Annotated in this window: 59 protein-coding genes and 21 pseudogenes (1 of these 80 running past the window's edge); 53 read left to right on the top strand and 27 right to left on the bottom strand. The window is 45.6% G+C overall.

Annotated features, from left to right (window positions below):
* Positions 1-1,715, bottom strand: a pseudogene (locus tag JCM16496_RS06595) (inorganic phosphate transporter); it reaches 528 nt to the left of the window's first position.
* Between the two features lie 107 nt (positions 1,716-1,822).
* Complete coding sequence (locus JCM16496_RS06590; RefSeq protein ID WP_025833162.1) at positions 1,823-3,889, bottom strand: RNA degradosome polyphosphate kinase; 2,067 nt, start codon at positions 3,887-3,889, stop codon at positions 1,823-1,825.
* 91 nt (positions 3,890-3,980) lie between these two features.
* Here JCM16496_RS06590 and JCM16496_RS06585 point away from each other — a divergent pair, with 91 nt between their 5' ends.
* The 3 genes from JCM16496_RS06585 (at position 3,981) to rfbB (ending at position 6,942) form a co-directional block, all read left to right on the top strand.
* Entirely contained in the window at positions 3,981-4,472 is a 492-nt protein-coding gene (locus JCM16496_RS06585) for a metallophosphoesterase family protein (RefSeq protein WP_025833160.1), read from the top strand.
* A gap of 367 nt (positions 4,473-4,839) precedes the next feature.
* Positions 4,840-5,712 (top strand): glucose-1-phosphate thymidylyltransferase RfbA, encoded by an 873-nt coding sequence (gene rfbA / locus JCM16496_RS06580; protein WP_025833158.1) that lies wholly within the window; start codon positions 4,840-4,842, stop codon positions 5,710-5,712.
* A gap of 87 nt (positions 5,713-5,799) precedes the next feature.
* Complete coding sequence (rfbB, locus tag JCM16496_RS06575) at positions 5,800-6,942, top strand: dTDP-glucose 4,6-dehydratase (RefSeq protein ID WP_025833156.1); 1,143 nt, start codon at positions 5,800-5,802, stop codon at positions 6,940-6,942.
* Here rfbB and menA read toward each other — a convergent pair.
* On the bottom strand, positions 6,939-7,847 hold the full coding sequence (gene menA / locus JCM16496_RS06570) for a 1,4-dihydroxy-2-naphthoate octaprenyltransferase (RefSeq protein ID WP_025833154.1): 909 nt from the start codon (positions 7,845-7,847) through the stop codon (positions 6,939-6,941). The genes rfbB and menA overlap by 4 nt on opposite strands.
* A gap of 70 nt (positions 7,848-7,917) precedes the next feature.
* On the opposite strand from menA, the gene JCM16496_RS06565 reads away from it, so the two are divergent.
* Positions 7,918-8,985, top strand: coding sequence for a metallophosphoesterase (locus JCM16496_RS06565; RefSeq protein WP_025833152.1), 1,068 nt, complete (start codon positions 7,918-7,920; stop codon positions 8,983-8,985).
* 1 nt (position 8,986) lies between these two features.
* Here the strand turns inward: JCM16496_RS06565 and JCM16496_RS24585 are convergent.
* Positions 8,987-11,955 (bottom strand): annotated as a pseudogene (locus tag JCM16496_RS24585) (PEP/pyruvate-binding domain-containing protein).
* 124 nt (positions 11,956-12,079) lie between these two features.
* Between JCM16496_RS24585 and JCM16496_RS06555 the strand changes: the two are divergent.
* The 7 genes and pseudogenes from JCM16496_RS06555 (at position 12,080) to JCM16496_RS06530 (ending at position 21,416) form a co-directional block, all read left to right on the top strand.
* Positions 12,080-16,011 (top strand): annotated as a pseudogene (locus JCM16496_RS06555) (hybrid sensor histidine kinase/response regulator transcription factor).
* 130 nt (positions 16,012-16,141) lie between these two features.
* Positions 16,142-17,082: pseudogene (locus JCM16496_RS06550) on the top strand (ROK family protein).
* 22 nt (positions 17,083-17,104) lie between these two features.
* Positions 17,105-17,836, top strand: a complete 732-nt coding sequence (locus JCM16496_RS06545) for a 6-phosphogluconolactonase (protein ID WP_025833150.1) — start codon at positions 17,105-17,107, stop codon at positions 17,834-17,836.
* Between the two features lie 53 nt (positions 17,837-17,889).
* Positions 17,890-19,155: an MFS transporter gene (locus JCM16496_RS06540; RefSeq protein WP_025833148.1), complete on the top strand. Its 1,266-nt coding sequence runs from the start codon at positions 17,890-17,892 to the stop codon at positions 19,153-19,155.
* Between the two features lie 15 nt (positions 19,156-19,170).
* A complete protein-coding gene (locus JCM16496_RS06535) occupies positions 19,171-20,895 on the top strand; it encodes a glycosyl hydrolase family 18 protein (RefSeq protein ID WP_025833146.1) in 1,725 nt (574 codons plus the stop codon).
* Positions 20,888-21,055, top strand: a pseudogene (locus JCM16496_RS21500) (TonB-dependent receptor plug domain-containing protein); the annotation flags it as partial. The gene JCM16496_RS06535 and the pseudogene JCM16496_RS21500, both read left to right, overlap by 8 nt.
* 28 nt (positions 21,056-21,083) lie before the next feature.
* Positions 21,084-21,416, top strand: a complete 333-nt coding sequence (locus tag JCM16496_RS06530) for a hypothetical protein (RefSeq protein ID WP_025833144.1) — start codon at positions 21,084-21,086, stop codon at positions 21,414-21,416.
* 595 nt (positions 21,417-22,011) lie between these two features.
* Here the strand turns inward: JCM16496_RS06530 and JCM16496_RS06520 are convergent.
* Complete coding sequence (locus tag JCM16496_RS06520; RefSeq protein WP_025833142.1) at positions 22,012-22,815, bottom strand: ThuA domain-containing protein; 804 nt, start codon at positions 22,813-22,815, stop codon at positions 22,012-22,014.
* 52 nt (positions 22,816-22,867) lie between these two features.
* On the bottom strand, positions 22,868-25,348 hold the full coding sequence (locus tag JCM16496_RS06515; protein WP_025833140.1) for a glycoside hydrolase family 9 protein: 2,481 nt from the start codon (positions 25,346-25,348) through the stop codon (positions 22,868-22,870).
* Positions 25,349-25,770: 422 nt separating this feature from the next.
* Here JCM16496_RS06515 and gdhA point away from each other — a divergent pair.
* Positions 25,771-27,107, top strand: a pseudogene (gdhA, locus tag JCM16496_RS06510) (NADP-specific glutamate dehydrogenase).
* Positions 27,108-27,243: 136 nt separating this feature from the next.
* Positions 27,244-28,407, top strand: coding sequence for a M24 family metallopeptidase (locus JCM16496_RS06505; RefSeq protein ID WP_025833139.1), 1,164 nt, complete (start codon positions 27,244-27,246; stop codon positions 28,405-28,407).
* Positions 28,408-28,529: 122 nt separating this feature from the next.
* Here JCM16496_RS06505 and JCM16496_RS06500 read toward each other — a convergent pair whose 3' ends face one another.
* Positions 28,530-29,522: a DUF3843 family protein gene (locus JCM16496_RS06500; protein WP_025833137.1), complete on the bottom strand. Its 993-nt coding sequence runs from the start codon at positions 29,520-29,522 to the stop codon at positions 28,530-28,532.
* A gap of 23 nt (positions 29,523-29,545) precedes the next feature.
* Positions 29,546-30,146: pseudogene (gene ruvA / locus JCM16496_RS06495) on the bottom strand (Holliday junction branch migration protein RuvA).
* Positions 30,147-30,341: 195 nt separating this feature from the next.
* On the opposite strand from ruvA, the gene JCM16496_RS06490 reads away from it, so the two are divergent.
* A complete protein-coding gene (locus tag JCM16496_RS06490; RefSeq protein ID WP_025833135.1) occupies positions 30,342-31,241 on the top strand; it encodes a diaminopimelate dehydrogenase in 900 nt (299 codons plus the stop codon).
* A 168-nt stretch (positions 31,242-31,409) separates the two neighbouring features.
* Here the strand turns inward: JCM16496_RS06490 and JCM16496_RS25230 are convergent.
* Positions 31,410-31,537 (bottom strand): annotated as a pseudogene (locus tag JCM16496_RS25230) (IS982 family transposase); the annotation flags it as partial.
* Between the two features lie 104 nt (positions 31,538-31,641).
* On the opposite strand from JCM16496_RS25230, the pseudogene susR reads away from it, so the two are divergent.
* From susR to JCM16496_RS06415, 15 genes and pseudogenes are all read left to right on the top strand, one after another.
* Positions 31,642-33,245, top strand: a pseudogene (susR, locus tag JCM16496_RS06485) (SusR family glycan utilization regulator).
* Between the two features lie 190 nt (positions 33,246-33,435).
* Positions 33,436-33,960 (top strand): RNA polymerase sigma-70 factor, encoded by a 525-nt coding sequence (locus tag JCM16496_RS06480; RefSeq protein WP_025833133.1) that lies wholly within the window; start codon positions 33,436-33,438, stop codon positions 33,958-33,960.
* Positions 33,961-34,175: 215 nt separating this feature from the next.
* Positions 34,176-36,705 (top strand): annotated as a pseudogene (locus tag JCM16496_RS06475) (glycoside hydrolase family 38 C-terminal domain-containing protein).
* Positions 36,706-36,771: 66 nt separating this feature from the next.
* Positions 36,772-39,108 (top strand): annotated as a pseudogene (locus tag JCM16496_RS06470) (GH92 family glycosyl hydrolase).
* A 65-nt stretch (positions 39,109-39,173) separates the two neighbouring features.
* Positions 39,174-42,317, top strand: coding sequence for a SusC/RagA family TonB-linked outer membrane protein (locus JCM16496_RS06465; protein WP_025833131.1), 3,144 nt, complete (start codon positions 39,174-39,176; stop codon positions 42,315-42,317).
* Positions 42,318-42,336: 19 nt separating this feature from the next.
* Positions 42,337-43,845: a RagB/SusD family nutrient uptake outer membrane protein gene (locus JCM16496_RS06460; RefSeq protein ID WP_025833130.1), complete on the top strand. Its 1,509-nt coding sequence runs from the start codon at positions 42,337-42,339 to the stop codon at positions 43,843-43,845.
* A 377-nt stretch (positions 43,846-44,222) separates the two neighbouring features.
* Positions 44,223-45,266: a DUF5005 domain-containing protein gene (locus JCM16496_RS06455; protein WP_244440261.1), complete on the top strand. Its 1,044-nt coding sequence runs from the start codon at positions 44,223-44,225 to the stop codon at positions 45,264-45,266.
* 17 nt (positions 45,267-45,283) lie between these two features.
* The gene (locus tag JCM16496_RS06450) at positions 45,284-45,751 is read left to right on the top strand and encodes a hypothetical protein (RefSeq protein WP_025833128.1); all 468 of its coding nucleotides are present in this window, start codon (positions 45,284-45,286) and stop codon (positions 45,749-45,751) included.
* Positions 45,752-45,762: 11 nt separating this feature from the next.
* Positions 45,763-46,779, top strand: coding sequence for a DUF4961 domain-containing protein (locus JCM16496_RS06445; protein WP_025833126.1), 1,017 nt, complete (start codon positions 45,763-45,765; stop codon positions 46,777-46,779).
* A gap of 69 nt (positions 46,780-46,848) precedes the next feature.
* Positions 46,849-48,237, top strand: coding sequence for an SGNH/GDSL hydrolase family protein (locus JCM16496_RS06440; protein WP_128809480.1), 1,389 nt, complete (start codon positions 46,849-46,851; stop codon positions 48,235-48,237).
* 26 nt (positions 48,238-48,263) lie between these two features.
* Positions 48,264-50,535 (top strand): annotated as a pseudogene (locus JCM16496_RS06435) (GH92 family glycosyl hydrolase).
* A 35-nt stretch (positions 50,536-50,570) separates the two neighbouring features.
* The gene (locus JCM16496_RS06430) at positions 50,571-52,724 is read left to right on the top strand and encodes a GH92 family glycosyl hydrolase (RefSeq protein WP_025833122.1); all 2,154 of its coding nucleotides are present in this window, start codon (positions 50,571-50,573) and stop codon (positions 52,722-52,724) included.
* A gap of 30 nt (positions 52,725-52,754) precedes the next feature.
* Positions 52,755-53,885, top strand: a complete 1,131-nt coding sequence (locus JCM16496_RS06425; protein WP_025833119.1) for a beta-1,2-mannosidase — start codon at positions 52,755-52,757, stop codon at positions 53,883-53,885.
* 6 nt (positions 53,886-53,891) lie between these two features.
* Positions 53,892-55,439, top strand: coding sequence for a family 43 glycosylhydrolase (locus JCM16496_RS06420; RefSeq protein WP_025833118.1), 1,548 nt, complete (start codon positions 53,892-53,894; stop codon positions 55,437-55,439).
* 13 nt (positions 55,440-55,452) lie between these two features.
* Positions 55,453-56,835, top strand: coding sequence for an SGNH/GDSL hydrolase family protein (locus tag JCM16496_RS06415; protein WP_025833115.1), 1,383 nt, complete (start codon positions 55,453-55,455; stop codon positions 56,833-56,835).
* Positions 56,836-57,070: 235 nt separating this feature from the next.
* Here the strand turns inward: JCM16496_RS06415 and rseP are convergent, their stop codons facing one another.
* The 8 genes from rseP to tsaB all read right to left on the bottom strand — a co-directional run bounded on the left by rseP (position 57,071) and on the right by tsaB (position 65,592).
* Complete coding sequence (gene rseP, locus JCM16496_RS06410) at positions 57,071-58,402, bottom strand: RIP metalloprotease RseP (RefSeq protein WP_025833113.1); 1,332 nt, start codon at positions 58,400-58,402, stop codon at positions 57,071-57,073.
* A 93-nt stretch (positions 58,403-58,495) separates the two neighbouring features.
* Positions 58,496-60,070, bottom strand: a complete 1,575-nt coding sequence (locus JCM16496_RS06405; protein WP_025833112.1) for an ATP-binding protein — start codon at positions 60,068-60,070, stop codon at positions 58,496-58,498.
* Positions 60,071-60,147: 77 nt separating this feature from the next.
* Positions 60,148-61,323: a 1-deoxy-D-xylulose-5-phosphate reductoisomerase gene (locus JCM16496_RS06400; RefSeq protein ID WP_025833110.1), complete on the bottom strand. Its 1,176-nt coding sequence runs from the start codon at positions 61,321-61,323 to the stop codon at positions 60,148-60,150.
* A gap of 36 nt (positions 61,324-61,359) precedes the next feature.
* On the bottom strand, positions 61,360-62,217 hold the full coding sequence (locus tag JCM16496_RS06395) for a M23 family metallopeptidase (RefSeq protein WP_025833109.1): 858 nt from the start codon (positions 62,215-62,217) through the stop codon (positions 61,360-61,362).
* Entirely contained in the window at positions 62,214-62,750 is a 537-nt protein-coding gene (rimM, locus tag JCM16496_RS06390; protein WP_025833108.1) for a ribosome maturation factor RimM, read from the bottom strand. Before rimM ends, JCM16496_RS06395 begins: the two co-directional genes overlap by 4 nt.
* Before the next feature lies 1 nt (position 62,751).
* Positions 62,752-64,059, bottom strand: coding sequence for a UDP-N-acetylglucosamine 1-carboxyvinyltransferase (gene murA, locus JCM16496_RS06385; RefSeq protein WP_025833107.1), 1,308 nt, complete (start codon positions 64,057-64,059; stop codon positions 62,752-62,754).
* Between the two features lie 91 nt (positions 64,060-64,150).
* On the bottom strand, positions 64,151-64,771 hold the full coding sequence (locus JCM16496_RS06380) for a DUF4290 domain-containing protein (RefSeq protein ID WP_005826977.1): 621 nt from the start codon (positions 64,769-64,771) through the stop codon (positions 64,151-64,153).
* 128 nt (positions 64,772-64,899) lie between these two features.
* On the bottom strand, positions 64,900-65,592 hold the full coding sequence (gene tsaB / locus JCM16496_RS06375; protein WP_025833106.1) for a tRNA (adenosine(37)-N6)-threonylcarbamoyltransferase complex dimerization subunit type 1 TsaB: 693 nt from the start codon (positions 65,590-65,592) through the stop codon (positions 64,900-64,902).
* 91 nt (positions 65,593-65,683) lie between these two features.
* On the opposite strand from tsaB, the gene JCM16496_RS06370 reads away from it, so the two are divergent.
* The 6 genes and pseudogenes from JCM16496_RS06370 to JCM16496_RS06345 all read left to right on the top strand — a co-directional run bounded on the left by JCM16496_RS06370 (position 65,684) and on the right by JCM16496_RS06345 (position 71,661).
* On the top strand, positions 65,684-66,568 hold the full coding sequence (locus JCM16496_RS06370) for a YicC/YloC family endoribonuclease (RefSeq protein ID WP_025833105.1): 885 nt from the start codon (positions 65,684-65,686) through the stop codon (positions 66,566-66,568).
* Between the two features lie 44 nt (positions 66,569-66,612).
* Complete coding sequence (gene gmk / locus JCM16496_RS06365) at positions 66,613-67,176, top strand: guanylate kinase (RefSeq protein ID WP_025833104.1); 564 nt, start codon at positions 66,613-66,615, stop codon at positions 67,174-67,176.
* Complete coding sequence (locus JCM16496_RS06360; protein WP_025833103.1) at positions 67,173-67,409, top strand: hypothetical protein; 237 nt, start codon at positions 67,173-67,175, stop codon at positions 67,407-67,409. Before gmk ends, JCM16496_RS06360 begins: the two co-directional genes overlap by 4 nt.
* A 114-nt stretch (positions 67,410-67,523) precedes the next feature.
* Positions 67,524-68,135 carry a nicotinate (nicotinamide) nucleotide adenylyltransferase gene (nadD, locus tag JCM16496_RS06355; RefSeq protein WP_025833102.1) on the top strand — a complete coding sequence of 204 codons (612 nt, stop codon included), beginning with the start codon at positions 67,524-67,526 and terminating at the stop codon, positions 68,133-68,135.
* A 121-nt stretch (positions 68,136-68,256) separates the two neighbouring features.
* A complete protein-coding gene (locus JCM16496_RS06350; protein ID WP_025833101.1) occupies positions 68,257-69,438 on the top strand; it encodes a PAS domain-containing sensor histidine kinase in 1,182 nt (393 codons plus the stop codon).
* Positions 69,439-69,457: 19 nt separating this feature from the next.
* A pseudogene (locus JCM16496_RS06345) lies at positions 69,458-71,661 on the top strand (beta-N-acetylglucosaminidase).
* Between the two features lie 95 nt (positions 71,662-71,756).
* Here JCM16496_RS06345 and JCM16496_RS06340 read toward each other — a convergent pair.
* The 3 genes and pseudogenes from JCM16496_RS06340 to JCM16496_RS06330 all read right to left on the bottom strand — a co-directional run bounded on the left by JCM16496_RS06340 (position 71,757) and on the right by JCM16496_RS06330 (position 77,166).
* On the bottom strand, positions 71,757-72,989 hold the full coding sequence (locus JCM16496_RS06340) for a GTP-binding protein (protein WP_025833100.1): 1,233 nt from the start codon (positions 72,987-72,989) through the stop codon (positions 71,757-71,759).
* 188 nt (positions 72,990-73,177) lie between these two features.
* Positions 73,178-74,515: an NADP-specific glutamate dehydrogenase gene (locus JCM16496_RS06335; RefSeq protein WP_025833099.1), complete on the bottom strand. Its 1,338-nt coding sequence runs from the start codon at positions 74,513-74,515 to the stop codon at positions 73,178-73,180.
* A gap of 363 nt (positions 74,516-74,878) precedes the next feature.
* Positions 74,879-77,166, bottom strand: a pseudogene (locus JCM16496_RS06330) (NADP-dependent malic enzyme).
* A gap of 175 nt (positions 77,167-77,341) precedes the next feature.
* Here JCM16496_RS06330 and JCM16496_RS06325 point away from each other — a divergent pair.
* A pseudogene (locus JCM16496_RS06325) lies at positions 77,342-79,845 on the top strand (family 20 glycosylhydrolase).
* A 110-nt stretch (positions 79,846-79,955) separates the two neighbouring features.
* Here the strand turns inward: JCM16496_RS06325 and JCM16496_RS06320 are convergent.
* Positions 79,956-81,235, bottom strand: a pseudogene (locus JCM16496_RS06320) (O-acetylhomoserine aminocarboxypropyltransferase/cysteine synthase family protein).
* Positions 81,236-81,371: 136 nt separating this feature from the next.
* On the opposite strand from JCM16496_RS06320, the gene JCM16496_RS06315 reads away from it, so the two are divergent.
* On the top strand, positions 81,372-82,388 hold the full coding sequence (locus tag JCM16496_RS06315; RefSeq protein ID WP_025833097.1) for an N-acetylmuramoyl-L-alanine amidase family protein: 1,017 nt from the start codon (positions 81,372-81,374) through the stop codon (positions 82,386-82,388).
* A 6-nt stretch (positions 82,389-82,394) separates the two neighbouring features.
* Here JCM16496_RS06315 and JCM16496_RS06310 read toward each other — a convergent pair.
* Together JCM16496_RS06310 and JCM16496_RS06305 are read right to left on the bottom strand one after the other, a co-directional pair.
* Positions 82,395-83,289, bottom strand: a pseudogene (locus JCM16496_RS06310) (DMT family transporter).
* A 430-nt stretch (positions 83,290-83,719) separates the two neighbouring features.
* On the bottom strand, positions 83,720-84,577 hold the full coding sequence (locus JCM16496_RS06305) for an AraC family transcriptional regulator (protein ID WP_025833095.1): 858 nt from the start codon (positions 84,575-84,577) through the stop codon (positions 83,720-83,722).
* A gap of 193 nt (positions 84,578-84,770) precedes the next feature.
* Here JCM16496_RS06305 and JCM16496_RS06300 point away from each other — a divergent pair, with 193 nt between their 5' ends.
* Positions 84,771-85,478, top strand: coding sequence for a TIGR02757 family protein (locus JCM16496_RS06300; protein WP_025833093.1), 708 nt, complete (start codon positions 84,771-84,773; stop codon positions 85,476-85,478).
* Between the two features lie 4 nt (positions 85,479-85,482).
* On the opposite strand, the gene ung is transcribed toward JCM16496_RS06300, so the two are convergent.
* The gene (gene ung / locus JCM16496_RS06295) at positions 85,483-86,145 is read right to left on the bottom strand and encodes a uracil-DNA glycosylase (RefSeq protein ID WP_005832994.1); all 663 of its coding nucleotides are present in this window, start codon (positions 86,143-86,145) and stop codon (positions 85,483-85,485) included.
* A 213-nt stretch (positions 86,146-86,358) separates the two neighbouring features.
* On the opposite strand from ung, the gene JCM16496_RS06290 reads away from it, so the two are divergent.
* Entirely contained in the window at positions 86,359-86,709 is a 351-nt protein-coding gene (locus tag JCM16496_RS06290) for a winged helix-turn-helix transcriptional regulator (RefSeq protein WP_025833090.1), read from the top strand.
* Between the two features lie 167 nt (positions 86,710-86,876).
* On the opposite strand, the gene JCM16496_RS06285 is transcribed toward JCM16496_RS06290, so the two are convergent.
* Positions 86,877-87,161: a DUF4748 domain-containing protein gene (locus JCM16496_RS06285; RefSeq protein ID WP_025833089.1), complete on the bottom strand. Its 285-nt coding sequence runs from the start codon at positions 87,159-87,161 to the stop codon at positions 86,877-86,879.
* A gap of 166 nt (positions 87,162-87,327) precedes the next feature.
* Between JCM16496_RS06285 and JCM16496_RS06280 the strand changes: the two genes are divergently transcribed.
* The 9 genes and pseudogenes from JCM16496_RS06280 (at position 87,328) to JCM16496_RS06240 (ending at position 104,012) form a co-directional block, all read left to right on the top strand.
* Positions 87,328-87,603: a putative quinol monooxygenase gene (locus JCM16496_RS06280; RefSeq protein WP_005826936.1), complete on the top strand. Its 276-nt coding sequence runs from the start codon at positions 87,328-87,330 to the stop codon at positions 87,601-87,603.
* Between the two features lie 78 nt (positions 87,604-87,681).
* Positions 87,682-89,540: pseudogene (locus JCM16496_RS06275) on the top strand (SLC13 family permease).
* Between the two features lie 19 nt (positions 89,541-89,559).
* Positions 89,560-92,367 carry a heparinase II/III domain-containing protein gene (locus JCM16496_RS06270; protein WP_025833088.1) on the top strand — a complete coding sequence of 936 codons (2,808 nt, stop codon included), beginning with the start codon at positions 89,560-89,562 and terminating at the stop codon, positions 92,365-92,367.
* Between the two features lie 94 nt (positions 92,368-92,461).
* Positions 92,462-95,256: pseudogene (locus JCM16496_RS06265) on the top strand (two-component regulator propeller domain-containing protein).
* Positions 95,257-95,459: 203 nt separating this feature from the next.
* A complete protein-coding gene (locus JCM16496_RS06260) occupies positions 95,460-95,975 on the top strand; it encodes an RNA polymerase sigma factor (protein ID WP_025833087.1) in 516 nt (171 codons plus the stop codon).
* Positions 95,976-96,021: 46 nt separating this feature from the next.
* Entirely contained in the window at positions 96,022-99,249 is a 3,228-nt protein-coding gene (locus tag JCM16496_RS06255; protein WP_025833086.1) for a SusC/RagA family TonB-linked outer membrane protein, read from the top strand.
* A 12-nt stretch (positions 99,250-99,261) separates the two neighbouring features.
* Positions 99,262-100,983 carry a RagB/SusD family nutrient uptake outer membrane protein gene (locus tag JCM16496_RS06250; RefSeq protein WP_025833084.1) on the top strand — a complete coding sequence of 574 codons (1,722 nt, stop codon included), beginning with the start codon at positions 99,262-99,264 and terminating at the stop codon, positions 100,981-100,983.
* 39 nt (positions 100,984-101,022) lie between these two features.
* A complete protein-coding gene (locus JCM16496_RS06245) occupies positions 101,023-102,591 on the top strand; it encodes a DUF4979 domain-containing protein (RefSeq protein ID WP_025833083.1) in 1,569 nt (522 codons plus the stop codon).
* An 11-nt stretch (positions 102,592-102,602) separates the two neighbouring features.
* Entirely contained in the window at positions 102,603-104,012 is a 1,410-nt protein-coding gene (locus JCM16496_RS06240) for an alginate lyase family protein (RefSeq protein ID WP_025833082.1), read from the top strand.
* Positions 104,013-104,719: 707 nt separating this feature from the next.
* Here JCM16496_RS06240 and JCM16496_RS06235 read toward each other — a convergent pair.
* Complete coding sequence (locus JCM16496_RS06235) at positions 104,720-106,444, bottom strand: AAA family ATPase (RefSeq protein ID WP_025833081.1); 1,725 nt, start codon at positions 106,442-106,444, stop codon at positions 104,720-104,722.
* 117 nt (positions 106,445-106,561) lie between these two features.
* On the opposite strand from JCM16496_RS06235, the gene JCM16496_RS06230 reads away from it, so the two are divergent.
* Positions 106,562-106,879 (top strand): hypothetical protein, encoded by a 318-nt coding sequence (locus JCM16496_RS06230; protein WP_025833079.1) that lies wholly within the window; start codon positions 106,562-106,564, stop codon positions 106,877-106,879.
* Between the two features lie 112 nt (positions 106,880-106,991).
* Here JCM16496_RS06230 and JCM16496_RS06225 read toward each other — a convergent pair.
* A pseudogene (locus JCM16496_RS06225) lies at positions 106,992-108,447 on the bottom strand (glycosyl hydrolase family 28 protein).
* Positions 108,448-108,634: 187 nt separating this feature from the next.
* Between JCM16496_RS06225 and JCM16496_RS06220 the strand changes: the two are divergent.
* The 4 genes and pseudogenes from JCM16496_RS06220 (at position 108,635) to JCM16496_RS06205 (ending at position 115,223) form a co-directional block, all read left to right on the top strand.
* Positions 108,635-110,290, top strand: a complete 1,656-nt coding sequence (locus tag JCM16496_RS06220; RefSeq protein ID WP_025833077.1) for a hypothetical protein — start codon at positions 108,635-108,637, stop codon at positions 110,288-110,290.
* Positions 110,291-110,387: 97 nt separating this feature from the next.
* Positions 110,388-112,301: a glycoside hydrolase family 97 protein gene (locus JCM16496_RS06215; RefSeq protein WP_244440265.1), complete on the top strand. Its 1,914-nt coding sequence runs from the start codon at positions 110,388-110,390 to the stop codon at positions 112,299-112,301.
* A gap of 40 nt (positions 112,302-112,341) precedes the next feature.
* Positions 112,342-113,991, top strand: coding sequence for a glycoside hydrolase family 43 protein (locus JCM16496_RS06210; protein WP_025833073.1), 1,650 nt, complete (start codon positions 112,342-112,344; stop codon positions 113,989-113,991).
* A gap of 12 nt (positions 113,992-114,003) precedes the next feature.
* A pseudogene (locus tag JCM16496_RS06205) lies at positions 114,004-115,223 on the top strand (glycoside hydrolase family 88 protein).
* The last annotated feature ends 120 nt before the right edge of the window (positions 115,224-115,343 follow it).

Genomic DNA, 115,343 nt, shown 5'->3' with positions numbered 1-115,343 from the left:
TAGATTCTCGTGTAGGAAGGAAGTGACGGTGCGTTCAAAATTCTCTTCTGTGAATTCCATAATCTTCACCAGTTCTTCACGGGTATGCTTACGGAGCAATTCGATGACTTCGTTGTTGTCCGTACTCTTCATCAATTGTTTCAGAGTCTCGTTGCCTTTTTCTTTCTCCTTGCGCTTTTTGTACATCACTTGGCTACGAATCAGCATGAAGACTGCCAGACCAATCAGCGCCAGGATGGCAACCGTACCACCGAAATGGATAATCAGTGCTACGAAGAAACAGATGGTGAACGCTGCTCCGGCAGTGATGAACCAACCGCCGATAACGCTGAGCACACCCGTAATGCGGAATACCGCCGAATCACGTCCCCAGGCACGGTCGGCAAGCGATGTACCCATGGCTACCATAAAGGTGACGTAAGTGGTGGAAAGGGGAAGTTTCAAGGAAGTTCCCAAGGCGATGAGCAGACCGGCCAATACGAGATTGACGGAGGCGCGAACCAAGTCAAAAGCGGCGCCGTCGGCTATGATGGCTTCATCCTTCTGGAAACGGGTATCAATCCAGCGTTTGCTGCTTTCGGGCATGATTTTTGAGATGCCATTTGCCATAGTCATACTGAAGCGCACCAGTGTACGGGCTATAGGAGTGCTTCCGAAGTTTTCCTCACCTTCGTCCTGGCGGGAGAGGTCGACGGAGGTCTTGATGACGTTGTGTGCTTTCTTAGAGGTGCAGAGGGCATATACCATGATGGCTCCGGCTCCAAAGAGGAAGTACCAGGCGTTTTTGCCGGACCGAGCAGTGAGGACATCAGGAAACCGTCGGCTCCTGCGGCTGTACCATTGGCTGTATAATCTACAAATGAGGAGTAACCGGCAAGGGGCACGCCGATGAAATTCACCAGGTCGTTTCCTGCGAAGGCCAAGGCAAGTGCGAAAGTACCCATAAGAACCACTACTTTGAAGACATTTACCTTACACCAATGTAATATTTGCATCAAGATGGTAAAGAAAACGAAAAAGCCGGCAATCAGCAGACCGGTGTTGTCGTTTACCCATTGTTTGTTTTCGGGAGTCATGAACGAGCTGTCTTTCAATCCCTTTATCAGCATGAAGTAGATGATGGAAGTGGCGGCTATACCACCGAACAGCGCGATGCTGTATTTCATCTTTTTTTTGTAGTTGAAGGTGAATATGATACGTGCGAGCCATTGTACCAGCATACCGAAGAAGAAGGCGATGGCTACGGAAAGGAAGATACCCATAATGACCGACAAGGCCTTGTCGGTATTGATGAGATCGCCGAGTCCCAGTGCATCGTTACTGTATACCTTGATAAGGGCCAGTGCAAATGTACCTCCCAAAAGTTCGAACACCATTGAAACTGTGGTGGAGGTTGGCATACCCATCGTGTTGAAAACGTCAAGCAGTACAACGTCCGTCAACATGACGGCAAGCAGGATGCACATGATTTCGGCAAAATAGAAATGCTGTGGTTGGTAGATGCCGTGCCGTGCTATATCCATCATACCATTGGATAAGGCTGCTCCGATGAATACACCCACGCCTGCAATGAAGAGCATGGTTTTGAAGGATGCCGCCTTTGCCCCGACAGCCGACTGAAGAAAGTTGACCGCATCATTACTGACACCTACCACGAGGTCGAAAATCGCGAGTACAAACAGAAAGATGACGATACCCAGATAAATTGTTTCCATAGACATGTATTTTATTTCCTGCTGCAAAGGAAAGAATTTGGTGTTGCAGGGAAATGTCATACATGTTACAGAAATGTTACAAAGCGATTGACGATTGATAATTATCGCTAATCCTTAATCCCTTGTTTCAAGTATTCGTAAAAGCTATATTGCGACCGTACCTTCTCCTTTTGCGGTCGTGACGACTTCCAGCGGTTCTGCAACCGGTCGTCCACAAAGCAGGCTTTCCGTTTGTCCGACAGTTGTATGTCGAGCATATCGATGAGCTCCTGCTTCAAGTCCGGGTCCAGAATGGGGGTGACAGCTTCGATACGGCGGTACAAGTTACGCCGCATCCAGTCCGGCGAGCCGAGGAAGAGCTTGGGTGCGCCGCCGTTGCCGAAGTACCATACACGGGCATGTTCCAGGAAGGTATCCACGATGCGTGTCACGCGGATATTGCGGCTGTACTCCTGCCCGGGGATGAGGCAGCAGATGCCGCGGACAATGAGGTCTATCTCTACACCGGCTTGCGAGGCTTCGTAGAGGCGGTCTATCATGGCGGGGTCTTGCAAGGCATTCATTTTTAGGATAATCCGTCCTTGCTTGCCTTGCCGGGCCAGTTCTATTTCGTGATTGATGAGGCGGTTCAGCTCCGGTATCAGGTTGAAGCGGGCCACAAGCAGGCGGTGGAACACCGGATTTTCCTTCCCCTGCAGCGTACGGAACAAGTTGTGCAGGTCGTTTACAATCACCGGGTTGCAGGTGAATAGTCCGCTGTCCGCATAGAGGGTGGCGGTCTTTTCGTTGAAGTTGCCGGTGCTGATGTAGGCGTAGCTTGTCAGTTTGCGCCCTCCCTTGTCGCGGCGTAGTACGAGGGCTACTTTGGCATGTACCTTTAGTCCCGGTATGCTGTAGATGATATTGATACCGGCGGCTTTCATCATCTCGGCGGTGGCGAGGTTGTTCTCCTCATCGAAGCGGGCTTTCAGTTCCACAAAGACGGTGACTTTCTTTCCGTTCTGTGCGGCGGCTATCAAGGTGTTGATGACGGTGGAGTTCTCTGCCACGCGATATTGGGTCACCATGATTTCGCGCACGGTGGGTTCATGGACGGCTTCATATAGGAAATGGATGAAGTGGTCGAAGGAGTGGTAGGGATAATGCAGCAGCAGGTCCTTCTTCTCCACATAGCGGAAGATGGATTCGCGTTCGTCCAGGCAGGTCAGCTTCATGGGCTGGGGTTTCTTGATGGGGCGGACGGTCTGGTCGGGGTTGGGCAGATGCCGCAGGTCTTCCAGGTTGAGGTGCTTGTCTCCCGGCACCAGCTCCCGGCGGTCTATGCGGTAGGCATCTACCAGAAAGTCGAGGAAGTCCTGGGGCATGGCGCGGTCGTATACAAAACGGCACACGGCGCCTATCTTGCGTTTCTTTACCTTCTTCTTCACCTGCTCGATGATTTCGGAGGTATTGGCGGCATCGTCTATCAGAATATCCGCATCGCGTGAAATTTTGATGCAATAACTGCTGTCCACTTCATAACCGGGGAAGATGGTATCCAGATTGGCCTTGATGATGTCTTCAATGAACATCAGATAATAGTCTTTCCCCACCTTGGGCAGCTGGATGAAGCGCGGCACTTTGCTGTACGGCAGTTTCATCACGAAATACTGGATGCGGTTTGGAGAACCGGCGGGGGCTCCTTTCAGATGAAGCCGTACGGCCAGATAGAGACGGTTGTCGCGCAGGAATGAAATCACCTTGTCCTTGCTTACGGGCACCGGGGCCAGATAGGGGAATATCTCTTCGCGGAAGAAGCTGCGCACGAAGTCGTGGTGAAACGGTTCTACGTTGCGGCTTTGGTAGAAGATGATGTGGTGCTTCCGCAGGGCGGGCAGTATCTTCTGTTCGTAGATGCGGATACGTTCCTCCAGTTGGCGGTTGACTTCCCGGTTGATTTCATCTACCAGTTCGGCGGCAGACTGCACAGTCTCTTCATCGCTTTGCGAGGCTCCGGTGGCTATGGCCTTATGGTCGGCCACGCGTATCTTGTAGAATTCTTCCAGATTGGAAGAGTATATGGAAATAAAGTTGATGCGTTCGTATAGAGGCAACGTATCGTCTTCGGCTTCCAGCAGTACGCGGTAGTTGAAGGAAAGCCAGCTGATGTCACGTTTGAAATATCTGTTGTCCATGGTATTAAGGTGTTAATGTGGCATATTGGCACATTACCACATTGTATTCTCCCCAAATATAATTACCTTTGTCCTAATAAACAAAGGAAAGATGACAAAAGTTGGTTTATTATCGGATACGCATGGCTACTGGGATGAAAAGTACCTGCAATATTTTGAGGGATGTGATGAAATATGGCACGTCGGCGACATCGGGTCGCTGGAAGTGGCACAGAGGCTGGCGGCTTTCCGTCCCTTCCGCGCCGTGTATGGCAATATTGACGGGCAGGAGATACGGCAGCTCTATCCGCAGATTCTCCGTTTCACGGTGGACGGGGCGGAGGTGCTGATGAAGCATATCGGCGGTTATCCCGGCAACTACGACCCTTCCATCAAGGGCAGCATTCTGGTGCGTCCCCCAAAACTGTTCATCAGCGGGCACTCGCATATACTGAAGGTGAAGTATGACAAGACGTTGGATGTACTCCACATCAATCCGGGCGCTGCGGGCATTCAAGGTTTCCATAAGGTGCGTACGATGGTACGCTTTGCCATTGACGGGGGAACGTTCAAAGATTTGGAGGTGATAGAACTTGCTGGTTGATGATGTAGTTTGTTTATTTCCAATGGATTGTATTTACCGATTGTTTACGCTATGATGTAAAGGTTGTTACACACCGAGGTAAAGGCTGTTACACACCGAGGTAAAGGTCGTTACACACCGGGGTAAAGGTCGTTACACGCTGCGGTAAAGACCGTTTCATCAAGGGGTGACGGTCGTTATGTACTGAAGTAAGCAAAACAATGTACCGGGGTAAGTAAAGCAATGAAGCAAAAAGATGAAACCAAGCCTTCGCCGAATCGGATTTTTCCATTATCTTTGTGCCCGAATAGCAAGTAGAGCCGTGGGGCATCGTCCTCCTTCTTATTTTATTCTCCATTTTGAAGTATCACCGAAAAAGAACTGAAATATGAAAGGAATTATTCTTGCAGGTGGCAGTGCCACTCGTCTCTATCCGTTGTCCAAGGCTATCTCCAAGCAGATAATGCCCGTCTACGACAAGCCGATGATATACTACCCGCTCTCTACACTGATGTTGGCGGGGATTCGCGAAGTGCTTATCATCTCTACTCCACGTGACCTGCCCATGTTCCGCGAGCTGCTGGGAACCGGCGAAGAACTCGGCATGTCCTTTTCCTATAAGATACAAGACAATCCCAACGGACTGGCACAAGCCTTTGTGCTGGGTGCGGAGTTCTTGGACGGCGGGCCGGGCTGCCTCATCCTGGGCGACAACATGTTCTACGGTCAAGGCTTCTCCGCCATGCTGAAGCGTGCCGCTTCCATCGACAAGGGTGCCTGCATCTTCGGCTATTACGTCAAGGACCCCCGTGCCTACGGTGTAGTGGAGTTTGATGCCAACGGCAAAGCCATTTCGCTGGAAGAGAAACCCGCAGAACCTAAAAGCAACTATGCCGTCCCCGGACTGTACTTCTACGACTCCACCGTGACAGAGAAAGCCGCCTCCTTGAAGCCCTCTGCCCGTGGCGAATACGAAATTACCGACCTCAACCGTCTCTATCTGGACGAGGGCACGCTGAAAGTGGAGCTCTTCGGCCGTGGCTTTGCCTGGCTCGATACCGGCAACTGCGACAGCCTGCTGGAGGCCAGCAATTTTGTCGCCACCATCCAGAACCGTCAAGGCTTCCGCGTGAGCTGTATCGAAGAGATTGCCTGGCGCAAGGGCTGGATAGATGTAGAGCAACTCTATCACCTCGGCGAACAGCTCGGCAAGACCGAATATGGCAAATACCTGATGGAACTGGCGGAATCGAAGCGATGAACTCTTTGTTCCCCAAAAAGAGAAGGAGAATAGTTCTCCTATAAAGGCCCGCTGACTTTAATTTTTAATTTATAATTTTTAATTCTCATGAAGACTTATCTCGTAACCGGTGCCGCCGGTTTTATCGGCGCCAACTATATTAAATACATCCTGGCAAAACATAATGATATTAAAGTGGTGATACTGGATGCCCTGACCTACGCAGGCAATCTGGGCACCATTGCCAATGACATTGACGACGAACGTTGCTTCTTTGTAAAAGGTGACATCTGCGACCGCGTGCTTGCCGACGAACTGTTTGCCAAGTATAAATTCGATTACGTAGTGAACTTTGCTGCCGAGAGCCACGTAGACCGTAGTATAGAGAATCCCCAGCTCTTCCTGATGACCAACATCCTGGGCACACAAAACCTGCTTGACGCCGCCCGCCGTGCCTGGGTCACGGGCAAGGACGAGTCCGGTTATCCCACTTGGCGCAAAGGCGTCCGCTACCACCAAGTGTCTACCGACGAAGTTTACGGCTCGCTTGGTGCCGAAGGCTACTTCACGGAGCAAACCCCGCTCTGCCCGCACAGCCCTTACAGTGCCAGCAAGACGAGTGCCGATATGGTAGTGATGGCCTATCACGACACCTATAAGATGCCCGTCACCATCACCCGTTGTTCCAACAACTACGGTCCTTATCACTTCCCCGAAAAGCTGATTCCGCTTATCATCAAGAATATTCTCGAAGGCAAGAACCTCCCCGTCTATGGTGACGGCAGCAACGTGCGCGACTGGCTCTACGTGGAGGACCACTGCAAGGCCATCGACCTGGTTGTCCGCGAGGGTGTGGAAGGCGAAGTCTACAACGTAGGCGGTCACAACGAAAAGACCAATCTTGAAATCGTGAAGCTGACCATTGCCACCGTCCGCCGCTTGATGGAGGAAGAACCCCGTTACCGCGCAGTGCTGAAGAAACAAGTAAAGGCCGCCGACGGCACGATTGACGTCAGCTGGATAAACGAAGACCTTATCACCTTCGTCAAAGACCGCTTGGGGCACGACCAGCGCTATGCCATTGACCCCACTAAGATTACCAATGCCCTGGGCTGGTATCCGGAGACGAAGTTCGAAGTCGGTATCGTCAAGACCATTGAATGGTACCTGAACAACCAGTCGTGGGTGGAAGAAGTGACCAGTGGCGACTATCAGAAGTATTACGAACAGATGTATGGAGGTAGGGGTTAATTCAGCGCCACCGCTAACAGCAATCCTAAGAACAGCATATTGCGCGACGTCTCGCCCAGTATGCTGTTCAGCTTTTTACCGCTGCCTATCTGTACCATCTTGCGCCACGTCAGCGCGTGCATGTAGAGGTAGACGCAGGGAGCCCAGATAAATTCCAGCGGAGTCAGCTTGCCCGTGTAGACAAACCAGAAGCAGAGCAGCACGGCGGCGATGCCCAGTGCCAGATACATATTCTCACCGAACTTCTTGCCGTAGCGCACCACCAGCGTACACTTGCCGCTCACGGCATCCTGCTCGCGGTCGCGATAGTTGTTCACCATCAGCAAGGTGTCTATGGCGAGGCCGCTGACGAGCGACAGCACCACCACATCCATATTCAGCGTATAGGCCTGCACGTAGTAGGTGCCGCATACGGGCACGAAGCCGAAGAACACCAGCACCAGTACGTCGCCCCAGCCCCGATAGGAGAGCAGTGTGGTGTAGAGGAAAGCAAACAGTATGCACACCACGCCCAGCACCACCAGCTCCCAGCCTCCGTGGGGCAGCTGCCCCCAGACGGTGAACAGCACTGCCAGCCCTGCCAGGCACGACAGCGTCAGTGCGATGCCGATGCCGGTTTTCATGGCGGCCGGCGTAATCCAGCCTTCGGCGCAGGCGCGTTGCGGCCCCAGCCGGTCTTGTCGGTCGGTTCCCTTCTGAAAGTCGAAAAGGTCGTTGATAAAGTTGGCGGCAATCTGCATGCCGCAGGCAAAGAGGGCGCACAGCAGGGCGGGTGCGGTCTTGAACTGTCCGTCGCTGAAGGCAAGGGCACTGCCCAGCAATACCGGGATGATGGCTCCCGTCAGCGTCTTGGGGCGGGCGGCGAGAAACCATGCGTAGGGTGAATTCTGTTTAATCTCGTTCATCGTAGTTCCAATTTAGTTCGGCATCTGTCAGCAAAAATACTGAAAATCCCTATATTTGCACCCACTTATGATGAAGAAGTTAGTCTACATATCCATTCTTTCTCTGCTGCTCTTGTCTTCCTGCCGTTCCAAGCGGATGATTACCGTGTCGTTGCCGCAGCCAGTCATGCAGGCAGGCAGCACGCAGCTTGGCGATACTATCGGGTTGCCTGCCCGCCTTTCGCCGATGTTCACCTTTGACCAGTCTGATTTGCGTAATGTCCGTCGCCAGCCGGCGAAGGGCAGGGCAAAGAAACAGCAGATAAAGAAAACGGCACCGGTGCAAAAGGCAATTGTGCAGCGGGGCACAAGAATCACATCGAAAACCACCCACGTAGGCTCGGCCTATAAGGGCGTCAGCCGCATTAAGACGTACGACTTCACGCATCGCGACGTGCCTGCCGCCTTCGAGGGCTTCCGCATCGCCTTTGTCTCCGACCTGCACTACAAAAGCCTGCTGAAGGAGGAGGGATTGAAGGACTTGGTCCGCCTGCTCATAGACCAGAAGGCCGACGTGCTGCTGATTGGCGGCGACTTTCACGAAGGCTGCCGGTACGTGCCGCCCGTCATGGCTGCCCTGGCGCAAGTGAAGACGCCATTGGGTACCTATGCCGTGCTTGGCAACAATGACTACGAGGCTTGCTATGACGACATCGTGCGCGAGATGAGGCATTATGGCATGCATCTGCTGGAGCATAAGGTGGACACCCTGCGGCGTGGCGGCGAGCGGATTCTTGTGGCGGGCGTGCGCAATCCTTTTGACTTGGCCAAGAACGGCACATCGCCCACACTCGGCCTTTCGCCCGACGATTTTGTAATCCTGCTGACGCATACGCCGGACTATGCCGAGGACGTCCCGGTGACAAACTCCGACCTCATCCTGGCCGGACACACGCATGGCGGGCAGGTGACGCTGTTCGGGCTTTATGCGCCGATAGTCCCCTCGCACTACGGGCAGCGGTTCCTCTCCGGGCTGAAGTACAATTCAAAGAACATCCCGATGATTGTCACCAACGGTATCGGCACTTCGCAGAAGGCCATCCGCATGTTTGCCCCCGCAGAGGTGGTGATGATTGTGCTGCACCGGCTGACGGACTGATTTATTCTTCGGGCATCAGCACCACTCCCAGTTTTTTCTTGCCATCCATCTTTACCACCATCGGCTGGCGGAAATGTACATGCCGCAGGTACTTCGTCTCGTGTACGGCAGGCTGTGCATTCAGGAATTCCTGGTTGTATACGCCGTCATTCATAAAGGCGTTGATGGTAAAGTATCCCACTCCAAAGGAGGTCAGGTTCTGGAAGAAGTGGGTTCCCTGGCTGGGGTCTACCCGGTAGTTGGTCAGTCCGGCTTCCACTATCACGCGGGCGGCGCTGATGTGCGGCCACTTCACGGGGATGCCGAGCCAGGTGTCACTGCTACCCCAGCGTCCGGGACCTACGAGGACATAGTTACGGCCTTCGTCCAGGAACTGCTGGTTCAGCTTCTCTATCTCCCAGGCAATCTCCTGGTTGTGGGAGGCACTATAGTCGTCTGTCTTCACATAGATAATGTCATGTATCTCGTTCATGATGCCATGTCCCAATGAGTTGTTGGAACGGAGCAGTACCTGGTTGTCTGGAATGGCGGTAAGGTCTTCATCCAGCATCTCCTTGGTGTCGACTATCGGGCGGATTTGCAGCAGGTAGAAGGTGCCGGTCTTGTCCTTCTCGCGGCTCATGGTGGCGGCAAACTCTATCTCTACGGGACGGCGCATCTCCTGCTCTCCGTATTTCAAAGCCAGTTGCAGGATGCGTGGCAGGGGGAATACGTCGTGTTGCAGGATGTTGGCAAAGGTGATGACTTTGCGTCCGCCGGGATAAAGCCCGTCGCGGATAATCTGGTCGTAAGGGTCGTAGGTGGAGGCTATGTAGTTCAGTGCTCCGTCCTTTTCCGCTTCTTTGACGTGCAGTTTCAGCAGGTTGAAGCCGTCGTCGATGGAGAAATCGTGACCGGCATTGCGCAGGTCGAGGGCGTAGAAGCGGGTCTGGGTCTCTTTGAGGGCAATCTCCATTTCGCTGGTTTGCAGCACCTGGTTGGGGTGATAGGGCGAGAAGCGGAGCGTCATGCCGCCATCCACAATATATTTGCCCAAGCCGAGTGCCAGGTTGACGATACCTTCTTCCGCTTTCTCGTCGTCGATGGGGTAGTAGTTGAGCGAACGCGCCACGCCGGACATGCTGGGGTAGTAGCGGTCACCATACTGGTTGCCCACTACCTCTTGCAGGATGACAGCCATCTTTTCCTGGTCGATAACGTTGCTCGTTGCCTGCATGTAGGCCTTCGAGTCGCGGAAGTAGACCGAAGCATATACTCCCTTGATGCATCGCTCAGCATGCGCAGCATCTCGTACTTGTCGTCCAGATAGGGAATCATATAGGTGTTGTAGATACCGGCGAAGGGCTGGTAGTGCGAGTCTTCCAACAACGAGGACGAACGGATGGCAAGGGGCGACTTCACCACGTCGAAGAAGGTGAAGAAGTCTTCCACCAGGCGGTCGGGCAGCTTGGCTTTGAGGAAGTAGCGCAGGATGACGTCATCGTCGGCATCGGACAAGGCTATCTGATACAGATTGTTGGTATCCATAAACTCATCGAACACATCGGTGCAGAGCACGATGGTCTTGGGGATGGCGACACGGGCATTCTCAAACTCTTCGAACTCAGGATGATGCTTCACCAGATTGTCGATGAAAGCCAGTCCGCGCCCCTTGCCTCCCAGCGAACCGTCGCCAATACGGGCAAAGTTGGAGTATCGGTCGAAGCGGTCGCGCCTGAAGACTGCCACCACTCCCTGGTTTTTCATCTTACGGTATTTCACGATAGCCTCGAAGATGATTCTGCGGTGGGCATCCACGTCTTGCAGGCTGTTCCAGGTGATGGGCTTCAGGAACTCTGCCACGGGGAACATGGCACGCGAGTAGAGCCAGCGGCTGACGTGGTTGCGGCTGATGTGGTAAAGGAACGATTCTGCCGGAACGGCAAAAAGAATGTTCTGCAGCTCTTTGAGGTTCTTTACGCGGGCAATCTCTTCCAGCGTGTCCGGGTTGCGGAAGATGAAGTCGCCGAAGCCGAAATTGTCTGATACGATGCGGCGCAGGTCCACATCCATCTTTTTGGAATTCTTGTCGATGAAGGCGGCATCGTATTTGGTTGCATACGCTACGTTGTCCGATTCGCTGGACTGTATGATAAGGGGCACAAACGGGTCTTCCTTGCGGATGGCGGCACAGAGCTTGATACCGGCCAGTCCGTCTTTCTCGCCCCGTTCTACGCGGGGGAAGCGCACGTCGGTGATGACACCTAATATATTATTCTTATATTTCAGGTAGATGCCGAAGGCTTCTTCATAGGTACGTGCCAGTACAATCTTGGGACGTCCCCTCATGCGCAGCGTGCGTTGGTGGGCATTCAGTGCTTCGGTAGAGAATTCCTGGCTCTGCTTCAATACGAATTTATACAGATTGGGCAGGATGGAGGAGTAAAAGCGGATGCCGTCTTCCACCAGCAGGATGAGCTGCACACCTACTTCGTTGACGTCGTGCTCCAGGTTCATCTTGTCCTCTATCAGCTTGATGATGGAAACCAGCAAGTCGGTGTTTCCCAGCCAGCAGAACACATACTCAAAGGGACTGAGGTCTTCATTGGCAATGCGCTTGGTGATGCCGTGGCTGAAAGGGGTAAGTATCACCATCGGAATCTGCTCATATAGGCTTTTGATGTATCGTGCCACGTCGAAGCTGTCGTTGTCTCCCGTACCCGGCATGCAGATGATGAGGTCGAAAGAGATGGAGGACAGTTGTGTCAGTGCTTCTTCGCAAGTGGAAACCTGCGTGAAACGGGGAGGGTAGCGCAAGGAAAGCGAAGTGTATTCGTTGAATATCTTTTCGTCGATGCGGCCGTCATCTTCCAGCATGAAGGCATCGTAAGGATTGGCTATCAGAAGGACGTTGAAAATGCGCCGTGTCATGAGGTTGGCAAACTGTGTGTCCTTGAAATAGAGCTGGTTTAATTTGAACTTACTGAGCATGGCTTCTCATGATTTGTTGGTTTCGGAAGGCAAAAGTAATAGAAATCGAACCTATTCGGATAGTTTTTCGACCGTTTTTTTATATTTATGCGTAATATTGCATCCGAAAAACAATATATGACCTATGTCTGCTCCATATCCGTTTCCATATAAATCCGTTGCATGTACATTTCTGCTGTTATGGATGTCCGTTTTTTTGTCCGCTGACTTGTTTGCCGGTTCATTCCGCACCTTGGGTATCAAGGAGGGATTGGGCAGCCGGCAAGTATTCCAGATAAACAAGGATTCAGCCGGATTTGTCTGGGTGTATACTCATGTCGGGATAGATCGTTATGACGGGAATGAAATCAAACATTACAAGCTGGACGGAATGGTTGATTCCAGGGACAATATCCAGTCTTCCACTACCATGATGTGTGATAAGGAGGGTATTGTCTGGGTTGCATTGAAGAATGGAAAAATCTATGCATACAACAAACTGACAGACTCTTTCCAATTGCGTGTGGATTTGGCCGATTACCTGCCTTCTCCGGTATTGCATAATATTCTGTTTGATGACGAAAACCGTTTGTGGTTGTGTATGTCGAAGGGGCTTTATTCTTGGGAAGAAAGTGCAGGGCTGTCTTTTGCCGGATTGAAGGGGCAATCTGTCCGTTGCATGGTCCAAATGGGAGATGAAGTGTTTTTTGCAGGCACCGACAAAGGTGTCTTCCGGCTGACGAAGGCAGGAGCGGCAGGTTCTTCGTCTTTTGAGACGAGGCCGGTTGACCTGCATACAGAGATGCATGTGGAATCGCTCTATGTCTTCGGAGCGAAGCTGTTCATCGGTACCTTTTCAAACGGTGTATTTGTGCTTGACGGTCCCGACGGGCAGATACATCCCTTGAACGACCGGATTCCTCATGTACCTATCCGTTCGTTTGCAAGGACAAAGGACGGTTTGCTGCTGGTGGGAGCCGATGGTGCAGGTGTTTTTTGTATGGATGTCGCTACCGGAGAACTTTTGAACCATTATATGAATAACGGGGATGATGACAAAAGCTTGAGTGGTAATACGGTATCCGATATTTGTGTGGATGAATCCGGAGTTGTGTGGATTAGCACTTCTACGAATGGTATCAGCTATCTGGATCCGGAGATGCCGGATGTCTATAGAATCAGGCACGAACGCAATAATGATAATTCCCTGAAGTCGGACCATGTAAATGTGATGTTTCAGGACTCGGAGGGAGATTATTGGTATGGTACAAACAACGGCGTCAGCCTCTATCAGCCCGGTCACGCAAATGGACCCACTATCTGGACGGTACGGAATATAGTGGCAAAGTGGTATTGGCGCTTGCCGAAGACCCCGGGGGAAACATCTGGGTAGGTGGCTATGGTATCGGTGTCTATTGTATTCATAAACAGACCGGACGGGTACAGAAGAAAGAGAAAAGAAATGTACATCCGGAGAAGGGAATAGCCACCGACTATGTTTATGCCATTTATGCGGAAGGGGATTATATCTGGTTCGGTGGTATTGAAGGAGAGTTTACCCGTTACGATATACGGACGGATACTTATACATATTACCCGATTGATTGCATAGGTGACATAAAGCCGGGTAAGGGGGACTCATTACTGATTGCCGGTTGCAGCGGGTTGGCCGTCTTTGATAAGATGTCGGGAGACACGCAGTGGTATCAGACTTTTGGAGACATCTCTCTGCATTATCCTATCCGTTGCTTGATGCAGTCTTCATCCGGTGATATTTGGCTGGCGACAGACGGGGAAGGCCTTATACGTGTTGGTCCGGATGGGAAAGAGGCGCATGCCTATACCGTAGATGACAATCTGGTTTCCAATTCCATCAATAGTCTGCTGGAGGATAACGAAGGGCGTATCTGGTTCAGTACGGAGAAGGAATTGTATTGCTTGGATTGTTCCCGGGATATTATCATCAGTGCCAATGATTTTTTGGATGTCAGCTGGGGATATTACAACCCGAATGCTGCCCTTAAGTTGAAGGATGGATGTCTTGCTTTCGGTACCGCAGAAGGGGTTCTTTCCTTCCTTCCGTCTTTGGACTTAGGGCCTCGTGTATCTGTTGAGCTGATTCTGACAGACTTTAAACTGCTTTACGAATCGGTCAAAGCGGGAATGAAAGGCTCTCTTTTGCAAACGAATATCAATGATACCCGGAAAATAGATTTGAAGTATAATCAAAACTCCTTCTCAATTTCCTTCTCTGCCATCAACTTTGCAGTCCCGCATCGTATCAGATATGAGTATAGGCTCGAAAATCACAATGAAGAGTGGGAACACTCCAATTCAGTGCGGAACGTGAGCTATATGAATCTCTCGTCCGGTAAGTATGTATTCCGCTTGCGGGCATTTGATAAGTACACCGGGCAGCAGGTGGGAGAAAGAAGTCTGGACATTGTCATTCATAATCCTTACTGGGTGTCGTGGTGGGCGCTGCTCATCTATTTCATCTTGTTGTCTGTCTTTGTCTACATGTTTGTGCAGTATAGGAGGCATAAGGTGAACGAGGGGCGTATAAGGGACAAGATACGTTCCTTTATCAGTATAGCCCATGATATCCGTACACCGGTTACTTTAATAAAGGCTCCGCTGAGCGAGCTCGAAGCGCAGGAGGGACTTCCGGAGCAGGGTAAGAAAACCGTTGCGGTGGCAATGAAGAATGTGGAAAAACTGATGGGAATGATTACTCAACTGCTTGAGTTGCAGAAAACGGAACTGCATGCCGAGGAGTGTCTGAAGGTTTCTCCATACGACATTAAGGCTTATCTGGAGGAAAAAACGGCAGAGTTTCACTTAGCCGCCATGCAGAAGAGCGTCGGGATAGAGTTGGAGGTGGAGCCGGATATGCCTAAGGTTTGGATTGACCGGGAGAAGATGGATCATATCATAGACAATCTGCTCTCCAATGCCTTGAAGTATACAGAGAAGGGAGTCATTCACATACTGGTGAAGACTGCAAGAAAGAAGTGGACTATTGAAGTGAAGGATACGGGTATCGGCATTCCGAAAGAGGAGCAGGGCAATATTTTCCACGAATATTATAGAGCCCAGAATGCCATGAACTTTGAGGAAACCGGTTCGGGTATTGGTCTGATGATTACGCGCCGCATTGTGAAACAGCATCACGGCACCATCTCTTTCAGTAGCGTGGAGGGACAGGGAACTACGTTTACGGTAACTTTCCCGCAGAGGATAAAGGCGAGCGTGGCAGTGGAAGCGAAGGCAGACGGCCAGGAAGAAGCTCAGGCCGCTACCGGGGCTGTGCATGAAGAAACGGAACGTGCCGGGAAGAATGTCCTTCTTCTGGCAGAGGACGATGCGGATATGAGGGAGTATCTGGTGGACAGTTTGTCTTCCGAATATAAGGTAGTTGCCGTGTCCGACGGCGGAAAGGCATTGGAGACGGCAAGGGAAATCAATCCTGATATCATTATCTCGGACATTGTGATGCCGGTACTGGAAGGTGATGAATTGTGCCGGATTCTGAAATCATCGGTAGATACAAGCCATATACCTATTATATTACTGACCGCACTGAGTGAGAGGGAAAATATCATCTTCGGACTGGAGGCCGGTGCCAATGACTACATCATCAAGCCTTTCGACTTGTCTGTGCTGAAAGTGCGTATCAGGAATATTCTTCAGAATAGGCAGCATTTGCGCGAAACCGTGTTGGCGATGGATGCGCAGCCCGAAGAGACCGATTATACCAGCCAGTTGGACAAGGAGTTTCTGGACAAGGTTATGAAAGTGATTGAGGAGGAGTTGTCCGATTCGGAATTCTCCATCAATGACTTCTGCCGGATGCTGGGCATGAGCCGCACTTCTGTCTACAATAAGATAAAGACGCTGACAGGGCAGGGACCGAATGACTTCATCCGCATTGTCCGCCTGAACAAGGCAAAAGAACTGCTGGTTTCCCGGAAATATTCGATAGGGGAAGTGGCGAATATGGTCGGATTTTCTGACCCGAAATATTTCAGTACATGCTTCAAAAAGCAGTTTGGTACCAGTCCCAGCAAAATTTAGAGCCATGAAGGCTGCTTTTGAACCACTGCTGACAAGTATTAAACCTTTTTTGTCAGAGAATAAACCCTTGTCTCCCTGATAGTGCGTAATATTGTGGACAGTAAACAATATTAAAAAACGCATATAAAAAATGGAAACGTATTTAGGTCTTGATTTAGGAGGCACGAAGTTGCTGATTGGCGAAATGGATAGCGTGGCAACATTTTGAGGTATAAGAAATATGACTCCGGTTACTTTAATCAGCAGGCTGCGCTGGAAATCATCAAGTCGTCGCTCGATGATTATATCCGTACCGTGGGCTGGTATGACCAGAAACCGGTAGCGATGGGTGTTGGGCTGATAGGGCGTGTAGATCCCAACGAAGGTGTCTGGCTGCAGATTGACCCGAGCAGGACACAGCGGATTGAGTTGGCAAAGGAACTGTCGGATATATATGGCATGCCTTGCCATATAGACAATGATGTGAAGAGCGCTACAAGAGCCGAACGCGTCTGGGGATTCGGACAAATTTCCAAAAACTTTATATATGTAAATGTAGGTACGGGCATTGCCGTGGGTACGGTGATAAATGGGAGACAAATCCGTGGCAGCCATTTCAATGCCGGCGAAGTGGGACACGTGCGTGTAGGTGTGAACATAGGCATTAAATGCGGTTGTGGACGGATGGACTGTGTGGAGGCGATTGCTGCCGGCATAGGTTTTGACAATTGTGCCCGCCTGCTTCGTAATCAGTATGAAACCAGTCTGCACATTCCGGCTGAAAAAGGGGAACGGGTGATTGTGAGTGAGGTGTTTGCACTTAGTCAGAAAGGTGACCCCCTCTGTACGGTGCTGGTGGAGAATGCAGCTGAGGCGCTTGCCAATCTTATCATGAATCTGGTACGTGTGATTGACCCGGACACGGTGGTGTTGGGTGGAGGCATTGTGGCCGACGGGTATATGCACGAGAAGATTTTGGAGAAACTTCATCCTACGACCATGCGTTTTGTCAGCAACGGGGTTGTCATTACGAAACTGAATCCCGGATTTATCGGGCTTCTGGGGGCCGGCGCGGTGGCGATGAATATGTGATTAGGAATTAATGATTAAGAATATGAAAATAACAATAACAAAGAATGAAAAGGAGTTTGACTGCACGGCTGCATGGCGCATCATCGGGCAGATGTTGAATAAACCGGAGAGTGTGATAGGACTTTCGACGGGACGTACTACCGGTAATCTTCATCGGTTGGTGGGAGAAATCTATACTAAATATCCGTTTAAGGTGGATACCGTTACTTTCTTCGGATTGGATGAGGTAACGAATGTGCCGCGCGAATATGCCGGAGCATGCTACACGATGCTGAAAACGGAGTTGATGGATACATTGGGCATCAAGGAAGAGAATTTTTTGATGCTGCCTACCATTTCTGGTGATTTTGAACAGTCATGCAGGGATTTCCAGCAGGAAATTGCGAACCGTGGCGGTATTGATTTGCTGATTTTAGGGTTGGGTGAGAACGGACATCTGGGATTCAACCAGCCGGAATCTCCCTTTGGTGGTGAAGCATGGGTGACCCGGATGAATGTGGAACTGGAAGAACGCATCCGTAGAGAAACGGGCACTCCTCCTGATAAAGAGTTGGGAGGAGCTACTTTGGGAATAAAGAACATTATGCAGGCACGCCGGATTGTACTGGTTGCCAAAGGGACTAATAAAGCGGATATTGTCAAGCGGATGCTTGAAGGGCCTGTGACAACAGATATTCCTGCTTCCATCCTTCAGCTTCATCCCAACTGTGAATTTCTGCTGGATGAGGCGGCGGCAAGCACACTTAACCACTAAGCAGCCTCGCAGGTGGCTGATAATTGATTATTCGAATTAATGAACAAAATACTATGACACAACAAGAAAAACAAATAAACTATATGGGGCCATTCATCACGATGGTGTTCTTGTTCTTTATTGTAGGTTTCCTTACGACTGCCAATACTCAGTTTCAGGGGCCTTTAAAAGAAACTTTTCTTTCGGAAGTGGGCGGGTTGAAAAATACTTTTGCTACTTTGATTACTTTCTCCTGGTTCCTTGCTTATCCGGTTTGTGGAGGGGTAGGCTCGTCGTGGATTAGCAAATACGGATATAAAGGAACATTGATGCGTGGATTGCTGGTGATGATTGTGGGACTTGGTTTGTTCTTTGCCTCTTCCTATTTCACAGTACACTTTCCTGAAGCGAATTGGCATGCAGGAAATAATGTTATCCCTGGAGGGTTCTTGATTTTCTTACTGGGTTCTTTCGTGGTAGGAGCTTCGGCCACCATTCTGCAAGTGGTTATAAATCCTTATCTGACGGCTTGCCATGTCAAGGGTACCCAGTCCATTCAGCGTTTGGCTATAGGCGGTTCCGCCAATTCTGTGGGAACTACGCTTGCTCCTTATTTCGTGACTGGTGTCGTGTTTGGCGGTCTGTCTATGGAGGACATTCAGATTGACCAGCTGATGGTTCCGTTCCTGGCATTGATGGCGGTTATTTCTTTGATTGTATTGTTGTTGATGAAATTGTCTTTGCCCGATATCCAAGGAACCAGGGTAGAGAAGGGAGAGAAGCTGGAAAAAAGTGTATGGTCCTTCCGTCATCTGACATTGGGGGTGGTGGCTATCTTCTTTTATGTGGGAGTGGAAGTCTGTATCGGAGCCAATATCAATCTGTACGCCATCGAGATGGATTATGCTTCTCCGGCACTGATGGCTACGCTCTATTGGGGTGGTATGCTGGTGGGCCGCCTGGTGGGGAGCAGCTTGAGCAGGATTTCTCCCCGCGTACAGTTGACGGTTACCACGGTATCGGCAGGAGTACTCGCCCTACTGGCCATTCTTCTTAATAATCCGTGGTTGCTCACGGCAGTAGGTCTGTTCCATTCCATCATGTGGGGAGCTATCTTTACCTTGTCCGTTGCCCATTTGGGAAAATACACTTCGGTGGCTTCCGGTGTGTTCATGATTGGAGTGGTAGGCGGTGCCATATTGCCCTTGTTGCAAGGAGTGCTTGCTGATGTTCTTGGAGGCTGGAGATGGTCATGGTTCATCGTTCTCTTTGGAGAAGCGTTTATGCTGTATTATGCATTGATAGGTTCACGGGTCCGTCAGACCTGCGATAATTTGTAATTAAAGATAGTACTTATGAAAAAAATTAAAATGATGATGGCTGTCGCTTTAGGCGTATTGGCTTCATGCGGTAGCGTTAAGTCCGGAGAAGAGGCACTTGCAGTTTCCCGCGATTCAAAGGTCGTGGTTGCTTACGTCACTTCGTGGAGTGAGGTGATGCCCGACCCGCAGTACATGACGCATATCAACTATGCGTTCGGGCATGTAAACGAGAATTTCAATGGCGTCAAGATTGACAATGAGAAGCGTTTGAAGCAGATTGTTGATTTGAGAAAACAGAAGCCGGAGCTGAAAGTGCTGCTTTCCATCGGCGGCTGGGGAAGCGGACGTTTCAGTGAGATGGCTGCCAATGATGAATATCGCCGTGCCTTTGCCGCGGACTGTGACCGTGTGGTGAAGGAGTTCGCTTTGGATGGCATTGACATCGATTGGGAATATCCCACCAGCTCTATGGCAAATATATCCTCGTCACCGGACGATACGGAGTATTTTACACTTCTGATGCAGGATATCAGAGCTGCCATCGGCAATGAAAAGGAACTGACACTTGCCACCGTAGCTTCTGCCCGTTACATTGACTTCAAGGCTATCTTGCCCTTCGTTGATTTTGTGAATATCATGGCTTATGACATGGCTTCCGCTCCCAAGCACCATTCGGCGCTTTATCCGTCGGGACATAGTGGTGATATTACTTCGGACGGTGCCGTTACCGCACATTTGAAAGCAGGCGTACCGCCTTCCAAGCTGGTGATGGGGATGCCTTTCTATGGTCGTGGAGGTGACGGTTATCCCAGCTTCCAAGACTATAATAAGGTAGGAAATACGGATACCCAATATACTGAAAAGTGGGATGAGATGGCTCAAGTGCCTTATCTGGCCGATAAGAATGATACGTTGGTATTTGGTTTTGAGAATCCCCGTTCACTTGCCATCAAGTGTCAGTATATTCTGGATAAGGATTTGCTGGGAGGCATGTATTGGGATTATAGCGGAGACAATGAGCAGGGTGATTTGCGCCGTACGGTAGCAGAAAACCTATTGGGCAAGCCGCACAAGGCGAAGGTACTAATGTTGACGGAACGTGGCGGACAGCACGGAGGATTTACGGATGCCGGCTTGAAGTGGTTGGTGGCCGAAGGTGCAAAGGGGAATTTCAGTATTACCGAGATAAACAATGCCAGGAACATAACGGAGGCTTACTTGTCGCAGTTCAGCTTGGTTATTCAATTGGATTTCCCGCCTTATACTTGGTCGAAGGAAGCGGAAGATGCGTTCGTCAAGTATATAGAAGAAGGCCGTGGCGGCTGGATCGGTTTCCATCATGCTACTTTGCTGGGCGAGTTCGACGGTTATCCCATGTGGCAATGGTTCTCTGATTTCATGGGTGGTGTACGTTTCAAGAACTACATAGCTCCGCTGGCCGACGGTACGCTGATTGTGGAAGATAAGCAGCATCCGGTGATGAAGGGTGTTCCGGCCTCTTTCGTGGTGCCCGATGACGAGTGGTATACTTATGACAAGAGCCCGCGCCCCAATGTACATGTACTGGCCAATGTAGACGAATCGAGCTACACGCCTGCATCGGACATCAAGATGGGTGATCATCCGGTGGTTTGGGTCAATGAAAGCAAAAAGGCACGCAATGTTTATTTCCAGATAGGGCATAGTAGTAAGTTGTACGAAACGGAAGGGTTTACGACCATGTTCAGAAATGCTATTGAGTGGGCTTTAGAAAGGTAATCCTACAAATATTCAGAATGCTTTGAAAGGTAAAGTTTCCGGTGTACAGATTATCTCTAATTCAGGTCAGCCTGGTGCGGAATCAAAGATTCGCATTCGGGGTACCGGTACGGTCAACAACTCCGATCCGCTTTATATAGTAGACGGCATGCCGTCTGAAAGGAACCCGTGAAGAGATTTATGAGTTTATGATGGGTGACTTGGATGACGAAGTGACTAAGTATCTGCCCCAGCGCAGTGCTACACAGCAGGGACGTGTTTGCCGGGATGCTGCCAAGCTGCTTCGTGCCAAAATTATTTTGTTCCATCGTGATGAGATTAAATATCAGGTGGCATTGGTAAGTGTCTCCGCGATTCTATCTTTGAGGTATGTTATGCCGGCAATAACTCCGGTGAAGGGTTTGGTCTTGCACGTTCTTTGGGCGGTCGTAACATTGTTGACCCGAGAAGTGCCGAGCAGGGCGGATTGGGCGAAGGTTATGGCAGAACACCATGCCGAGTACCGTTTACAACATGTTTAAGGAAGGCGATTTTCTGAAGATTCCCCGGTATTTCCTTTTGGAATACTGGGGATTTTTATGTGTAGGCAGTGGCGGTATCTCTCACAAGGTTTATTTCGGCAAAACATCTGTCATGCTATCACACGAAGAGACTATTTTATTGATTATAAGTTAATTAAAGCGTGATAGATCCCCGTGATAGATAAAAAACATTACAACCATCCATCACGCGTTCCAACCTTTGTAAAGGATGCTATTGCATGCTCGTTTTGTGGGTCGTGGAAATAGATATAATCTTAGTTCTCAGAATGAAACTTTTAGTTTCGAGGCTTAATACAGAAAGTTTTTACAAGTAAAACTATTGGTTTCCTTTAATAAAACTGTTAGTTTCGCTTAATAAAACCAAAGGTTTCAATAAGATAAACTATTGGTTCCGACAGTGAGAAACTATCATTCCGGCCTATAGGGCTCGGCAAGGGCATCTATATAAAACAGCCGAAACAGATGCTTTTTCCCTTCGAAAAACACCTGTTTCGGTATAAAAGTGTTCTGTTTTGGAGCAGATTGTGGGTATGTGTGCCCTGTTTTTTCTTTTGAATGCTGTTGTGAGGAGCATTTATTTGAGGAACGGGTCACCGTTCTTGTCTTTGCTCACTACCCAGCGGAAAGCATTTACCAATAGCAGGTTCTGTGTACCGTCGATAAACTCTTCATCACCATGTCCCATATTCAGGTAAATCATGCGGTAATTCTTGTTGGACCACACGATGGGGAAGTCTCCAAAATTCACTACATCCTTGATACCTAGTGGATAGTTCTTGGGAGATAGGGACAAGAGCACCTCTACGTCCTTGTTCTGGCGGGGACTGGGAGTCCATTGGTACCATTCGCTGGCGGGAGCTACGAATGATGCAGGCAGATTCCTGGTAACGGGATGTTCTTCGTTGTCGACTTCGACCAACACCGGCTGGGGAGGCCAGTTGTTGCAATAGAACACCCCACCACCAAGAAACTTAACAAACCAGGGCCAATGCGTGTTTTTGTCGTTGTAGGCAGCTGCGTGGAAACCTATCCAGCCGCCTCCGTTTTCCATGTATTGCTCAAAAGCATCGCGTTCGGCCTTGGTGTTGGGGGATGTGTTAAGCATGATAATGACATTGTATTCTTTCAGTTTCTCGTATGGGTATTTTGAGAAATCGGTAGTAATATCCAGAACAAAGCCGTCACCGTAATTGAGCTTCTTAAAGAAAGCGGTTGCTTGTTCTGCAAATTGTACGTGTGCTTCTTCCGCATGGTGAGTGTAATAAATCAGGGCCTTGAAGCGGGGAGCCTTGGCATAGTTTGCCGGATAACCTTCGGGGGCTTGTGCGTACGTCAGCAGGGTGCAAGCCGTAAACAATAAAATAAGCAGATGTTTCATGATGATAGTGATTAGTGATTAATGTTTGATGATTAGAATTCATTGTCAATTATCAATTGCCGATAGTTGTAAGTTCCGCAATCAGAGACAGCCATTTGCCTGCCGAGGTAACCCATACCTCTTTATAACAGGCATTGTTGGTTTGCGGCCAATAGGGGACATCGTCGTTGCCCAGGGTACGGATACCGACGGGCATCTCTCCTGTCATTTCGCCCGAAGAGAAGGTGTTCAGTTGCGGATAGTTGTGTCCTTCTCCATAAATCAAGGATTGTCCGAAAGGATTCTTGCCTACGGTCCAGTACAACTGTTCCAGACCGATGTCGAGCAGTTCCTTGTCCTTCAGGAAGTTTCCGCAGATGGCGGCGGACTTTCCGTTGGAAAGATGGATGGCGGTGTTGCCGTTGAAGATGTTGAACCACACGGGGAAGCGTTTCATGTAGTGCTCCTTGTCCAGTTGTACTCCTCGTTTAATTTGCTCTGTGTACAGTTCCTTGGCATTGGCAGGCGGAAACAGATGGAGGGCGTAGAAGTTGGTGGTATCCTTATATTCCTCTGCATGGTAAACACCGCTTGGAATCATGCCGTAGGGATGGGTATACTTCATCATTCCTTTCAGATAGTCTCCATATAGTTGTATGGAATTCACCCATTTAGGGTAGTCGGGGTGCTCCTTCTGGGTTTCGCAAAGCATCACCATGGCCTGCATATAGACCTGCTCGCGCGACTGGTGTATGTAATGTACGATGGATTTGCGGGATTTGTCCCGGTAGAAGAATCCGCGTGTCCCGTCTTTGTCTTTCAGCGGTTCCGTGCGCTGGCAGTCGAGGGTGTAGCGGATGTATTCGGCGGCGATGTCCGCATAAGAAGGTTTTCCGGTCAGCTTGTATAATTGGCTTGCCGACCAGGAGATGGTAGCCATATACTGACTTTTCGAAGTGTTGTAACTGTGTTCGTAAGGCTGGACGAACTGGTCGAAACCGTCTTTCTTGAATTTCTCCATGGCAAAAGCGAAATCTTCTTCGGCCACGCGCAGAAGATATTCCTGTTGCATCGGGTCGTTGTCCAGCGTCATGGAGGCATACGCCTCATATCCGGCATAGAGAAAATTGTCGAATGCCATGTTCTGCACGCGTACGGAAGATATGTCGTCCAATGTATTGAACACACCGTCTTGCCAGATAAGCAATCCCATGCTGCTGGCGCGGTAACCATCGCCGTAGCGGTTCTTTAGCATAAACTCCACTCCCCATTCCGCTTCTTCACGCAGGCGGGCGGCGAGGGCGGGGTTGGTGTTTCTTTGTTTATTGTAGGCTTCGAGTAAGGCAAAAGCCACATCTCCCGTCTGCAGGGTCTGCTGGGACAAGTCGCCCGCATCGTGCCATCCACCGGAGTAGGAGATACTGCGTCCGTCATGCCGGGACATCAGGTCTGCGTGGCAGGAGGCATGCTTGCCGGAAACCGGATGCCCGCAGCGTTGGCAAAAGATGAAATTCAGCACTTTCCATTGTGAATCTTCCCAAAGCCGTTCTCCAATCCGAAAGGTAGGGGTCAATGAATTGCCGGCTTTCAGCCGATACTCTCCGGGATGGTCGAAGGAGGTGAAGTCGATGAGGCCGAATCGTCCGAGGGTGGTTGTCTCTTCCCGGATGTCTCCTTCGTAAGCCACTTTTCCGTCCGTGGTAAGCAGTTGGAAGCGTTTACCGGCATTTATGGTGACGCTTGTGTTGATAAGGGCGGTTTTAGGGTGGTTGACGGCATAGCCGGTTGTCGAATAGGAGATTTTTCCATCGGCGGGTATCCATCCGCTGACTTTCTCGGGGGCTTTCACTGTCTGCAACTGGAGGTTGTCTAAGTAGTAGGTTGCCGAATCTCCCGTTGTCCGGTCCTTGCCTTTGAGGGCTGTACTGAAGCTTATGGACATTACTTTATCGCGCTGATACTCGTCTATTTCGAGGAAACATTGGTTCCACTTCTTGTTGACAAGGTTGATAAGATGCGAACCCGAAGGTGGATTGTACCCTTTCTTGGCAGGAGTAGCTGCATTATGGAATGTGAGGTTCATGTTGACGATACGTGCCCCGTCGCAGTCGGGGTAGATGGAAAATACAATGCGGTTGTATTTTTCCAGGTTGGCACCGTCCAGATGATAAGTGACACCGCTGTTTCCATAGGTGGCATAGTCGGGGTCGGAAGGAGAGCCGATCGCTCTTTTTCCGGTGAATGTAGGGAATTGCAGTTTGATGCTGCCTTTGCCGGAAACGGTCTTTTCCGTACTGAAGGACATGCTTCCTGCGCCGGAATGACTCCATCCCTCTATACCTGCCGAGCGGGTGAGAGGGGTGCTTTGCAGGACCTCCTTTTTCCATCCGTTGGCTTCGAAAGAGTGCTCGATGTTTAGGGGTAGGGGTTGGTGTACCAGTCCGCTTTCATGGAGCTGTCGTTCCAGTTCGGGGTCTTGGGTCAGGCGGGTTTGCCCGTATGCGGCAATGCTACCGGCGGACAGAAGATATAAGAATAATAGTGTCTTTCTCATGTGGATGTTAACCTTTGGTTTAGGTTGCAATGTTAGCCATTATTAGTCAGAATAAGGTTTGAAAACTGCCATAAAAGCTCTAAAAACTATCCGAAGCAGCGAAATTTGATGGAAGGTGAACCTCGGAAGGTGTTTTTTAAACCCGGAATTATGACATTATTGTCATTTTGTTTGTTTTCTTTTTCTATTTTTTCTATTTTTATACCGTTATAGCGAATTGTTGGCTGGAAAACGGAAGAATGGAACACTTTGGGATGAGGAAAGAATACCGGGGAATTTGACATTTTATCATTCTTTAATCAAAATATAACCGTAAAGTTTAGCTGTTTTGAAAAGTTTTCCTATATTTGCGGTGTTATTCATTGACATTTTGTTTGAATAGCACGAAGTCAACAAGGTAATAACCTTTAAAACGTAATATTATGAATATCGAACGTATCATGGCCTCTTTAGAGGCAAAGCACCCCGGCGAGTCTGAATATCTTCAAGCCGTAAAGGAAGTTCTTCTTTCCATCGAAGATATCTATAACCAACATCCTGAGTTCGAGAAAGCGAAAATTATAGAACGTTTGGTTGAACCCGACCGTATCTTTACTTTCCGCGTAACGTGGGTGGATGATAAGGGGGAAGTTCAGACGAATCTCGCTATCGTGTGCAGTTCAACAATGCCATTGGCCCGTACAAAGGCGGTATTCGCTTCCATGCTTCCGTAAATCTTTCTATCCTCAAGTTCCTGGGCTTTGAGCAGACTTTCAAGAATGCCTTGACTACATTGCCTATGGGTGGCGGTAAGGGTGGTTCCGACTTCTCTCCGCGCGGAAAGAGCGATGCTGAAATCATGCGTTTCTGCCAAGCTTTTATGTTGGAATTGTGGCGTCACCTCGGCCCGGATATGGATGTTCCTGCCGGTGATATCGGTGTAGGCGGTCGCGAAGTGGGCTATATGTTCGGTATGTATAAGAAACTGACTCGTGAATTTACGGGCACATTTACCGGTAAAGGACTGGAATTTGGCGGTTCGCTGATTCGTCCCGAAGCAACAGGATTCGGTGGCTTGTATTTCGTAAACCAAATGTTGCAGACAAAAGGCATTGACATCAAGGGCAAGACCGTGGCCATCTCCGGTTTCGGAAACGTGGCTTGGGGTGCTGCTACCAAGGCTACCGAACTGGGTGCCAAGGTTATTACCATCTCCGGTCCCGACGGTTACATCTACGACCCGAACGGTATCAGTGGCGAAAAGATAGATTATATGTTGGAACTCCGGTCATCGGGCAACGATATCGTGGCACCGTATGCCGACGAATTCCCCGGCTCTACTTTCGTGGCAGGCAAACGCCCTTGGGAAGTGAAAGCGGACATCGCTCTGCCTTGTGCTACCCAGAACGAGCTGAACGGCGAAGATGCACAACACCTCATTGACAACAAGGTGACATGTGTAGGCGAAATCTCCAATATGGGATGTACACCCGAAGCTATCGACCTTTTCATTGAAAATAAGATTATGTATGCACCGGGCAAGGCTGTCAATGCAGGTGGTGTGGCTACCAGCGGACTGGAAATGTCGCAGAACGCCATGCATCTCAGCTGGAGTGCAGCCGAAGTGGACGAAAAACTCCACGCTATCATGCACGGAATTCATGCTCAATGCGTAAAATATGGGACAGAACCCGATGGCTACATCAACTACGTGAAGGGAGCGAATATCGCCGGCTTCATGAAGGTGGCTCATGCCATGATGGGTCAGGGAATTATCTAAGAGAGAAACTTTGTTTAGTTGTATTTGTATTTGTGGTTTGTGCTGCCCTACGCCTGTGAAGGTATGGGGCGGTACTTTTTTTATTCTCAATTAAAAAGTTGTATCTTTGCATCTCGAAATCATAAATAACAAAGAGATGTTACTACCGGAACTGAAACTGAGACGTGATAAAATACGCTCTCTCATGGCTCAACAAGAAATTGATGCCGCTCTTATCGCTTGCAATGTAAACTTAATCTATACGTACGGACGTGTCGTCAGCGGTTACTTGTATCTGCCGTTGAATGCTCCCGCCCGTTTATTCATCAAACGTCCCAACAATATCGAAGGGGAACATATCCATCCTATCCGTAAACCGGAACAACTGCCCGACTTGCTGAAGGAATGCGGGTTGCCTATGCCTGCCAGGTTGATGCTGGAGGGGGATGAGTTGTCTTTTACGGAATATAACCGTTTGGCAGCGTGTTTCCCCGAAACGGAGGTGCTTCCTTGTGGTACGGCACTTATCCGGAAGGCCCGAAGCGTCAAGACTGAAATAGAGATTGAGATGTTCCGTCGTTCCGGCATTGCACATGCCAAGGCTTACGAACAAATACCCTCGGTTTATAGGCCGGGAATGACAGACCGCCAGTTATCCATCGAAATAGAGCGCCTGATGCGTCTGGAAGGTTGTCTGGGTATTTTCCGTACCTTCGGACAAAGTATGGAGATTTTTATGGGAAGTCTGCTGGCAGGAGACAATGCCACTGCGCCTGCCCCCTATGATTTTGCTCTGGGAGGCGAAGGACTTGACCCGTCACTGCCTATCAGTGTGAACGGTGCACTGTTGCAGCCCGGCCAGAGCTTTATGGTCGATATGGGAGGCAATTTCTATGGCTATATGGGCGACATGAGCCGTGTATTCTCTATCGGAAAGTTGCCGGAAAAGGCATATGTTGCCCATCAGGTTTGCCTGGACATACAAGAGGCTGTTGTAGATAAAGCGAAACCGGGTACTGTTTGTGAGGACCTTTACAACCTCGCTATCGATATTGTCACCAAAGCAGGCTTTGCCGGCAACTTTATGGGAGCCACTCAAAAGGCCAAGTTTATCGGTCATGGCATTGGCTTGGAAATCAATGAAATGCCGGTATTGGCTCCGCGTATGAAGCAGGAACTGGAGCCGGGCATGATCTTTGCATTGGAGCCGAAAATTGTTTTGCCGGGCATTGGTCCTGTCGGCATCGAGAATTCTTGGGCTGTAACAGCGGAAGGAGTAGAGAAACTGACGTTGTGTAAGGAAGAGATTGTGGAACTTTGAAAATTTCCCATCATTTCACCCTCCTGTTAAGCTGATTATTCGCTTTCGAAGGTTTGGATTTGCCAATCCGTTTTCCGGTTGGCTTGGCCTTGTTGCTCCGTTTGGGCTTTATGCCGGAATGGTTACTCGCCTTCATAATATTCACATAAGTAGTAGCGGGCTATAAAGTCCCAATATTGATGCAGTGTTTCTTTTCCTTTTAGGAAGGGAAGTTCCACATCGGGTAGAATTCCTTTGGTCATTCCGTATTTCAGCAGGTCGAACGGACACTCTCCGGGTTGGCAGAACATCTTGTAACCCTCTGCGGCAGCACGTTTGGCATCGTACATCGGGTTATGTTCTTCACAGAAATAGGCGGCCACGTTGTGGGCTACGAGCATACCTTTGGCGTTGGCATAAATCACGAACTCTTTTTTGTATTCCAGGTCGGGCAATAATGCGGACCGTTTGTTTTCCCATCCCAAGACATCGACAAAGAAAGTGCAAAGCTCCTTGTAATCGGTGAAGTATAGCAACGGTTTCCCCCGGCTGTATTCCAGACAGCGGGCGGCATCTTTGCTCAGTCTGGTTTCCGGAGTGACTTCTGGCAGCGGAGTAATGGGCATATCCAGTAAATCAAGTCCCATCACCCAGAGGCAGGAAGATTCTCCCTCGCTGATGGGAGCTTCTTCGAAACGTGCATCCATCAGTTCATAGGCGCTTTGGCTCAATGCAAGCAGGTCCTTGTCATAAGGGCTGAACAAGGTGTAATCTCTGCCACCAAAGGCGTAGTGGGCTTTCAATGTCCATAGAACGAATGCAATGTCTTCCCAATTGATTTCATCGGGTACGTACTCATTGGTCAGCGGATAGAACGGCAGGTAAGTTCCGTATACTCCCTGAAAGGCTTTGGAGAAAAGTTTCCAGCCTCCGCTTTGGGCAATGGCATCTTGAAAGTATATGCCGAGGGAGATGGCTGCGTCAATTTGGGTGCGCAGGTCTTCCTTGTTGAATAGTGGGGAGGCTTTGATGAGGGGCAGGGTGCTTGCGGAGAAGTCGAGGTACCATTTGTCCGTTGGCAGTATGTGGGTGCGTTCGTTGCTTCCCAACCAATATTGCATGTTGATTGTTGTCATGATTTGTTTGTTTTAGATAAATATTATAGTCTTTTTAATGCCAATTTGATGACTTGTTCCACCGGTGCGTTTGGTTCTTCCTTCAAAATGGCAAGCACTACTTTTTGTGAGGGGGCTTGTGCAAAGCCCAGCATGGTAAGGGCAGCTACGGCTTCTTCTTGTACTTGTGCGTTGGCTGCCGATACCAGTGTACCTATGGTCCCTGCGTTGCCGGCTGCAACGCTGCCGGTCTTGATTTTGTCTTTTAAATCCACAATTATCCGTTGGGCTGTTTTCAGCCGATACCCTTGACTGTTTTCAGCAGAGCGGCGTTTTCCGTGCTGATGACATTTATCAGTTCGGATGGCGAGAGTGCCGAGAGAATCATGCGGCTGTATTTCCGCCGATGCCTGAAACGGAGATGAGCAACAGGAATAGTTCGCGTTCCTGCTTGTCAGCGAATCCGTAAAGGATATAGGCGTCTTCACGGATAGCTTCGTATATATATAGTTTGCATTCTTTTTTGCCCTGGATGGCGGCATACGTGTTCAATGAAATATTGACTCCGTATCCCAGTCCGTTGCAGTCTATTATTGCGGTTGCCGGACTTAGTTCGGCAATTCCGCCTCTGATGTATTCTATCATAATTCTTTTACTTGTCGGCCCAAAATGCGCCTTGCGTACATATCATCTGCGAATGTATGAATTATTATTGGACTTTCACTCACTAAAAAAAGAAAAACTGTGTGAAACAGCAGGGAGTTCTGCCGATATAATAAATTAAAATGCTTACTTTTGCGCTGATAAAGTAGAAAACTGATAAATAAATTCATAAAAAGAATGAAAAAAGTAAGAGCAGCCATCGTTGGCTATGGTAATATCGGGCATTATGTGCTCGAAGCCCTGCAAGCAGCTCCCGATTTCGAAATTGCCGGTGTAGTACGCCGTGCCGGAGCTGAAAACTGTCCTGCGGAACTGAGTGCATATCCCGTTGTGAAGAATGTCAAGGAACTGAAAGACGTGGATGTTGCTATCCTTTGTACGCCTACCCGCAAAGTGGAAGAGTATGCAAAGGAGATCCTTGCTTTAGGTATTCATACTGTGGACAGTTTCGATATTCATACGGGTATCACTGCCTTGCGCCGCACACTGGATGCAGAGGCTAAAAAGCATAATACGGTATCCATCATTTCTGCCGGCTGGGACCCGGGTAGTGACTCCATTGTCCGCACTATGCTGGAAGCCATTGCTCCGAAAGGCATTACCTATACTAATTTTGGTCCTGGCATGAGCATGGGACACACCGTGGCTGTAAAGGCCATCGAAGGTGTGAAAGCCGCCCTTTCCATGACTATTCCTACAGGAACCGGCATTCACCGTCGTATGGTGTACATCGAGTTGAAGGATGGTTACGAATTTGACAAGGTGGCTGCAGCCATCAAAGCCGACCCGTACTTCGTGAATGACGAAACACATGTAAAATTGGTTCCGAGTGTGGATGCACTGCTCGACATGGGTCATGGGGTAAACTTGACCCGTAAGGGTGTGTCCGGCAAGACGCAGAACCAGCTATTTGACTTCAACATGCGTATCAACAATCCTGCCCTCACGGCACAAGTGCTGGTATGTGTGGCGCGTGCCGCTATGCGTCAGCAGCCGGGTTGCTATACAATGGTTGAAGTTCCGGTAATAGACCTGCTGCCGGGCGACCGAGAAGAGTGGATCGGCCATTTGGTATAAGACACAGAAAAAACAGATGGTATATGTGGGCCAAACTCATAGTTTGCCTAAAGAAAATACTCTACTTGTTTGATATAAACGCATCATCCATTCACATGAAACGGATGATGCGTTTTTGATATAGTTATCTTCCTTTGTTCTACCATAAATTATTCAAACCGATCCGAAAAATATAGGAATAACCCCTATGCGTATATATTTCCTTGTTCATTGATTAAGTTATCCTTCATTTGCTTGCAGATATTAAGGAATTTTGCGAATATTGCATATCAGTTTTGCATAAGGCAATTGTAAATTAAGAATTTGTTTACTTTTTATTTGCCAGAAATCAAAAATGCACATAATATTTCTAAACATAAATCTTTAAATATTTAATTCTGCCAACGAATTGTATTTATATATGAAATACACACTTTGCTTTATACTATTCATAATAAGTTCTGTGTTGCAGCTTTGTGCGCGCAATGAGAATGACTCTCTATTAAAAGCTTTGGATAAAATAATTTCTGACCGCCTTGTATATACTGAAAGAAAGAAGGCTACGATAGAGGAATTGAAGCTGAAAAAGACAGAACAAAATACTTTAAATAATCTGTATCACTTAAATATAGAGATTATTCACCAGTATGAAACTTTTGTTTGTGACTCTGCAGAACGATATATTCATGAGAATATAGGAATTGCTGAACAAATGGGGAATCAGGAATATATATTAGAGAGTAAGCTTCAGTTAGCTTTTGTTTATTGTTTGTCAGGGCTTTTTGTACAAGCGAATGATATTCTCAAATTGATTCAGTGTGATAATTTGTCTGTTAATTTAAAGTCTTTATATTGTTGGAACCGTATCCGCTATTACGAGAATATTATTAAATATACGGATGATGCCAGATTTTCGGAGGAATATGTGCAACTGAAGGAGGCATATAGGGATACGGTTATGGGTATCTTGGACCTCAATCGGATGAGTATTTGAAAGAAAAGGCTGTGAAACTTCAGTATGATGGTAAACTTGATGAAGCTCTTCAAATTCTGTATAAGATATACGATAAACAGAAACCTGAGACTCATGAATATGCGATGATGGCGATGGGGCTTGCTCGACTGTATAAGTTGGCGGAAAAAAAAGAAGAGGAAGAAAAATTCCTAATGCTGGCTGCCATAGCAGATACTAAGTTGGCTGTAAAAGAGAATGAAGCGTTGTTGACTCTGGCAGTCAACCTTTATCATGAAGGGGACATTGATAGAGCTTATAATTATATAAAAGTAGCATTGGACGATGCCATTTTCTATAATTCCCGTTTCAAAAACACGGTAATAGCCCGTATTCATCCTATTATTGAAAATACTTATTTATATAAATTGGAGAAACAGAAACAGAATCTGCGTTTTTATATTCTTCTCACCAGTTTGTTTGTGATAGCTCTTGCTATTACTTTGTTTTTTACTTTCAAGCAGACCAAAATAGTATCGCGAGCTAAGAAGAACCTTAATATAATGAATGAGGAGCTGATATTGTTGAATAAGAATTTGGATGAGGCGAATTTAATCAAGGAGAAGTACGTCGGTTACTTTATGAATCAATGTGCTATTTATATCAACAAGCTTGATGAGTATAGGAAGAATGTGAATCGGAAAATAAAAACTGGGCAGGTTGATGAATTGTATAAATCTTCTTCCCGTCCTTTTGAGAAGGAATTGGAAGGATTATATGCCAATTTCGATAAAGCGTTCCTAAAGTTATACCCTCATTTTGTAGAGGAATTTAATTCTCTTCTGATACCTGACGAACAGTATCGGTTGGAAAAAGACCAGTTAAATACAGAATTGCGTATCTTTGCTTTGATCCGACTGGGAATTACCGATGTCGGACAAATTGCCGTATTTCTTCATTACTCTGTCCAAACAATCTATAATTATAAGAGTAAAGTGAAAAGGACGTCAATTCTTGATAGTAATCTTTTTGAAGAAGAAGTGAAAAAACTCGGTTCTTTGTCTCAAAAGTGAGTCTATTCGATTTACCAAACTCCTAAAATTAATATTTTGTAATGCCTTGAATTATAGTTGTATATAGAATTTAGTATTTTCAAAACATCTACTTTATAGCCTACTTTCTATAAGAAGTAGGCTTTTTCAGTTTCTATATTTGCATCATAAGATTTTTGGTAACTGAATGCTAATCTAAAAAAACACAACTATGGTCTTTTCAGAATTATACCTCATTTATTATCCGAAGTTAGTTCGGTTTGCAAGGGAGTTTGTAATGCAGGCTGAGGATGCAGAAAACATAACTCAAGATGTGTTTGCTGACTTATGGGAAAAACGGGATTCTATAGATTACATTGATAATATGAATGCATATCTTTTCAGACTTGTGAAGAATCGATGTCTGGATTACCTGAAACATAAAATTTTTGAGCAAAGATATGTTGAGAATGCGCAGATTTCCTTTGAAATAGAATGGGGTATAAAGCTACAATCTTTGGATAGGTTCTCAGTTTCTGATATATCGGAAGAAAATGATATGGAAATATCGATTCGTATTGCAATTAATAGTTTACCGAAACGATGTCGTGATATCTTTTTATTGAGTCGTATGGAAGGATTGAAGTATAAAGAAATCTCTGAACGGCTGGGAATTTCAGTTAATACAGTTGAATGTCAGATGAGCATAGCACTTAAAAAGTTGAGAGTGAAGCTAGGTATGTGTCTGGCCGCATAGTTTTTCTGAATTTTATAGGAGCTTTTTAGTGGTATTTGCTAATCTAATCGTTCCTATATGAGGAAAAACAAGACATAGAAGATGATTTATATAAATATTTTTTCGGGAAATTGATTTCTGGGAAAAAAAGAAAAAAAATTATCAGATGTGAATAATGATGGAAGGCTGAAAAAAATATAGAGAAGTAGTAACAATATATTAAGATTTAAAATATCATGAAGAAACTTAGTATCATATTAATGATAATTTTGTGGGCGGTGCAGACTCTGGCACAACAAGCTTACTTCGTTGATGGGTATCATGGAGGTATATATGGGCATTATCCTATAGAGTGGAAAACTCAATTCATAGTAGACCAATTGGCTCAGCATCCGGATTGGCGGATTGGCATAGAGATGGAACCTGAAACATGGGACACTGTTCAAGTGCGGACTCCTGAGGCTTATCGCATGTTTGAGACAGTAGCTGTCAGCAAACAAGTTGAATTTACCAATCCTACTTATGCACAGCCTTACTGTTACAACATCTCAGGTGAAAGTATTATTAGGCAGTTTCAATATGGTATAGCAAAAATAAATACACATTTTCCTAAAGTTGATTTCCTTACTTATTCCGTGGAGGAACCTTGTTTCACAAGTTGTTTACCACAGATTCTTAAATTATTCGGATATAAGTATGCTGTAATTAAGTGTCCCAATACTTGTTGGGGAGGATACAGTGGTGCTTATGGCGGTGAACTGGTGAATTGGGTAGGGCCGGACGGCACTTCTATTCTGGCTGTTCCTCGTTATGCTTGTGAGGGATTGGAGGAGAATTCGACATGGCAAACAACGGCTTGGGGTAATTCCGAAGTTTATCTGAAGGCTTGTCGTGATGCAGGAATCAAACATCCGGTAGGGATGTGTTTTCAGGATGCAGGATGGAAGTATGGTCCATGGCTGGGTGAAAATAAAAGCAATTCTATTTATGTAAGATGGAGGGATTACTTTGAGAATATTTCTACTGGTAAAACAGATGATGATTGGCATTTATCACAAGAAGATGTGCACGTGAACCTAATGTGGGGTAGTCAGGTGATGCAAAGGATTGCCCAGGAAGTGCGTACCTCTGAGAATAAGATTGTGATGGCGGAAAAGATGTCAGTAATGGCTCATTTAATGAATGGGTATAGCTATGCCCAGACCGATATGGATGAGGCTTGGCGGACTTTGATGTTGGCCCAGCACCACGATTCATGGATTGTTCCTTACAATAGGTTGAACAAGCAGGGTACATGGGCAGATGCTATCAAACGATGGACAGACCAGACAAACAGTATAGCTGATGGAATTGTTGAGGCATCTATGCGGAGTTTTGATAAAGGGAGTGCGGTTGTCGGTAATCAGCAAGGATATGTACGCGTCTACAATACGTTGGGAAGTGAAAGAGTAGAAGTTGTAGATATTTTGCTTCCACGTGAATATGTAGACGCTGAGTGGGAAATTTATGACTGGAAACAAAAAAAGGTAGGTTATTCAATAGAAAAAGAAGGTGAAAATATAAGATTGTTTTTTGAAGCAAAAGTTCCTCCTTTCGGTTATTCTACGTATTGCATCAAAAGAAGGAAAATAGGTAGAAAGGTAGATTCGGAGAATAGAAAGGTGAATGAACGGGAATATGTAGTCGAAAACGAATTGTATAAAATAGTTTTTGATTTATCGAAGGGAGGAACAATTAAAAGCTTGATTGCTAAGCAAGAAGGGAATAAAGAGTTTGCCAAGCAAACGGGAGAATATGCTTTAGGTGAATTGAGGGGGCACTTTTTTTGAAGAGGGTAAATTCCGTTCTTCTACGGAGACTCCTGCGAAGCTGACTGTTTTGAGGGATAACGTATACGAAAAGAAGGTAAAGATTGAAGGTGAAATTGCTTCGCATCCGTTTACACAGATTGTTACTCTTACGCAGGGAGATAAGCGTATTGATTTTGAACTGACTGTTGATTGGAAGGGTAATGTAGGTATTGGTGAGTATAAAGAAAAGAATTGGCGTGATAACCGCAGAGCATATTGCGATGATAGGTATAAGTTGAGTGTGTTGTTTCCGGTAGAACTTGCTTCTCCTCGTATATATAAAGATGCTCCGTTTGATGTCTGTGAAAGTAAATTGGAGGATACTTTTTTCAATTCTTGGGATCAAATTAAACATAATATCATCCTTCACTGGGTTGATCTGGTGGAACAAAAAGGAGATTATGCACTGGCTTTATTGTCAAATCACACGACTTCTTATTCCTATGGAAAAGATTATCCGTTGGGATTGACTGCCCAATACTCTGGTCAAGGACTGTGGGGACCTGATTACAAAATCACTGCTCCGTTGAAGATGAAATACGCCATTATTCCCCATCGTGGCAAATGGGATGAGGCTTCCATTGCTACTAATAGTGACCAGTGGAATGAACCGTTGTTGTGCTCTTATCACTCATTGGCAGAGTTGGAATCAAAATCATTTGTCGACCTGCAAAACACCGGTTATCAGGTAAGCTCCGCCCAGCTGAGGGATGGAAAGATTGTACTACGCTTATTTAATGTCGAAGGAGAGAACACACAATGCAAAGTTACTTTGGGTATGCCTTTATCCAGTGTAGAAGAGGTGGATCTGAATGGAAAGTCTATTGAAAGAAAGAAAATAGAAGTGCGTTCTGGGAGAACAGAGATGTTGGTGTCAATGCCTCGTTTCGGTTTAAAAACCTTTGTCTTGAATTGATTTATTTGTGGGAGTTGGAGGGGCTCCTCAGACTCTTGGTTTATATAAATAATTAATTAATCTTATATGTATAAAGCTACTGTAAATCTTTTAATTGCTTGCTCTTTTTTGTGGATGACTGCTTGCTCATCAACAGATAAGGTGACGGCAGAAGTGACTCCAACAGATTATGTGAATCCGTTTATCGGTGCCAGTACCAGTGTGGGAGCTGCCGGGGTTTATCATGGATTGGGTAAGACTTTCCCCGGAGCTACTACTCCTTACGGTATGGTACAACTAAGTCCGAACACCATAACAGGGGGAGATAACGGTTCCGGTTATAGTACCGAACACAAAACAATAGAAGCTTTGCCTTTACCCACATGAGTGGGATAGGTTGGTTTGGTGATTTAGGAAACTTTCTCGTGATGCCTACAACGGGTGAGTTGTGGAAAGTTGCTGGTAAAGAAGGCAATGATAGTATAAAAGGCTATCGTTCTATTTACGACAAAGCTTCTGAAGCCGCCAGTGCCGGTTATTACACGGTTGAATTAAGTGATTATAAAATCAAAGTAGAAGCGAGTGCAACACCGCGATGCGGCATATTGCGTTTTGTTTATCCCGCCAATGAGCAATCCCGTATTCAGATAGATTTGGCACGTAGAATAGGGGGAACATCTACGTCCCAATATATCAAGGTGGTAGATGACTATACTATTCAGGGCTGGATGAAGTGTACGCCTGAAGGCGGTGGCTGGGGAAATGGCGACGGAAATGCCAGATATACCATCTACTACTATGCACAATTCAATAAACCTTTGATTGATTATGGCTTTTGGAGTGCAGATATTCCTGATAATTGGGTGCGGAAACGCGATGAAGTCGTGAGTATACCGTATTTGGCACGTGTTTCGGAAGCTCCGATTATAAAGGGGGTGAAAGAGCTGGAAGGCAAGCATTTGGATTTTATACGGAATTTCCTACGAAGGAAGGAGAAGAAGTTGTAATGAAAGTTGGCATCTCCTTTGTCGATATGGAAGGTGCTGCTAATAATTTCAAACAAGAAATTGCGTCTAAGAATTTTGACCAGGTAAAGAAGGAAGCCAATGATTTGTGGAATAAAGAACTTAGTCGTGTGCAAGTAGCTGGGGGAACAACAGATGAGAAAACTATTTTCTATACAGCTTTGTATCATACAATGATTGATCCCCGTATTTATACGGATGTGGATGGACGCTATATAGGCGGTGATTATAAAATACATACAAGTGACGATACTTTTACTAAGCGTACCATCTTTAGTGGATGGGATGTATTTCGTAGCCAGTTTCCTTTACAGACTATTGTTAATCCAAGTTTGGTTAGTGATGAATTGAATTCTTTAATTACAATGGCCGAACAAAGTGGACGCGAATATTATGAACGCTGGGAGTTTATGAATTCTTATTCCGGTTGTATGTTGGGAAACCCAGCCTTGTCTGTACTGGCAGATGCTTATATAAAAGGAATTCGTACCTATGATATAGAGAAGGCATATCAGTATGCCATCAATACGTCCCATCGTTTTGGTAACGATTCGTTGGGCTATACTCCGGGACCGGTGAGTATTTCGCATACTTTGGAATATGCTTACACTGACTGGTGTATTTCCCAATTGGCTAAAGCTTTAGGAAAAGAAGATGACGCAAAGAACTATGCTGAAAAGGGACAAGTTTATCACAATATTTTTGATGCCGAAAAAGGGTGGTTCCGTCCTCGTAATGCGGATGGTACGTGGCAGGCATGGCCGGAGAATGCACGTCTGAAAGAAGGATATGGTTGTATAGAAGCAAATCCTTATCAACAAGGATGGTTTGTGCCGCATGATGTTCCGGGAATGGTGGAATTGATGGGCGGCAAGGAAAAAGTGATTGCGGATTTGCTTGATTTTTTTAACAAAACTCCTTCTAATATGCTGTGGAATGAATATTATAACCATGCCAATGAGCCGGTACATTTTGTTCCTTTCCTATTCAATCAATTGGCTGTGCTTGGTATACGCAAAAATGGACTCGCTACACTTGCGAGAAAGCATATGCCAATAAAGTGGAAGGTATCGTTGGCAATGAAGATGTTGGACAAATGTCGGCGTGGTATGTTTTGACTGCTTCCGGCATTCATCCTTCCTGCCCGGGTAATACGCGTATGGAAATTACAAGTCCTATTTTTGATAAGGTAGAGTTCCGCCTTGATCCGACATATCATTCGGGAAAAACTTTTGTTGTGATTGCTCATGATAATAGTGCAGATAACATATATATACAGCGAGCTTTGCTGAACGGTAAGGAATACAATAAATGTTATTTGGATTTTGCGAATATTGTAGCGGGTGGTGTTTTGGAACTATATATGGGGGATACCCCCAACGAGAAGTGGGGAATATAGATGATTTTTAGTTAACCTATAGATAAGGTAAAGCATTTTATTAATTTAAAAAATTGTTTACTAGTATGAAAAGAAAACAAAGAGCGGATGCACTTAGTGCATTTCCTGGAACTGTAAAAATGATGTTTTTGTTGGCTCTGCTATTATGTGGTGGAGTTCGGACAAATGCTGCTTCAGACATCATCTTGCAGCAGGCAGAAAGAACGATTTCTGGTGTGGTTACAGATGAAAATAGTGAGCCATTAATTGGAGTCGCTGTTGTTGTGAAAGGCACGGGATTGGGCACAACGACTAATTTGGAAGGTGTATTTACATTGAAAGTACCCGCAAATGCAGGAATATTGCAATTATCTTATGTGGGAATGAAGACTGTAGAACTTCCGATTGGCAATAAGTCGCAGTTCAATGTGAAAATGGAATCGGATGCCGTTTTGATTGATGATGTGGTTGTTATCGGATATGGTACCCGTTCTAAAAAGGATATGTCTATTTCGGTGAGCTCCGTAAAGGGGGATGAGTTGAATAATAGACCTTCGGCTATCAATATTATGCAGAGTGTGGCAGGTAAAGTTGCCGGTGTGCAGAATGTATCTATGTCCGGTAGACCTGGTGGGTCATCATCTCTACGTGTTCGCGGTATGGGATCTATCAATGCTGGAAAAGACCCTATCTATGTGTTGGATGGTGTAATCGGTGTAGATCCCGATATTATTAATTCAGCTAATGTAGAATCTATTGACATTCTTAAAGATGCTGCCGCAACAGCCATGTATGGTGCGCAGGGTTCAAACGGTGTTGTTCTTATCACTACAAAGAAAGGGCAGAAAGGTAAAGGTTCAATCACTTATGATGGTAAAGTTGGATTCGGTTTCATGGGCAGAAAGCTCGATATGCTGAATGCGGATGAATATATGGAGGTACAGAAACGTGCTTATGCATATAGCGGACAGACTATGCCTCACTTGACAACTCCTTATGAAAATTTATTTTATTATGCCAAGGATGCTTCTGGCAATTATCAGTACGATGATAAAGGACTTTTGATTGCTTCACCGAAGTATAATACGGATTGGCAGAAAGAGGTGACTCAAACAGCCATTACCAATGACCATATTCTCTCCTTCTCTTCAGGAAATGATAATACGAGCATATATGCCAGTATAGGTTATCAGAATCAAGAAGGTTTGATTAAGGAGAGCGAATACGAACGTTATTCTGCTACCATGAATGTAAGAACCAAGATTAAAGATTGGCTCCATATCCAACTTGTTGGAACGATGGGTAGCCAGAAAGGCAATAATAATGATATGGAAGGTTCGTTCAATCAGGGCGCTCTTAGAAACATGATTGAAATGCCGCCTATTGTTCCTATTAAGTATGAGGATGGTACATGGGGTCGTAAGCATGATTATCCATTGTCAGAAACTGCGGAAAACCCGCTGTTACTACTTCGGGATAGAAAGAACGAATGGAAATCCAATTTTTCTTTGTTTAGCTTGAATGCTACTCTTGATATTACTAAGAAATTGTCATTGACTATTCAAGGTGACTATCAGGTGAGCAATCGTAAAGAAATGAGCTATGCTAAAGCTGGACTTTTTGACGTAAGTGAGAACAATGGCGGATATGCCGATATCAGAAATGCAGAAACTCAGAAACTAACCAATGAGAACTATTTCACTTATACAGATACGTTTTTTGGTGGTAAACTCAGTTCAAATTTTGTGTTGGGAGCCAGTTGGTATTATAACCGTGCAGAGGATTTTTCAGCAGGTTCCGAGCAATATTTCGATGATTCGTTTGACTATCACAATTTGTCGGCAGGAACTACATGGCACGAGCCTAAGTCCGGTATGAATCAGAATACTATGAACTCATATTATTTCCGTATGAATCATAGCTTCCTTGACAGATATTTGCTTGGTTTTACGTTCAGAGCAGACGGTGCGTCCAACTTCGGCACTAATAATAAGTATGGATATTTCCCATCAGTATCTGCCGGATGGCGTATTTCAGAAGAAAACTTCTTCCAGCCTGTAAAAGATGTTATCAGCCAGATGAAGCTGAGAGCCAGTTACGGTATTGTAGGAAATGCTTCTATTCCGAACTACAGAACCATCTCACAATATAGCAATGGTTCTACCATCTTCAACAAAGCACTTACCTCTTATGTTGTTTTCAGTAACTTGGGTAATAAGGATTTGAAGTGGGAATCTTCGCATCAGTTTAATGTCGGTCTTGATATGAGTTTATGGAATAATCGTTTGGAATTTATCCTGGATTATTATCAGAAGTCTACCAAAGATTTGTTGTTTGAGAAACAAGTTCCTTTCACTACCGGTTATTCAACTACATGGACTAACCTTGGTGAAATTGTAAACAAAGGTTTTGAAGCGACTGTCACTTCACATAATGTGCAAACTCGTGATTTTACTTGGGTGACAGACTTGGTATTCTCTACCAATAAACTTGTGGTTGAAGATATTAATGGGGAGACTATCGATACCGGAAATAATACTATCGCCAGAGAAGGTGAAAAATGGGCATCATATTATGTGTATAAAAGACTGGGTACTTGGGGCTTGTCTGAAGTGGCAGAAGCTGCTAAATATGGTAAGAAACCTGGTGACATCAAGTACGAAGATGTGAATGGAGACTATAAGATTGACGAAGAAGACCGCCAGATTATGGGTAACGGTACACCAAAGGGAAGTTTGACGATGGTAAATACGTTTACTTATAAAGGTTTCTCTCTGATGGTCGACCTGAATTATACTTATGGGTTCAAGATTATGGATGTAACAAACTCTATGTTGGAGAACAGACCGTTGTATAGCAACAATGTTAGATCCATACTAGACGCATGGACACCCGAGAATCAGAATACAATGGTTGCTGCAATACGTCTTCCGTCGGATAATTATTTTGGAGAAAATGAAAAAGACTCATACATGCTTCATAAAGGCGATTTCGTGAGACTTCGTAATGTTTCATTATCCTATACCTTTAGTCCTAAGATGCTGAGGGCATTCAAAGCATTCAACAGCTTATCTATCGGAGTTTCTGCTGAAAACTTGTTTGTGCTGACGAAATATCCCGGATATGATCCGGAAGTGGGTGCATTCAATACGGATACAGGCCAGAGTATTGATTTCTATGCTTACCCTCGTCCGACGACTATTACTGGTAATATAAAGGTTGTATTCTAAGAAAATAATATAGACGATTATGAAGAAAATATATTCAAATATATGTGGGTTGATTACCCTAATGGTGATTGCAACGTCATGCGATGCATTCCTTGAAGAGAAACCGAAGACATTTCTTACCCCCGACTCATACTTCCAGAATGAAGGACAAGTTGTCGCTGCGGTGAATGGATTATACACATTCCTGGATGATATCTTTAATGGAGATATAGAACCCGGTTCACAAACATTCATCTTTTTAGAGTATCTGTCGGGTTATGGTGAACGTCTGCGCGGTTCAGGTTCTCAAGATATGTCTCAAGCTAACAACCTGACTATTGCGGAGAATAACGGATATGTACAGAAATTTTGGGAAACAGATTACAAAGCTATCGAAAACTGTAATAGTACTATTGAAGGTATCGAAGCTATTGCCGATGGTGTTTTAACTGAGGACAGAAAAAACGAATTGCTGGGTGAAGCCTATTTTATGCGCGCTTATTACTATTTTAATCTGGTACAGCTCTACGGTCCCGTTCCTTTGAAACTTACTAGTACAAAGAGTTTGGCAAATGTAGAAATTGAATTGACATCGATTGACGGTGTTTATTCTCAGATTGACCTTGATTTGACAAAAGCTGGTGAGCTTATGGAAAACTGCCCCTGGACAAGTACCAGCGGTCGAGTTACCAAGGGGGCTGTAAAAGCATTGCATGCTAAAGTTTACTTGGCAATGGCAGGATATCCGTTGCAGAAGAGCGAATGTTATCAGAAGGCATTCGAAAAAGCCAGCGAAGTATATAAGAGCGGAGCTTTCAGATTATTCGATACATATGAAGAACTGAGAACCACAGAGAATACTGGTGAACATATATTCTCCATTCAAAGGGAAGCTGATAATGCTGGTTCTCCTGTTCATGGTGATATGTTGCCTTATCCTGCACCTGCAAAAGCTATTTCGGCAAATGCAGCATACGGAGGTGCACTGGTTCCTACATTGTTATTCTATAGTACATACCCCGATGGAGATAAGCGTTTAGAAGAACAAGCTTTTTATTACACGGAGCACCAGGCTCTCGACAATTCTGGTATCGTTGAATTGGGAAGACCTTATATTTATAAATTCTGGGATGACGAAGCTGCAACCACCGGTAAGTCGGGTGCCAATTATACACTGTTGAGATATGCCGATGTGCTGTTGATGCTTGCTGAAGCAAAAGCGCAGGTAGATGGCGGTACAACAAATAATGCGGATGCAGTAGATGCCTATTATGCTGTAAGAAAAAGAGCAATGCCCACGGAGTCAAGACCGTCATCTATAAATGTGAATGACGTTTTGAAAGAAAGATTCTGGGAACTTTGCTTTGAAGGACATACATGGTACGATATGCTGAGAACTCATAAAGCACTGCATGTGGTTACGGGTAACATTGTAGATATGATTGGTTATCAGACTCCCGGACATGGAGCTGCATTCAAAGAAGCAGATCTCTTATTGCCGTATCCTATCCGTGAGAAAAGATTGAATCCTAATCTGAAAAGAGACTAATAACGCGTCACTGTCAAAGAGAACTTGAGAATAAATAGTTTAAATATGAAACGTAGTTTCAAATATATGACCCTTTTAGCATTTTGCTTGTGCTTCCTCTTTTCCTGCTCGGATGGTGGCGGTACAATAAAGAACCCCTTTGAAAATGGGGAAGATGATAATTTCATAAAAATCACCATTCTTCGAATGCTGATACCCTGCACTTGTCTTGGGAACTTACTGATACAAAAGTTAGTTTCGATAGCTACCGAGTTGAATTGGATAATCCCCAAACAATCAAAACCGTTGGTAAGAATAACACAGAATTCATTTTTACTCATATACCGTATAATGAACCAGTATCCGTATCCATCTCATTAATTAAGAATGACGAGGTTGTGAAAACAACCTCGATCCAAGCAAGGATTGATGGTCTTGACAAGGAAATATCCAAAGTAATCATTCCCGATCAAGGCAGTGTTACGGGTGGAGACGGTATGTATTCCGTTCTGTTACCTGATGGTAGAAGCATATTTCTGATGGGCGATTCGTATATTGGAACCGTTTCCAATGGACAGCGTTCTACTTCAGACCATATGTACCGGAATACGTATATTGTGTATGATAATGGAAAAGTCAGTGCTATTTACGGAGCCAATGGCAACAAAAAATCTTCTGCTGCTGTTCCTCCCAAATTTCCTGATGAAAAGAAATGGTATTGGCCCGGGCACGGATTTGTAGACGGCAATAAACTCTACATATTCCAGACATTGATGTACCAGGGGGGAGACGGTATGTGGGGCTTCATGTACGAAACCACCCATATCCTGGAGTATAGCCTGCCTGGTTTGAACTTGGTGAGGACTACTCCTATACCTTTCAATGGTTCTGAAGATGTTCATTATGGAATGGCAGCATTGAAAGAGGAGGATTATGTTTACATTTATGCTCAGGTAGATGTGAAGAATGATGCGAATCCCATTTCCGAAGTGTTGGTCGCAAGGTCTACTATGAACAATCTGTATACGAATTGGGAGTATTATACCGGTTCCGGTTGGAATACGGATGCTTCATTAGCTGTAAAATTGGAAGGTTTGGCAAGTGTACCGGTTTCCTCACAATTCAATGTGTTCAAGTTGCGTGACAAATACGTTTTGCTCACACAGAAGAAGACGTTTAACTCCGGTGAAATCTATACGTTTATAGCTGATAGTCCTAGTGGTCCATGGAGAAACAAACAGCTTATTTTCAAGACATACGAACAGAATACTCCACACTTATTTACTTACAATGCGATGGCTCATCCGCAATTCGAGAAAGACGGCATGATATTGATAAGTTACAATGTCAATACCGAGACTTTTGCGGAGCAATTCAGCGATGTAAGTACATATCGTCCCCGGTTCTTCTGGGTGGATATAAATAAGATATTAGAAAAATAAAACTTAAAAAATAAGATATGAAAAAGAATATATTGATTTTTGCAATAGCCTCATTGCTATTCTCTCTTGCAGGTTGCGATACAGATGACCGGGTAAAGATGAGTAAGGATTATCCCGCTGATGGTGATATAAACTATGGTATCAGACAAGTAATGCAATATGATGATGTGAATATTAACGGTATAGATATTGCATCAAAATTTGCATTCTTCGATACATTCAGGTTGACCATACACTATACTGATAGTAAGATTAGCGGAGTAACTTTTTCTAATGGAGACGTACCTTTTTCTCCATATAACTTTGAAATTCCGGAGGGCAGAATCGATTGCTATTTAGATACCGAAGCTCTTCCTAATGAATTGCGCATTACCGGAACAGAGAATGTCATCGCTTATTATCAGAATGGTGAATTCAGCATTCCTTTCCAACTGGATTGCCCGTCACTGGATTATAAGTACACGTTTAAGAGTATTAACAAATAAATAAAATACATATGAAATCGATGAGGAAATATATGCAGTTACTGCTTCTTTTGGTAGTACCATTTTTTGTTATCACTTGTATGACAATAGAGGATGTTATTCATCCTGACGATGCACAAGTGGACAGTGATATCAATATCTCTGTAAAAATTAAGATTGTTGCCGAAACGGATGGTAACAGTAAGTTGGCATTCGGTATATTGGTGCCCAAAAGCTGGAATGTGGCTAATAATGCTACCTTGACACTTTCTACCACAGCAGCCTTTGCCGGTAACACTGTTACCAATGAACCTATGGTACTTGTTGGGGCTGGAGAAAAGAACCCATCGGATGCTTTGCCATGGGCTTCTTCGTTCCAGAGTAAAATTGGTATATTGGATAATACGGGACCGGTAGAGTGGGTAGTATTCAAGTCTGCCACTACTTTCCAGATAAATGATACCAATCCCGATCAAAAAGAAGTGAATGGTACAGTAAATATTAAACTTCATACAGGTCCGAGAGCTATCAAATTCTATATGGGATATACATTCTGTGGTGAAGCATTTGGATTCAACAATGAAAAGTATCCTGATGATTATGTAAAGGTCGCTAAAGTTCTTGAAGTAACCGGCGGAGACGAACCGATGATGGATTTCACTGCTGATCCTGCTATATCATTTGTACCAGCTACTTTCGGTTTTGGTGATATTTTCTCTATCAGATATAATGAGCCTAACTATGTGACTGAAGGAGGTCTCAAAGGTGGTGATGCCTATCTCGCAGGAAAAGTCATATACGAAGAAAATGGAGTGGAGAAAGAGAAAATTGTAGATGAAACAAGTAGTAAAACACTGATGGAACCATTGGGTGATTTGGGGCAAGTTACTTCATTCCAGAAATATATTTATCCGAAAGACTTTTTTGATTTGCCTAAAGATGTTGTTATCCTGAGTATGCAAGTACATTTCACAAACAAGGATAAGAGTGTTGTTATTCTGGATAATGAGACAAACGATGATTTTGTAGTAGAAGAAACGTGTGAATAAAAAGTGAGGGTGTGTCTAAGACGAAAGGAATGTGAATTTTACTTTTGATACACCCTCTTTATTTTGAATATGAAGATATTCTTTCTGTTATTATTGTTCTGTGCCGGTGGCTGTTGCTTGCATGCACAGTCTCAGATTCCCCTATTCAAAAAGGGGGAACGCGTAGCATTTGTCGGGAATAGTATTACCCATGGCGGACATTATCATTCGTTTATCTGGCTGTATTACATGACTCGTTTTCCTAATAGGCCGATTACGATTATGAATGCCGGGATCGGTGGAGAGTGTTTATGGGATATTAAGGACCGGATGGACTATGATGTTTTCGATAGAAGGCCCACTTTTGTGATTCTTACTTTCGGTATGAATGATACTGGCTATGATATTTATCTGAAGGACAATGCCAAAGAACTCTCGGAAGAACGGATAACGAAGTCATTGGACAGTTTCCGGGAAATAGAGAAGTGGTTGTTGGCTAAGGATAAGATTACTAAAGTGATGATAGGTGGTTCTCCTTATGATGAAACTTCAAGGTTCAATAATTTCATCCTTCATCAGAAGAACAATGCTATTCTGAAGATAATAGATGCCCAACGTGCATCGGCAGAGAAGAATTGTTGGGGTTTTGTTGATTTCAACCAACCTATGCAGGAAATAAGTTTGAAAGAACAAGCGAAAGATTCCACATTCTCTTTTTGCCGGATAGATAGAATCCATCCGGATAATGATGGTCAGATGGTTATGGCATATCTATTCTTGAAGGCGCAAGGATTGGCGGGAAATGAAATTGCAGAAATCTCAATAGATGCGCATAACTCAAATGTGATAACCCATAAGAACTGTAAAATATCAGGGTTGAAGAAGCTAGGGAACGATTTGGCTTTCGACTATTTGGCTTACTCTCTTCCTTATCCTCTCGACTCCATTTCGAGGCATGGTTGGGGAGATAGAAAATCACAACGTGATGCAATGCAGCTGGTACCGTTTATGGAAGAGTTCAATCAGGAATACTTTCAGGTGACCAACTTGGATAAAGGCATTTACCGATTGATTATAGACAATCAGTTGATAGATGATATTTCATCCGACCAGTTGGCTCAAGGGATTAATTTGGCAGATTATCCTACTACCCCTCAATATCAGCAGGCTGCCAAGATTATGTATCTGAATGAGGAACGCTTTGAAATCGAGAAACGTTTTAGGGAATATCTGTGGACGGAATATTCCTTTTTGAAGAAAGAAGGACTCTTATTCTCAGATAATCAGAAGGCTATTGATAAACTTAAAGAGTATTTACCCAAAGATATTTTTCTCAGAGCAAGCTATGATTGGTATATCAAAGCGATGTATCCTGAAATACGTGAAGTTTGGAGTAATTATATGAATGCTATTGTTGAAATGATTTATAAAATAAATAAGCCGGTCACTCATAAGATACAGTTAAAACGAATAGGCTAATAATAGTAATACAACGAATGAAAAGCATGAATAGACTTATATATTTGATAATCTTCTTTTTCTTCTCAACGGAGATGTATGCTCAGTTGAAAGATCTGGTACAGTATGTAAATACCCTGCAAGGTACTGATTCTCACTTTGGGTTGAGTTATGGAAATACATATCCCACAACTGGGATGCCTTATGGCATGCATACATGGTCGGCACAAACCGGTCCGAATGGAGAGGGATGGAAGTATCAATATGCTGTAGACAGCATCAGAGGTTTTTGCCAGTCACATCAGTGTAGTCCGTGGATGAGTGATTATGCAGTCTACTCATTTATGCCGGTGGTGGGTGAATTGGTAGTCAATCAAGACAAACGAGCAGCCAAGTTCAGCCACGACAATGAAATAACACAACCACATTATTATAAAGTGACGTTGAATAACGGCGTTACTACCGAAATGGCTCCTACTACGCGTGGGGTACATTTGCGTTTTTCATATCCTTCGGCGGGAGACGCCTATTTGGTGATTGACGGATATATCGACCAAAGTGAAATAAGAATAGAACCGGCTAAGAGACAGATCTTCGGCTGGGTAAACAATCAGCGGTTTGTGAATGATTCGAAATCTTTCCGCAATTATTTTGTAGTTCAGTTTGATAAACCTTTTGAGGATTATGGTGTATGGGAAAATCAGAAAGATGAGATGTTTCCCAAAAAGCAGGATGGAGCAGGAAAAGGATATGTGCATATATCAAATTCAAGAAAGGCTCAAAAGTACAAGCTAAAGCTGCCTCTTCTTACATCAGTGCTGAACAAGCATTGGTTACTCTGAACAAAGAATTGGGTGCAGATAAGACTTTGGAAGTAACTAAGGCCCGAGGCTGGAAAATATGGAATGAACTGTTGAACAGAATCATCGTCGAAGGGTGCACAGATGAACAACTGAGGACTTTCTACTCTTGTTTGTTCCGCGCCAATCTTTTCTCCCGTAAGTTCTACGAACGTAAAGTGAATGGAGAACCTTATTATTACAGCCCGTACAACGGAAAGATATACGACGGGTATATGTACACGGACAATGGTTTCTGGGATACTTTCCGTTCTCAGTTTCCTTTGACTAATATTCTTCATCCTACTATGCAGGGACGCTATATGAATGCGCTCCTTGCAGCACAACAACAATGTGGCTGGTTGCTTCCTGGTCTGCTCCGGGTGAAACGGGTGGTATGTTGGGAAATCATTCTATTTCACTCTTGACAGATGCTTGGTCGAAAGGTATTCGTTCTTTCGACCCAGAACAGGCGTTGGAAGCCTATGCTCACGAAGCAATGAATAAAGGTCCTTGGGGCGGTGCTAACGGGCGTGGATTCTGGAAAGAATATTTTGAACTGGGGTATGTTCCTTATCCCGAATCTATGGGAGCAAGTGCCCAAACGATGGAGTACGCATACGATGATTTTTGCGGTTATCAACTGGCTAAGATGATTGGCAACAAGCATTATCAGGAAGTATTTGCCCGGCAGATGTATAATTATAAGAATGTCTTCGATCCTGCTATGGGATTTATGCGTGGCAAAGGGAGCGATGGTAAATGGCAAGAGCCGTTTGATCCATTGGAGTGGGGTGGACCTTTTTGTGAAGGTAATGCCTGGCATTACACCTGGTCTGTATTCCATGATGTACAAGGCTTGATTGATTTATTTGGCAGCGATGAGAAGTTTACTACCAAGATAGATTCTGTATTTACTTTGCCCAGTACCATCAAACCTGGTACCTATGGTGGTGTCATCCACGAAATGACAGAAATGGAACTGGCCAATATGGGACAATATGCTCACGGTAACCAGCCGATTCAACATATGCCCTACTTGTATAATTATGCCGGCCAACCGTGGAAAACACAGTATTGGGTGCGCCAGATTGTGGAAAGATTGTACAACTCTACCGAAAGGGGATACCCGGGAGATGAGGACCAGGGGGGAATGTCTTCATGGTATATCCTGAGTTCACTTGGCATATATGCAGTCTGTCCGGGTACAGATGAATATGTAATTGGCAGCCCTCTGTTTAAGAAGGTTACCATAACCTTGGAGAACGGAAACAAATTTATAATCGAGGCTCCGGAGAATAGCAAAGAGAATGTGTATATACAGTCTGCTACTATAAATGGAAGAGTTTTGGATAAGAACTATATTCATTATAGTGATATAATAGACGGTGGAGTACTGAAATTTGAAATGGGAAGCCAGCCCAATAAAAGTAGATGTACTTCAAAATATGCAGCCCCTTTCTCTTTGTCAAAAAGATAAGTGTTGATAAAGTTGTACTATAAAGCATATAAAAAATGAAGTCTAAATTTTTATTTAGTTTATTGTTTTCTCTTATTTGGGGAGGAATAATTGCATCACAAGCTGCGACGGGCAATTATGCCCGTCAAGTCAATACGTTGATTGGTACTAAAGGCGTAGGACTAACCTCAGGTTATCTCTATCCGGGGGCAACCTATCCTTACGGTATGGTACAATTTACGCCTTCTTATTTTTCAAAACGCTCCGGATTCGTAATCAACCAGTTAAGTGGCGGAGGTTGTGAACATATGGGTAATTTCCCGACTTTTCCAGTAAAAGGAAAACTGGAGATGTCCCCTGACAATATTTTGAATTATCGTATCAATGTCACTGAAGAACAAGGACATGCCGGCTATTATGAAGCTATAGTACAAGAAGACATTAGGGCCAAACTGACTGTGACCGAAAGAACCGGTATGGCAAATTATGAATATCCGGCAGACCTGCAGTACGGTACAGTGATTATCGGCGGAGGTATTTCTGCCACTCCCATAGAACAAGCTGCTGTTGTGATAACCGCACCAAATAAGTGCGAAGGATATGCTGAAGGAGGGTATTTTTGCGGCATCCGCACTCCATATAAAGTCTATTTCGTTGCAGAGTTCGATGCAGATGCTTTAGAATCGGGTACTTGGAAAAGAGACGAACTGATGCCGAATACAACTTTCGCTGAAGGCGAGTACTCAGGCGTCTTTTTTACTTTCGATGTAAGTAGGAAAAAGAATATCCAATATAAAATTGGTATTTCTTACGTTTCAGTAGAGAATGCTCGCGAAAATCTGAAAGTGGAGAATACCGGCTGGGATTTTCAACAAATACAAGACCAGGCAGAAGCCCGATGGAACCATTATCTGGGTAAGATTGAAGTCGAAGGTACCAATCCTGATCGTACTGCTCAGTTCTATACCCATATGTATCGTTCTTTTATACACCCGAATGTATGTAGTGATGTGAATGGCGAGTATATGGGAGCAGACTATAAAGTGCATAAGTCTCGCTCTAAGCACTACACTTCCTTTAGTAACTGGGACACTTATCGTACACAGATTCAATTGTTGTCCATACTCGACCCGGAAGTCGCTTCCGATATTGTCATCTCCCATCAGCTGTTTGCTGAGCAGTCCGGTGGCGTTTTCCCACGATGGGTGATGGCAAATGTGGAGACAGGTGTGATGCAAGGTGATCCGAGTCCTATCCTGATTGCCAATGCATATGCTTTTGGAGCCCGTAATTACGATCCGAAACCCATTTTCAAGATTATGCAGAAGGGTGCCGAAACTCCAGGAGCCAAATCGCAGGATGTGGAAGCCCGTCCAGGTTTGAAGCAATATTTGGATAAGGGCTACTATAATGCTTCCATTCAATTAGAATATACCTCCGCCGATTTTGCTATCGGACAATTTGCTCTGCGTGCCGTAGGCGATGAGTTTGCCAGCTGGCGTTTTTTTCATTTTGCCCGTTCTTGGAAGAACTTGTATAACCCAGAAACCGGTTGGCTGCAATCGCGTCATCCAGATGGTTCCTGGAAACCGCTGAGTGAAGACTTTAGAGAATCTACCTATAAAAATTATTTTTGGATGGTACCTTATGACATAGCGGGCCTGATAGAGATTATTGGCGGTAACCAAAAGGCGGAAGTACGCTTGGATGAGTTTTTTGTCCGCTTGGATGCCGGATATAATGACGCTTGGTTTGCTTCTGGTAACGAACCGAGTTTCCATATTCCTTGGATATATAATTGGGTAGGGGCTCCTTACAAGACGCAGGAAATCGTCAACCGTGTGCTGAACGAACAGTATTCAAGCAGAATTGATGGTCTTCCGGGCAATGATGATTTAGGTACGATGGGGGCATGGTATGTCTTTGCTTGCATCGGCCTTTATCCCGAGATTCCTGGTATCGGAGGTTTCACGGTGAATACTCCGATTTTCTCTTCCGTAAAGGTGCATTTGCCCAAAGGCGATATCGTGATAAAAGGCGGCTCTGAGAAAAATATCTATATCAAGTCTATGAAACTGGATGGTAAACCGTGCGAAAGCACTTGGATTGATTGGGAACAACTCAGCAAGGGTGCTTTCATAGATTATGTTACTTCGAGTAAACCGGATGTGAAATGGGGCACTAAAATAGTTCCTCCTTCTTTTCCTTAATTAAGTTCAATCCATAAATATTGTAATGGTATGAAAAGATTCTTTTTTAATATAGCCTTATTAATAGGTGCTGCACTTGTTTCTTCGTGTGCAGAAAAAAAGCAAGTAGTGGATCTCCCAGATTGGGCTTGGGTAGATTTCCAACGTCCTGAGGGCATTAATCCTATTATTTCTCCTGATACAACCAGTCTTTTTTATTGCCCGATGAGGCAGGATTCGGTAGCTTGGGAAGCAAGTGATACGTTTAATCCCGCTGCTACCATCTATGATGGAAAGGTTGTTGTGCTCTACCGTGCCGAAGACAATTCAGCTGTCGGTATCGGCTCACGTACTTCTCGTTTGGGATATGCGTACTCCGATGACGGTTTGCATTTTCAACGAATGTCTATACCGGTATTCTATCCGTCCGATGATAACCAAAAGGAACTTGAATGGACTGGTGGTTGCGAGGACCCACGTATAGCTGTGACTGAAGACGGTCTTTATGTGATGCTTTATACACAATGGAACAGAAAGCTGGCACGTTTGGCTGTTGCTACTTCCCGTAACTTGCAAGTGTGGGAGAAGCATGGACCAGTTTTTGCTCAAGCTTATAACGGACGTTTCTTTGATGAGTTCTCCAAGTCTGCTTCTATCGTAACCAAATTAGTGGATGGAAAACAGGTAATTGCTCAAATCGACGGAAAATATTGGATGTATTGGGGGGAGAAATTTGTAAATGTAGCCACTTCTAATGACCTGGTGAACTGGATACCTATGTTGGATGAAAAGGGAGACTTTTTGAAAGTAATCGCTCCACGTGAGGGTAAGTTCGATAGTTCATTGACAGAATGTGGACCTCCAGCTATCATGACAGATAAAGGTATCTTGTTATTCTACAACGGTAAGAATGCTGATGGAGCGGAGCGAGATACGTTATACACAGCGAACTCTTACTGTGCCGGCCAGGCTTTGTTTGATGCCAAAGATCCGACTAAGTTGCTTGATCGTTTGGACAAGCCATTCTATGTGCCGGAATCGGACTTTGAAAAGAGTGGGCAATATCCTGCTGGAACGGTATTTATTGAAGGACTTGTGTTCCACAATCAACAGTGGTATTTGTATTACGGCTGTGCCGACTCCCGTGTAGCGGTAGCTGTATATAATCCGTCTAAGAAATAAATCTCTATGAGAAAGTTTGGTATTTTTCTTTCGTGTATTTGCCTTGCGCTACCGTTGGTGGCTCAGGAACAGTTTTTCTTTACAAATCCTGTGATTAGAGGAGACGTAGCTGATCCTTCCATGATTAGGATAGATGATACGTATTATGCTACAGGTACTTCTTCGGAGTGGGCTCCTTACTATCCAGTGTTTACTTCCAGAGACTTGGTAAATTGGAAGCAGATAGGCCATATCTTTGCGAAGAAACCGGAATGGACTTCCAATTCTTTTTGGGCTCCGGAATTATTTTATCACAATAATAAGGTTTATTGTTATTATACCGCCCGTCAGAAGGATACCGGAATCTCATATATCGGGGTTGCTACCTCTGATTCTCCTTTGCACGAATTTACTGATTACGGGCCTATAGTAGAATATGGTACGGAAGCTATTGATGCATTTGTTTATGACGACAGCGGGCAGTTGTATATCAGTTGGAAAGCCTATGGGTTGGATAAGCGTCCGATAGAACTACTGGGATGCAAACTCTCTATTGACGGGCTGCGTTTGGAAGGTGAACCTTTCTCCTTATTGGTAGACAGTGAAGACCAAGGAATGGAAGGACAGTGCCACTTTAAGCATGGAGATTATTATTACATTATATATTCGGCTCATGGCTGTTGCGGTCCTGGTAGTGATTATGATGTGTATGTGGCACGTTCTAAGAATTATTGTGGTCCTTATGAGAAATATCAAGGAAATCCCATTTTGCATGGAGGTGAAGGTGATTATATGTCATGTGGCCATGGCACGATAGCTATGACCCCCGACGGACGTATGTTCTATATGTGTCATGCCTATCTGAATGGTGCAGGCTTCTATACCGGACGCCAGCCCATCCTGCAAGAATTGGAAATGACGGATGACCATTGGATACGATTTAAGACTGGACACCTCGCTGTAGCGAAGCAGCATGTACCTTTTGCAGGAACTCGACAAGAGCCGTTGCTAGACTTTGAAGATAACTTTCAGGGAAATAAACTGAAGGTAGAGTGGAATTGGAATTACCCATATTCGGACATCGATGCGGTTGTGAAAAAAGGTCAACTCTCCTTATCTGGCATTTTGAAAGGAGGAGGTGAGCATGGTACGGCGCTCTGCCTGCGTTCCCAGTCTCCTGATTATACCTGCGAGACGAAGGTGGTCAATGCTAATCAAAGTCTGAAAGGCTTGACGCTGTATGGCGATGATAAGAACCACGTCGTTTGGGGAACTTCTGGAGATAAGTTGCTCTTGAAAGTTGTCAAAGATAATGTAGAGTCGGTACTCTATGAAACAGTTTATCTAGATAAGGAAATCTATCTGAAAACAGAAGTGGAGCGAGGATACATTTTTCATTTCTTCTGGAGTAAGGATGGAAAGACTTGGAATTTAGTGAACAATACTTCTTCGGAAGGCAATGATTTAATTCGTTGGGATAGGGTACAACGCCCTGGACTATTGCACAACGGTGCTAAGAACTCTCCCGCTGAGTTTGCTTATTTCAAAATGAGGATTAAAAAAAGAACCTTATAAACAACATTGAAACATGAAAAAGATTTTAGTATTGGTAGCGGCAACATGCATGTTTTGCACTACCGCATTTGCCCAGACTGTAAAGCCTTTTAAGGAAGGCGACCGAGCAGTCTTTTTAGGAAATAGTATAACAGATGGCGGACATTATCATTCGTACATTTGGCTGTATTACATGACCCGTTTCCCGAATATGAATCTCCGCGTATTCAATGGCGGTATAGGCGGTGATACGGCTTTTGATATGAACAAGCGTCTGGATGGTGATATTTTCTGCCTGGAGCCAACCGTACTTATGGTCACTTTCGGAATGAATGATTCCGGTTATTTCGAATATAATGGTGATAACCCCAAAGAATTCGGCGAACAGAAATATCAGGAGAGCATCAAGAACTACCAACAGATGGAGAAGCGTTTTAAAGAACTTCCCAATACTCGCATTGTGATGTTGGGGACTTCTCCTTACGATGAAACAGTTCAACTGAAAAGCAATGCGCCTTTCAGGACGAAGAATGAAACCATTAAGAGAATTGTTGAGTATCAGAAACAGTCTGCAGCGGAGAACAATTGGGAATTCACCGACTTGAATGAACCGATGACCACTATAAACCGTCAATTCCAACAGAAAAATCCTTCATTCACCCTTTGCGGTCGCGACCGTATCCATCCTGATAATGACGGGCACATGGTGATGGCATATCTTTTCCTGAAAGCTCAGGGATTTGCTGGTAAGGATGTGGCAAATGTGAAAATTGATGCCAATAAGAAACAAACAGTAACGTTTGAGAACTGTACAATTTCCAACATTAAGAGGAATGGTAAGGAACTGAGCTTCGACTATTTGGCGAAATCTTTACCCTATCCTTTGGATACTATCCCTCGTGGATGGGAACAGAGTAAAAGTCAGGCAGAAGCCATGAAAGTAGTTCCCTTCATGGATGAGATGAATCGTGAAATGCTGAAAGTAACCGGACTGAAAGGCAATTATAAACTGCTTATTGACGGTGAGGAAATTGGTATCTGGAATGCTGGTGAACTGGCAGCGGGCATCAATTTGGCTAAGGAAACAAAGACCCCCCAATACCAGCAAGCATTAGTGGTGATGCATCTCAATGAATATCGTTGGGAGATTGAAAGAACTTTCCGTGACTACGCTTGGATGCAATTTGGCTTTTTCCAGCAGAAAGGTCTACTTTTTGCCAATGACCGAAGAGCGATTGAAGTGATGGATGATAATGTCGAAAAGAATGGCTGGGTGAAAGGACATAGAGATACCTATACCCGGTTGATGTCTGAGGCTGTCCGCGATGCACGCAAGCAGGAAATGGAGATTCTTATCAATAAGATTTATGAAGTCAATAAGCCTATAACCAGGAAGGTGCAGTTGAGGCAGATGTAAACTATTGGGCTACATAAAACCGAAATATGATAATGCTGATAACATGAATGAAGATAATACCTATCATGTTATCAGCATTTTTTGAGTATCCTTGATAAGACTTAATTTGTAGAACTAAAATATAGTCTTATAAGTGTCGCCCCTTTTGAGTAAGATTGTTTTTTATTCCGGCGGATAGGTTGTCTGCCGGGATATATATAGCTAAACCGATAACGGCTTAATTGAGCACCACTACTTAAAAGAAATACCTCAGTATATCATTGAAGTTTGCCCAAATCAGCAAACCGAACAAGAGGAACATGCCCACCATCTGCGCACGTTCCATAAACTTGTCGCTGGGCTTGCGGCGTGCAATGATTTCGTAAATGAGGAATAACACGTGTCCGCCGTCCAGTGCGGGGATGGGCAGAATATTCATAAAGGCAAGGATGATGGAGAGGAATGCCGTCATGTACCAGAACTGATGCCAGTCCCACGTGGCGGGGAAAATACTGCCGATGGTTCCGAAACCTCCGAGTTGCTTGGCTCCTTCCTTGGAGAAGAGATATTTCATCTGGCCTACGTAGCCTTTCAGAGTCTTTACCCCCAAAGATACGCCGGCAGGGAAGGAAGAAAGGAGGCTGTATTCCTTGCGGACAACGGGCAGTAGTTTATCGGTTGCCGTACGTGCTGCCACGCCTATTTCATAGTCGGCATTGGTCGTCATGCTCAAGGTATCCGTCACACCGTTACGGACGTATGTCAAGGTTACCTCATGGGATGCATTGGCTTCCTTGCGCTTCAGCATCTCTTCTTTGAAGTCGTAGTAAGCTATTGACTTTCCATCCAAGTGGGTGATGCTGTCACCTACTTGCAGACCGGCGGAAGCGGCAGGGTATCCTACAATCAGGCTGTCGACTACATAAGGGAAACGGAAACTGGCGAAACGCACACTGTCTGCCAGCAAGCGGTTCATCATGTCTTCGGGGATGTAGACTGAAGCGGCTTCCCCGTCACGCAATACGCTTACCTGGCGGGCATCGACAATACTGGTCAGCAGGTCGCCGTCATAGCGTTCGAACGGTACCCCGTCGGCAGATATCAGGATATCGCCGTCGCGGAAGCCTATGGCTTTGGCTGTTTCGTTAAAGTCCATACCCAATGGGGCTTTTTGTACCGGTATATATTCGTCGCCCCAAGTAAAAAGTATCATGGAATAGATGAACAATGCGAGCAGGAAGTTGAACAATACACCGCCTACCATAATCAGCAGGCGCTGCCATGCCGGCTTGGCACGGAACTCCCATGGCTGCATGGGTTGCTTCATCTGTTCGGTATCCATAGATTCGTCTATCATACCTGCTATTTTTACATAGCCACCTAAGGGTAGCCACCCGATACCGTATTCCGTGTCACTGTGTTTGGGCTTGAACTTGAATAATGTGAACCAAGGGTCAAAGAATAAGCAGAACTTTTCTACCCGCGTCTTGAACAGACGCGCAAAAAGGAAGTGCCCCCCCTCATGGATGATAACGAGCAGTGAAAGGCTCATGATGAGTTGCAGGGCACGAATCAAGAATGTTTCCATCTAATTATTTGCTGTTTTACGATTTCTATAATTTTCGCAAAGGTACGTTTTCTTATTTAACGTGTCAAATGAGCAGATGTTTTTTATAATACATTAAATGGTGGGCGACACCAGCCAACGGCTGATATTACGCTCCTCCGCACTGAACTCCACACCAAGCTTCACCACTTCACGGCTGTCGGCTTGGTAGGGTATCAGATAACCTTTTTCTTCAATCTGCTTCAAGGCTTCTTCGGCTGTGTCGTTCAGTTTGAATTCAAAGACGTAAATGTACTTCGGGGTTTTCACCACGGCATCCGCACGGCCTTTGGCACTCTTTACCTCTGCCTGGGTGAACTGTCCCATCAGCTTGAATACGAGGTAGAACACTACTTGATAGTGCCGCTCGGTCTTCACGTTCAGTTCGTATGGAAAGTCGGCGAAGAAGGCTTGGAGGCGGGTGAGGAAGGAGTCGTAATCGCCATTTTCCAGCTCATTCACAAACTTGCCGATATAAAAGCTTTGATCGTCATTTTTTATTGGGGTATAGAATGGAATGAGAAAATTCAGAAAACCATAACGGACTTCATCATTTGGAAATGCTAACAAATAACTCCGAAAGCGATTATTATAATCCTTAATAGTCAGATATCCGCTTTGATATATCAGCGGAATGGGGTTGCTTGCATCCATTTTATATTCGGTGAATGTGGAGGCTGGAGCTTCGATACCGTCTATGAGGGTGCGGAGGTCATATTCCGTCTCTTCGAGCATCTTGACAAGGATGGTGGGGGTGCCGGTCTGGAACCAGTAGCTGTCGAATTTGAGGCCATCGAAGGCATTCAGTACGCTGAAGGGATTGAACACGCCTTCGGCAAATTCACAAAAATGATAGCCGTCGTAAGTGGACTCCATTTTGGCGAGCGTTTCTTCCCAGGTCAGCCGGTTGGCTTTGGCCAAGAACTGCAGTTCCGGGGTAAAGGTGTCTATCAGCTCTTGCCGGGTGATGCCGCATACTGTGGCATATTGGGGCTTCAGACTGATGTCGTTCAGTTGGTTGAGGTCGCTGAAGACGCTGACTTGCGAGAATTTCGTGACTCCCGTGAGGAAGGCAAAGCGCAGGTACCGGTCACTGCTCTTCAGTACTCCATAGAAAGCTTTCAGCGTATTGCGGTAGTCTTCCAGCAGTTCGGTGTTGTCCAGGGCTTGCAGCAGAGGCTTGTCGTATTCGTCGACCAGCACCACGACACCGCAGCCGGCTTGCTGGCTGGCACGGCGGATGATGCCGGAAAAGCGGGTGGAAAGTGTCGTTTCATCTTCGCCTTTGCCATACTTGGACTCCCATTGTGTCAGTTGGTTGCTGAGGATTTGTTCCAGCCGTTGCGGTGCGTCATATTTTTCCGCATTCAGGTCCAGGTGCAATACCGGATACTTGTTCCATTCCTTCTCCAGCTGTTCGATGGCAAGTCCTTTAAAAAGTTCTTTTTTCCCTTCAAAATAGGCCTCGAAGGTGGAGAGGAGCAGGCTCTTGCCGAAGCGGCGGGGGCGGCTGAGGAAGTAGGGAGTGGAGGTGTAGGCCAGTCTCCATACCAGTTCAGTCTTGTCTACATAGAGATAACTCTCTTCGCGCATCTTTTCGAACGTCTGTATCCCTATCGGGAGTTTGCGCATCAATGCATTATATTCCATTGCCATACACTCTATTCTTTTTAAGTGCTTCAAAGGTAATCATTATTTTCGATAAAACGTGCATTGCTGCCTGTCATTCAAAAGCATGGCGAAGAATCCGTTCTCCCTGCGCACAGCTCTCGTGCTATCCGTCGGGCTTCGGCATCCGTAGCCACATAGTCTTCATAGGTGGGCTTCTGTAAGTAGGATACGCGCGACATGGTCTTTTCTATTACGTTACTCATGCCAAGGAACGAAATTTTGTCCTGCAGGAAGGCGGCTACCACCACTTCATTGGCGGCATTAACAATGCAAGGCATGTTGCCTGCACGATGTAGCGCTTCGTAGGCCAGGGCGAGGTTACGGAAACGGGTGGTGTCCGGTTGCTCGAACGTCAGTTCCGTGCACAGCTTGAAGTCCAGGCGCGGGAAGGAGGCTTTCAACCGGTCGGGATAGGAGAAGGCGTACTGGATGGGCAGGCGCATGTCCGGCATTCCCAGTTGTGCTTTCACGGCACCGTCCTCAAACTGTACCATGGAGTGGATGACGGATTGCGGGTGTACCACAACTTCTATCTGGTCGGGACGTACACCGAACAGCCATTTAGCTTCGATTACCTCGAACCCTTTGTTCATCATGGAAGCAGAGTCTATCGTGATTTTGGCGCCCATGTCCCAGTTGGGGTGTTTCAGTGCTTGCGCTTTGGTGACGGTTGTCAGTTGCTCCATGGTGCAGGTGCGGAACGGACCTCCGGAGGCAGTCAATATCACTTTTTCTATCGGGTTGCCTATCTCACCGGCCAGGCACTGGAAAACGGCAGAGTGCTCGGAGTCGACGGGCAGGATGGGGACACCGCTGAAGCGTGCCAGGTCATTGATGAGCTCTCCCGCCACCACCAGCGTCTCTTTGTTGGCAAGGGCTATCGGCTTGCGGGCGCGGATGGCATTCATGGTAGGCTTCAGCCCTGCATATCCCACCATGGCGGTCAATACCATATCGATGGGATTTTCGGTCACAATCTGGCAGAGGGCATCTGCGCCGGCATATACCTTGATGGGCAGGTCGGCAAGCGCTTCTTGCAGTTGCGTGTATTTCGATTCGTTGGCTATTACCACTGCCTCAGGCTTGAATTTGCGTGCCTGGGCTATGAGTTCCTCTACGCGGTTGTTGGCGGTCAATACGTATGCTTCGTACTGGTCGGGATGTTCTTCGATGACCTGCAACGCTTGTGTACCGATGGAACCGGTAGAACCGAGTATGGCAATCTGTTTCATATACTATTATGCTATTTACAATTTACTGTTTGGAGACTAAAATACGATGTAAAGCTCGGGATTTACAGCCCTGCCCTTATGCCACAGCTCGAAGTGGAGGTGGGGGCCGGTGGACAGCTCGCCGGTATTTCCCACCAGTGCGATGGCTTCGCCCCCCTTCACCGCATCGCCCTCCCGCTTCAGCAGAGAGCCGCAATGCTTGTAGACTGACACGAAGTCCTGGTTGTGCTGTATTTCTATCAGATAACCCGTCTCGGCAGTGTAGGTACTCAGTATGACGGTGCCGTCCAGTGTGGCCAATACGCTTTCGCCCGGATTGGCGGCAATGTCCGTGCCGAAGTGTTTTGTTTCGGCATTGAAGGGAGATGAAATCATGCCGCGTGTGGGGCGGTAGAAAATCAGTCCGTCTATTTCGGGTCGGGCGGTGATGCTCGTCAGGTTGTACTTTTCTGTCTCTTCGTACTGCTTGCGGAATTCGGCTTCCCGTTGTGTGCGTTCCATGAGCGAATCTTCGCGCAGGTTGGTCAACGAGTCGATGGAGTGTATGGTATCCGCCTTTATCTTGCCCTGGAAGATGTCCTGGATATTCATGATATAAAGGTTCTGTCTGTTCACCAGTTGCTGAAGGGAATCTACGCGCAAGGCATTCTCCACTACCTGGGCGCGGATTTCACTGTTCATATATCCGGGCAGGTAGTTGCGCAGCGGGGTGAAGGCTACAATCAAGGAGGCGATGAGAAACAATACGAACAGCACGGAGAGTAATACGGACAGCCCGTTCAGCTTGGATACGCGCAACGTGATAATATCCTCAAGGGTATTTTCGTTCGTAATCGTCAGTCTGTACTTGAACTTGATGTTGCTCCAAAATGCTTTTCTCCGTTTCTTTTTCATACCTCTTCTGTTTCGTCCAAAGCTATCAAACCTTCCGGCAGGTCTACGGTGATAACCTTGTGCTTCTGGTCAATGTCTATGATAAACTCTTCTTGTGCCGGCACCAGCAGTTCTTCTCCCTGATAATCCACCACAAACAGTGTGTTGATGGTCGATGTGTCCACGTCCGTCACTTCTCCCAGCGTGCCGTGATGTGCTTCCTCCATACGGAAACCGACGAAGAAGTCCCAACTCAGTTCACCCGGTCCTGCCTCTTCCGCATGCTTTATGGGGAAGTAGACCTCAATATTGGTGAACATGCGGGCGCGTTCTGCCGTGTCCACGCCTTCCAGTTTGACAAGGGCGGTGGTGTCGGAGCGGAAACGGTATTCTTCCAAGAAGAAAGGCACCAGTATACCGTCCAGCAGGCAGATGAGGTATTCGGCTTCCACCCGGTCAAAGATGTCGTCCGTAAAAGTGAACGACAGTTCTCCGTGAATGCCGTGGGGCTTGTTGAATATACCTATCTTATATACTTCTTCTCTCTTTATCATCTTATTCAATTCTTGTTATTCTTGCTCCGAGTGCATTCAGTCGTCCTTCGATGTTCTGATACCCACGGTCTATCTGCTCAATGTTGTGGATGCGGCTGATGCCGTCCGCACTCATGGCAGCTATCAGCAGGGCGATGCCCGCACGGATATCGGGCGAAGTCATGTTGCCGCCACGTAGTTTGAAGCCGTGGTCGTGACCGATGACAACGGCGCGGTGCGGGTCGCAGAGAATGATTTGCGCTCCCATATCTATCAGCTTGTCCACAAAGAACAAACGGCTTTCGAACATTTTCTGATGAATGAGTACACTGCCTTTTGCCTGGGTGGCAACCACCAGCAGCACACTGAGCAAGTCCGGTGTCAGTCCGGGCCAGGGCGCGTCGGCAATGGTCATGATGGAGCCGTCGATAAAGGACTCTATCTGGTACGTCTCTTGTGAGGGCACGTAAATATCGTCTCCTCGCTGCTCCATCTTGATGCCGAGTCGGCGGAAACTGTCGGGGATGATTCCCAAGTTTTCGTAGGAGACGTTCTTGATGGTCAGTTCACTACGGGTCATGGCAGCCATACCGATGAAACTGCCCACTTCAATCATGTCGGGTAGGATGGTATGCTCTGTACCGTGTAGCTCGTCCACTCCTTCGATGGTCAGGAGATTGGAGGCAATGCCCGTTATCTTGGCTCCCATCCGGTTCAGCATTCGGCAAAGTTGCTGCACGTAGGGTTCGCAGGCGGCGTTGTAGATGGTGGTCTTGCCTTTGGCAAGGACGGCTGCCATTACGATATTGGCGGTTCCCGTTACAGATGCCTCGTCGAGTAGCATATAACTGCCATGCAGTTGTTTGGCTGAGATTTCGTAGATGCCACGCTCCTCATTATAGACAAAGTCGGCTCCTAAATTCTGGATACCGATAAAGTGTGTATCTAGACGGCGGCGTCCTATCTTGTCTCCACCCGGCTTGGAAATCATGGCCTTGCCAAAACGTGCCACCATCGGCCCCACCAGCATGACGGAACCGCGCAGGCTGGAACATTTCTTCAGGAACGCGTCACTTTCTAGATAGGCGAAATCAATGTCGGCAGCTTGAAAGCTGTAAGTGTCAATGCCTTTTTTAGATACGCTGACTCCCATATCCCGCATCAATTGAATAAGGTTGTTGACGTCCAGTATGTCCGGGATATTGTGCACAGTCACCTCTTCGGCAGTGAGCAATGTGGCGCAGATAATTTGCAACACCTCGTTTTTTGCTCCTTGGGGGTAAATGTCACCGGAAAGTCTGTGTCCTCCTTCGATTACAAATGATGCCATGAAATTAGTGATTAGTGGTTAGTGATTAGTGACTAGTGGCCTGCATGGTGATGCCGCATGGCATTAACCACTAATCGCTAATCATTTCAATTTAGTATTTTCGTTTATTGTTCCGGTTGTTGTTCCGGTTATTCTGGTTGTTCACCTTCGGACGGTAGTTCTGGTCAATACGTTCGGCCATGAGACGGACGATACTGTCTGTCATTTGCAGTTTTCCGTCAGAGAGTTCGGTGAGGTCATCTGAAATCTTACGGTCATCGACGGTATCTTTGTTCCATGCCATGTAGTCTTTCTTCATGTGGTTACAAATGAGCGCTATCAAGTTCTGCTTCTCTTCTCCTTCCGGAAATTCGATGGCTTTCTTTATCAGTACTTCCAGTGTACGGCCATAGTGGCGGTAGCGGATTTTGGTACTGGGGTAGGGGATGCTCTCCGGCTTGGTATTCAGATTGTCCTTGCGGATAATTTCGTACGGATAATCTATATCCAATTGGAAGTTGGCCATGATGGCAAGGTGGTCCCACAGCTTATGTTTGAAGTCGGGCACATCGCGCAGATGGGGAAACATGTTTCCCATGATGTTGATGATTGTGTTTGCGCAACGCTGGCGTTCTGCACGGTCTTCGATTGTCAGCGCGTGGTCTACCATATTCTGGATGCTGCGACCGTATTCGGGCAGGGGCATCCGTTTTTGTTGAGTGTTATATTGCATCTTTAATTAGTGATTAATGTTCAATGATTAGTGATTAGGGTTTAGCGATTAGTGGTTAGTGATTAATGATTAATGGGCTACGCAGTGATACCGCATGGTATTCATCCCTAATCCCTAATCGCTAAACCCTAAATAAGTTTCTTTGGCGTGCCGGCTACGAATTCCTTCAAATAGAAGGGCTCGAAATAGGCCACATCCTTGAAATCTTGTTCGGCTATTGCCTTCTCTGCCAACGGGAACATCATGCCGGCAAGCGGGCGGATGCCGTCGATGAAGTGTGCATTGGGATGCGTGATTTTCTCTTTGCATTTGGCTGCACCGTCACCGAAGAAATAGACGGAATGTTGCTCTAAGAATTCCAGGTAGGAGTTTTCGTCCACAATATCGGCTGCAATGTTGCGCACCGGTTTCAAGGCACGGTCGTAGATGGCAGCATAGACTTCCATGCGGCGGGCGTCAATCATCGGACAGAGCAGTGCGTCGTCGGGCAACTCATCGTGGTAGAGCAATACCGGCACACACTGGACTTTCAGGGTCTCCAGCCCGATAAGTGGCAGGTTACGTCCATAGCAGACACCTTTTGCCATCGACACGCCGATACGCAACCCGGTATACGAACCGGGACCGCAGCTCACGGCGACTGCATCCAACGGCATGGCATGGCTATCGGCAAAAGATAGCGCCTCGTCCACAAAGACTCCCAATGAAACGGCGTGTGAAGGGCCATTCAGGTCCTCTTTCTTGAAAACGTTCTGTCCGTCCTCGCTCACGGCTACGGAGCAGGCAGAAGTGGACGTTTCAATATGCAAGATACATGACATAACTTTTATTCTTGATTTTATTGTGGCAAATTTACGTGATTATTTTCACTAATTAAAATAATCGTGTAATTTTGCGCAAAACTATAACATTATGATACAATCTATGACAGGCTACGGCAAAGCAACCGTCGAACTGCCTGATAAGAAAATCAACGTTGAAATAAAGTCGCTCAATAGTAAGGCAATGGATTTATCTGCCCGCATTGCTCCGCTTTATCGAGAGAAGGAGATGGAAATCCGTAATGAAATATCACGGAAACTAGAACGCGGAAAGGTGGATTTCAGCCTTTGGATAGAAAAGAAAGAGAGTGCGGAAAGTGCCACCCCCATCAACCAGACATTGGTGGAGGGATATTACAAGCAGATTTGTGCTATATCAGAAAATCTGGGGATACCTGTGCCGGATACGACGGACTGGTTTGCCACGTTACTCCGTATGCCGGATGTGATGACGAAGAATGATACGCAGGAACTGAGTGAGGAGGAATGGGCTGTGGTCTATTCGGCTGTGGAAAAGGCCGTCGGTGCGCTGGTGGACTTCCGTAAGCAGGAAGGAGCTGCCCTTGAAAAGAAGTTCCGTGAGAAGATCGCCAATATTTCCCATTTGTTGGAGACTATCGCTCCCTACGAGAAAGAGCGTGTAGCCAAAGTGAAGGAACGTATTACCGATGCACTGGAAAAGACCTTGAGTGTGGATTATGACAAGAACCGCCTGGAGCAGGAGCTCATCTACTACATCGAAAAACTGGATGTGAACGAAGAGAAACAGCGTCTTGGCAATCATCTGAAATATTTTATCAATACGCTGGAAACCGGAACCGGACAAGGCAAGAAGTTAGGGTTCATCGCCCAGGAGATGGGACGCGAAATCAATACCTTGGGCAGTAAGTCCAATCATGCGGAGATGCAGAAGATTGTCGTTCAGATGAAGGATGAGCTGGAGCAAATCAAGGAACAGGTACTGAACGTCATGTAGTATTAAATAGTAAATTGTAAATAGTCAAATCGTAAATCAAGTAGATGGCAAAGCTTATCATATTCTCAGCCCCTTCGGGCTCCGGCAAGTCAACGATTATCAACTATCTGCTGACTCAAAATCTGAACTTGGCATTCTCCATCTCAGCCACCAGCCGCCCGCCCCGCGGAACGGAGAAAGATGGAGTGGAGTATTTCTTTCTGACTCCTGACGAGTTCCGTCGTCGCATAGCCAATGATGAATTTCTGGAGTACGAAGAGGTATATCAAGACCGCTTCTACGGAACACTGAAGGAGCAGGTGGAAAAGCAATTGGCCGCCGGACAGAATGTAGTGTTCGATGTGGATGTAGTGGGTGGTTGCAATATCAAGAAATTCTATGGTGAGCGTGCTTTGTCTGTTTTCATTCAGCCACCTTCAGTGGAGGAATTGCGCAAACGCTTGGTGGGGCGCGGAACAGATGCTCCCGAAGTGATAGAGAACCGAGTGGCGAAAGCCGAATACGAACTGGGCTTTGCACCGAAGTTCGATACCGTGGTTGTGAACGATGACCTGGAGACGGCCAAAGCGGAAGCATTGAAAGTAATCTCTCAATTCTTGAACGAATGAAACAACGTGGAGGAGTGCACAACCTGTCGGCACCGAGGAGGAAGAACAGCCCGAAGCTGAACAAGGCATTGCTGATTATCAATAGCGTTCTGTTCGTCTGCTCCCTTGTTGTGGGTGTATTGTATATACATCATGGCGAGCCTCGTTCCAGTGTTTCAATGTTTCTTATCTCTGTAGTGACGATTTTCAATGCTTGGGCTGCCTGGCGTGCGTTGAAAGGATGCTCTTTGTAAGTTACTTTTAACAGACCTCTTCTTCCGTCGTAGTACTATTCAATGCTCCTCCGGGGAGGAGGAGTACCCGAGGGGGAGGTGGTAGCGATACACACAGATATTCACTTAAATAATATGAATATAGGAATCTTCAGCGGCTCGTTTAATCCGATACATATCGGACACCTTGCCCTCGCCAACTATCTTTGCGAATACGGGGACCTGGACGAAGTGTGGTTTATGGTCACCCCCCACAATCCGCTGAAGGAAGAAAATGAACTGATGGATGACAGGTTACGCCTGAAGCTGGTGCAGCTAGCCACTGAGAGTTATCCCAAGTTTCGCGCTTCCGATTTTGAGTTCCATCTGCCTCGGCCTTCTTATACTGTTCATACGTTGGATGCGCTGAAACGGACTTATCCCCAACACACTTTCCATCTTGTCATTGGTTCGGACAACTGGAGGCTGTTCCACCGTTGGTACGAGTCGGAACGCATTATTGCCGAAAATCATCTTCTGGTCTATCCCCGTCCCGGCTATCCGGTAGAGACCGCCTCTTTACCGCAGAATGTACGGACTGTTTCTTCTCCGGTATTCGAAATCAGCTCCACTTTTATCCGTCGGGCCATGGAGGAGGGAAAAGATGTACGCTACTTCCTGCATCCGGCAGTGTATGCTGAGTTGCAGTCACGGCTCTTTCATTTGCCCTACATTACTCATGGCCGGGAGTCAACTGGAGTTATATAAATGAAAGAGCATGAAATTGCAATGAAAAAACTTTCGTATCTGCGTGGCGCTTTCACTTTTATTGCTTACTTTTGACAATTGTCAACCTTGGGTTGAAATTGAATGAATATCCGCATTTGCTATGAATGGAATAGAGGAGCAAGCTTTAAGGGAAGAAAACAAACGGCTGAAGAAAGAGCTGGATTTGTTACGAAAGGAAGTGAAACAATTGGCTGAACAAGAAACCCATCAAATGATGAGGGCCATTTTTCATGAACTTCCTTCGGCCATTCTCATCAAAGATATAGAGGATGATTACCGCTTCTATATTATCAATAGGAAATTCGAACAGATGTGTAATATTTCCCAGGAGTCGTTGGTGGGCAAGACGGATTATGAAATATTTCCGAAAGAGGAAGCCGACAAATACCGGAAGGATGATGTGGAAGCGTCTGCATATACGGAAGAAGCTCCGATGCTGATTCATGAAATAGTGACTTCTCCGGATCGCAGTGTCAGTACTCATTTACAGACAGTCAAGTTCTCTTTTAGTTTCAAGGGGAAGAGATTGCTGGTCTGTGTAGGCAATGATGTCACACTACAGCACCAGATGATGGAAAAACTGCAGGATGCACTGAATAAGGCAGAACAGGCAGATAGGCTGAAGTCGCGGTTTATTGCTAATATGAGTCATGAAATCAGGACTCCGCTGAATTCCATCGTCGGATTTTCCCAGCTTATCGTCGAGGCGGAAAACAAGGAACAACAAGAAGAGTACTCTCGCATTGTCGCATTCAACAACAATCTCCTGTTAGCTCTTATTGATGATGTCCTGAATCTTTCAATGTTGGATTCCGGCTGTATGAGCTTTAAGGAAACTTTATTTGATTTCCCTAAAATGTTCGGTGAACTTGCGGTGCTTATGAATGCGAAGGTAAGTAACCCGAATGTGGAATTTATCTGTGAGAATCAGTTCGAAGAACTGACAGTCAAGACTGAACGTGACCGCATCGTCCAAATTATCACCCATCTGGTGGCGAATGCCGCTAAATTTACCCAACATGGATACATTAAGATGGGATACACCTGCAAGAATGGAGGACTGGAAATCTATGTGGAAGATACGGGTATCGGCATCGATGCGAAGCAGCAGACAGAAATATTCGACCGTTTCAAGAAAGTGAATCCTTTTGCGCAAGGTACCGGCTTGGGATTGTCTATCTGTAAATCCATCACAGAGCAAATGAATGGCAGAATCTGGGTGGAATCGGAATTGGGCAAAGGCTCCGTTTTCTATGTGTGGATACCTTGCCTGCAAGTATGAACTTTTAAAATCTTTTGTCATGAGAAAAGAACTACTGTTACTGGGAGCATTCGGTATACTGACGACAGCGACGCTTTGTGCGCAAGAGTTTCATTTGCAACCTACTCCCCAAGAATATATTACGCAAAAAGATTCTGTTGATATTCCCCGACAATACCAGATCCTTTCCGGCAATTCTTTGCAGGACGGACCTGCGTTGCCTTTACTCCGTTCGTTGATGCCGGAAGAAGTGCTTGGCGCTTCTTTCCGTGTATATATAGGAGTGAAAGGAGATAAGATTATTAAGAAATACCAACATAGGATTCCACGCAAATCCGAAGGTTATTTCCTGAAAATAGAAAAAGGCTGCATCGTCATAGCCGGTGCTGACGAACGTGGAGCGTACTATGGTGTACAGACTCTTGCGCAGTTGCTTGCTTTAGACAAGCTGCCTTTGGCTGAAGTGACGGACTATCCTGATGTTCCCTATCGGGGTGTAGTAGAAGGTTTTTACGGTGCTCCCTGGAGTCAGAAGGCGCGTATACGCCAGCTTGATTTTTATGGTCGGAACAAAATGAATGTCTATATCTATGGACCGAAAGACGATCCTTATCACCGGACTCCCAACTGGCGCAAGCCTTATCCTACTCAAGAAGGAGAAGAGTTGAAAGTATTGGTGAATAGGGCGAAGGAGAACAATGTCATTTTCTATTGGGCCATTCATCCGGGCCAGGATATTCGCTGGAATGAAGAAGACCGTTCGTTATTGTTGCAGAAGTTCGAAAGCATGTACCAGTTGGGTGTGCGTGGTTTTGCCGTTTTCTTTGATGATATTTCGGGTGAGGGGACAAAGGCGGACAAGCAGGCTGAACTGTTGAACTATATTGATGACCATTTTGTAAAAGTCAAGCGGGATGTTGCACCGTTGATATTGTGTCCCACAGAGTACAACAAGTCATGGACCGATGTGGAGGGAGGCTATCTCACTACGCTTGGTGATAAGTTGAACGAGGGTATCAAGGTGATGTGGACTGGTGATATGGTAGTTACTACTATAGATAAGTCTACGTTGGACTTCGTCAATCCGCTGCTGAAACGTAAGGCGTACATTTGGTGGAATTTCCCCGTTTCGGATTATGTACAAGACCATTTGCTGCTAGGGCCGGTTTATGGAAACGGGCTTGATATAAAAGATGATATGTCTGCTTTTGTTTCCAATCCGATGGAACATGCCGAGGCCTCCAAAATCTCTCTGTACAGTGTAGCTGATTATACTTGGAATATGGAGAATTATGATAGTGAAACTTCTTGGAAACATGCAGTCAGAGACCTTATGCCACTTCATGCCGAATATTTGGAAATCTTCGCTGCTCATAATTCCGACCCGGGACAGAATGGACATCGCTTCCGCCGTGAAGAGTCCGTTGCCATTCAGCCTGCTCTCTCTGCCTTGTTGAAAGCCTATCAAGAGAAAAGTGAGATAGATGAAGATGCCTATCGGCAGGTAGCTGAGGAATGCCGGAAGATAATCGTTGCCGCTGATGGATTGCTTGCGTCGGGAAATGAGAATCGTCCGTTGATAACTGAAATAAGCCTTGGCTCATTCAGTTCAAACAAGTGGGAGAGTATGGTGCGGAGGTGCTGAACATGATGCGCCTGCGGCAGCAGAAGGATAAATTTGTAGGTAGCTACGAACACGCCCGCGCCCTGCTGGTGCTGATGGGTGAGACGGATGCCCAATATAAAGCGGGCATAAAGAGCGGCAGCCTGCATCTGATGCCTACTTTCAATGCTTTGTTCGAAGCGGTGACAACGGGCTATAATGCTGCGTTCCATGCCGGGCTTGATACAAAGGCTGTTTATTCTCCCTACACGTTGAAGAGCGACGTGAATCAGTTGGCTTCGCTTCCTATTCAGCAGAAGGGAAAGGTGAATACAATTATTCCGTCCAATGAAGTCATCAACTGGCAGGCAGGCGGTGTACTGACCATTTCGATGGATTATGCCCGCCAGTTGAGTTCGGTACTTATTGATTTGGGAGATGCGGAGGTAGCTAATTCTAAGTTTAAACTGGAAGTAACTTCGGATGGTACAAACTGGCAGGCGGTGGATTTGAAACCGGGATACAGAACGCAGGTGAAGGCATCTCTCAAGGATTTGAGCGTTGCGAAGATGAGGCTGGTGAATGTATCCGACACAGAGCAGAAGGTGTATTTCAAAATGTTCCGTTTTACGGAGAATTGATATGGTTCCTGATTCTTAAAATAGAGTTACGCGCGTGGGACGATGCTCCCCGTTATTCTTAAGATCGGAATGACGGGGAGCACTTTTTTAGGAAGTTATTCAAGGCATTTGTCCAAGTCGCGGATGATTTGCTCTTTATCCATATTTTGTCCGATGAATACTATCTTCAGCATGCGGTCGCCGTATTGCTCGTCCCAGTCTCTTAGCAATCCCGGTTCTTGGCGCATCAGTTCTATCATGTCTTCTTCGGGGGCGGTGGCATACCATTGTCCGGCTTCAGTTATTTTCTTCTGTACACCTGCTTGTTCAAAGAGGAAGGACATGTCGCGGTTGTGGCTGAAGTAGCAGACACCCTTGGCGCGGATAACGCTGCGGGGCCATTTGGTAGCGACATAGTGGTCGAACTTATGAATGTCGAATGCGGGACGGCGGTAGTAGACAAATGTGCCAATGCCGTATTCTTCTACTTCACCTCCTTCGTGATGGTGGTGATGACATTTTTCGTGATGATGTTCGCTTTCATGATGATGTTCATCTTCGTGATGATGACCCTCTTCATGATGGTAATGCGCCTCTTTTTCCTCCTCTTCGCTTACTTGTTGCTCTATGCCACGAATCCACCCGGCGGAAGTTGCGGCACGTTCAAAGTTAAAGAGGTGGGTATGGATAATCTTATCCAGGTCTACATCTGCATAATTGCACTCTATAATTTGGGCACCGGGTTGCAAGGTACGGATAATCTGCCTGATACGTTTTAATTCCTCGGGCTGTACTTCTGCTGCTTTGTTCAGCAGGATAATATTACAGAACTCAATCTGCTGAATGATGAGGTTCTCTATATCTTCCTCATCAATGCTTTTGCGTGTCAAGTCATCTCCGCAAGAAAATTCACTTTGCAGACGTAAGGCGTCCACCACGGTGGTAATGCAGTCTAAGCGGCAAATACCGTATTTAGTATACGCCCCTCCCATATGAGGAATGGAGCAGAGTGTTTGGGCAATAGGTTCCGGCTCACAGATGCCACTCGCCTCAATCACAATGTAGTCGAAGCGTTGCATCTTCATGATTTCGAACATCTGCTCTATCAAGTCTGTCTTCAGCGTACAGCAGATACAGCCATTCTGCAGAGCTACCAGGCTGTCGTCCTTCTTTCCCACCACGCCACCTTTCTGTATAAGGTCTGCGTCAATGTTCACCTCGCCTATGTCATTGACGATAACGGCAAACTTGATGCCGCGTTTGTTAGAAAGGATGTGATTTACCAACGTCGTTTTGCCACTGCCCAGGTAACCGGTTAACAGCAGTACGGGGATTTCTGTAGTATTCATAATCGTTTGATTTTATTCAATGATGATGGTCTTTTTTCATTAACTTCCGCAAAAGTATCTGATTTATGTGACAATGGATTGGAAAAGAGACAAAATTTTGTTTCTTCTATATTATTAAACAGAAAAAAGGTGAAAAGCTTTGAGCCCCTCACCTTTCTTCTGTTATAGTTGTACTATGGCTTTAGTCCTTACACAATTCCTTGTGCCATCATAGCCTTTGCCACCTTCATAAATCCGGCCACATTGGCACCCTTCACGTAATTTACATAACCGTCAGCTTCTGTACCATATTGCACGCAAGCTTCGTGAATGTTCTTCATGATGCTCTTCAATTTCTCGTCCACTTCCTCTGCACTCCAGCTCAACTTGATGGAGTTCTGAGTCATTTCGAGTCCGGATACTGATACACCGCCAGCATTGGCTGCCTTACCCGGAGCATACAGAATCTTTGCATCCTGGAATACTTTGATGGCTTCCGGTGTAGAGGGCATGTTGGCGCCTTCGGATACTGCCATTACCCCATTAGCTATCAACTGACGGGCATGGTCGCCATTCAATTCATTCTGAGTGGCAGAAGGCAAAGCGATATCAGCCTTTTCGCCCCAAGGCTTGGCTCCTTCCACATATTTCACACCCGGATATTGTTCAGCATATTCGCGGATACGTCCACGATAGAGGTTTTTCAGCTCCATGATGTAATCCAACTTCTCACGGTCGATACCTTCCGGATCGTATACATAACCGTCAGAATCGGACATTGTCAATACTTTACCACCCAATTCCAATACTTTCTCAGCAGTATATTGAGCTACGTTACCGGAACCGGAAATCAGACAAGTCTTGCCTTTCAGGTCGGTACCCTTAGTCTTCAACATTTCCATCAAGAAGTAGATGTTACCGTAACCGGTGGCTTCCGGACGAATCAGCGAACCGCCGAATTCACGGCCCTTACCGGTGAAAGTACCCGTAAATTCATGAGCCAGCTTCTTATACATACCGAACATGAAACCTACTTCGCGACCACCTACACCGATATCACCGGCAGGTACGTCTGTTTCAGGACCGATATGACGCCACAACTCCAGCATGAAAGCCTGAACGAAACGCATGACCTCAGCATTTGACTTGCCGCGCGGAGAGAAGTCCGAACCACCTTTACCGCCACCCATAGGCAGAGTTGTCAATGAGTTTTTAAATGTCTGCTCGAAAGCAAGGAACTTCAGGATGCTCAGGTTTACAGAAGCGTGGAAACGAACACCGCCTTTATAAGGGCCAATGGCATTGTTGTGCTGTACACGATAGCCCATGTTGGTTTGTACGTTACCTTTATCGTCTACCCAAGTAACACGGAATTGGTAAACGCGATCGGGGATGCAAAGACGTTCAATCAGATTGGCTTTGTCAAACTCCGGATGCTTGTTATACTCTTCTTCAATCGTAGAAAGAACTTCTTCTACTGCTTGATGATACTCCGGTTCGTTGGGGAACCGTCTTTTCAGGTCTTCTAATACCTTAGCTGCATTCATAATCTATTTCTTTTATTGGTTGCTACTATATGTTACCTAAAACAATTCGATTTTCGGTTTGTTTCCTTTTCCTCTCATTGCGGTTGCAAAAGTACACATAAAAATGAAACGAGCAAACATTTTATAAAGAAAATGCGGTATAAAACAACAATTTTATTGTTTTATACCGTAAAATGGAATAAAAAGATATTATTTATCCTCTTTTTAGAGACTTTATGACGGGAATAAACACTAAAGCCGCCGAAATGGCAAGCGTTAGGATGATTGGACCGTCAATTCGTTCGACAGATATCAAAACAATGTAGCAAAGTGCTGCCCAAAGCAGCACAATGCAAACTATTTGGAATTTTGATAACGGTCGTCTCATTTGGCTGCCTTCTTTTTGTCTACGATAGCATCGATAACTGCTACTGCAGTGATGTTAACGATATCGCGCACGGAGCTCTCAAAATCGGTAAAATGGATAGGCTTGTTCAATCCCATTTGGATAGGACCAATCAGTTCGGAGTCCGTATCCATCGCCTGCAACAGCTTGTAAGCAGAGTTTGCAGAACTCAAGTTCGGGAAAATCAGTGTGTTTACGTCTTTTCCTTTCAAGCGCGTAAACGGATACTTGGCATCACGCATTTCGCGGTTCATGGCGAAATTCACCTGCATTTCTCCGTCAATGGCAAGGTCAGGATAGTTTTGTTGCATATAATCCACTGCTTCGTGTACACTTACCGGGCTGCCTTCTTTATCCGCACCGAAGTTGGAGTAACTCAACATGGCCATTACCGGTGTATGATTAAAGAAGCGGACGGTATATTCCGATAGCTTGGCAATATCGATCAGCGTTTCAGCATTGGGATGACGGTTAATCAGCGTATCGGCTAGGAAGTATGTACCTTTTTTGGAGTTCAGGATATGCATGGTGCCGAAATGCTTGTATTCCGGACGGATGCCGATGACTTCCTTGGCAACCTTGATGGTATTGCTGTATTTGGTGTAAAGACCTGTGATGAAAGCGTCTGCTTCACCCGTCTCCACCATCATCATACCGAAGTAGTTACGTTCGAACATTTTGTCGTTGGCTTCTTCGTAAGTGGCTCCTTCGCGGGCACGTTTTTCAGATAGAATGCGGGCATAGCGTTCACGGCGTGGCGCTTCATCCGGATGACGCAGATTTACTATCTCGATACCTTCAAGGCTAAGGTCTAGTTCTTTTGCCAACTTCTCGATGGCTTCGTCGTTGCCCAATATAATAGGATGGCAGATACCTTCAGCCTTGGCTTCCACAGCAGCTTTCAGCATATTGGGGTGGATACCTTCGGCAAATACCACACGTTGCGGGTTGCGGCGGGCGGTGTCGTAGAGTTGGCGGGTCAGTTTGCTTTCTTGCCCCATCAGTTCTTTCAGGTGTTGGCGATAAGCTTCCCAATCGGTAATGGGGTTGCGTGCCACTCCGCTTTCTATGGCTGCCTTTGCCACTGCCATGGATACTTCAGTGATAAGGCGTGGGTCGACGGGTTTTGGAATGAAGTAGTCGGGACCGAAGGTGAAGTTATTCACGTGATAGACTTCGTTCACTACGTCGGGTACGGGTTGTTTGGCCAAGTCTGCGATGGCATGCACGGCGGCCAGTTTCATTTCTTCGTTGATGGCTTTGGCTGCTACATCCAATGCGCCACGAAAGATATAAGGAAACCCGATTACATTGTTTATTTGGTTGGGGTAGTCGCTGCGTCCGGTGGACATCAATACGTCGGGGCGGGCAGCCATGGCATCTTCATAAGAGATTTCGGGCACGGGATTGGCAAGGGCGAAGACGATAGGTGTATCGGCCATGCTTCGTATCATGTCTTGTGTCAAAACGTTACCTTTAGAAAGGCCGAGGAATACATCGGCATTGCGAACTGCTTCTTCCAGTGTGTGGATGTCGCGGCGGTCGGTGGCAAAGTAACGTTTGGTCTCATTGAGTCCTTCACGGTCGCTGCTGATTACTCCTTTGGAGTCCAGCATCACGATGTTCTCGTGCGTGGCACCCAATGCCTCATACAGTTTTGTACATGATATGGCGGCAGCACCGGCTCCGTTCACAACAATCTTTACGTCTTCTATTTTTTTGCCTGCCACTTCCAAAGCATTCAACAATCCTGCGCTGGAGATGATGGCTGTGCCATGTTGGTCATCGTGCATCACGGGGATGTCCAACTCTTCTTTCAAGCGACGTTCTATCTCAAAGCATTCGGGAGCTTTGATGTCTTCTAAGTTGATGCCGCCGAAAGTGGGAGCGATGGCTTTGACGGCTTCCACGAACTTGTCCACGTTCTTTTCGTTGACTTCAATGTCAAAAACATCGATGCCGCCGTAGATTTTGAACAGCAGTCCCTTACCCTCCATGACCGGCTTGCCTGCATGGCGCCTATATCACCCAGCCCAAGTACGGCAGTACCGTTGGAAATAACTGCAACAAGATTGCCTTTTGCTGTATATTTATATGCATCTTGCGGGTTTTTCTCAATTTCGAGGCACGGCTCTGCAACGCCCGGAGAGTAGGCGAGAGAAAGATCGGTTTGTGTACTGTAAGGCTTGGTGGGTACTACTTCAATCTTACCCGGTTTGCCTTGCGAATGGTAGAGCAAGGCTGCTTCTTTGGTTATTTTAGCCATGGTAGAATAGTTAAATTGGTTATAATTTGGCTGCAAATGTAGGTATAAAAGTTCTAAATTGTAGCTCGCTGTCAATAAAATCTATTACTTTTATCAGTTAATTAGCTTAAAATGCTTATTTTTGGCATCAGATTTTAGAGATTACCCCCATTTATTAACTTAACACATGAGTTGCATGAGAATTTTGAAACTTCCTCTGGCAGGATTATTATTTTGTGTAATGGCACTATTTGCTGGATGTAAAACGAGTAATGAACCTAAGGCACCGGTTGCTCTGACCTGGGAAATGGGTGCAAGTGACATCGAACCCGGATATTATGAGAATACCTTTATTCTCAAGAATATCTCTCAAAAACCTCTAAAAAAGAACTGGACGATTTACTATTCACAGCTTCCCCGAGGGTGAAGCAGGAAGGAGCCTCTGAAGTGAAGGTAGAGGTAGTGAACGGTAATTTTTTCAAAATGTATCCGACAGACGAATTTGCTCCGCTGGCTCCCGGTGATTCCATGCGGATCACTTTCCTTTGCACTTACAAGCTGGACCGGAACTCCCATGTACCGGAAGGAACTTATTGGGTGGAGACTGTGGATGGTAAAGAGGGCAGTCCGTTGCCCGTGGCTTTGAAGGCGCTGCCGCTTCCTTCTCCCGAGTCAATGAGCGGCTATCCGGATGCGACTAAGATTTATGAATCCAATCTTCGCTTGGCTGGTGCTCCTGCTTTGGCGCAGTCAGACATTCTTCCGTCTGTAAAGAAAGCGGTAGCTATTGAAGGCGATAATGTCGTATTGGAAGGCAAGGTAGCTTTGGCATTTCCGGAGAACTTTGCCGGTGAAGCCAAGTTGTTGAAAGAGAAACTGACAGGTTTGTATGGTTTGGAAGTTGTCGGAAATGCTTCCGTGAAGATTGTGCTGGAAGAACTGCCTGATAGGAAGGAGGCCGTAAATGATGAATATTATACTATCAATATAGGTGACAACCTGATAAAAATCAGTGCTGCCACTCCTCATGGCATCTTTAATGGTACACAGACACTTTTGTCAATGTTGAAGGACAAGCAGACACCTTATTTGCTGGAGGCAGTCTCCATTCGGGATTATCCGGACTTGGCGTATCGTGGACAAATGATAGATATTGCCCGTAATTTCACCGCTCCGGAGAACTTGAAGAAACTGGTGGATATTTTTGCATCTTATAAATTGAATGTCCTGCATTTCCATTTTTGTGATGATGAAGCCTGGCGTTTGGAGATTCCCGGTTTGGAGGAACTGACTGCTGTGGGTAGCCGTCGCGGGCATACCACTGACGAAAGCCAGTGCCTCTACCCATGTTATGACGGTGGCTATGACCCTGATGCAAAGACTGTAGGTAATGGATATTATAGCCGCGAGGAATTTATTGATTTGCTGAAGTATGCTGCCGAAAGACATGTCCGCATTGTTCCGGAAATAGAATCTCCGGGGCATGCCCGCGCTGCCATTGTCTCCATGAAGGCACGCTATAACAAATATTTTGAAACCGATCCGGGGAAAGCTACAGAATATATGTTGAGTGAACCGGAAGATACTTCACGTTATGTTTCTGTACAATATTATACGGACAATGTGATGAATGTCGCCTTGCCTTCTACTTACCGTTTTATGGAGAAGGTGATTCAGGAACTTAATGCAATGTATCAGGAAGCCGGTCTTTCACTGTACACAGTGCATTTGGGTGGTGACGAAGTGCCTCGCGGCGTGTGGATGGGCTCCCCGAAATGCCAGGAACTGATGAAGGAGAAAGGCATGACGAAAGCTCATGATTTGTCGGAGTATTTCATTACGCAAATGGCGGATGTGATGCAGAAGAACGGACTGAAATTCAGTGGTTGGCAGGAAGTTGCTTTGGGGCATACCGAAGAGGCTCATCAACAGTTGAGGGACCAGGCTGCCGGTGTATATTGCTGGAATACTGTACCGGGCTCTGATGAAGTGGTTTATCAGACAGCCAATAACGGTTACCCGGTCATCCTTTGCAACGTGGGCAATTTCTATATGGATATGGCTTACAATGGTCATCCGGACGAGCGTGGACTCGATTGGGGAGGTTATGTGGATGAGTCTGTCTCTTTCTCTATGCTTCCTTTCAGCATTTATCGTTCGCTGCGTGTGGATATGGCAGGCAATCCCATTGATTTGAATAATGCGGAAAAGGGGAAGACTGCTTTGACAGAGATAGGCAAGAAGCATATTATGGGTGTACAAGGGCAATTGTTCGCCGAAACTATCCGTAGTTTTGATGGCGTGGAATATCTTCTTTTCCCAAAAATATTAGGGCTGGCAGAACGTGGCTGGAATGCCCATCCGGCATGGGAAAATTTATCCGGTATACGGGAGGAGCAGGCTTTCAATCAGGCTTTGGCACTTTATTATGAGAAAATCAGCAAGAGTGAAATGCCTTATTGGGCAAAGCATGGGATTAACTTCCGCTTGCCTCAGCCGGGTTTATGGATAGAAGAGGGAAATCTGTTTGCTAATGTGGCCATTGATGGGGCTGAGATACGTTATACGACTGATGGGTCGGAACCTACTGCCCAGTCTGCTTTGTGGCAGGAGCCGGTGAAATGCGATGCTTCGGTATTGAAGGCAAAGACGTTCTATCAAGGAAAGGAAAGCTTGCCGATAACGTGGCAGGTAAAATAATTGTTGTAATATTAGGCGCGAATTACGTGGATGTAATGGACTAAATCCGTGAAATCCGCGTAATTCGCGCCTAAAAAAATATCAAGAAAGTTTTTAAATTTCTATCCTTATCAAGCGTTCAGCGCTTGTTCTATATCCGCAATAATATCCTCTGCATTCTCTATACCTACCGAGAAGCGAATCAGGTCGGGGCGTACACCTGCCTCCATCAGCTGCTCGTCTGTCAACTGGCGGTGTGTATGACTGGCTGGGTGCAGCACGCAAGTACGTGCATCGGCCACATGAGTCACGATGGCCGCCAGTTTCAGTGAATCCATAAACTTGATAGACTCTTCCCGTCCGCCCTTCAAGCCGAAGGTGACAACGCCGCAAGAGCCGTTCGGCATGTACTTCTGTGCCTGCTCGTAGTATTTGTCACCCGGCAGACCACAATAATTCACCCAAGCCACTTTATCGTTCTGGGCAAGATACTCGGCTACCGCTTGTGCATTCTTGCAATGTTGGGGCATACGCAGGTGCAGTGTTTCCAGACCCAGGTTCAGCAGGAATGCGTTTTGTGGAGACTGGATGCTGCCCAGGTCGCGCATCAGTTGGGCTGTAGCTTGGTGATGTAAGCCATTTTGCCGAAGGCTTTCGTATAAGTCAGTCCGTGGTAAGACTCGTCCGGTGTGCACAGTCCGGGGAATTTGTCGGCGTGTGCATCCCAATCGAAGTTACCGCTGTCTACAATGGCTCCACCTACGCTTGTGGCATGTCCGTCCATGTATTTGGTAGTAGAGTGTACTACGATGTCGGCACCCCACTCAAACGGGCGGCAGTTGATAGGGGTAGGGAAGGTGTTGTCCACAATCAAGGGCACGCCGTGGCTGTGGGCAATGCGGGCAAACTTCTCTATATCGAGCACTTCGAGCGTAGGGTTGGAGATGGTTTCGCCGAATAGGGCCTTGGTATTGGGGCGGAAAGCAGCGGAAATTTCTTCCTCGCTGGCATCCGGGTTGACGAAAGTGACGTCGATGCCCAATTTCTTCAAAGTCACTCCGAAGAGGTTGAATGTTCCGCCATAGATGGTAGAGGAGCAAACAAAATGGTCTCCTGCCTGGCAGATATTGAAAATGGCATAGAAGTTGGCTGCTTGTCCGCTGGATGTCAGCATAGCGGCCACACCACCTTCGAGGGCGGCAATCTTGGCGGCTACTGCATCGTTCGTAGGATTCTGCAGGCGGGTATAGAAATAGCCGCTGTCTTCAAGGTCGAACAAGCGTGCCATCTGCTCGCTGGTATCATATTTGAAAGTTGTACTTTGATAGATGGGGAGTACACGGGGCTCGCCCTTTTTAGGAGTCCATCCGGCTTGTACGCACAGCGTCTCCGGCTTGAATTGCTTTGCCATAATGCTATATGTTTTAAAAGTTTCTTATCTATTATCGCGTAAGTTGTCGCAAAAGTAGGGAAAAATTATAATTTTGTGCTTAAGTATGGTAAAATGCTATAAATTAGCGGCTGGAAATTTGTAGCGAACCGAATAAATGATGAATAATTGGAATATGAAACGCATACTTTGTTTACTGACCATCCTCTTTTGCACTTTGTTTGCTTTTAATGCTTCGGCTCAGGAGGAGCGCGATAGTCCGAGATGTGGAGAAGGAATCTCTGCTTTCCTGGAACGTAACAAGCGCCCGGGGAGAGCCTATTATAAGGAGTTTTTGGAGCTGAACAAGAAACTTCTTAAAGGGAAGGAGGAATTGCGGCTGGGAGTGAAGTATGTACTGCCCCCATTATCAAAGCCGACCGGCAATGGGAAGAAGACAATCAATGAACCTTTGTTCGGGAAAGCGCTTGCCGATGTAAAAGTGACATCCAACCGTTTGCAGGGCGCTTGTTTTTATGTAGTGAGCGGACATGGAGGCCCCGACCCCGGAGCTATCGGCAGAATCGGTAAAATAGAGCTGCATGAAGATGAGTATGCCTATGATGTGGCTTTGCGTCTTGCCCGTAACCTGATGCAAGAGGGGGCGGAAGTCCGTATCATTATCCAGGATGCCAAAGACGGAATCCGTGATGACAAGTACCTTTCCAACAGCAAACGTGAGACATGCATGGGAACTCCCATACCCTTGAACCAAGTGGCACGTCTCCGGCAACGTTGCGCCAAAATCAATGAGCTTTACAAGAAGGACCGCAAGAACTATAAATATTGCCGTGCCATTTTTCTTCATGTGGACAGTCGCAGCAAGAGCCATCAGACCGATGTGTTCTTTTACCACTCTAAAAGCAAGCCCGACAGCAAGCGTCTGGCTAAGACCATGAAGAAAACTTTCGAATCGAAATATGACAAGCACCAGCCTAACCGTGGGTTTACCGGAACTGTCAGCGCACGCAATCTTTATGTGCTAGCCAATACTTCTCCCGCTTCCGTATTCGTGGAATTGGGAAATATCCAGAACACTTTTGACCAGCGCCGTTTTGTAATCAGTTCGAACCGCCAGGCTTTGGCCAAGTGGATGATGGAGGGTTTCATCACGGATTATAAAAAGGCGAAATAAGGACAATCAACTCTGGCTCTCCTTTTTCTTTTCGTGTACCACCACGACTGTAACGGCCGTTATTATCAACGCCATGCCGATGGCGCTGGCCGGTGTGAAGCTTTCATTGAATATCAGGCAACCGATAGCTACGGCTGTCAGAGGTTCCAAAGCCCCGAAGACGGAAGTCAGTGTAGCCGATGTGTTTAATGGCTTTTACCAGGGTGATGTTGGATATGGCTGTTGCCGGCAGTGCCAGTCCGAGAATATTCAGCCATGTGTGGGTATCATTGGCCAGCCGGATGCCTCCGGTCAGACATCCTCCTATAATAAAGAACAAGGCTCCCAGCCCCATTACGTAGCATGTCAATGCAGTGGAGGGAATCTGCACGGCACGGCTCTTCCTTACTCCTACGATATATCCTCCGTAAAAGAATACGGACAGACCGGTAGCAATCAGCCCGATGGTCGTGTTTCCTCCTTCAAAGTCTATTTTGCCGGATGACAAAAGTCCAGCTCCGCTTAGTGACACCAACACGGCAAACAGAATGGCGAATGACCTCTTTTCTCCGAAAAAGCCCATCATGGCCAGTGCCACGGCCAGCGGATACATGAAATGAATGGTGGATGCCACTCCGCTGGCTATGTTCTGGTAGGCGATGACCAGACTGAAGGAGGTAGCTGCCCGGAGCAGGCTGAGGATGAACACCGTTCCCCAGTCTTTCCTGCTGATGCGGAATGTCTCGCCCAACATAATGCCGAAAACGACCAGGGCAAGTGAAGCTATTCCCCATCGGTAGGCCAATACTTCGAAAGAGGAAAAGCCCGCAAGGAGTAATGAAATGGTGAAGAAAGGAGCCAGCCCGAAGGTGGCAGAGGAGAGAGCCGCATATATAAACCCTTTTATGGAAGCATTGTGCATCTTTTATCTTGATTTTAATGGAGGTTTTAAAATTATCTGTTTGCATCAATTACTTGATTCGCATTGCGTCGTGCAAAATTAGTGAATAAAAACAAGCATACAGACAAAGGAATGTCCCTTTTTTACAATACAGTATAGATATGGGTATTTAATATCGTATCGACCGGCTTGCCTGATATTTATTCGTTCCATCATGAGATAAAAATCATTCCACCGCGGAGTAAAAATCGTTCCACCGCGGAGTAAAAATCGTTCCACCGCGGAGTAAAAATCGTTCCACCGCGGAGTAAAAATCGTTCCACCGCGGAGTAAAAATCGTTCCACCATGGTGGAACGATTTTTACTCCATGGCGGAACGAATACTTGTTCGCTGCCCGGCTCCTAAACTCTTCCGGGGAGAAATCCTGATGGCGCCGGCAGAACAGTTTGCCTACTCTACCGGAATATAAATTTCTGTCAACAGTTCCTCCGGCGCCGTATCTGCGGGGTTGTTCAGGTAACGTTCAGCACTGGACTCATCCCGTAAGCTACATTCCATTTCGGGGATATACTTCCCGTAGATGGTATCGTATACGGCCTGCAGATGTTCGTATGGACCTTTGTATAGGAATATGGCATAGCGGCCTGCCGCGAGCTGTTTAAATCCTATGTCTCCTTTGGCCGTTGCAAATGAGGGTAGGACCATACATACATCGGTACGCAGCTTTTCAGCGGGTGTCACTTTGGGGTCATCGTGATAGATACAGTAGGGCATCACTTCTCCCATAGGCAGTTTTTCTTCCTGGATGAACTGGCAAAGGCGCATCCATGCGCTGCAATAGTCGTTCAGTTTATAGTCGCCAAAGAGGCGGATGTAAATCACATTGCGGGCAGGAACTTCTTTGATTTCGTGTTTCAGTTCCAGTTCCGGACGAATAATGGCTGGTTTCATAATTACAAAGTTTTTATTATTACGATACTCTAATGGTGAAATGCCATAGAACTGCTTGAATACTTTTGACAGTGACGAAGGCGAAGAGTAGCCTATACGGTAGGCTATGTCCGCTATCGGCATGTCCGAGTAACGAAGCAACCGGGCAGCGGCTTCGGTACGCGTCCGGACAATGAACGTACCGACGGGTTCACCCAGGAAAGCTTTCATGATACGGTGGAAGTAGAAGGGAGAGAAATGGGAAATCCTGGCCAAAGATTTCAGGTCAATTTCTTCTCCGAGGTGCAGATTTATATAATCCACTACTGCGTTCACGCACTTTTGGTATTCCTCCTGGGTTGTCTTTTTCTGCAGCATGGCTCTATTGGGCTTTTTCATGTTGCAAAAATAGGAGGAAAAGAAATAGGTTACTTGTCCGATGTTGCTATAAATGCAATATCTTTAAATAAGATAAGCTATATCCCGGCACAACTTTTTCGTGCAAGCATGAAAGTTTTGCATTCGATTTGCAATATCTTTGCATTTCAGATGAAAAAACAAATGCTTGCAGATGACCGAGGAGATTAAAAGACAACTTTGGGAGTGGGCGGCGGCCTATCATTGCGCCGGCTTCATTCAGAACGACCCCGTACAGTTTCCACATCGCTATGAACGGAAGCAGGATATTGAAATCAGTGGGTTGCTGACTGCCATCATGAGTTTCGGCAACCGTAAACAGATATTGAAAAAGGCTGATGAGTTGCATAGGTTGATGGGGGTATCGCCTCATCAATACGTATTATCTTGCCAATGGAAGAAGGACTTCCCTGCTACGGACAGAAACAGTTTTTACCGAATGCTTTCTTATGCTGACTTTCATTCTTATTTCAGGCGTTTGCATGCTGCCTATTCTGCTTTTGACAGTCTGGAGGATGCCTTATGTACGTATGCCGGTAATCCGATGGAAAGGTTATGTGCATTTTTAGAAGTCTCGGCGAAGAGTCCCCAGAAGAAACTGAACATGTTTTTGCGCTGGATGATAAGGAAAGGTCCGGAAGTGGATTTTGGTATTTGGGAGAGATTTGATTGCAGGGACCTGATTGTGCCTTTGGACACGCATGTCTGCCGTGTGGCCTATGCTTTGGGACTCACCGAGACAGAAACATTTTCTTTGAAGAATGCCCGCCGGATTACTGAAGCTCTGGCAGAGGCCTTTCCGGACGACCCGTGCCTGGGGGATTTTGCTTTGTTTGGAAGCGGAGTTAGCGGAGTATTGTAGCGTGTTACCAGTCTATTTCTTGTATCCCTCTGCTCCGTAAGAAATCGTTGGCTTTACTGAAGTGCCTGCAACCGAAGAATCCGTATTCGGCAGAACGTGGGGACGGATGGACGGTAGTCAGAATCAAGTGTCTGCTGCTATTGATTAAAGCGGCTTTTTCTTTGGCGTATGCTCCCCAAAGCATGAATACAAGATTCTCCCGTTCATCACTCAGTTTCTTGATAACAGCGTCTGTGAAGGTTTCCCATCCCATGTTCCGGTGCGAGCCGGTTTCGTGGGCACGTACTGTGAGGACGGAATTCATAGGAAACACGCCTTGCGCTACCCAACGGTCCAGATTTCCGGAAGTCGGAATGGGCTTTCCTAAGTCCTGATGTATTTCCTTGAATATGTTTGCCAGAGAACCGGGAATGGCTATTCCTTTCGGTACGGAAAAACAGACTCCATAATACTGACCGGGATTAGGATAAGGGTCTTGTCCGAGTATGACGACTTTCACTTTCTCGAACGGGCAAGAGTTGAAGACGTGGAAAATCTGATGGCCGGGAGGTAGCACGTTGGCATGCCCGTACTCACTTTTTACAAATGCTACCAGCTTCTCAAAATAAGGTTTGTCAAACTCCTCTTGCAGGCGTTTTCTCCAGCTTTCTTCTATTTTTACGTTCATAAGAGTCTTGCAGTTACATATGAATAGGAAACGATGTTGCAAAAATACAAATAATCCGGATGAGGCGGATGCATTTACGAGTATAAAGAATGTTTTAATTATTGTATGAAACGATAGTTATTTTGAGTAAGTTTATTACTTTTGTGGTGCAATGCCGGACACTAAGCATAAAGCCGCCATTGCTGAGGTTGAACTGATTGGTAAAATAAAGGAATGGAAAATTTTCATCGTATGGATGCTTGTCCGGTACGGGATGTACTGAGCAAGTTGGGAGACAAATGGACAATGCTTGTGCTGGTCACACTGAAAGCGAATGGAACGATGCGCTTTTGCGATATACAGAAAACCATAGGGGATATTTCCCAGCGGATGCTGACGGTTACATTGCGCTCATTGGAGACGGACGGGCTGATTGTCAGGAAAGTCTATGCGGAAGTTCCTCCCCGTGTGGAGTATAACCTTACGGAAACCGGATGTAGCCTGATGCCGCATATTGAATCTTTGGTAGGATGGGCATTGGAGCATATGAATGATATTTTGAATCGGCGCAGTCTGCAGAGCTGATGGGGCGATATGCAAAGGGGGGGGCGAAACTGGTATTCACCACAGATTACACGGATTAACACAGAATGAGCTTAATCTACCGATAATCAAAGATGCTTATCTGTGCAAATCCGTGTAATCTGTGGTGAATTTAGACACACCCCTTCAGAAGTTTCCAAGTGCTTGTTTTATTTCTTGGCATCGGCAAAATTGTGAACTTTGTTTTTCAGATTGTCAGCTTTCTCTGCGGCCTCATGGGCCATCTTGTCCGCTACTTTGGTGCCAACGTGCAATGCTTCTTCTTCAGCAGTGTTGATGAACTCCTTGGCTTCGCCACTTGCTTTGTGGATGGCACGGCATATGGCATCTTCCAGCCTTTTAGCTTTCTCCGTACGGGAGAAGTGGTAGGCCAATGCACCGGCAACCGAACCTATTCCCAGTCCGATCCAGAAATTAGAATCTTTACATTTCATAATCAAGTCAGTTTTTAATAGTTAAAGTTAGAATCAATTCTGATGAGACAACATACTTGCCAGAGATTGGTTCATCCGGCGGGAAAGGAATTAATAACAATTTACTTTTGTTGGTGGAGAGATTTATTCTGCTTAAATTTGCGATGCACTTAAAATTTATACAAGTATGATTAGATTAAATGTTTTTATTCAGGTAAGTGCGGAGAACCGTGCCGCAGTATTGGAATCTGCCAAAGAACTGGTCGCATATTCCTTGAAGGACAATGGATGCATTGCCTATGATGTGTTTGAGAGCGCCACTCGCAGCGATGTTCTTATGATTTGTGAAACATGGAAAGATGCAGAGTCATTGTCTGCCCATGAAAAAGCGGACCATTTTGTGGCCCTGGTGCCCAAAATCCAGGGGCTGGCTGCCATGAAGTTGGAAAAATTCGAGTTCTAAATCAGTAATTTGAGGTAGTAAGGGGTTGTGTGATCATGCGTAAATAAGTATATTTGTGCATTCTTAATATACATATTTATGCTGATTACCCTTATTATCCTTGTTCTCTCCGCTGCCTTTTTTGTAGCAGGCAAAGTCCGTTCGGACATTGTGGCGCTTTGTGCGCTGATTGGTTTATTGATATTTCAGATTCTTACTCCTGAAGAGGCCCTTTCCGGCTTCTCCAACTCGGTGGTGATTATGATGGTGGGCTTGTTCGTTGTGGGCGGCGCCATTTTTCAGACCGGGCTGGCTAAAATGATAAGTTCGCGTATTCTAAAGCTGGCAGGCAAAAGCGAGCTGAAACTCTTCTTACTGGTTATGCTGGTTACCTCTGCCATTGGTGCTTTTATGAGCAATACGGGAACGGTGGCTTTGATGCTGCCTATCGTGGTGAGCTTGGCACTGAGTGCCGGAATGAATCCTAGCCGTCTATTGATGCCTTTGGCTTTTGCCAGCAGCATGGGTGGTATGATGACACTTATCGGTACACCTCCTAACTTGGTCATTCAGAATGCATTGACGGGAGCAGGCTTTGAACCGCTGTCTTTCTTCTCCTTCTTGCCGGTGGGCATTGTGTGCGTGATAGTGGGAACTTTGGTTTTAATGCCTCTGACCAAATGGTTTCTCTCCAAGAAAGGCAAAAAGAATGACGGAACATTGTCGGGCAAATCATTGAACCAACTGGTGCAGGAGTACGGACTTTCCAGCAATCTGTTCCGTTTGAGGCTGTCAACGACTCCCGTCTGATAGGAAAAACCATCATAGACTTGGATGTACGCCGCAAGTATGGCCTGAATATCATTGAAGTACGGCGTGTAGACTCTTCCCAACATAGATTCCTGAAAACTATTACCCAGAAATTGGCATCACCCGATACGACTATTTGGGTGGGCGACGTGCTTTATATTACGGGAGAGGTGTCGAACGTAAACCGTTTTGCTGAAGACTTTTTAATGGAAATGCTCGACGGGCATACCACTGAAGAAGCCTCCAAAGCAGACAAGTCCCTTGACTTTTATGACATTGGAATTGCCGAAATCGTGTTGATGCCTTCTTCCAATATCGTGAACCAGACAGTGAAGGAAGCGGGATTCCGTGATAAATTTAATGTAAATGTACTGGGCATCCGTCGTAAGAAGGAATATATCTTGCGCGATTTGGGGCGTGAGCGTATGCATAGTGGTGATGTTTTGCTGGTGCAGGGTGCATGGCAGGACATCGCACGGATAAGCAAGGAAGATTCCGATTGGGTGGTATTGGGGCAGCCTTTGGCGGAAGCCGCCAAAGTGACACTGGATTATAAGGCGCCCATAGCTGCAGCTATCATGGTGCTGATGGTTGCCATGATGGTCTTCGACTTTATTCCGGTGGCCCCGGTGACAGCGGTGATGATTGCCGGCTTGCTGATGGTGCTGACGGGATGTTTCAGGAATGTGGAAGCCGCCTATAAAACGATAAACTGGGAAACGATTGTACTCTTTGCAGCCATGCTCCCCATGTCTCTTGCACTTGAAAAAACCGGTGCCTCGGAATATATATCCAACAGTCTTGTAAGTGGATTGGGCAGTTATGGTCCTATTGTGTTGATGGCAGGTATCTATTTCACCACTTCATTGATGACCATGTTCATCAGCAATACGGTGACGGCAGTGTTGATGGCCCCTATTGCTCTTCAAAGTGCGATTCAGATTGGAGTAAGTCCCGTTCCGTTTTTGTTTGCTGTGACGGTTGCGGCAAGCATGTGTTTCGCTTCCCCGTTCTCTACACCGCCCAATGCACTGGTGATGCCGGCAGGACAATATACATTCATGGATTATATAAAAGTGGGGCTCCCGTTGCAGATTATTATGGGAGTGGTGATGGTATTTGTGTTGCCGTTGCTGTTTCCTTTTTAGGCCCGACGGTTTCGAAAAAATGTATTCCCGGTTGAGTGTAAAGAATACATTATTCGTATTTAAGGGAAAAGATGTATGCCATGAAAAAATATTTTTATTGATTGCAGTCTCCTTTTCCGTATTATTGTTGCACGCTCAGACAAACAAACTGCAGCTATCACAGGAACATCCGCGTTATTTAACCGATGTGAAAGGTAAGGAAGCCACGCTGAAGTTGATAAATGATGAACCTTGGGCGAAAGATATATTCGAAAAATTGCAGAAAAGGACCGATGTATATACGCGGCTGACGGAAGCACAACCGGAATGGTTGTTTTCCCGTTTGGCCATGTATTGGGAGTCTCATGCCACAGATGTATATATAAAAGGTGAAACGTTCGACCATGCCGGTGGAGAAAAGGCACCGGTTCCCACAGTACGTTATACCGGTACCCGTGGGACTTTTGCCACTCATGGTCGTCCTAGGCTTGAAGATGTAGTGCCCTACGACGACGATGTGGAAGGTAACATCACTTTCTGTAATAATTCCTTGCCTGGACGCCCTATGGAGAGTGTGCATCCTTCCAAGACCGGACGTAATATCGAGAGCCTGAATCGTGAAATCATGGGGATTGCCCGTGATGCTGCTTTTCTTTACTGGCTGACAGATGAAGAGAAATATGCAAGGTTGGCTGCGGGAGTTTTTGATACTTATATGCAAGGTATCTATTATCGCAATGTTCCCGTTGATTTGAACCATGGTCATCAGCAGACTTTGGTCGGTATGACTTCTTTTGAAGTCATTCACGAAGATATCCTCCATGAGATAGTGCCTCTTTATGATTTCCTCTATGGCTATTTGCGTGCCCATTATGCTGATAAATTGGGTGTTTATGCCGGTGCTTTCAAGAAATGGGCAGATAACATCATAGACAATGGAGTACCCCATAACAACTGGAATTTGATGCAGGCACGCTATGTCATGGATATCGGTATGGTACTGGAAGATAATGAGTCTTATATTGATGGCAAAGGTCGGGAATATTATATAGATTATGTGCTCAACCATTCCAGTATTCGTCAGTGGAGCTTGAAACGGCTGGCCGGTTATGGATATGACCCGAATACCGGTATTTGGGCGGAATGCCCCGGATATAGCAGTGTCGTGCTGAATGATTACGCTAATTTCACCAGCCTCTTTGACCGTAATCTGGGTTTTGACCTTACGAAAGATTTATCGGTTATACCGAAAGCTGTGGCAGCTACTCCTCAATACTTGTTTCCCAATCGTATGATATGCGGGTTTGGCGATACGCATCCCGGTTATCTGAATACCACTCCCATAGTCCGTATGATAGAAAATGCCCAAGTTAATGGCAAGAAAGAGCAAGAGGACTATTTTACGGCCTTGCTAAAGTGTCTGAATCCTGATGCCGGTAAGGCAGGAGAGAAACGAAACATCCGTGTTTCTGTCAATTCTTTTTTCGATGACAAGCCGCTGGCGTTGAATCCGGATATTAAGGCCGGGAAAATAGAGGATTATGTATCGCCGTTGTTCTATGCTTCGAATGTGTCATGGTTAGTACAACGCAATGGCATGAATCCCCGCCACAGTCTTATGATTTCCATGAATGGCAGTGAGGGCAACCATATGCATGCCAATGGCATCTCTATGGAGCTGTATGGCAAAGGATATGTTCTCGGTCCTGATGCCGGTATCGGACTATATTTGTACAGTGGCCTTGATTATGCAGAGTATTATTCTCAATTTCCCAGTCACAATACAGTCTGTGTGGATGGTATATCCAGCTATCCGGTGATGAAAAGCAATCATGCTTTCCGTATGAATTCTTGCTTTCCTACCACTGCTGCAAAGAAAGGAGTGTTTTTTCCGGTTACGTATAGCGAGGTCTACTTTCGTGAGCCGGAAAGCTGTTCCGACCAGACCCGTTTGATGGGAATTGTAACTACCGGGCCCGAAACCGGGTATTATGTGGATATTTTCCGTAGCCGTAAAGTGGAGGGTGGAGACAAGATGCACGATTATTTCTATCACAATTTGGGACAGACCATGACGCTGACCGGAACGGATGGTATGGATTTAAATTTGCAGCCCACTGAAGAACTGGCTTTTGCCGGAGCTCATTTGTATGCTTACTCCTATATTTATGATAAAAAGATGGCCGAAACAGACAAGGATGTGAAGGCTACCTTTACCATTGAAATGAAGGAGTCCGGAGATGATATTTCCATGAATCTTTGGATGAAGGGGGAAGCGCAAAGGAAAGTCTTTACTGCTTTATCTCCCATGACAGAAGGATATAGCCGTACACCGGGTATGCCATATGATATTAAGAAACAGCCCACCCTGACTTTTGTTGCCCGGCAAGCAGGAGAAGCTTGGGAGCGTCCGTTTGTGGCTGTTTATGAACCATCGTCGGTTAAAGAGCCGGGCGTCATTTCTGCCGTTACTTTTTCGGAAGTGGAATGTAAAGAATCCGGTAGTCATGTAGGTATCAAGGTTGAACAGAAAGACGGCAGTACTGATTACATCTTGTCCTCCGATAATCCACTACATCTTTGCAAGATGGACTCCATGAATGCTGCTGCATCTTATGCTCTTTGGGGAAAGAGGCAGGCAGAGCGCTCGGTATTCTTTTTAGGAAACGGAACGTTATTGAAAACTCCCGTTGCTACAATTAAATCGTCTGTACCGGTCAATGTCCTTTTGGAACGGTATGCAGACGGTTGGTATTATACTGCTTCGGGCTGTTGCTCTGTCTTTGTGGACAATAAAGAGTACAGACTGTCACCTGCTGTGGAAAAGACGAAACTTCCGATACGATGATTTAAGATGTTTTGCTTTTTTCTCTAGAGAGTAAAAAACACTATCGGATTTTTCATTATATTTGTTGCGCTGGATTAATTGTGGCACAGATTTGATGAAATATAAACTGAAAAACATATTTATTATTCTGTTACTGTTGGTGGTCAGCGTATTTGCCTATCCGCATTCGTTTGCTTTCCGGGGCCTATCTGTTTCGGACGGACTTACGGACTTGTTGGTAAACGCCATTTATAAGGATGCCGATGGTTACGTTTGGCTGGGTACCGGTAGTTCGCTCGACCGCTTTGACGGAGTCCATATAAAACATTATCAGATAACCGGTACTGATGAAAAACTCAAAAGAGTCAATGCAATAGCCGGAATGGATGACGGGCAGATATGGATGGGAAACGGTATGGGACTTTGGCGTCTGAATCGGGAACAAAATATATTGGAACGTATTGTCCCTGAAAGGATTGATTGTCCTGTATATACTCTTTTGTCAAGTAACGGAGAACTCTATATCGGTACTGAAAAAGGACTGTTTATTTATAGGCAGGGAAAGCTTGAACAAGTTTTGTTGGATAAGAATACTTTCTCTTCCGCCAATGCTATCTTGGGGATGTGCAAAGGAGAGCAGGAGATGCTGTGGTTGGCGACGAAAAGCGGTCTTGTCTCTTTGCATCTGTCGGATAAGAACATTACGGCTTATCATGATAATTCCAGCAGTAAAGATGCTTCTGCATTCAATGATGTAGCCCGGATTGGGGCAATGCTTTATCTTGCTACAATGGATCGGGGTATCGTTGAATTTGATACCCGTACTTCTCAGTTCAAAGCTTATATTGGTGTGGGCTGTAATGTAATATCTACCTTATCCACTGATGGTGAAAACTTGCTATACGTAGGTACAGATGGAAATGGCGTACATTTCATTGATACCGGGCAGGGAAAAATAGTACGCTCCTTGCGGCATGAAACGGGAAGTGACGGAGGATTGCGTTCCAATTCGGTCTATTCATTGCTGGTGGACGGTGAAGGGATTGTCTGGGTTGGTTTCTATCAATTCGGTCTTGACTATACTCTCTATCAGAATGACTTGTTTTCAACGTATGCCTTTCCTCCCTTTTTCGATTCGAAGGATATGCCTATACGTGCTGTCTCCATTCGTGGTCACGAGAAGCTGATAGGTTCTCGTGATGGCTTGTTTTATATTGATGAGCAGCATAAACGCTTTAAAAGCTTCCGCACCTCACAGATGCGTTCCAGTATGGTGTTCTGTATCCGGTTCTATCAAGGTGAGTATTATATAGGCACTTATGGTGGTGGTATGTATATCCTTAATCCTTCTACTTTGACACTTCATGATTTTGCGCCCGATGAGACAATTCCTTTTCAGAAAGGACATGTTTTCTGCATTGAGGAAGATGCGGACGGAATGCTATGGATAGGAACCTCTGCCGGTATTTATTGTTATCGGGAGGGGAAGTTGACTGCCCATTATACCAGTTCCAATTCCAAACTGCCGGAAGGAAATGTGTATGAGATTCATTTTGATTCAACCGGTAAAGGGTGGGTATGTACTGAGAACGGCATGTGTATTTGGGATCCTTCCTCTGCCAAGTTACGGACAGATATTTTTCCTGAAGGTTCATTCATAAAGAAAAAGTGCGGGTCGTTTATGAAGATTCTGACCGCAACCTTTATTTCTTCCCAGATAAAGGGGCTCTTTTCATTTCAGATTTGTCATTGAACAGCTTTCATCGCCTGCAACCCGGAACTCCTTTAGAAGGGCGTGATGGTGTATTTATTATAGAAGACCAGGAACATTGGCTATGGCTGGGTACCAGTAATGGGCTGTTCCGTTATGACAAACATCATAATTTTGTCCCTTATAATTTTGTGGACGGCATTCCCAGTTCCATCTTCACACTGTGTCCTCCGGTTCGGGATGCGTCGGGAAAATTCTGGTTTGGTAATACTAAAGGGCTTGTTTATCTGGATATGTCTCGTATGAAAGAAGAAACGGTAAAGCCTTATGTTATGCTGATTACAGATGTCTATGTCAATGGCAAGCCGTCTGACTCACCATTGGTGCAGACATCTGATGGTGGTCTGGAAATTGCATTAGAGTCTTCACAGAAGAATATTACTTTCTGTTTCTCTGATTTTTCTTATACTTCTCCCGCTTTTATGGCTTATGAATATCAGTTGCAAGGAGAAGACAAGGACTGGATTACTATGACCGGAAATTCAGATGTTACTTATTATAATCTTTCTTCCGGGACTTATACCTTTAAAGTCCGTCTTATGGGAAAACCGGAAACGGAAACTCGTATGGTGGTCTGCATAGCTTCGCCTTTCGGATTGTGGGCTGGGATAGGAGGAGGAATCATTCTGGTGTTGAGTATAAGTCTCTTAGGGAGGAGGTATCGTAGAAAAAGAAAGACGGTGAACGAGGAGAAACCGGTAGATATTGTATCTCCTATTGTTGTTGAAATGGAGAAGCCTGCTGTTGCAGAAGAGAAATACAAAACTGTCAAGGTCAGTGCGGAAGAATGTAGTCGATTGGCGAAAGAACTGGAAAATTTGATGGTTGGGAAGAGGGTTTATACTAATCCGGATTTAAAGATTGCTGATTTGGCTGCTATGCTCGATACTTCGGCACATACCCTTTCCTATCTATTCAATCAGCATTTAAACCGTAACTATTACGACTACATCAATGACTATCGCATTGCAGAGTTCAAGAGGCTGATAGTTGAGGATGAATATGCCAAATATACATTAAGTGCCCTTGCCGAATTATGCGGTTTCAGTTCTCGTGCTTCATTTTTCCGTTACTTCAAGAAGGCGATGGGTATTACTCCGAATGAATACATACGGAGTATAGGCAAGACTAATGAATAATTCCTCCGTTAGAGTCTCAATTGATTAATTGATACTATGAGTCTCAATTGATTAAAGTGTTGATAATCCGATAGTTATTTTGCTTCTAGTCTAAGCTAATGAGTTGAGATTTGTTAGCTACTGTAAAGAAGTGTTTTTTGTTTTTTACCTTCTATATTTGCAATCGTTAAACCAACGTAAAACAATTAACCAAGGTCTGAAACATGAAAGACATTACGCTTACATCCACTCAATTGATATCTAACTCCTATATGAGTTACCATCATTCAGTCTATCAGTATATCTATTATAAAATCACTAGTAGAGAAGATGCTGAAGATTTGTCCCAAGATGTATTTTTGCGCTTGATGGAGTATAAACAGATGCTACGTCCCGATACTGTAAAATGTTTCATTTTTACCATTGCACGCAATCTGGTAACTGATTATTTGCGTCGTTACTATAAGAAGCAAGAGATGACTTCTTATATGTATGATATGGTGGAGACCGGTCATAATGATGTAGAGTCTTGTGTAGAAGCTGATGACTTATTGGCTTGTGAAAAACGGAGGATAGAACTTCTTCCGCAACAGCGTCGTAGGATTTATGTTATGAGCCGTTTTGAAGACAAGTCGGTTACAGATATTTCAGAAGAACTGAACCTTTCACGCCGTACGGTAGAAAACCATCTTTTCATTAGTCGTAAAGAGGTGCGGGAATATTTGAAACAATGTATCTAATTAGGTATTGATAATAATATAGTGTTAATTTTAAATTTATAAGTTTATGAAGAATGAGTTTCTAAAGTTCTCATCAAGAAGAATTTTATTCTCAGCGGCTATGGCTTCAGCTTTGTTGGCGGGTAGTCCGCAGATGGCATTTGCCGATGTCAATGGTGCGCAGGCGGTGATGCAAGCCGGTACGGTGAAAGGTGTGGTTGTCGATGTTACCGGTGAGCCTGTTATTGGAGCCAATGTAATGGTGAAGGGTACAACTAATGGCACGATTACAGATGTTGACGGAAACTTTAGTTTAAGTAACGTAAAGGGAACGTTGATTGTTTCGTTTATAGGCTATAAATCACAGGAGGTTGTGGTAAAAGGTACTGAAACCAGCCTGAAAATAGTGCTGAAAGAGGATTCTGAGTTGTTGGAAGAGGTTGTTGTTGTGGGTTATGGTACAATGAAGAAGGAATCCTTAACGGGTGCCGTTACTGCTGTTGACCAAAAAGCTTTTCAAGGTAAGGGAAGCCTTTCCAGTCCATTGCAGGCATTGCAGGGACAGGTAGCCGGTGTGATGATTACCCGTGGTTCTTCTGCTCCGGGTGATGAAAGCTGGAGCTTGAATCTGCGTGGTGCAGTATCTATGAATAATACAGATCCGTTGATTATTATTGATGGTGTGGCAAGTGACGGTGTGAATGATCTTCGTTTGCTTAACTCCAACGATATTGCTTCAATCAGTTTTTTGAAGGACGGTTCCGCAGCAATTTATGGTTCGCGTGCTGCCGGAGGGGTTATGCTGATTACGACCAAAAAGGGAGCTGAAGGAAAGGTGAAAGTGGAATATAGCGGCAACGCCACGTTCAAAACTGTGGGTTTGATGCAGGAGGCTATGAGTCTTGATCAATGGGCAAACGGATTGAAAACAGCTTTAAGAAATGATGACCAGACAGGCAATGTGTGGTATACATATGCAGAGTTGGCACAAAAATACAAAGGACAATACATTGACTTGCAAACCTCTGCCAATCCTTTTGGAACAGCAGCCTTTACAGATGTGTCCGATTTCGTTTTTGCAGATGATGTGGATTGGCTGGGAACATTGTTTGGCAATACATGGAGTACGGAACATAGTTTGAGTGTTTCGGGAGGTACGGAAAAGTCTTCCTATCGTATTTCTTTGAATTATTTGTATGATGGATCTACTTTGCAATTTGGCGATAACAACAATCAACGTTATAATTTCCGTGTGAACAATACCTACAAATTTACTGATAATTTGAAGCTGGAATCCTCTATTGCTTACAATCGTCAGAATCAAGTGGTGCCTACTATGGTAGATGCGGTTTTGTCCAATACCTTGCCTATGCCGGGACTTGCCTTTGAATCACTTAATGGCAAACCTTATGCTTGGGGTACGTGGGGGTCTCCAGCTGCTAAAGCAGAGTATGGTGGTGATAACAAGCTGGTAGTTTCTGCCATTAATATTAGTGAAACGCTGAATTGGAAATTGACAGACTGGCTCACTGCCAATGCTAATGTCGGTTATAACACGAGTACGGCTCAACGTGACAAGGTAGAGAATTCGATTACCTATTATAATTATGTGGGTAACAAGGTAGTACGTACCGATCCTATACAAGATAACTCTTCTTATACGCAGACCAGCTCCAGAACAGATTTCTACTCTTTTTCCGGTTATCTGGCTGCCAACAAGACGCTTGCACAAAAGCATAAGTTGAATTTGACTGTGGGTGCACAATATGAATTTAAGGATTATACTTACTTTGGTGTGAAAGCGAAGGATATTCAAACAGGATTGGAGATTATCCATGGTTCGGGTGATATTACACTGAGCGGCGATGAAAAGAGATACCAGACTGCGGTTCTGTCCTACTTCGGACGTTTCAACTATGATTATGACGGTCGTTATCTGTTTGAATTGAACGGTCGTTATGATGGCTCTTCTAAATTCCGTCCTGTTAACCGTTGGGCTGCTTTCTATGGTGCATCAATAGGTTGGAGATTGAAGCAAGAGACTTTTTTGAGAGATGTAGACTGGTTGAGTGAATTGAAACTTCGTGCTTCTTATGCAGAAGTTGGTAATCAAAGCGGAATCAGCGATTATGATGGCATTCAGTTCTATAATTTGGTTTCTGCCGGCGGTGATGGTGCTTACATCGGATCGGATAAAATCTCATACATTAAAACGGATGGTAGTTTGGCTTCTACAAACCGTCATTGGGAGCGTATCAAGAATTACAATGTGGCGGTGGACTTTGGTTTCCTTAATGGTAACTTGACCGGTACTGTGGAAGCTTTTCTGAAGAAGAATGATAATATGCTGGTTGATATTACTTATCCGGCCTTACTTGGTGATAAGGCTCCTAAAATGAATGCCGGCAAATTCAAGGACTGGGGATATGAGGGTTCTATCAATTATCGCGGAAGTGTGGCAGGGGTGAATTTTCATGTAGGGGGAACCTTTACTTTTGCTCGTAATGAACTGACTGATTATGGCGGTACAACAGTATTGTCTTCCGGTTATAAATCTACGATGCAGGGATATCCGTTAAAATCTATTTTTGGATTACGTTATGCAGGGAAAATTCAGAATGAAGAGCAATTGGAAGCCTATAAAGCCAAATATTTTGAGAACAATGGCGTGAACATGCCTTCCAACCTTCGGGTGGGTGATAATATGTATTGTGACGAGAATGGTGACGGTAAGATTGATGAGAAAGATTACATCTATTTGGGTAGTGATACACCGGAAATCTCCTATTCATTTAATTGGGGTGCCGATTGGAGAGGTTTTGATGTAAATGTCATTTTCCAGGGTAGTGCAAACCGTTTTGTCTATCGTCCTATCGACAATATGACTGTTCCTTTCCGTGGCTATTATACCAATACAAGTACCGCTTCTATTGATAACACATGGGCTGAAGATAACCGGAATGCATATTATGCCCCTTATACGAGTGACAGCAATATCAACAATTGGAACTATCAGGCATCTTCACTCACGGCACAGGATGGTCGTTATCTTCGTCTGAAGAACTTAACCATTGGCTATACTTTCCCGGCTAAAATGCTGAAGAAAACGAAGGTGCTGCAAAATGCGCGTATTTATGCAACCGGTACCGATCTTTGGGAAACAACCAAAATTAAGGATGGATGGGATCCTGAAGCTGCCGCTTTCGATTCGAAAGATGCGAAGCAAGCTGCTAAGGGTGTAAAACGTTATCCTTTTACGCGTAACTTTACTTTTGGTGTTAATTTAACCTTCTAAAACAATCGATATATGAAACTGAAACAGTACATTAAAATAGCTTGTCTTTCTTCCTTTACAGTTGTGGCAACTTCTTGTCTTGACCTGGAGCCGAAAGCGAATTTGAGTGACAGCACTGTTTGGAACAAAGCTTCCAACTTTCAACTTTTTGCAGACCAATTTTATGGTTGGACATCTGATTTTGTTACGGCTATTGGCGACAATGTGCACAGCGATTACCGTTCGGACTTAGTATGCGGCTCTTCTGTAAATACTTATAGCCAAGGGACCAATACGATTCCTTCTAGTGACGGGAATTATGGAACTAATTACAAACGTATTTATTATACAAATCTCTTGTTGAAGAATGCTGAGTCGTTCAGTGATCCGGCTTCCATTGCTATTCCTGTAGCTGAAGCAAAGTTTTTCCGTGCTTATGCTTATTTTGAGTTAGTGCAGATTTATGGCGATGCCATTATCGTTACTGAACCATTGGACACTGATTCTGAACAACTTTATGGTGCGCAAAATGATCGTGGTGAAGTGGTGGACCTTATCATTAAAGATTTGCAGGAAGCTGCCGGAGCCCTTCCGGAGACATCGACGGAAGCTGGACGTTTGAATAAGTATATAGCTCTTTCTATGCTTTCACGTGTGGCTCTGTATGAAGGTACTTGGCAGAAATTTCATAATGGAGGAAGGGATGCTACAGCCAATACAGCACGGAGCACGGAGTTGCTAACCATTGCCAAAAATGCAGCCAATGAAGTTATTAAAAGCGGTAAGTATAAACTTTTCTATCATGAAACGTTAGGTGACCAGAGTTATCGTTATATGTTTACATTGGAAGATGGCGCACAATGTAATCCGGCCAATCTTTCCAAGGCAGACAATACAGAGTATATTTTTGTGAAACGTCATCGTAATGGTGATAAGACGGCTTATAACCTAACACATGGGATGGTTGGTAATGCTTGTTATGTTACTCGTAAGTTGGCTGAACTCTATCTTTGTTCGGATGGGCTTCCTATTGAAAAGTCTTCCAATTTTAAGGGCTATAAGGGAGTGGCTGATGAATTTCAAAACCGTGACCGGCGGATGGACAACACGATGTTGTATCATGGCGAGCAGTATTGGAATAATGACGGAAAGTGGCGTACAACTTGGACTGATGCCGATCTTACCGATTGTTTGGTTGCCAATGTTCGTAGCGGTAGCGGTTATCAATGCCAAAAATGGGGTACGGAGCGTAAAGTAGATGATTATTATGAAAGTTACGACTTTCCGGTAATCCGCTATGCGGAAGTTCTGTTGACTTATGCGGAAGCTGCTTACGAGTTGGATGGAACTATTTCTGATTCTGACTTGGACTACTCTTTGAATTTGGTCCGTCAGCGTGTCAATCCCTCGATGCCTAAACTGAGTAATAGTCTTGTTGTTGCACACGGTCTTTCTATGCGTGAAGAAATCCGTCGTGAGCGTACTGTAGAATTGGTTCTTGAAGGACATCGTATAGATGACCTTAAGCGTTGGGCCACGGCGGCAGTAGAAATGCCGCAAGACCAATTGGGAGTACAATTTACGGGAACTTGGTTTGAAACCAATTGGAATAATCCGGGAAAATCTGTAAATGCAGATGGTATTCTTGTACTCTATACGAATCGGGTATGGAATGACAAACTGTATCTTTATCCGTTGCCTTCCGATCAGTTGCAGCTCAATCCGCAGTTGGAACAAAATCCGGGTTGGAAATAAAATAATGGAATTAATAATGATTTTAAAGAAATGAAGAGTATGAAAGATATATTTAAATATGGATTGGGGGGCTTGTTGATGACTGCACTTTCTGCTTCCTTTACTGCTTGTAGTAATGACGACGAATTTGCCGAATTATCTGCTGCCAGCTATCCGGCTTCAGTAGAGATGGTTCTTCCAGCTGACATACGTCCTCTAGTGTATAAAGACGAACAAGGAGCAATGACACTGCCGTTGGTAAAAGGAGAAAAGGTAGCGTTAGGATTTATCATTGCACCGGATGACGTTACGTTCAAGGAAGTGAAATGGACATCGAGTAATGAAAGCGTGGCTACGGTGGATGCTGATGGCAATTTGACAGCCGTCAGTGGCAGTGGCACCGGTTATGCTGTGATTCAAGTGGCACCTGATGCTTATTATTCGGGAAGTAATATTGCTTCTACATTGAAGGTTGTTGTGGTAAATGAGATGGTGAAGGCTGAATCGTTGACTTTGGCCTCTTCTGCCGATGAAGTATATGCAGGTGAAACCCTTCAGTTTGCTGTAGTTATTGCTCCTGAAAATGCTACTTATAAGACTGTGAAATGGAGCAGCTCTAATGAAAAAGCTGCTACAGTGGATGCAAATGGATTGGTTACCGGATTGGTAAATGATGAAATCCATGCTAAAGTTACCATTACAGCAACTTCTTTGGATGGTGGAAATGTGGTAGCTTTCAAGGAAATCACTGTTAATCAGATTGTACAGCCACAAGAGGTGTTCATTGACCAGAGTTGTGCTGCAGATAGGGGGTATGTATTTGCAATAGGCGAAAAGAGTGTTAAGTTGAACTATACGACAGTGCCGGTAGATTGTACAAAATCATTAATCCAATGGACATCAAGTGACGAAACAATTGCAACGGTACAGGGCGGAGTCGTGACATTCAACCGTGAAGGTATATTTGGCGATGTAACTATTACGGCTACTTGTCCCGAGACGGGTAAGAGTGATGCTATTACATTGCATTTGGAGGAAGGATTGGTTCGTGAGCTTTTCCGTGATGAGAATAATTATGGGTGGTATAACGCTAAACAGTCGGGTAATGGAACTTCCTCTTCCCATGTATGGCATGATGGTTATCTGACGGTTACCACTTATACACAGAATGCCACCAAACAACGGGGTGACTTCAAATGCTGGGATACTCCGGTTTGGCTTCATGCAGGTAAATATCCTATTTTTGCTATTCGTATGGATGATATTAAAGATAAATATGAAAGCGTAACCGCGAGAAACATCACTTTTGATGCTGTAGGTACTTGTGCCGGTGTCGATTATAAAGGTGGTCTGGATGGCAATAACAACAAATGGCTTCACGATTATAAATGCAGTGATGGTAGCCATGTATTTATTTATGACTTGACTTTGCAAAAGTGGGCTACCGGTGGAATTTTGCCTACTGGTGAAGTCGCCAAATTTACTTCTATGCAGTTTAAATATGCTGATATTGCTACATTGACCGAGCAAGTGACTTACAATGTTTATTGGGTGCAAACCTTCAAGAGTATGGATGATTTGAAAAAGTATATTACTTCGGAAGGATTGACTTATGAAACAATTAAATGAAAACAACCTTTATGAAATATAGAATATTAACTTCAATAAGTCTTGCACTGCTGGTGGCAGTGCAGACCTCTTGCCGAGAGAATGAATTTGGAACGGTTGATTTGACCATGCCCGATGAAGAGGAAATTTACACTCCGGTAGTAGCGCAATATACCTATAGTCATCCGTGTGCAATGTTCAATCAAGTAGATTTTGACCGAGTAAAGAAAATGCTTGATGACGGTACTGCGCCGCAAGTGGTAAAAGATGAATTTTCTTTGTTGAAGAATAGCCGTTATACGGTTCCCGGTTATACGGCTACTCCGTTGGAATATATCGTTCGTGGTGATGGGGCAGGTATTACTTCGGATGGTAAAGAACACTATCAGGAAGCGATGAATGATGCAGCAGCGGCTTATCAAATGGCTCTTTTGTGGAAGCTGACGGGTGATAGCAAATATGCCGATGCTTCGGTCAAGGTAATGAACGATTGGGTGAAGACCTGTAAGGGCATCAAGTCAAATGATGCTAACCAGATGCTAGCTGCTGGTGCACAAGGATATACCTTTGCCAATGCCGGTGAAATTATGCGTTCTTACGAAGGGTGGTCTGCTACGGATTTTGCCAAATTTAAAGAATGGATGTTGGATGTTTTCGCTTCAAAGAACGAACAGTTTTTGAAATATCATTGGTATCAGGGTACTCAAGATTGCATATATCACTATTGGTCTAATTGGGATTTGGTCAATCTCTGCTCTTATTTTGCCATTGGTGTTCTGACGGAAAATGATGATATGGTGAACTATGTGGTAAATTATTTCCATGGTGGAGGCGGAAACGGTTGTGTCAAGAATCTTCTTCAAGGTGCTTTCTCAGACCCGTTGGGAAGTGGCGAAGAGATTGCCCAGAACCAGGAAAGTGGCCGCGACCAGGGACATGCCATGATGTCGGTAGCCGTAACGGCTAATCTTTGCCAGATGGCTTATACATTGTATCTATGCAATTCGTCTGTCACCCAGCTCGATTTCTTTGCTGCCAACGATAATGCGGTGATGAAAATGGGAGAGTATACGGCGCTTTTCAATTTGCGTGATGGTAATGACCAATTGAACGCATCCGGTTCATGGCTGATAACACAAGCAAAAATGCCGTTTGATGAATATAAATATTGTGTGGATTGCAGTTGCAAGGATAAGAATCATTCGGCTATTCATACGCAGGTAGCTGATGATAAAGGGCGTGGAAGCTTGCGTCCAGGCTGGGAAATACTTTACAACCACTATGCCAAGGTGAAGAATTTGGGCGGTGGTTATAAATATGCTCAAATGGCTGCCAATAAGATGCGTCCCGAAGGCGGTGTGGATGGTAATAGCCGTTATGGTACGAATAGCGGTGCCTTCGACCAGCTCGGCTGGGGTACACTGATGTTGTATCGTGAATAAGTTGTTGCAAAACCTGCTTGGAACAAAATTCTGAGTAGTGATTTGATAACACTGATTGATTTGACTCAATAGGTCTGTAGTGATAAAAGGCTTCTGCTGCTTGAAACTGGCACAGAAGCCTTTTACTGTATTAGAGCCTGTTTAAATTTTCTTGGAGCTTTTTTCTATGAGTTGTTTTTGAGGATTTTTCTTCTTTCGCATGAGGAGCATAGCGGGCTATGTGACAAATGCGAAAGGAGAAAAAACCGAAGACAAGTTTAGAAAATGCTCATAAGAAATTATTTCAAGAAATTTTAAATAGGCTCTATAGTCAAGCAGAAATATTCTGCGAATATTTTTGTTTGGAGAGTTAGGGGGAGGTAAAGGGGGGAGGCTGTCCGAAAACTTTGGGTCTGCTTTTTTTTTTGATAATTTTTAGACACTGATTAAGCGGATTAATCGGATTTTTTAATATTCTTATTCGCTTAATCTGCTTTATCCGCATCAAAGCGATAGCAGATATAAGTTCTCGGACAGGCTGGGGGAATTACTCAACTTTGCTCTGCTGGGAGTTATAGTCAAATAGAAATATATTGCAAAAATCAGGGCACGTAATTTTATGAGCATCAATTATACTACGTCAGTAATTTTTTGCAAATCAATTCTGTTTTACTAAATTCGCAAACCATTTCTTTTCGACCGTAATTTAAGGTAAGAGTTAACAGAAGTCATACCTCCCATATCCGACATGCCTTTCCAGCAGCGATGTACACCACATACGACTTCATCCGGTAGTTGCAGAACTCCCGATTGATGTCATCGGCGTATGCCTTCACCTGTTCCGCATCTTCGGGTTGTGGTGCGGTGAGGGCTTTTATCTTCCTGGCATCCCTTGCCTTGAAGTATTTGAACTCCACCACACGGCAATCGTTGTGGAACGAAGTGCCTGTAATTCCCGTCAGCACCAGGTCGGCACGTCCCGAATGGAGGTTCTGCTCGATGGCGAAGGTGTAGTAATTGCTCAGGTAGCGGGTCAGCACCTCGTAGAAGGAACAGCGGATGAAGTTCTCGTTCATCTTGTCGAAGGCTTGGGCGGGGAACTGGCCGAGGTATTCTTGGAAATAGTTCTCGATTAGCGGTTCTAGCAGGCGGTTGTCCATAAAACGTTCATAGGCAGGGACGAACCGGCGGGCATCGTCGCTGATGCGGTTCATCTCGTTGTAGTAGGTCATGTAGACACTGCGCATCGTCAGGTTGGGCAGGCGCATCTTAAATGCGTTCTTCAGTGTTGTCATTCCCAAGTAGTAGAGGCTGATGGGATAGAACTGCTTGTCGAAGAACTTTTGCTTGTTGAACTTGCTGCGCAGGTCGGGCAGGGAGTATATGAGTTCGTCGTCAATGACGAGCGAGTCTAGCATCTCCTTGGCATTCTCCAGGGTGATGGTCAGCCGGCAGATCCATCCGATGTCGGTGCGCAGGTTCTCGTCCACCATTTCATTGGGGATGCCACCTTTCAGTTCGGCGAAGTTCTTGAAGAAGTAGGTCAGTATGGTGGAGTTGAACAACGGTCGTGCATCGGGCAGGAAGCGGTATCCGTCGTAGTTGTTCAATATCAGCCGCCAAAGTTCTTCGAAGTTGCCTTTTTCTTCACCATATTTGTCGATGACGTAGCGCAGGTAGGCGGAGGCTTCGTCGTGGTTGAAGCCGAGCATTTCGGTGAATTCCGGTTTAAGGGTCAGTATCTCGGCTATGTTGTATCCGCTGGTCAGGTCGTCCATGGTGACGGGCAGCACGCCGGTGCAGAAGCAGGTGCGGATGGTGCCTTCGCCGATGCCCGCCTTTATCACCTTGAAGAAGGTGCGCAGGAAGCTTTCGCTGGTGGTGACTTCCTCGTAGAGCGGGTCCTTGTAGGCGGTGAGCAGCTGGTTGGTGAAGTTGTCGTACTCGTCGATGAGGATGTAGAGCTTGGGCAGGTTGTTCCCTTTCACCCAGTCCAGAATGTCTGTCAGCATGCCGGAAGCACTCTCCATGCTACGGAAAGCGAATCCCTCAAAGAAACGCGGATATCGGGCTGTCCCTTTTACAAACATATTGATGCCGGGGCATAGCATATTGTTGAAATTTTCTTCCAGCTTTTCCAAGTTGTCCGCCAGCACCAGCTTGGAGAAGTCGAAGCGCATCACCATGTATTGGTTTCGTTCGTCAGTGGGGTGGGTGCCCACATACGTGTCACCGAACAGTTGCTCGAATCGACCGGCATGGTTGATGTCATAATAATATGCCAAGGTGGACACCAGCAGGCTTTTTCCGAAGCGTCGGGGGCGCAGGAATACGGGGGCTTTGTAATGTTCCAGCCTGTGGATGAACTTGGTCTTGTCTACATAGTAGAAACCGCGTTCGCGCAGCTCGGCAAAGTCGGCGATGGCGTAGGGGATGGTGATAGTCGCTTGCATACGTTCGAGGATTTGATATTCAGTCACAAATGTAGTCCTAATTCTCAATAAGAACAAATATCATCGTAAAAAAGTTGTACGCATGTTTGATAGGATGGTTGGTTTACGGATGCTTATATGTTTGCTGTGACCTATGAAGAAGGCGCTTGTCCTGCCGACTCGAAAGACCTTTTCATCTGCTATGTAAGTGCTTTGCACCACGGCTGCTTCTTGCTGCATTACGGTTTGCTGTCATTCTGCAACACCTTTGCAGTGCTACTGCATTACGGTTTGCAGTCGTTCTGCAACGCCTTTGCAGTGATACTGCATTACGGTTTGCAGTCGTACTGCAACGCCTTTGCAGCGCCACTGCATTACGGTTTGCAGTCGTTCTGCAACACCTTTGCAGCGCCACTGCAAAAGGAATGCATTGGCTTTGCAGCGATAAGTTCTTGATTAATAGTTCTTTTGTTGTAGATGGGAAATAGCCTTGTTCACGCACAAGCCATGAATGCTGTCTGCCACGGAGAGCGCTACTGGCCGGATGATGCGGACAAGGCTATTGCCATTACTTCGTAAACGTCACTCCTTCGGTATGTTCTCCGATGAAGAAGCGTGCCATATCTCCCGTTTTGTACCATTTGGGCTTGTCCGGCATGTCGTCGTAAATCACTTTTCCGTTGATGCGGAGATTTTCGAAACGGATGTTCTTTACTTTCCGCTCTTCATTATATCCGGCAATCAGGGATAGTTCGGCATTCTGCCCGTTGTAGGTGATGTCCTTGAAGAGCACATTTTCGATTCCTCTGCCCGGTGCTGCACAATACTTCTTGTTGAAGAAGATGCGCAGGTTGACGAGTTGGCCTTGACGGAAATCTTCCACACGGATATTCTCAAAACGTACGTTGCGCACGAGGTTGTTGTCCCCGACATTGATGGACATGCATCCTTGATAGTCCACCTGCTTTTCTTTGTGGTCCAGGATATCGATGTTGATGTAGTTCAGGTTCTCCATGATTTCCTGCCCTTCGGTGTCACCGTGAAGGCCGATGAAGATGGGATGGGCAACATCTGCCAGAGTGTGGAGTTCTGCATGGTGATGTTCCTGCATCCCCCTTGAAACCTTTGCGGGTGGCATAGACGGTGGTGCAGTCATCAGAGTTGCGGCAGAAGACACCGTCGAACAGTACGTTGTTGCTGGCAAACACATTCATCCCGTCTCCCCAGCCGTACGAGCTGATGGCTTTTACATTCCGTATGGTCACGCTATCCGAACCGCCGGTGGGGCATTGGGTGGTAATCACTCCCTCTACTTCGATGTTTTTGGAGTTGATGATGTAGATGCCTTCTCCACGTTTTTCGGGATGTACCTCCCCACGTCCGAGAATCCGGACGTTTTCTGCATTCTTTGCCCGGATACATCCTCTTACGATGGCTCCTCCGGCAATATAGACGGTCTTGCCCGAAGGGACGTCCAACGTGTCGCCCGGTAGTTGGTGCATGCCCGGACCGAAGTAAATCAGGTTGCTGTCTTTCTTCAGCTTCTTAGGATTCATACCTGGTTTCAACGGATTGTTGCAGTCTATCGGGTTGGCAAACAGATGAAGGTTGTGGAAAATATCTCCATTCACCTCTACCGACAAGTTGCGCGGCCGGTCGAGCTTGAAGGTGAGGGTATTGCCACTGATTTCCGGGGCTATGCCGTATGACAAGGGACGTATCCTGCCGGTATTGATTTCTCCTTTGTTGGAAGTGACCGACACTTCCACTTCTCCGGCAAAGTCGAAGTAACTCATGGAAGCTATTTCCACATGATGTTTTGCTTCCTTTACTTCATCTACTTTGACGGGGTAGGTGGGGATGATTTTCCATGCCTTGCCAGGTTCGCGTACTTTGACGGTGAAATCGTTCTTCAACTCCGCTTCTTGAGCTGCCGGATAGGTCACTAATTGATGTTGTGCGCAGGCAATGCCGGAAGTTCCGAGCAGGATGCCTGCCATGATTAGCAGTTTCTTTACTTTCATAGGTATACATGTTTTTATATTTTTCTTATTATAAAAATACGCTTTACGGGCAGAATTCACTTAATAACCGGATGAAATTTTATCTTTATATGTTTATTGAAAAGAAAGCGTATTTTTGCGAATATCCAAGTGGCTTTGGGTGGTTTTTTCACTTCGTTCGTAGATATATATAAAACATAAGGAAAATATGATGAACAACAAATTGATTACTTTCGTCCTGCTATTTCTCTGTTTTTCTCTTAAGGCGGCAGAATGGCAATGGTCGGTAGAGATACCTTCGGTCGTTTCGGCTGAGACGGATGCTCATCCGGAGGCTTTCTTATGGATACCGACTGACTGCAGGCAGGTAAAAGCTGTGGTGGTGGGGCAGCATAATATGTGTGAGGAAACCTTGTTTGATAACCCTCATTTCAGAAAGAAGATGCAGGAAGCGGGTATAGCTTTGGTCTGGATAACCCCCATCCTTGATTTTCCCTGGGATGTGACTACTGGCTGTAATGAGGCACTGTTTGCTGCTCTCGATGATTTGGCGGATATCAGTGGATACGAGGAACTGAAATTTGCTCCGATTGTTCCTTTGGGGCATTCGGCTATGGCTACCTTTCCTTGGAACTTTGCCGCTTGGAATCCGGAACGTACTTTGGCGATTGTTTCCTATCATGGAGATGCGCCGCGTACCAATCTTTGTGGCTATGGCCGTGCTAATCTGGAGTGGGGACGTACACGCAACATCGACGGTATTCCAGGATTGATGGTTGAAGGAGAATATGAGTGGTGGGAGGCGCGTGTCAATCCGGCTTTGGCTTTTCGGATGATGTATCCTGAAAGTTGTATCTCTTTCCTGTGTGATGCCGGGCGTGGGCATTTTGATGTAGCGGACCGTACAGCAGAATATATAGGTGTCTTCTTGCAAAAGGCTGTGGAACAACGATTGCCGGAAACAATGGACCCGAAACACTCCGTGCCACTGAAGAAACTGAATCCTCGCGACGGCTGGCTTGCCGAGCGTTGGCGTACGGGGACCGACGAACCTCAAGGGGAAGTCCGTACTGCACGTCTGGCAAAGCAGCCCCGGCGTGCTGTTCCTGCGCCTTACCGGCAATATAAGGGGGATAAACATGATGCTTTCTGGTATTTTGACCGTGAAATGGCTGAATTGACAGAAAGTATTTATAGGCAGGAGCATGACCTATTACCACAATATGTAAGCTTTATGCAGTCAGGAAAGTTGGTTTCGTATAATCCGAAGTCTCATGTGACACTTTCCGCTCCTTTCTGTCCGGAACCGGATGGTGTAACTTTTCATCTGAAAGCAGTCTATACAGACAGCCTTCGTGCATCAACGCTTAACAACCATTCCGCAGCCAAGCCTCGTATCGACCGCATTTGTGGCCCGGTAAAGCAGATCGATGACACGACGTTTGTTCTCGACTTTTATCGCATGGGTACTGAAAACAAAAGGCGGACCTCGAGTATGACATTTGTGGCAAGTGCGGCCGGTGATCATAAGTATAAGGAGTGTGTACAAGAATTCAATATCAACATTCCCTATCCTTTGACGGAAGGGCGGAGACAAAGTATCTGCTTTCCAAGTATGGAAGATGTATCGTTAGGAACTTCCTCTGTACCTTTATGTGCAACTTCCGATTCTGGACTGCCGGTTTATTATTACGTAAAGGAAGGACCGGCAAAGGTGGAAGGAAACAGGCTGGTATTTACCGGAATCCCTCCCCGAAGCCGTTTCCCGCTGAAGGTGACCGTTGTTGCATGGCAGTATGGACTGGTGGGAAAGATACAGACTGCTGAACCGGTAGAGCGTAGTTTTTTTATAAATCATCCCTAATTTTATAGACTGGATTAAGTAAATTCCAACCTTCATTCGTATTCATAATAAAAAAGTGATAAATGGATATGAAGAAGGTTGGAATTCTTTTTGGTGCATTGCTTTGTATGGCTTCTGCTGGGCAGATAACTCCAAAGATTTGAGATTGTTGTCTCCGAATGGTGAGCAGATGGTTACGTTTCGTCAGCAGCAGACAACTCCGGGTATAAATGAAATATATTATCAGGTAGACTACAAAGGTCAGCCGGTAATAGAGAACTCACGTGCAGGTTTGGAAATGGATAACCGCATCTGGGAAATGGCACTTGGAGTTCGTAGTTTGAAACAACCAGCTTGCTGGATGGATAATTTGGAAGTCGATTCGGTTACCACTCTGCCGACTGTAGATAAGACTTGGCAGCCTCTTTATGGAGAACGCAGTGTGATACGTGATGCTTATAATACCGCTATCATGCATTTGTCAAAGAAGGATGGTTCCGGCTATCGACTTGATATTGAAGTTCGTGCTTATAATGAAGGTATTGCTTTCCGGTACTTCTTTCCTGAGCATCCCAAAGCGATATTTCATAAAGTAGTGGGAGACTTGACGGAATATACTTTTCCGGCAGGCTCAAAAGCATGGACAGAACAATGGGCGCAGGCTTTTTTTGAGCATCTTGACATCAATGATATCGAGTGTCCCGTGGAACGTGCCCTGACCGTAGAGTTGCCCAACGGGATTTGGATGGCCTTGACCGATGCCGATGTGGATGATTGGTGCCTGACTAAGTTCCTGGCTTCGGAAAAGAAACCGAATACATTGACCTCCGTAATGTATAGTCCGGTAGATATTGTTACGTACTATGCTACCCCTTGGAAAGTGATAATGGCGGCAGAAACTCCCGGCGAGCTGCTGGAGAACAACAGCATTATAGAAAATCTGAATCCGCCTTGTGAGATAGCAGATGCTGCCGACTGGGTGAAGCCCGGTAAGATTATGCGTGAAACGACCATTACTACCGAAGGGGCTATCGCTACGATTGATTTTTGTGCAGAGCATAATATCCCTTATATGCTTTTTGACTGGTTATGGTATCTGCCTTGTACTTCGCACGATGGTGATGCAACGAAAGTGGTATCAAAATTGGATATGCCTCGTGTCGTTGCTTATGGTAGGGAGAAAGGAGTAGGTATTTGGGTGTATGTCAACCAGCACGCCTTGATGAAGCAGGCACGTGAGCTTTTCCCGATATTGCGCCAGTGGGGTATCGTAGGAGTTAAATCCGGTTTTGTTCAGTATGCCAGCCACCGGTGGGCCACTTGGGTGCACGATTTAGTGCGTTTGGCAGCAGAGAACCATTTGATGATGAATATCCATGATGAGTTCCGACCGTCTGGTTTCAGTCGCACATATCCTAACTTGCTGACTCAGGAAGGAATCTGTGGAAATGAAGAGTTCCCGGATGCTACACATAATGTTACATTGCCCTTTACCCGAATGATTAACGGTGCGGCAGATTATACTATCTGTTATTTCGATAAACGGTTGAAGACTACACATGCTCATCAGTTGGCGGCTTCACTTGTATTTTACAGTCCTTTGCAAACCATTTTCTGGTATGACAAGCCTTCTTTTTATCAAGGAGAGCCGGAAATTGAGTGGTTTGAGAATCTGGAGACTGTATTCGATGATTCGAGAGTATTGGATGGCGCTCCCGGTAAGAATATAACAATGGTACGTCGTAAAGGAGAAGAATGGTTCCTGGGGGCAATGACCAATAACGAAGGCTCACAAGAAGAAATCTCTCTATCTTTTCTGGATAAGGGAAAGACTTACCTGGCCTCTGTCTATACAGATGGCGGGGATAAGGTGAAGACGCGTACACAAGTGAAATGCAGCTATCTGCTGGTGGACACTTCCATGACCATGACGTTTGACTTGAAGCCAAGTGGGGGAGCAGCTGCCCGCTTCGTTCCGATAGATGCAAAGGAAGCAGCGAAGTATCGGCGTTATAAAGGAAAAATAATGTAATGGTTTAGGTGTAATTCTCTCTTTATGCGTATTCAGTGTTATGGTAAAAGTTCTTTTGATATTAGTTCTGGCATCGGGGATTTGCCAGGGTGTGTATGGACAATATGTTTCGCAGGTATGGGTTGCCGACCGGAAAGACGGTACTTATATCAATCCGGTGTTGCACGCCGATTACTCCGATCCTGACGTTTGCGCGGTGGGTGATGATTTCTACATGACTGCCTCCAGTTTCAATTGTACTCCGGGGTTGCCGATTCTTCATTCAAAGGATTTGGTGAACTGGCAGTTAGTGAATTATGCATTGAGAACCCTTGTTTCGGAAGAGTTCTATGCAAAGCCGCAGCATGGGAAGGGAGTATGGGCTCCTTCTATTCGTTATCATGATGGTCTGTTCTACATCTATTGGGGAGATCCGGACTTCGGTATTTTTATGGTGAAGACAGATAATCCGTTAGGGGAATGGGAACGACCGGTATTGGTCAAAGCAGGTAAAGGCATGATAGACCCTGCCCCTTTGTGGGATGAGGATGGAAAGGTATATCTGGTTCATGCATGGGCAGGAAGCAGGGCTGCTTTCAATAGTGTAATCACGGTATGTGAGATGAATTCGGAGGGGACAGAGGTTATCGGCAGGCCGGTACTTGTTTTTGATGGTAATGACGGTGTAAACCATACGATAGAGGGACCTAAGTTTTATAAACGTAATGGGTATTATTATATACTGGCTCCGGCCGGTGGAGTAGTTACCGGTTGGCAGTTGGCACTCCGCTCCAAGAATGTATACGGTCCTTACGAATCGAAAATAGTGATGGCTCAAGGACAGACAGATATTAACGGTCCTCATCAGGGAGCTTGGGTAGAGACAAATACCGGAGAATCCTGGTTCGTACATTTTCAGGATAAGGGGATGTATGGGCGGGTCATTCATCTGAATCCGATGCAATGGATTAATGACTGGCCTGTGATAGGAGAAGATGATGACAATGATGGTTGCGGTGACCCCGTGAGACGGTATCGGAAACCGAATGTCGGCAGAAGCTACGTTGTGGAGACACCGGTAGAAAGCGATGAATTCAATTCTCGGGATTTGGGGTTACAATGGGAGTGGCATGCTAATTATCAGGATGCTTTTGGATTTACATCCGATTTGGGATATATGCGTGTCTACGGACATGTCTTGTCAAAAGACTTTGTGAATTTCTGGGAAGTTCCGAACTTGCTGTTGCAGAAATTTCCCGCAGAGGAATTTACGGCTACCACGAAACTGAAAGTTGTGGCAAAAGCTGACGGTCAGCAGTCCGGTCTTATCGTGATGGGATGGGATTATTGTTACATAGGTGTTGAAAAAGAGGGTGAGCGGTTTGTCTTGAAACAGGTCATCTGTAAAGATGCTGAGCAGAAGAATCGGGAGACTGCTATCAGTTTGGTGAAATTGCCGGTGAGTAGGAAACTTGAAGCAGGGCTGTTCCCTAACTATGAAAGGGATATCTACTTGCGGGTAACGGTTGGTAAAGAAGGTATTTGCCGTTTCTATTATAGTCTGGATGGTAAGAAGTTCAAAACGGCCGGTGAACCTTTCACAGCCCGGCAGGGAAAGTGGATAGGTGCTAAATTAGGTTTGTTTAGTACAGCACCCTATGGTAAGGATAGGGGCTGGGTGGATGCTGACTGGTTTCACATTGAAAAATAAAAAATAAAATATATGAAGACAAAAAATCTATTGGCAGGCCTGGGATTATGTTTGCTTGCTGCTTGTTCAACTTCAAAAGAGGAGTTGGATGTTGATAAGGAACTGGATTATTGTAACCGCCAGGTGAATCGCACCTTGGACGTTATGCGTGGAAAGGAAGGAAAAATAGACTACACGATGATGCCCCGTAACATTATGGATGACCAGTGTGACTGGAATTGCCGCAAGGCAACGAAGGATGAGTGGTGCAGTGGCTTCTGGCCCGGAATTTTATGGTATGATTATGAATATACGGGAGATGAAAAGATTAAGAGTGAAGCTGAGAAGTTCACTTCTTCTCTGAAATTTCTTTCCGAAACCCCTGCTTTCGACCATGATTTGGGTTTCTTGATATTCTGCAGTTACGGGAATGGTTATCGGTTGACCCATAATCCCGAATATAAGCAGGTTGTTCTGAATACAGCCGATACTTTGGCTACCTTATTCAATCCCCGCGTCGGTACGATTCTTTCTTGGCCGCGTAATGTAGAAATGTTTGGTGGACATAATACGATAATGGACAATTTGATTAACTTGGAGATGTTGTTTTGGGCGGCAAGAATGGCGGTAATCCATATTTGGCAGATATAGCCATTTCTCATGCCGACAAGACAATGATGTATCAGTTCCGTCCGGATTATACTTCTTATCATGTAGCGGTTTATGACACTCTTACCGGTGATTTTATCCGGGGCTGTACTCATCAGGGGTATGCGGATAATACAATGTGGGCCCGGGGGCAGGCTTGGGGTATTTATGGATATACTACCATCTACCGTGAGACAAAAGATGTGCGCTATCTGGATTTTGTACAGAAAGTGACGGATGTGTATCTTCAGAATCTGCCGGAAGATTATGTACCTTATTGGGACTTCAACGATCCGTCCATTCCCGAATCACCGCGTGATGCATCTGCTGCTGCTATAGTGGCTTCTGCCTTGCTGGAACTTTCCACTTATCTGCCTGTTGAAAAGGGGATGGAATACAAGGATGCCGCCATAAAGATGTTGAAGAGTCTTAGTTCGGATAAATATCAAAGTGGAAAAAGTAAATCTTCTTTCTTGTTGCATTCCACCGGGCACTGGCCTGCTAAGTCGGAAATTGACGCTTCTATCATTTATGCTGATTATTATTATATGGAGGCGTTGTTGAGGCTGAAAAAGTTGAATGAAGAAGAGGATGTGTCAAAATGAATATTAGAACACAAATTACACGAATTACACAAATTTGCAGAAAGATAATATGCTGATAATAAATATCCTATAAAAAATATTTGTGTAATTCGTGTAATTTGTGTTCCTTTCTCTCCTTTA

It is taken from the genome of Bacteroides rodentium JCM 16496, assembly GCF_000614125.1.
Classification (GTDB): domain Bacteria; phylum Bacteroidota; class Bacteroidia; order Bacteroidales; family Bacteroidaceae; genus Bacteroides; species Bacteroides rodentium.
Note: the sequence above shows the minus strand (reverse complement) of the source record. Positions and strands in the feature narration are given on the sequence as shown.

Coding starts and splice junctions, on each gene's coding strand:
- JCM16496_RS06535 (WP_025833146.1), top strand. CDS start 19,171: ATGAAAAAAATTAAAATGATGATGGCTGTCGCTTTAGGCGTATTGGCT.
- JCM16496_RS06460 (WP_025833130.1), top strand. CDS start 42,337: ATGAAGAAAATATATTCAAATATATGTGGGTTGATTACCCTAATGGTG.
- JCM16496_RS06270 (WP_025833088.1), top strand. CDS start 89,560: ATGTATTCCCGGTTGAGTGTAAAGAATACATTATTCGTATTTAAGGGA.
- JCM16496_RS06565 (WP_025833152.1), top strand. CDS start 7,918: ATGAAGAAGTTAGTCTACATATCCATTCTTTCTCTGCTGCTCTTGTCT.
- JCM16496_RS06530 (WP_025833144.1), top strand. CDS start 21,084: ATGATGGGTGACTTGGATGACGAAGTGACTAAGTATCTGCCCCAGCGC.
- JCM16496_RS06290 (WP_025833090.1), top strand. CDS start 86,359: ATGGAAAATTTTCATCGTATGGATGCTTGTCCGGTACGGGATGTACTG.
- menA (WP_025833154.1), bottom strand. CDS start 7,847: ATGAACGAGATTAAACAGAATTCACCCTACGCATGGTTTCTCGCCGCC.
- JCM16496_RS06240 (WP_025833082.1), top strand. CDS start 102,603: ATGAAATATAGAATATTAACTTCAATAAGTCTTGCACTGCTGGTGGCA.
- JCM16496_RS06260 (WP_025833087.1), top strand. CDS start 95,460: ATGAAAGACATTACGCTTACATCCACTCAATTGATATCTAACTCCTAT.
- JCM16496_RS06245 (WP_025833083.1), top strand. CDS start 101,023: ATGAAAGATATATTTAAATATGGATTGGGGGGCTTGTTGATGACTGCA.
- JCM16496_RS06420 (WP_025833118.1), top strand. CDS start 53,892: ATGAGAAAGTTTGGTATTTTTCTTTCGTGTATTTGCCTTGCGCTACCG.
- rfbA (WP_025833158.1), top strand. CDS start 4,840: ATGAAAGGAATTATTCTTGCAGGTGGCAGTGCCACTCGTCTCTATCCG.
- JCM16496_RS06300 (WP_025833093.1), top strand. CDS start 84,771: ATGACCGAGGAGATTAAAAGACAACTTTGGGAGTGGGCGGCGGCCTAT.
- JCM16496_RS06255 (WP_025833086.1), top strand. CDS start 96,022: ATGAAGAATGAGTTTCTAAAGTTCTCATCAAGAAGAATTTTATTCTCA.
- JCM16496_RS06520 (WP_025833142.1), bottom strand. CDS start 22,815: ATGAAACATCTGCTTATTTTATTGTTTACGGCTTGCACCCTGCTGACG.
- JCM16496_RS06380 (WP_005826977.1), bottom strand. CDS start 64,771: ATGCAATATAACACTCAACAAAAACGGATGCCCCTGCCCGAATACGGT.
- JCM16496_RS06395 (WP_025833109.1), bottom strand. CDS start 62,217: ATGAAAAAGAAACGGAGAAAAGCATTTTGGAGCAACATCAAGTTCAAG.
- nadD (WP_025833102.1), top strand. CDS start 67,524: ATGAATATAGGAATCTTCAGCGGCTCGTTTAATCCGATACATATCGGA.
- JCM16496_RS06230 (WP_025833079.1), top strand. CDS start 106,562: ATGTTTGCTGTGACCTATGAAGAAGGCGCTTGTCCTGCCGACTCGAAA.
- JCM16496_RS06335 (WP_025833099.1), bottom strand. CDS start 74,515: ATGAATGCAGCTAAGGTATTAGAAGACCTGAAAAGACGGTTCCCCAAC.
- JCM16496_RS06450 (WP_025833128.1), top strand. CDS start 45,284: ATGAAAAAGAATATATTGATTTTTGCAATAGCCTCATTGCTATTCTCT.
- JCM16496_RS06280 (WP_005826936.1), top strand. CDS start 87,328: ATGATTAGATTAAATGTTTTTATTCAGGTAAGTGCGGAGAACCGTGCC.
- JCM16496_RS06305 (WP_025833095.1), bottom strand. CDS start 84,577: ATGCTGCAGAAAAAGACAACCCAGGAGGAATACCAAAAGTGCGTGAAC.
- JCM16496_RS06250 (WP_025833084.1), top strand. CDS start 99,262: ATGAAACTGAAACAGTACATTAAAATAGCTTGTCTTTCTTCCTTTACA.
- JCM16496_RS06585 (WP_025833160.1), top strand. CDS start 3,981: ATGACAAAAGTTGGTTTATTATCGGATACGCATGGCTACTGGGATGAA.
- JCM16496_RS06505 (WP_025833139.1), top strand. CDS start 27,244: ATGTTACTACCGGAACTGAAACTGAGACGTGATAAAATACGCTCTCTC.
- JCM16496_RS06590 (WP_025833162.1), bottom strand. CDS start 3,889: ATGGACAACAGATATTTCAAACGTGACATCAGCTGGCTTTCCTTCAAC.
- JCM16496_RS06350 (WP_025833101.1), top strand. CDS start 68,257: ATGAATGGAATAGAGGAGCAAGCTTTAAGGGAAGAAAACAAACGGCTG.
- JCM16496_RS06235 (WP_025833081.1), bottom strand. CDS start 106,444: ATGCAAGCGACTATCACCATCCCCTACGCCATCGCCGACTTTGCCGAG.
- JCM16496_RS06340 (WP_025833100.1), bottom strand. CDS start 72,989: ATGAATACTACAGAAATCCCCGTACTGCTGTTAACCGGTTACCTGGGC.
- JCM16496_RS06490 (WP_025833135.1), top strand. CDS start 30,342: ATGAAAAAAGTAAGAGCAGCCATCGTTGGCTATGGTAATATCGGGCAT.
- JCM16496_RS06445 (WP_025833126.1), top strand. CDS start 45,763: ATGAAATCGATGAGGAAATATATGCAGTTACTGCTTCTTTTGGTAGTA.
- JCM16496_RS06315 (WP_025833097.1), top strand. CDS start 81,372: ATGATGAATAATTGGAATATGAAACGCATACTTTGTTTACTGACCATC.
- JCM16496_RS06515 (WP_025833140.1), bottom strand. CDS start 25,348: ATGAGAAAGACACTATTATTCTTATATCTTCTGTCCGCCGGTAGCATT.
- JCM16496_RS06405 (WP_025833112.1), bottom strand. CDS start 60,070: ATGGAATATAATGCATTGATGCGCAAACTCCCGATAGGGATACAGACG.
- rimM (WP_025833108.1), bottom strand. CDS start 62,750: ATGATAAAGAGAGAAGAAGTATATAAGATAGGTATATTCAACAAGCCC.
- JCM16496_RS06370 (WP_025833105.1), top strand. CDS start 65,684: ATGATACAATCTATGACAGGCTACGGCAAAGCAACCGTCGAACTGCCT.
- JCM16496_RS06480 (WP_025833133.1), top strand. CDS start 33,436: ATGGTCTTTTCAGAATTATACCTCATTTATTATCCGAAGTTAGTTCGG.
- JCM16496_RS06500 (WP_025833137.1), bottom strand. CDS start 29,522: ATGACAACAATCAACATGCAATATTGGTTGGGAAGCAACGAACGCACC.
- tsaB (WP_025833106.1), bottom strand. CDS start 65,592: ATGTCATGTATCTTGCATATTGAAACGTCCACTTCTGCCTGCTCCGTA.
- JCM16496_RS06425 (WP_025833119.1), top strand. CDS start 52,755: ATGAAAAGATTCTTTTTTAATATAGCCTTATTAATAGGTGCTGCACTT.
- JCM16496_RS06415 (WP_025833115.1), top strand. CDS start 55,453: ATGAAAAAGATTTTAGTATTGGTAGCGGCAACATGCATGTTTTGCACT.
- JCM16496_RS06465 (WP_025833131.1), top strand. CDS start 39,174: ATGAAAAGAAAACAAAGAGCGGATGCACTTAGTGCATTTCCTGGAACT.
- rfbB (WP_025833156.1), top strand. CDS start 5,800: ATGAAGACTTATCTCGTAACCGGTGCCGCCGGTTTTATCGGCGCCAAC.
- JCM16496_RS06430 (WP_025833122.1), top strand. CDS start 50,571: ATGAAGTCTAAATTTTTATTTAGTTTATTGTTTTCTCTTATTTGGGGA.
- JCM16496_RS06440 (WP_128809480.1), top strand. CDS start 46,849: ATGAAGATATTCTTTCTGTTATTATTGTTCTGTGCCGGTGGCTGTTGC.
- JCM16496_RS06545 (WP_025833150.1), top strand. CDS start 17,105: ATGAAAATAACAATAACAAAGAATGAAAAGGAGTTTGACTGCACGGCT.
- JCM16496_RS06210 (WP_025833073.1), top strand. CDS start 112,342: ATGGTAAAAGTTCTTTTGATATTAGTTCTGGCATCGGGGATTTGCCAG.
- JCM16496_RS06360 (WP_025833103.1), top strand. CDS start 67,173: ATGAAACAACGTGGAGGAGTGCACAACCTGTCGGCACCGAGGAGGAAG.
- murA (WP_025833107.1), bottom strand. CDS start 64,059: ATGGCATCATTTGTAATCGAAGGAGGACACAGACTTTCCGGTGACATT.
- gmk (WP_025833104.1), top strand. CDS start 66,613: ATGGCAAAGCTTATCATATTCTCAGCCCCTTCGGGCTCCGGCAAGTCA.
- ung (WP_005832994.1), bottom strand. CDS start 86,145: ATGAACGTAAAAATAGAAGAAAGCTGGAGAAAACGCCTGCAAGAGGAG.
- rseP (WP_025833113.1), bottom strand. CDS start 58,402: ATGGAAACATTCTTGATTCGTGCCCTGCAACTCATCATGAGCCTTTCA.
- JCM16496_RS06285 (WP_025833089.1), bottom strand. CDS start 87,161: ATGAAATGTAAAGATTCTAATTTCTGGATCGGACTGGGAATAGGTTCG.
- JCM16496_RS06540 (WP_025833148.1), top strand. CDS start 17,890: ATGACACAACAAGAAAAACAAATAAACTATATGGGGCCATTCATCACG.
- JCM16496_RS06220 (WP_025833077.1), top strand. CDS start 108,635: ATGATGAACAACAAATTGATTACTTTCGTCCTGCTATTTCTCTGTTTT.
- JCM16496_RS06400 (WP_025833110.1), bottom strand. CDS start 61,323: ATGAAACAGATTGCCATACTCGGTTCTACCGGTTCCATCGGTACACAA.